This window comes from Sandaracinobacter sp. T42 (assembly GCF_059115405.1).
In genome coordinates, this window is sequence record NZ_CM181101.1 from 57,672 (window position 1) to 168,102 (window position 110,431).

110 protein-coding genes, 1 other RNA gene and 2 pseudogenes (2 of these 113 only partly in view) are annotated in these 110,431 nt (G+C 67.7%); 54 read left to right on the plus strand and 59 right to left on the minus strand.

Going from position 1 to position 110,431, the window contains the following annotated elements:
- Positions 1-599: the beginning of an exodeoxyribonuclease VII large subunit gene (gene xseA / locus ACW9TV_RS00265; protein WP_494303889.1), read on the minus strand. It extends 808 nt beyond the left edge of the window; only the first 599 of its 1,407 coding nucleotides appear in the window; its start codon is at positions 597-599; its stop codon lies beyond the left edge, outside the window.
- Positions 600-683: 84 nt separating this feature from the next.
- On the opposite strand from xseA, the gene purD reads away from it, so the two are divergent.
- Entirely contained in the window at positions 684-1,973 is a 1,290-nt protein-coding gene (gene purD, locus ACW9TV_RS00270) for a phosphoribosylamine--glycine ligase (protein ID WP_494303890.1), read from the plus strand.
- A gap of 35 nt (positions 1,974-2,008) precedes the next feature.
- On the plus strand, positions 2,009-3,091 hold the full coding sequence (locus tag ACW9TV_RS00275; RefSeq protein ID WP_494303891.1) for a phosphotransferase family protein: 1,083 nt from the start codon (positions 2,009-2,011) through the stop codon (positions 3,089-3,091).
- Positions 3,092-3,095: 4 nt separating this feature from the next.
- Here the strand turns inward: ACW9TV_RS00275 and ACW9TV_RS00280 are convergent, their stop codons facing one another.
- Both ACW9TV_RS00280 and ACW9TV_RS00285 read right to left on the minus strand, forming a co-directional pair.
- The gene (locus ACW9TV_RS00280) at positions 3,096-3,488 is read right to left on the minus strand and encodes a hypothetical protein (RefSeq protein ID WP_494303892.1); all 393 of its coding nucleotides are present in this window, start codon (positions 3,486-3,488) and stop codon (positions 3,096-3,098) included.
- Complete coding sequence (locus ACW9TV_RS00285) at positions 3,485-4,783, minus strand: hemolysin family protein (protein WP_494303893.1); 1,299 nt, start codon at positions 4,781-4,783, stop codon at positions 3,485-3,487. Before ACW9TV_RS00285 ends, ACW9TV_RS00280 begins: the two co-directional genes overlap by 4 nt.
- Before the next feature lie 193 nt (positions 4,784-4,976).
- On the opposite strand from ACW9TV_RS00285, the gene ACW9TV_RS00290 reads away from it, so the two are divergent.
- Positions 4,977-5,669 carry a YiaD family glycine zipper/OmpA-like lipoprotein gene (locus tag ACW9TV_RS00290; RefSeq protein WP_494303894.1) on the plus strand — a complete coding sequence of 231 codons (693 nt, stop codon included), beginning with the start codon at positions 4,977-4,979 and terminating at the stop codon, positions 5,667-5,669.
- A gap of 84 nt (positions 5,670-5,753) precedes the next feature.
- On the opposite strand, the gene pheT is transcribed toward ACW9TV_RS00290, so the two are convergent.
- The 5 genes from pheT to clpS all read right to left on the minus strand — a co-directional run bounded on the left by pheT (position 5,754) and on the right by clpS (position 10,766).
- On the minus strand, positions 5,754-8,114 hold the full coding sequence (pheT, locus tag ACW9TV_RS00295) for a phenylalanine--tRNA ligase subunit beta (protein ID WP_494303895.1): 2,361 nt from the start codon (positions 8,112-8,114) through the stop codon (positions 5,754-5,756).
- Positions 8,111-9,184, minus strand: coding sequence for a phenylalanine--tRNA ligase subunit alpha (pheS, locus tag ACW9TV_RS00300; RefSeq protein ID WP_494303896.1), 1,074 nt, complete (start codon positions 9,182-9,184; stop codon positions 8,111-8,113). Before pheS ends, pheT begins: the two co-directional genes overlap by 4 nt.
- A 143-nt stretch (positions 9,185-9,327) precedes the next feature.
- Entirely contained in the window at positions 9,328-9,687 is a 360-nt protein-coding gene (gene rplT / locus ACW9TV_RS00305; RefSeq protein WP_374388742.1) for a 50S ribosomal protein L20, read from the minus strand.
- A 12-nt stretch (positions 9,688-9,699) separates the two neighbouring features.
- Complete coding sequence (gene rpmI / locus ACW9TV_RS00310; RefSeq protein WP_374388744.1) at positions 9,700-9,903, minus strand: 50S ribosomal protein L35; 204 nt, start codon at positions 9,901-9,903, stop codon at positions 9,700-9,702.
- Positions 9,904-10,412: 509 nt separating this feature from the next.
- Entirely contained in the window at positions 10,413-10,766 is a 354-nt protein-coding gene (gene clpS, locus ACW9TV_RS00315; protein WP_494305097.1) for an ATP-dependent Clp protease adapter ClpS, read from the minus strand.
- A gap of 329 nt (positions 10,767-11,095) precedes the next feature.
- Here clpS and ACW9TV_RS00320 point away from each other — a divergent pair, with 329 nt between their 5' ends.
- The 9 genes from ACW9TV_RS00320 to mtgA all read left to right on the plus strand — a co-directional run bounded on the left by ACW9TV_RS00320 (position 11,096) and on the right by mtgA (position 19,971).
- Complete coding sequence (locus ACW9TV_RS00320; RefSeq protein WP_494305098.1) at positions 11,096-12,250, plus strand: efflux RND transporter periplasmic adaptor subunit; 1,155 nt, start codon at positions 11,096-11,098, stop codon at positions 12,248-12,250.
- Entirely contained in the window at positions 12,247-15,369 is a 3,123-nt protein-coding gene (locus ACW9TV_RS00325) for an efflux RND transporter permease subunit (RefSeq protein ID WP_494303897.1), read from the plus strand. Before ACW9TV_RS00320 ends, ACW9TV_RS00325 begins: the two co-directional genes overlap by 4 nt.
- Complete coding sequence (locus tag ACW9TV_RS00330) at positions 15,366-15,851, plus strand: TspO/MBR family protein (protein ID WP_494303898.1); 486 nt, start codon at positions 15,366-15,368, stop codon at positions 15,849-15,851. The genes ACW9TV_RS00325 and ACW9TV_RS00330 overlap by 4 nt, the downstream gene beginning before the upstream one ends.
- A gap of 30 nt (positions 15,852-15,881) precedes the next feature.
- On the plus strand, positions 15,882-16,196 hold the full coding sequence (locus tag ACW9TV_RS00335) for an accessory factor UbiK family protein (RefSeq protein WP_494303899.1): 315 nt from the start codon (positions 15,882-15,884) through the stop codon (positions 16,194-16,196).
- Between the two features lie 150 nt (positions 16,197-16,346).
- On the plus strand, positions 16,347-16,871 hold the full coding sequence (locus ACW9TV_RS00340; RefSeq protein WP_494303900.1) for a type III secretion system chaperone family protein: 525 nt from the start codon (positions 16,347-16,349) through the stop codon (positions 16,869-16,871).
- 429 nt (positions 16,872-17,300) lie between these two features.
- Positions 17,301-17,606 carry a hypothetical protein gene (locus tag ACW9TV_RS00345; protein ID WP_494303901.1) on the plus strand — a complete coding sequence of 102 codons (306 nt, stop codon included), beginning with the start codon at positions 17,301-17,303 and terminating at the stop codon, positions 17,604-17,606.
- 183 nt (positions 17,607-17,789) lie between these two features.
- A complete protein-coding gene (locus tag ACW9TV_RS00350) occupies positions 17,790-18,575 on the plus strand; it encodes an enoyl-CoA hydratase/isomerase family protein (protein ID WP_494303902.1) in 786 nt (261 codons plus the stop codon).
- Positions 18,572-19,309: an N-formylglutamate amidohydrolase gene (locus ACW9TV_RS00355; RefSeq protein ID WP_494303903.1), complete on the plus strand. Its 738-nt coding sequence runs from the start codon at positions 18,572-18,574 to the stop codon at positions 19,307-19,309. The genes ACW9TV_RS00350 and ACW9TV_RS00355 overlap by 4 nt, the downstream gene beginning before the upstream one ends.
- Positions 19,294-19,971 (plus strand): monofunctional biosynthetic peptidoglycan transglycosylase, encoded by a 678-nt coding sequence (gene mtgA, locus ACW9TV_RS00360; protein ID WP_494303904.1) that lies wholly within the window; start codon positions 19,294-19,296, stop codon positions 19,969-19,971. Before ACW9TV_RS00355 ends, mtgA begins: the two co-directional genes overlap by 16 nt.
- Before the next feature lie 209 nt (positions 19,972-20,180).
- On the opposite strand, the gene ACW9TV_RS00365 is transcribed toward mtgA, so the two are convergent.
- The 7 genes from ACW9TV_RS00365 to ACW9TV_RS00395 all read right to left on the minus strand — a co-directional run bounded on the left by ACW9TV_RS00365 (position 20,181) and on the right by ACW9TV_RS00395 (position 26,681).
- Positions 20,181-20,981: an SDR family NAD(P)-dependent oxidoreductase gene (locus ACW9TV_RS00365; RefSeq protein WP_494303905.1), complete on the minus strand. Its 801-nt coding sequence runs from the start codon at positions 20,979-20,981 to the stop codon at positions 20,181-20,183.
- Between the two features lie 54 nt (positions 20,982-21,035).
- Complete coding sequence (locus ACW9TV_RS00370; RefSeq protein WP_494303906.1) at positions 21,036-21,479, minus strand: hypothetical protein; 444 nt, start codon at positions 21,477-21,479, stop codon at positions 21,036-21,038.
- Positions 21,480-21,529: 50 nt separating this feature from the next.
- Positions 21,530-22,300 carry a proteasome-type protease gene (locus tag ACW9TV_RS00375; protein WP_494303907.1) on the minus strand — a complete coding sequence of 257 codons (771 nt, stop codon included), beginning with the start codon at positions 22,298-22,300 and terminating at the stop codon, positions 21,530-21,532.
- A gap of 30 nt (positions 22,301-22,330) precedes the next feature.
- The gene (locus ACW9TV_RS00380; RefSeq protein ID WP_494303908.1) at positions 22,331-23,176 is read right to left on the minus strand and encodes a transglutaminase family protein; all 846 of its coding nucleotides are present in this window, start codon (positions 23,174-23,176) and stop codon (positions 22,331-22,333) included.
- Positions 23,176-24,117, minus strand: coding sequence for an alpha-E domain-containing protein (locus ACW9TV_RS00385; RefSeq protein WP_494303909.1), 942 nt, complete (start codon positions 24,115-24,117; stop codon positions 23,176-23,178). The genes ACW9TV_RS00380 and ACW9TV_RS00385 overlap by 1 nt, the downstream gene beginning before the upstream one ends.
- Complete coding sequence (locus ACW9TV_RS00390; protein ID WP_494305099.1) at positions 24,117-25,526, minus strand: circularly permuted type 2 ATP-grasp protein; 1,410 nt, start codon at positions 25,524-25,526, stop codon at positions 24,117-24,119. The genes ACW9TV_RS00385 and ACW9TV_RS00390 overlap by 1 nt, the downstream gene beginning before the upstream one ends.
- 165 nt (positions 25,527-25,691) lie before the next feature.
- Positions 25,692-26,681, minus strand: a complete 990-nt coding sequence (locus ACW9TV_RS00395) for a DUF6600 domain-containing protein (protein ID WP_494303910.1) — start codon at positions 26,679-26,681, stop codon at positions 25,692-25,694.
- 100 nt (positions 26,682-26,781) lie between these two features.
- Between ACW9TV_RS00395 and ACW9TV_RS00400 the strand changes: the two genes are divergently transcribed.
- The 3 genes and pseudogenes from ACW9TV_RS00400 (at position 26,782) to ACW9TV_RS00410 (ending at position 29,389) form a co-directional block, all read left to right on the plus strand.
- Positions 26,782-28,530 (plus strand): DUF885 domain-containing protein, encoded by a 1,749-nt coding sequence (locus ACW9TV_RS00400; protein ID WP_494305100.1) that lies wholly within the window; start codon positions 26,782-26,784, stop codon positions 28,528-28,530.
- Between the two features lie 91 nt (positions 28,531-28,621).
- Positions 28,622-28,942, plus strand: a pseudogene (locus ACW9TV_RS00405) (DUF4440 domain-containing protein); the annotation flags it as partial.
- Positions 28,943-28,954: 12 nt separating this feature from the next.
- Entirely contained in the window at positions 28,955-29,389 is a 435-nt protein-coding gene (locus tag ACW9TV_RS00410) for a YybH family protein (protein WP_494305101.1), read from the plus strand.
- 47 nt (positions 29,390-29,436) lie between these two features.
- Here ACW9TV_RS00410 and ACW9TV_RS00415 read toward each other — a convergent pair whose 3' ends face one another.
- Positions 29,437-30,576 (minus strand): acyl-CoA dehydrogenase family protein, encoded by a 1,140-nt coding sequence (locus tag ACW9TV_RS00415; protein ID WP_494303911.1) that lies wholly within the window; start codon positions 30,574-30,576, stop codon positions 29,437-29,439.
- 38 nt (positions 30,577-30,614) lie between these two features.
- A complete protein-coding gene (locus ACW9TV_RS00420; protein WP_494303912.1) occupies positions 30,615-31,823 on the minus strand; it encodes an acyl-CoA dehydrogenase family protein in 1,209 nt (402 codons plus the stop codon).
- A 136-nt stretch (positions 31,824-31,959) separates the two neighbouring features.
- On the opposite strand from ACW9TV_RS00420, the gene ACW9TV_RS00425 reads away from it, so the two are divergent.
- Entirely contained in the window at positions 31,960-32,625 is a 666-nt protein-coding gene (locus tag ACW9TV_RS00425) for a glutathione S-transferase family protein (protein WP_494303913.1), read from the plus strand.
- Positions 32,606-33,682: a tRNA epoxyqueuosine(34) reductase QueG gene (gene queG, locus ACW9TV_RS00430; protein ID WP_494303914.1), complete on the plus strand. Its 1,077-nt coding sequence runs from the start codon at positions 32,606-32,608 to the stop codon at positions 33,680-33,682. The genes ACW9TV_RS00425 and queG overlap by 20 nt, the downstream gene beginning before the upstream one ends.
- Positions 33,683-33,726: 44 nt before the next feature.
- Here queG and ACW9TV_RS00435 read toward each other — a convergent pair whose 3' ends face one another.
- Positions 33,727-36,123, minus strand: a complete 2,397-nt coding sequence (locus tag ACW9TV_RS00435; RefSeq protein ID WP_494303915.1) for a patatin-like protein — start codon at positions 36,121-36,123, stop codon at positions 33,727-33,729.
- Between the two features lie 18 nt (positions 36,124-36,141).
- A complete protein-coding gene (locus ACW9TV_RS00440) occupies positions 36,142-37,143 on the minus strand; it encodes a 2-hydroxyacid dehydrogenase (RefSeq protein ID WP_494303916.1) in 1,002 nt (333 codons plus the stop codon).
- 65 nt (positions 37,144-37,208) lie between these two features.
- Between ACW9TV_RS00440 and ACW9TV_RS00445 the strand changes: the two genes are divergently transcribed.
- Together ACW9TV_RS00445 and ACW9TV_RS00450 are read left to right on the plus strand one after the other, a co-directional pair.
- The gene (locus tag ACW9TV_RS00445; RefSeq protein ID WP_494303917.1) at positions 37,209-37,742 is read left to right on the plus strand and encodes an SH3 domain-containing protein; all 534 of its coding nucleotides are present in this window, start codon (positions 37,209-37,211) and stop codon (positions 37,740-37,742) included.
- Between the two features lie 12 nt (positions 37,743-37,754).
- Positions 37,755-38,309, plus strand: a complete 555-nt coding sequence (locus tag ACW9TV_RS00450) for a GGDEF domain-containing protein (RefSeq protein ID WP_494303918.1) — start codon at positions 37,755-37,757, stop codon at positions 38,307-38,309.
- Here ACW9TV_RS00450 and ACW9TV_RS00455 read toward each other — a convergent pair.
- The 3 genes from ACW9TV_RS00455 to rpmE all read right to left on the minus strand — a co-directional run bounded on the left by ACW9TV_RS00455 (position 38,306) and on the right by rpmE (position 40,590).
- Positions 38,306-39,742 (minus strand): NAD(P)H-hydrate dehydratase, encoded by a 1,437-nt coding sequence (locus ACW9TV_RS00455; RefSeq protein WP_494303919.1) that lies wholly within the window; start codon positions 39,740-39,742, stop codon positions 38,306-38,308. The two genes, ACW9TV_RS00450 and ACW9TV_RS00455, sit on opposite strands and share 4 nt — an antisense overlap.
- Before the next feature lie 5 nt (positions 39,743-39,747).
- On the minus strand, positions 39,748-40,239 hold the full coding sequence (locus ACW9TV_RS00460; protein WP_494303920.1) for a DUF3598 domain-containing protein: 492 nt from the start codon (positions 40,237-40,239) through the stop codon (positions 39,748-39,750).
- A 120-nt stretch (positions 40,240-40,359) separates the two neighbouring features.
- Positions 40,360-40,590: a 50S ribosomal protein L31 gene (gene rpmE / locus ACW9TV_RS00465; protein ID WP_374387323.1), complete on the minus strand. Its 231-nt coding sequence runs from the start codon at positions 40,588-40,590 to the stop codon at positions 40,360-40,362.
- Positions 40,591-40,737: 147 nt separating this feature from the next.
- On the opposite strand from rpmE, the gene ACW9TV_RS00470 reads away from it, so the two are divergent.
- The 6 genes from ACW9TV_RS00470 (at position 40,738) to ACW9TV_RS00495 (ending at position 47,180) form a co-directional block, all read left to right on the plus strand.
- Positions 40,738-42,318 carry a carboxyl transferase domain-containing protein gene (locus tag ACW9TV_RS00470; RefSeq protein ID WP_494303921.1) on the plus strand — a complete coding sequence of 527 codons (1,581 nt, stop codon included), beginning with the start codon at positions 40,738-40,740 and terminating at the stop codon, positions 42,316-42,318.
- A 2-nt stretch (positions 42,319-42,320) separates the two neighbouring features.
- A complete protein-coding gene (locus tag ACW9TV_RS00475; RefSeq protein ID WP_494303922.1) occupies positions 42,321-43,094 on the plus strand; it encodes an enoyl-CoA hydratase-related protein in 774 nt (257 codons plus the stop codon).
- Entirely contained in the window at positions 43,091-44,998 is a 1,908-nt protein-coding gene (locus tag ACW9TV_RS00480) for an acetyl/propionyl/methylcrotonyl-CoA carboxylase subunit alpha (protein ID WP_494303923.1), read from the plus strand. Before ACW9TV_RS00475 ends, ACW9TV_RS00480 begins: the two co-directional genes overlap by 4 nt.
- A gap of 291 nt (positions 44,999-45,289) precedes the next feature.
- Positions 45,290-46,441: an isovaleryl-CoA dehydrogenase gene (locus ACW9TV_RS00485; RefSeq protein WP_494305102.1), complete on the plus strand. Its 1,152-nt coding sequence runs from the start codon at positions 45,290-45,292 to the stop codon at positions 46,439-46,441.
- Between the two features lie 23 nt (positions 46,442-46,464).
- Positions 46,465-46,953 carry a molybdenum cofactor guanylyltransferase gene (gene mobA, locus ACW9TV_RS00490; RefSeq protein WP_494305103.1) on the plus strand — a complete coding sequence of 163 codons (489 nt, stop codon included), beginning with the start codon at positions 46,465-46,467 and terminating at the stop codon, positions 46,951-46,953.
- Positions 46,954-47,051: 98 nt separating this feature from the next.
- Entirely contained in the window at positions 47,052-47,180 is a 129-nt protein-coding gene (locus ACW9TV_RS00495) for a hypothetical protein (RefSeq protein WP_494303924.1), read from the plus strand.
- A gap of 51 nt (positions 47,181-47,231) precedes the next feature.
- On the opposite strand, the gene fabZ is transcribed toward ACW9TV_RS00495, so the two are convergent.
- The 17 genes from fabZ to proS form a co-directional block, all read right to left on the minus strand.
- The gene (fabZ, locus tag ACW9TV_RS00500) at positions 47,232-47,624 is read right to left on the minus strand and encodes a 3-hydroxyacyl-ACP dehydratase FabZ (RefSeq protein WP_494303925.1); all 393 of its coding nucleotides are present in this window, start codon (positions 47,622-47,624) and stop codon (positions 47,232-47,234) included.
- Between the two features lie 61 nt (positions 47,625-47,685).
- Positions 47,686-48,267, minus strand: coding sequence for an OmpH/Skp family outer membrane protein (locus tag ACW9TV_RS00505; protein ID WP_494303926.1), 582 nt, complete (start codon positions 48,265-48,267; stop codon positions 47,686-47,688).
- Entirely contained in the window at positions 48,267-50,798 is a 2,532-nt protein-coding gene (gene bamA / locus ACW9TV_RS00510) for an outer membrane protein assembly factor BamA (protein WP_494305104.1), read from the minus strand. The genes ACW9TV_RS00505 and bamA overlap by 1 nt, the downstream gene beginning before the upstream one ends.
- Positions 50,799-50,890: 92 nt before the next feature.
- On the minus strand, positions 50,891-52,033 hold the full coding sequence (gene rseP / locus ACW9TV_RS00515; protein WP_494303927.1) for an RIP metalloprotease RseP: 1,143 nt from the start codon (positions 52,031-52,033) through the stop codon (positions 50,891-50,893).
- A 9-nt stretch (positions 52,034-52,042) separates the two neighbouring features.
- Positions 52,043-53,224 (minus strand): 1-deoxy-D-xylulose-5-phosphate reductoisomerase, encoded by a 1,182-nt coding sequence (locus tag ACW9TV_RS00520; protein ID WP_494303928.1) that lies wholly within the window; start codon positions 53,222-53,224, stop codon positions 52,043-52,045.
- Positions 53,221-54,072: a phosphatidate cytidylyltransferase gene (locus ACW9TV_RS00525; protein ID WP_494303929.1), complete on the minus strand. Its 852-nt coding sequence runs from the start codon at positions 54,070-54,072 to the stop codon at positions 53,221-53,223. The genes ACW9TV_RS00520 and ACW9TV_RS00525 overlap by 4 nt, the downstream gene beginning before the upstream one ends.
- Positions 54,059-54,727, minus strand: coding sequence for a polyprenyl diphosphate synthase (gene uppS, locus ACW9TV_RS00530; protein WP_494305105.1), 669 nt, complete (start codon positions 54,725-54,727; stop codon positions 54,059-54,061). The genes ACW9TV_RS00525 and uppS overlap by 14 nt, the downstream gene beginning before the upstream one ends.
- Positions 54,728-54,834: 107 nt before the next feature.
- Positions 54,835-55,404 (minus strand): ribosome recycling factor, encoded by a 570-nt coding sequence (frr, locus tag ACW9TV_RS00535; protein WP_494303930.1) that lies wholly within the window; start codon positions 55,402-55,404, stop codon positions 54,835-54,837.
- 15 nt (positions 55,405-55,419) lie between these two features.
- Positions 55,420-56,142: a UMP kinase gene (pyrH, locus tag ACW9TV_RS00540; protein WP_494303931.1), complete on the minus strand. Its 723-nt coding sequence runs from the start codon at positions 56,140-56,142 to the stop codon at positions 55,420-55,422.
- Positions 56,143-56,245: 103 nt separating this feature from the next.
- A complete protein-coding gene (gene tsf / locus ACW9TV_RS00545) occupies positions 56,246-57,175 on the minus strand; it encodes a translation elongation factor Ts (RefSeq protein ID WP_494303932.1) in 930 nt (309 codons plus the stop codon).
- Between the two features lie 115 nt (positions 57,176-57,290).
- A complete protein-coding gene (rpsB, locus tag ACW9TV_RS00550; protein WP_494303933.1) occupies positions 57,291-58,046 on the minus strand; it encodes a 30S ribosomal protein S2 in 756 nt (251 codons plus the stop codon).
- Positions 58,047-58,143: 97 nt separating this feature from the next.
- Positions 58,144-58,818, minus strand: a complete 675-nt coding sequence (locus ACW9TV_RS00555) for a lysoplasmalogenase family protein (RefSeq protein ID WP_494303934.1) — start codon at positions 58,816-58,818, stop codon at positions 58,144-58,146.
- Positions 58,815-59,336 (minus strand): DUF1993 domain-containing protein, encoded by a 522-nt coding sequence (locus tag ACW9TV_RS00560; protein WP_494303935.1) that lies wholly within the window; start codon positions 59,334-59,336, stop codon positions 58,815-58,817. The genes ACW9TV_RS00555 and ACW9TV_RS00560 overlap by 4 nt, the downstream gene beginning before the upstream one ends.
- Before the next feature lie 36 nt (positions 59,337-59,372).
- The gene (dnaE, locus tag ACW9TV_RS00565) at positions 59,373-62,822 is read right to left on the minus strand and encodes a DNA polymerase III subunit alpha (protein WP_494303936.1); all 3,450 of its coding nucleotides are present in this window, start codon (positions 62,820-62,822) and stop codon (positions 59,373-59,375) included.
- 81 nt (positions 62,823-62,903) lie between these two features.
- Positions 62,904-63,584, minus strand: a complete 681-nt coding sequence (locus ACW9TV_RS00570) for an ABC transporter ATP-binding protein (protein ID WP_494303937.1) — start codon at positions 63,582-63,584, stop codon at positions 62,904-62,906.
- Entirely contained in the window at positions 63,577-64,803 is a 1,227-nt protein-coding gene (locus tag ACW9TV_RS00575; RefSeq protein WP_494305106.1) for a lipoprotein-releasing ABC transporter permease subunit, read from the minus strand. Before ACW9TV_RS00575 ends, ACW9TV_RS00570 begins: the two co-directional genes overlap by 8 nt.
- Before the next feature lie 17 nt (positions 64,804-64,820).
- Positions 64,821-66,110: a proline--tRNA ligase gene (gene proS, locus ACW9TV_RS00580; RefSeq protein ID WP_494303938.1), complete on the minus strand. Its 1,290-nt coding sequence runs from the start codon at positions 66,108-66,110 to the stop codon at positions 64,821-64,823.
- Between the two features lie 449 nt (positions 66,111-66,559).
- Between proS and ACW9TV_RS00585 the strand changes: the two genes are divergently transcribed.
- Positions 66,560-67,264 carry a hypothetical protein gene (locus ACW9TV_RS00585; protein ID WP_494303939.1) on the plus strand — a complete coding sequence of 235 codons (705 nt, stop codon included), beginning with the start codon at positions 66,560-66,562 and terminating at the stop codon, positions 67,262-67,264.
- On the opposite strand, the gene pyrG is transcribed toward ACW9TV_RS00585, so the two are convergent.
- From pyrG to ACW9TV_RS00605, 4 genes are all read right to left on the minus strand, one after another.
- Positions 67,227-68,861 (minus strand): CTP synthase, encoded by a 1,635-nt coding sequence (gene pyrG / locus ACW9TV_RS00590; RefSeq protein WP_494303940.1) that lies wholly within the window; start codon positions 68,859-68,861, stop codon positions 67,227-67,229. The genes ACW9TV_RS00585 and pyrG overlap by 38 nt on opposite strands.
- A gap of 74 nt (positions 68,862-68,935) precedes the next feature.
- Positions 68,936-69,373, minus strand: coding sequence for a preprotein translocase subunit SecG (gene secG, locus ACW9TV_RS00595; protein ID WP_494303941.1), 438 nt, complete (start codon positions 69,371-69,373; stop codon positions 68,936-68,938).
- Positions 69,374-69,524: 151 nt separating this feature from the next.
- Positions 69,525-70,757 (minus strand): acyl-CoA dehydrogenase family protein, encoded by a 1,233-nt coding sequence (locus ACW9TV_RS00600; RefSeq protein ID WP_494303942.1) that lies wholly within the window; start codon positions 70,755-70,757, stop codon positions 69,525-69,527.
- A gap of 143 nt (positions 70,758-70,900) precedes the next feature.
- Positions 70,901-72,085: a DUF3426 domain-containing protein gene (locus ACW9TV_RS00605; RefSeq protein ID WP_494303943.1), complete on the minus strand. Its 1,185-nt coding sequence runs from the start codon at positions 72,083-72,085 to the stop codon at positions 70,901-70,903.
- Positions 72,086-72,117: 32 nt separating this feature from the next.
- Here ACW9TV_RS00605 and ACW9TV_RS00610 point away from each other — a divergent pair, with 32 nt between their 5' ends.
- The 3 genes from ACW9TV_RS00610 to ACW9TV_RS00620 are packed head-to-tail and all read left to right on the plus strand — an operon-like array spanning position 72,118 to position 74,413.
- Complete coding sequence (locus tag ACW9TV_RS00610; protein ID WP_494303944.1) at positions 72,118-72,729, plus strand: YdcF family protein; 612 nt, start codon at positions 72,118-72,120, stop codon at positions 72,727-72,729.
- Entirely contained in the window at positions 72,729-73,433 is a 705-nt protein-coding gene (locus ACW9TV_RS00615) for a lysophospholipid acyltransferase family protein (RefSeq protein ID WP_494303945.1), read from the plus strand. The genes ACW9TV_RS00610 and ACW9TV_RS00615 overlap by 1 nt, the downstream gene beginning before the upstream one ends.
- Positions 73,430-74,413 carry a hypothetical protein gene (locus ACW9TV_RS00620; RefSeq protein WP_494303946.1) on the plus strand — a complete coding sequence of 328 codons (984 nt, stop codon included), beginning with the start codon at positions 73,430-73,432 and terminating at the stop codon, positions 74,411-74,413. The genes ACW9TV_RS00615 and ACW9TV_RS00620 overlap by 4 nt, the downstream gene beginning before the upstream one ends.
- A gap of 364 nt (positions 74,414-74,777) precedes the next feature.
- On the opposite strand, the gene ffs is transcribed toward ACW9TV_RS00620, so the two are convergent.
- Positions 74,778-74,873, minus strand: an RNA gene (gene ffs, locus ACW9TV_RS00625) — signal recognition particle sRNA small type.
- A gap of 87 nt (positions 74,874-74,960) precedes the next feature.
- Between ffs and ACW9TV_RS00630 the strand changes: the two genes are divergently transcribed.
- Entirely contained in the window at positions 74,961-76,613 is a 1,653-nt protein-coding gene (locus ACW9TV_RS00630; protein WP_494303947.1) for a DNA polymerase III subunit gamma/tau, read from the plus strand.
- Positions 76,610-76,927: a YbaB/EbfC family nucleoid-associated protein gene (locus tag ACW9TV_RS00635; RefSeq protein ID WP_494303948.1), complete on the plus strand. Its 318-nt coding sequence runs from the start codon at positions 76,610-76,612 to the stop codon at positions 76,925-76,927. The genes ACW9TV_RS00630 and ACW9TV_RS00635 overlap by 4 nt, the downstream gene beginning before the upstream one ends.
- Here ACW9TV_RS00635 and recN read toward each other — a convergent pair.
- Genes recN through ACW9TV_RS00650 form a run of 3 tightly spaced genes read right to left on the minus strand, consistent with a single transcriptional unit; the run spans position 76,917 to position 79,988 of the window.
- Positions 76,917-78,566: a DNA repair protein RecN gene (recN, locus tag ACW9TV_RS00640; protein ID WP_494303949.1), complete on the minus strand. Its 1,650-nt coding sequence runs from the start codon at positions 78,564-78,566 to the stop codon at positions 76,917-76,919. The two genes, ACW9TV_RS00635 and recN, sit on opposite strands and share 11 nt — an antisense overlap.
- A gap of 7 nt (positions 78,567-78,573) precedes the next feature.
- Positions 78,574-79,437, minus strand: a complete 864-nt coding sequence (locus ACW9TV_RS00645; RefSeq protein ID WP_494303950.1) for an outer membrane protein assembly factor BamD — start codon at positions 79,435-79,437, stop codon at positions 78,574-78,576.
- A gap of 11 nt (positions 79,438-79,448) precedes the next feature.
- Entirely contained in the window at positions 79,449-79,988 is a 540-nt protein-coding gene (locus ACW9TV_RS00650) for a 2'-5' RNA ligase family protein (RefSeq protein ID WP_494303951.1), read from the minus strand.
- A gap of 65 nt (positions 79,989-80,053) precedes the next feature.
- On the opposite strand from ACW9TV_RS00650, the gene ACW9TV_RS00655 reads away from it, so the two are divergent.
- The 6 genes from ACW9TV_RS00655 (at position 80,054) to ACW9TV_RS00680 (ending at position 86,812) form a co-directional block, all read left to right on the plus strand.
- A complete protein-coding gene (locus ACW9TV_RS00655; RefSeq protein ID WP_494303952.1) occupies positions 80,054-81,991 on the plus strand; it encodes a peptidylprolyl isomerase in 1,938 nt (645 codons plus the stop codon).
- Between the two features lie 5 nt (positions 81,992-81,996).
- Positions 81,997-83,511 carry an anthranilate synthase component I gene (gene trpE / locus ACW9TV_RS00660; RefSeq protein WP_494303953.1) on the plus strand — a complete coding sequence of 505 codons (1,515 nt, stop codon included), beginning with the start codon at positions 81,997-81,999 and terminating at the stop codon, positions 83,509-83,511.
- A 66-nt stretch (positions 83,512-83,577) separates the two neighbouring features.
- A complete protein-coding gene (moaA, locus tag ACW9TV_RS00665; protein ID WP_494303954.1) occupies positions 83,578-84,582 on the plus strand; it encodes a GTP 3',8-cyclase MoaA in 1,005 nt (334 codons plus the stop codon).
- Between the two features lie 32 nt (positions 84,583-84,614).
- Entirely contained in the window at positions 84,615-85,388 is a 774-nt protein-coding gene (locus ACW9TV_RS00670) for an NAD kinase (RefSeq protein WP_494304998.1), read from the plus strand.
- Between the two features lie 18 nt (positions 85,389-85,406).
- The gene (locus ACW9TV_RS00675; RefSeq protein ID WP_494303955.1) at positions 85,407-86,330 is read left to right on the plus strand and encodes an alpha/beta hydrolase; all 924 of its coding nucleotides are present in this window, start codon (positions 85,407-85,409) and stop codon (positions 86,328-86,330) included.
- On the plus strand, positions 86,327-86,812 hold the full coding sequence (locus tag ACW9TV_RS00680; RefSeq protein ID WP_494303956.1) for an RNA pyrophosphohydrolase: 486 nt from the start codon (positions 86,327-86,329) through the stop codon (positions 86,810-86,812). The genes ACW9TV_RS00675 and ACW9TV_RS00680 overlap by 4 nt, the downstream gene beginning before the upstream one ends.
- A gap of 4 nt (positions 86,813-86,816) precedes the next feature.
- Here ACW9TV_RS00680 and thiS read toward each other — a convergent pair whose 3' ends face one another.
- Positions 86,817-87,878 carry a sulfur carrier protein ThiS gene (gene thiS / locus ACW9TV_RS00685; RefSeq protein WP_494303957.1) on the minus strand — a complete coding sequence of 354 codons (1,062 nt, stop codon included), beginning with the start codon at positions 87,876-87,878 and terminating at the stop codon, positions 86,817-86,819.
- Between the two features lie 48 nt (positions 87,879-87,926).
- Between thiS and aroQ the strand changes: the two genes are divergently transcribed.
- The 4 genes from aroQ (at position 87,927) to ACW9TV_RS00705 (ending at position 92,139) form a co-directional block, all read left to right on the plus strand.
- On the plus strand, positions 87,927-88,376 hold the full coding sequence (aroQ, locus tag ACW9TV_RS00690) for a type II 3-dehydroquinate dehydratase (protein ID WP_494304999.1): 450 nt from the start codon (positions 87,927-87,929) through the stop codon (positions 88,374-88,376).
- A 28-nt stretch (positions 88,377-88,404) separates the two neighbouring features.
- Positions 88,405-88,881 (plus strand): acetyl-CoA carboxylase biotin carboxyl carrier protein, encoded by a 477-nt coding sequence (gene accB, locus ACW9TV_RS00695; RefSeq protein ID WP_494303958.1) that lies wholly within the window; start codon positions 88,405-88,407, stop codon positions 88,879-88,881.
- Between the two features lie 14 nt (positions 88,882-88,895).
- On the plus strand, positions 88,896-90,239 hold the full coding sequence (accC, locus tag ACW9TV_RS00700; RefSeq protein WP_494303959.1) for an acetyl-CoA carboxylase biotin carboxylase subunit: 1,344 nt from the start codon (positions 88,896-88,898) through the stop codon (positions 90,237-90,239).
- A gap of 151 nt (positions 90,240-90,390) precedes the next feature.
- A complete protein-coding gene (locus ACW9TV_RS00705; protein WP_494303960.1) occupies positions 90,391-92,139 on the plus strand; it encodes a DEAD/DEAH box helicase in 1,749 nt (582 codons plus the stop codon).
- A 27-nt stretch (positions 92,140-92,166) separates the two neighbouring features.
- On the opposite strand, the gene ACW9TV_RS00710 is transcribed toward ACW9TV_RS00705, so the two are convergent.
- A complete protein-coding gene (locus tag ACW9TV_RS00710; RefSeq protein ID WP_494303961.1) occupies positions 92,167-92,616 on the minus strand; it encodes a winged helix-turn-helix transcriptional regulator in 450 nt (149 codons plus the stop codon).
- Between the two features lie 83 nt (positions 92,617-92,699).
- Here ACW9TV_RS00710 and ACW9TV_RS00715 point away from each other — a divergent pair, with 83 nt between their 5' ends.
- Entirely contained in the window at positions 92,700-93,434 is a 735-nt protein-coding gene (locus ACW9TV_RS00715) for an SDR family NAD(P)-dependent oxidoreductase (protein ID WP_494303962.1), read from the plus strand.
- A 12-nt stretch (positions 93,435-93,446) separates the two neighbouring features.
- Positions 93,447-94,052: a 2-hydroxychromene-2-carboxylate isomerase gene (locus ACW9TV_RS00720; RefSeq protein WP_494303963.1), complete on the plus strand. Its 606-nt coding sequence runs from the start codon at positions 93,447-93,449 to the stop codon at positions 94,050-94,052.
- Positions 94,053-94,069: 17 nt separating this feature from the next.
- Here the strand turns inward: ACW9TV_RS00720 and ACW9TV_RS00725 are convergent, their stop codons facing one another.
- Genes ACW9TV_RS00725 through rpsU form a run of 3 tightly spaced genes read right to left on the minus strand, consistent with a single transcriptional unit; the run spans position 94,070 to position 95,773 of the window.
- On the minus strand, positions 94,070-95,008 hold the full coding sequence (locus ACW9TV_RS00725) for a hypothetical protein (RefSeq protein WP_494303964.1): 939 nt from the start codon (positions 95,006-95,008) through the stop codon (positions 94,070-94,072).
- A gap of 40 nt (positions 95,009-95,048) precedes the next feature.
- Positions 95,049-95,555 carry an FKBP-type peptidyl-prolyl cis-trans isomerase gene (locus tag ACW9TV_RS00730; RefSeq protein WP_494303965.1) on the minus strand — a complete coding sequence of 169 codons (507 nt, stop codon included), beginning with the start codon at positions 95,553-95,555 and terminating at the stop codon, positions 95,049-95,051.
- Positions 95,556-95,566: 11 nt separating this feature from the next.
- Positions 95,567-95,773, minus strand: coding sequence for a 30S ribosomal protein S21 (gene rpsU / locus ACW9TV_RS00735; protein WP_140926436.1), 207 nt, complete (start codon positions 95,771-95,773; stop codon positions 95,567-95,569).
- 188 nt (positions 95,774-95,961) lie between these two features.
- Between rpsU and ACW9TV_RS00740 the strand changes: the two genes are divergently transcribed.
- From ACW9TV_RS00740 to feoB, 3 genes are read left to right on the plus strand one after another with little or no spacing between them, the layout of a single operon-like run.
- On the plus strand, positions 95,962-96,630 hold the full coding sequence (locus ACW9TV_RS00740) for a COQ9 family protein (protein WP_494303966.1): 669 nt from the start codon (positions 95,962-95,964) through the stop codon (positions 96,628-96,630).
- 43 nt (positions 96,631-96,673) lie between these two features.
- A complete protein-coding gene (locus ACW9TV_RS00745; RefSeq protein WP_494303967.1) occupies positions 96,674-96,913 on the plus strand; it encodes a FeoA family protein in 240 nt (79 codons plus the stop codon).
- Positions 96,910-98,790, plus strand: a complete 1,881-nt coding sequence (gene feoB, locus ACW9TV_RS00750) for a ferrous iron transporter B (protein WP_494303968.1) — start codon at positions 96,910-96,912, stop codon at positions 98,788-98,790. Before ACW9TV_RS00745 ends, feoB begins: the two co-directional genes overlap by 4 nt.
- 4 nt (positions 98,791-98,794) lie before the next feature.
- On the opposite strand, the gene ACW9TV_RS00755 is transcribed toward feoB, so the two are convergent.
- On the minus strand, positions 98,795-99,910 hold the full coding sequence (locus ACW9TV_RS00755) for a DUF3667 domain-containing protein (RefSeq protein ID WP_494303969.1): 1,116 nt from the start codon (positions 99,908-99,910) through the stop codon (positions 98,795-98,797).
- A 74-nt stretch (positions 99,911-99,984) separates the two neighbouring features.
- Between ACW9TV_RS00755 and ssb the strand changes: the two genes are divergently transcribed.
- Both ssb and mce read left to right on the plus strand, forming a co-directional pair.
- Complete coding sequence (gene ssb / locus ACW9TV_RS00760) at positions 99,985-100,488, plus strand: single-stranded DNA-binding protein (RefSeq protein WP_494305000.1); 504 nt, start codon at positions 99,985-99,987, stop codon at positions 100,486-100,488.
- A gap of 11 nt (positions 100,489-100,499) precedes the next feature.
- Positions 100,500-100,922 (plus strand): methylmalonyl-CoA epimerase, encoded by a 423-nt coding sequence (mce, locus tag ACW9TV_RS00765; protein ID WP_494303970.1) that lies wholly within the window; start codon positions 100,500-100,502, stop codon positions 100,920-100,922.
- Between the two features lie 41 nt (positions 100,923-100,963).
- On the opposite strand, the gene ACW9TV_RS00770 is transcribed toward mce, so the two are convergent.
- The 4 genes from ACW9TV_RS00770 to ACW9TV_RS00785 are packed head-to-tail and all read right to left on the minus strand — an operon-like array spanning position 100,964 to position 104,062.
- Positions 100,964-101,548: a nucleotidyltransferase family protein gene (locus ACW9TV_RS00770; protein ID WP_494303971.1), complete on the minus strand. Its 585-nt coding sequence runs from the start codon at positions 101,546-101,548 to the stop codon at positions 100,964-100,966.
- Positions 101,545-102,534 (minus strand): molybdopterin-binding protein, encoded by a 990-nt coding sequence (locus ACW9TV_RS00775; protein ID WP_494303972.1) that lies wholly within the window; start codon positions 102,532-102,534, stop codon positions 101,545-101,547. The genes ACW9TV_RS00770 and ACW9TV_RS00775 overlap by 4 nt, the downstream gene beginning before the upstream one ends.
- On the minus strand, positions 102,531-103,451 hold the full coding sequence (locus tag ACW9TV_RS00780) for an XdhC family protein (protein ID WP_494303973.1): 921 nt from the start codon (positions 103,449-103,451) through the stop codon (positions 102,531-102,533). The genes ACW9TV_RS00775 and ACW9TV_RS00780 overlap by 4 nt, the downstream gene beginning before the upstream one ends.
- Complete coding sequence (locus ACW9TV_RS00785; RefSeq protein WP_494303974.1) at positions 103,451-104,062, minus strand: SRPBCC family protein; 612 nt, start codon at positions 104,060-104,062, stop codon at positions 103,451-103,453. The genes ACW9TV_RS00780 and ACW9TV_RS00785 overlap by 1 nt, the downstream gene beginning before the upstream one ends.
- Before the next feature lie 152 nt (positions 104,063-104,214).
- On the opposite strand from ACW9TV_RS00785, the gene ACW9TV_RS00790 reads away from it, so the two are divergent.
- The 5 genes and pseudogenes from ACW9TV_RS00790 to ACW9TV_RS00810 all read left to right on the plus strand — a co-directional run.
- Positions 104,215-104,799, plus strand: coding sequence for a cold-shock protein (locus ACW9TV_RS00790; protein WP_494303975.1), 585 nt, complete (start codon positions 104,215-104,217; stop codon positions 104,797-104,799).
- Positions 104,783-105,268, plus strand: a complete 486-nt coding sequence (locus ACW9TV_RS00795; RefSeq protein WP_494303976.1) for a DUF192 domain-containing protein — start codon at positions 104,783-104,785, stop codon at positions 105,266-105,268. Before ACW9TV_RS00790 ends, ACW9TV_RS00795 begins: the two co-directional genes overlap by 17 nt.
- Before the next feature lie 51 nt (positions 105,269-105,319).
- Positions 105,320-105,703, plus strand: a complete 384-nt coding sequence (locus tag ACW9TV_RS00800) for an NADH-ubiquinone oxidoreductase subunit NDUFA12 family protein (RefSeq protein ID WP_494303977.1) — start codon at positions 105,320-105,322, stop codon at positions 105,701-105,703.
- Positions 105,704-105,713: 10 nt separating this feature from the next.
- Positions 105,714-106,208, plus strand: a complete 495-nt coding sequence (gene mlaD / locus ACW9TV_RS00805; RefSeq protein ID WP_494303978.1) for an outer membrane lipid asymmetry maintenance protein MlaD — start codon at positions 105,714-105,716, stop codon at positions 106,206-106,208.
- A pseudogene (locus tag ACW9TV_RS00810) lies at positions 106,205-106,624 on the plus strand (DUF2155 domain-containing protein); the annotation flags it as partial. The gene mlaD and the pseudogene ACW9TV_RS00810, both read left to right, overlap by 4 nt.
- A 35-nt stretch (positions 106,625-106,659) precedes the next feature.
- On the opposite strand, the gene aat reads toward ACW9TV_RS00810, so the two are convergent.
- On the minus strand, positions 106,660-107,493 hold the full coding sequence (aat, locus tag ACW9TV_RS00815; protein ID WP_494305001.1) for a leucyl/phenylalanyl-tRNA--protein transferase: 834 nt from the start codon (positions 107,491-107,493) through the stop codon (positions 106,660-106,662).
- Positions 107,490-108,956: an amidase gene (locus ACW9TV_RS00820; RefSeq protein WP_494303979.1), complete on the minus strand. Its 1,467-nt coding sequence runs from the start codon at positions 108,954-108,956 to the stop codon at positions 107,490-107,492. The genes aat and ACW9TV_RS00820 overlap by 4 nt, the downstream gene beginning before the upstream one ends.
- Positions 108,957-109,148: 192 nt before the next feature.
- On the opposite strand from ACW9TV_RS00820, the gene ACW9TV_RS00825 reads away from it, so the two are divergent.
- Positions 109,149-110,431, plus strand: partial view of a Do family serine endopeptidase gene (locus ACW9TV_RS00825; protein ID WP_494303980.1) — the 5' portion only. The gene runs 199 nt beyond the window's last position; only the first 1,283 of its 1,482 coding nucleotides appear in the window; its start codon is at positions 109,149-109,151; its stop codon lies off the right edge, out of view.

A 110,431-nucleotide genomic window follows, 5' to 3' on the forward strand; every position in this document is an offset into this window, starting at 1 on the left:
CGGGCGCCGTCCGGCATTGCGTTGAAGCCGTGGATGGCCGCCGCGATCTTCGCGGCCGCGCCGTCGCCCTGCACCGGCACCGGCCATAGGCTCACCCGGCGCGGGAACCGGTCCCGCAGGCGGTGCAGGATGTCGCGGATCACCGCCCCCTGGGGCGAAGTGACAATGCCGATATGCGAAGGCAGGAACGGCCGCTGCGGCTTGGCGGCCCGATCAAACAGCCCCTCCGCCTCCAGCCGCCGCCGCCGCTCCTCGATCTGCTTCAGCAGCGCGCCGACGCCCGCCACCTCCATCCGCTCCACCACCAGCTGATAGCGGGAGGATTTGGGATAGCCCGAAAGCTTCCCCGTCGCGATCACCTCCAGGCCGTCTTCCGGCCGGAAGCCCAGTCGCTGGAAATTGCCCTTCCACATCACCCCCGCCAGCACGGCGTCGGCGTCCTTCAGGTCGAAATAGGCATGGCCCGATCCATAGACCTTGAAGCCAGACAGCTCACCCCGCACCCTGACCAGCGAGAAACGGTCCTCCAGCGTCCGCCGCACGCTCTGGGCCAGTTCGGAAACCGAAAACTCGGGAATGTTGGGCGCCTGTGATGCCATGCCGGACGCCATACCGTCGCTTCGCGGTCACTTCAAACCCGCGCGCCCTTCCCTCTGTCGTCAACTGCGCCTAATCGGCGGCCCATGCCCAGCACAGCCTTCCCGATCCTCCTCCTCGGCAGCGGCGGCCGCGAACATGCGCTTGCCCTGAAACTCGCTGCCTCGCCGCGATGCAGCCGCCTGATCGCGGCCCCCGGCAACCCCGGCATCGCAAGGGTCGCTGCGCCCGCGCCCGGGCTCGACATCCTGGACCCGGCCGCCGTCACCGCATTCGCAAGGTCCGAAGGCGTCGGCCTCGTCGTCGTGGGGCCGGAAGCGCCGCTGGCGGCAGGCGTGTCCGATGCGCTCCGCGCGGCCGGCATCCCCGTCTTCGGCCCCAGCGCCGCCGCCGCCCGCCTCGAAGCCTCCAAGGCCTTCACGAAGGAACTGTGCGACGAAGCCGCTATCCCGACGGCCCGCTACCGCCGCTTCGATGCGCCGGAACCGGCGCTGGCCTACGCGGCCGCCCATGCGCTACCCGTCGTCGTGAAGGCCGACGGGCTGGCCGCTGGCAAGGGCGTCACCGTTGCCGCCACCCATGGCGAAGCCGAAGCGGCGCTGCGAGAGCTTTTCGCCAGCCCCGGCGCCGAAGTGGTGATCGAGGAGTGCATGACCGGCGAGGAAGTCAGCTTCTTCGTGCTGGCGGACGGCACGACCGCCCTGCCCCTGCTCGCCGCGCAGGATCACAAGCGTGTGGGGGACGGCGATACCGGCCCCAACACCGGCGGCATGGGCGCCTATGCCCCGGCCCGGGTGTTCACGCCCGATCTCCAGGCCCGCACCATGGCCGAGATCATCCAGCCAACGCTGAACGCCATGGCCGCGCGCGGAACGCCCTTCAGCGGCGTCCTGTTCGCCGGGCTGATGCTCACGGAAACCGGGCCGAAGCTGATCGAATATAATGTGCGCTTCGGGGATCCCGAATGCCAGGTGCTGATGGCCCTCCTCGAAAGCGACCTTGCAGAGCTTCTTCTGGCGGCCGCGCAGGGCAATCTCGCGGGCCGCTCCGCCCGGTGGAAATCCGGCGCGGCCGCCGTCGTCGTGATCGCGGCGCGCGGCTATCCCGGAACCCCGTCAAAGGGCGGGCGGATCGAAAACCTCGATGCGGCCGAAGCAACAGGCGCCCGGGTGCTGCACGCCGGCACCGCGCTCGATGCCCAGGGCCATCTGGTCAGCAGCGGCGGCCGGGTGCTCGGCGTCACCGCCGCCGGCCCCACCGTGGCCGATGCGGTCGCCACGGCCTATGCGGCCGTCGAAAAGATCAGCTTTGCCGATGGCTTCTGTCGCCGCGATATCGGCTGGCGTGAAATCGCCCGCGAACGGGCAGACGGCTGACCGCGAAGGCCAGCCGCCAAGGGAAGGATCGAAGCATGGCGAGCCGCCAGGAACAATTCTCGGGCACGACGGAGGTGCGCGAAGCCCACCGCTTCGACGAGGCCGCGCTCGAAGCCTGGATGCGCGACAATGTGCGTGATTATCAGGGCCCGCTCGAAGTCCGGCAGTTCAAGGGCGGCCAGTCCAACCCCACCTATAAGCTGATCACGCCGAAGCGCTCCTATGTGCTGCGCCGCAAGCCGCCGGGACTGCTCGTCGCCTCGGCCCATGCCGTCGATCGCGAATATCGGGTGATCTCCGCCCTGTTCGCCCAGGGGTTCCCTGTCGCGGAAACCTTCGGCCTGTGCACCGACGAATCCGTGATCGGCACCTGGTTCTACGTGATGGACTGCGTGGAGGGGCGGATCATCTGGGACGGCACCTTCCCCGATGTCCCCACCTCCGAACGGCGTCGCTATTTCGATGCCATGAACGACACGATCGCCCGGTTGCACAGCATCGATCCGGTCGCCGCCGGCCTTGGCGACTTCGGCAAGCCGGGCAACTATTTCGCCCGCCAGATCGGCCGCTGGTCGAAACAATATCTCGAGGATGAAGCCGCCGGCCGGGTGCCGGAAATGGACAAGCTGGTCGAATGGCTGCCGGCGAACATCCCCCCCGGCGACGAAAACGCGATCGTCCACGGCGATTACCGCTGCGACAACATGATCTTCCACCCCACGGAGCCGAAGGTGCTCGCCGTCCTCGATTGGGAGCTCAGCACACTCGGGCATCCGCTGGCGGATTTCTCCTACCATCTGATGATGTATCGCATGCCGCCCACCGGCACCGTCGGCCTGACCGACGTGAACCTGTCGGAAATGAACATCCCGACCGAACTGGAATATGTGGAACGCTATTGCGCAACGGTTGGCCGCAACGTGTCAGACGTGACGGCGAACATGGATTTCTACATTTCCTACAACATGTTCCGGCTGGCCGCGATCGTGCATGGCATCCGGGGCCGCGTGGTGCGGGGCACTGCCTCCAACGCGCATGCCAAGGCGATGTCGGCAACCGTGGAACCGCTTGCCAAGCTGGCCTGGGAACAGGCGCTGAAGGCGGGCGCGAAGGGCTGACCCCTCAGCCCGCCGCGCGGTCATCCGGGGATGCGGGCTGGCGGTCCCGCACGATCTCGCCGTCCAGCACCACGCCCGTGCCGCGCACGGCGGCGTCGCGCTCCAGCTCGGTGCCCATGTCGCGCAGTCCGTCCACGGCCCGGCTTCCCATCCAGCCGAAGGCCAGGATCAGGCCCATGCCCATCAGCCAGAAGATGATGACAAGGCCCTGCGCCAACCCGCCCGCCATGGCGAGGCCGTCCGCCAGCCACTGGGTCTTCGCCAGATCGATCTCCAGCCAGCGGCTCACCGTGGTGACGGCCGCGCCGCCCGCGCCGGCGATACCGTGAAGCAGCCAGGCAAACAGCGACCAAAGCGCCGCCAGCAGGCCGAACAAGCCCCAGACCAGACCCTTCATGACACCTCCACCCTCGAGACAATCAGCTTGTCGATCTTGCGCCCGTCCATGTCGACGACTTCGAAGCGCCAGCCACGCGTTTCGACGGATTCGCCCGTCGTCGGAATATGCCGCAATTCCGCAAGCACCAGACCGGCGACCGTCTGATAGTCCCGTTCCTCATCCAGCCGAAAATCCAGCCGCTCGGCCAGTTCGTCGGCAGCAAGGCTGCCGGAAACCAGCCAGCTTCCGTCCTCGCGCTGCACCAGCGCCGGATCGGTCTGGTCGTCCATGTCCGATCGGAACTCGCCGGCGATCGCCGCCAGCAGATCGGCCGGTGTCACAACACCTTCGAAGTGGCCATATTCGTCGATCACCACAGCCATCGGCACATCGGCGTCGCGCAACGCGGCCAGAGCGGCGGTGGCCTCCGCCACGTCCGGCACCACCGGCGCCTTGCGCACCAGCCCGGCCAGTCCAAGCGGCTTGCCGTCAAGCAACGCCGCAAGCGCATCCCGCGCCTGCACCACGCCGACGATCCGGTCGATGGAACCTTCCCCCACCAGCAGCCGGCTGTGCGGCGTCGCGATCAACCGTGCCCGCACCTCGGCCTCGGGCGCGTTCAGATCCAGCCAGTCAACCTCGGGCCGCGGGGTCATCACGCCGCGCACCTGCCGGTCGGCCAGCCGCATGATGCCCGAAATCAGCTCCCGCTCCTTGCCCTCGATCACGCCAGCCACTTCGGCTTCCTGCACCACATGGCGCAATTCCTCTTCCGTCACGCTGTTGTCCGCGTCCCGGCGGATCCCCAGCAGCCGGAAGATGAAGCCGGTTGAGGCGTCGAGCAGCGTCACGAAGGGGCCCGTCAGCCGGGTCACGAACCGCATCACGGGCGCCACGATCACCGCGATCCGTTCCGGCGCGCGCAGCGCCAGCTGCTTCGGGACAAGCTCTCCGATGATCAAGGAAAGGTAGGTCACCACCACGATCACCAGGATGAACCCGGCATTCTCGGCCCAGGCCCCGGGCACGCCAAGGCTTTGCAGCCATTGCGCGGCCGGTCCCGCCAGGCTCGCGCCCGAATAGGCCCCGTTGGCGACACCCACCAGCGTGATGCCGATCTGCACGGCGGAAAGGAATCGGCCCGGATTCTCCTGCAGGTCCAGCGCGGTGCGCGCACCTCGCACATCCGCGCGCTCCATCACGGAAAGCCGGGGCTTGCGGGCAGACACAATTGCCAGCTCGGCGCCGGCAAAGAAGCCATTCAGCGCAATCAACGCGAGGATGATCGCGACATCGGTCCAGGGAAAGGCCATGATTGTCGTCGTTATGCCGCCTGCCGCCGGATTTCTCAAGCAGGCCCGGCAATTGTCCTGTACGGGATGGTCAGCGGAACGTCAGGGGTTTATTCAGTTTCAGCCGGGGGGAGGTCGCAGGCCGCGCATCAGCCAGCCGCACCGAAGGCCGGCAGAGCAAAGGTCTTTGGAAATGAGACTGAGGAGAGAGCATATGGCCATCCCGGCACGCAGGCAGAAGTCGCAACTGATGATCGGCGGGGCGCTCGCGGCGCTCCTTCTCGTCACCGGCTGCACCACCGATCCCGTCACCGGCCAGCAGACGATCAGCCGCGGCGGCAAGGGCGCGCTCGCGGGCGGCCTCGGCGGCGCGCTGCTCGGCGGGCTGATCGGCGGCAACACCGGCGCGCTGATCGGCGCGGGTGTCGGCTCCATCGCGGGCGGCGGCATCGGTTCCTACATGGACAAGCAGGAACGGGAACTCCGCCAGGCCACCGCCGGCACCGAAATCCAGGTGGAACGCCAGGGTGACGAGATCAAGCTGACCTTCCCCGACACGATCACCTTCGATTTCAATTCCTATGTCGTCCGCCCGGAAATGCGCGGCCAGCTTCAGGAAGTCGCCAAGGTGCTGAACGCCTATCCGTCCACCGTGATCGGCGTGTTCGGCCACACGGACAATGTCGGCTCGGCCGAAGTGAACCAGCGCCTGTCCGAACAGCGGGCGGAATCGGTCGCAGGCACACTCGAAAGCTTCGGTGTGGCGCGCGCGCGCATGCAGCCACGCGGCTTCGGCTTTACCCAGCCGGTCGCCTCGAACGACACGCCGGAAGGCCGGGCGCAGAACCGCCGCGTGGAAATCCGCATCATCCCGGTCAGCCAGGAACAGATGCAGCAGCACCAGTAGGCTGAAGGCGGCTGCATTCCTGGGCCGGATTGCGGGGCAATCCGGCCCAGGGATACAGGCCCGCCGCAGCGCCCCCGGCCCGCTTCACCCCCGAAGCACGGCCCCCAGCTTCGTCGCGGCCGCGACCACGGCCTTGCTCACGCCTTCGATCTCCGCGTCGGTCAGCGTCTTTTCCACCGGCTGCAGCGTCACCGTCACGGCCAGGCTCACCTGCCCCGCCGGAACGCCCGCGCCCGCGAAGCGATCGAACAGCCGCACATCCACGATCAGCGACTTGTCCGCGCCCTTCACCGCGCGCACCAGCGCCTCCGCCTGCGTCGCGTCCGGCACAAGGAAGGCGAAGTCCCGCTTCACCGGCTGCAGCACCGGCGGCGTGAAGGCCGGCCGCGCCCGCTTCGCCCGCCGCTCCGGCACGGCATCCAGATGGATTTCGGCTGCCGCCGCGCCCGGCAGATCGCCCAGCACATCCGGGTGCAGTTCGCCGAACTCGGCCAGCACCGCCTTGCCCAGCACCAGCTTCGCCGAACGGCCGGGATGATAATGGGCGCTCGCCGGCTGCACTGTCTGCAACCGCTCCACCGGCGCACCGGCCGCCGCCAGAACCGCCATCACTTCGGCCTTCACGTCGAAGGCGTCGAAGGCTCGCGCCTTGCCCGTCTGCCAGTCCCTGGGGCGGGCTTCGCCCGCCAGCAGAAGCGCCAGCGTCGGCCGCTCGCCCTCCGCCAGATAGCGCCGGCCATACTGGAAGAAGCGCACCCCTTCGGCGCCGCGCGCCAGGTTGCGGTCCGCCGCCGCCACAAGGCCGGGCAGCAGGGATGTGCGCATCACCGCCAGTTCCGCAGACAGCGGATTGTCCAGCTTCCAGTGCCAGCCGCCGAACTTCGCAGCCTCGTCCTCGGCGATGAAGCTCCAGGTGATCGCCTCGTCCAGCCCACGCGCGGCCATCAGTCGTTTGCACCGCCGCTCCAGCTTCTGCCCGGCTGTTGCCGTCGGCCGGGCGACGCCCTCCGCCCGCGGCAGCGGCACGGACTGCACCTTGTCCAGCCCGTGCAGCCGCACGACTTCCTCGACCAGGTCGGCCGCACCATCCACGTCGCGCCGCCAGCTCGGCACCGCCACATTCCAGGGAACATCGCCCGATACGCCGAAACCCAGCCGTTCCAGGATCGCCTTCTGCTCGGCAGCCGGCACGTCCAGCCCGCCCAGCCCCAGTGTGTACGCGGGATCGAAGCGCACTGTCTTCGCCACCACGGGCGCCTCGCCGGCCCTGGCAATCGCGGAAACCGCACCGCCGCACAGCTCCACCACCATCGCAGCCGCAAGATCCAGCCCCGGCTCCACGAACGCCGGGTCCACGCCGCGCTCGAACCGCGCGCGCGCGTCGGATGTCAGCCCCAGCGCACGCCCGGTTTCCCCGATCCGCGCCGGATTGAACCAGGCCGCCTCGATCAGAACATCCTTGGTGGCTTCGGAAACGCCCGATTCCATGCCCCCCATGATCCCGGCGATGTCATGCACATGCGCGTCGTCGGCGATCAACGTCATGCTCTCGGCCAGCGCATAGGTCTTGCCGTTCAGCGCCACCAGCTCCTCGCCCGCCCGCGCCCGACGGGCGATCAGACCACCCTTCAGCTTCGCCACATCATAGACATGCAGCGGCCGGCCATGGCCGATGGCGAAATAGTTGGTCACGTCCACCAACGCCGAAATCGGCCGCATCCCCGCCTTCGTCAGCAGATCCTGCAACCATTTGGGCGAAGGCCCGTTCACCACGCCAGAAACGGAGCGCGCATAGAAAGCCGGGCAACCCTCCGGATCGTCGGTGCGCACGGGCACCAGCACCGGGCCTGTTTCCGCCAGTTGCGGCACAGCCGGCGCCTTCAGCACGCCAAGGCCCGCCGCCGCCAGATCGCGCGCGATGCCGTAGACGCCCATGCAATCCTGCCGGTTCGGCGTGATCGCCACATCGAACACGGGATCGTCCAGCCCGGCCCAGGCGGCAAAGGCCGCGCCCACCGGCGCATCGGCCGGCAGTTCGATGATGCCGTCATGGTCATCGCCCAGCAGCAGTTCCCGGTTGGAACACATCATGCCGTTGGATTCGACACCGCGGATCGCGGCCACCTTCAGCACCACATCCAGCCCCGGCACAAGCGCGCCCGGCGGGCCGAACACCCCCACCAGCCCCGCGCGCGCATTGGGCGCGCCACACACGACCTGAAGGCCCTGCCCGTTGCCTGTGTCCACGCTCAGCACCTGCAGCTTGTCGGCCTGCGGGTGGCGCCCGGCGCTCAGAACCTTCGCGATCACGAAGGGCTTCAGCGCGTCGGCCGGGTTCTCCACCCCTTCCACCTCCAGCCCCAGCCGCGTCATCGCGGCCGCCAGTTCGTCGGCGGTGGCCGTGGTCTCCAGATAGCGCTTCAGCCAGCTCAGGGGGAATTTCATGCGCCCACTCCCGCAGACAGGGTCGGCACATCCAGCGCCGCAAAGCCGAAATGCTTCAGCCAGCGAAGGTCGGCATCGAAGAAGGCGCGCAAATCCGTCATCCCGTATTTCAGCATGGCAAGGCGATCGATGCCGCAGCCGAAGGCAAAGCCCTGCCACTCATCCGGATCCAGCCCGCAGTTTTCCAGCACCCGGCGATGCACCATCCCCGCGCCCAGGATTTCCATCCATGAAGATGTCCCGCCGATCTTCAGCGTGCCGCCCTCCCACGAACAGCCGACATCCACCTCCACCCCCGGCTCGGTGAAGGGAAAGAAGCTCGGCCGCAGCCTCAGCGTCACATCGTCCACCTCGAAGAAGGCCTTCACGAAGGTCTCCAGCGTCCATTTCAGATGCCCCAGGTGAATGCCCCGGTCGATCACCAGCCCCTCCACCTGATGGAACATCGGCGTATGGGTGGCATCCGAATCAGACCGATAGACCCGCCCCGGCGCGATGATGCGGATGGGCGGCTTCCCGGCCATCATGGTGCGGATCTGCACCGGCGAGGTATGCGTGCGCAATACCATCCTGTCGCCGCCGCCCGCGGGCGTCGCGTAGAAGGTGTCGTGCATCGCCCGCGCCGGATGCTCGGGCGGAATGTTGAGCGCGGTGAAATTATGCCAGTCGGTCTCGATCTCCGGCCCTTCCGCCACCGCGAACCCCAGGTCCGCGAAGATCTCGGAAAGTTCGTCCATCACCTGGGAAATGGGGTGCACCGTTCCCGTCACCAGCGGCGCGGTCGGCAGCGACATGTCGATCCGCTCCGCCGCCAGCCGGGCCGTCAGCGCGGCCCTGCCCAGGTCGGCCTTCTTCGCCTCCAGCGCAGCGGAAACAGCTTCCCGCAGGGCTTGATAGACGGGCGCCACCGTCAACCGTTCCTCCGGCGGAAGCCCGCCCAGGCTCTTCATCAGCTGGGTGATGGTTCCGGCCTTGCCAAGCGCGGCCACGCGCACGGCCTCCAACGCCTCCAGCGTGTCGGCGGCGGCAATCTGGGCGAGGGTTTCGCCGCGAAGGGCGTCGGTGCTCAAGGGAGAATTCCTATGCTCTGTCAGTCAGACGGCGGGTTCGCGGCGCGGCCATAAACCGAAAGCGGGCCGCAACGCAAAAGGGGCGCGGGAAGGCCAAAGCCTCCCCGCGCCCCTTGATTGCAGTTCAAGCAGGTCGCGAGAGATCAGGCCTTGGCGCCAGCCATCACCTGGTCAAACACGGCCTTGAACGCCGCCGGCTCGTTCATGGCGAGATCGGCCAGAACCTTGCGGTCCAGCTCCAGGCCCGAATTCGAAAGCGCGTGCATGAACGCCGAATAGGTCACGCCCTGTTCGCGCGTCGCCGCGTTGATCCGCTGGATCCACAGCGCCCGGAAGCTCCGCTTTTTGACCTTGCGATCGCGATACGCGTACTGGCCGGCCTTCTCGACCGCCTGCCGCGCAATGCGGATGGTATTCTTGCGACGGCCATAATAGCCCTTCGCCTGTTCAAGAACGCGCTTGTGCCGCGCACGGGCGGTAACGCCCCTCTTCACACGTGCCATGTGGTGCGCTCCTTACTTCAGGCCGTAGGGGGCCCAGGCGACCACCCGGGCCGTATCGGCCTCGGACAGAACGCTGGTGCCGCGGTTCTGGCGGATGTATTTTCCGTTGTGGCTGATCAGGCGGTGGCGCTTGCCGGCCACACCATGCTTGATCTTGCCGGTCGCGGTGATCTTGAAGCGCTTCTTCACACCGCTCTTGGTCTTCAGCTTGGGCATTTCGGCTCCTTTCGTTCCTCTTGCGAGGATTGGGGCGAGTTCAAGACCAGCCACGGCAGCCCATGTTCGCCGGGCAGGTCGGCATGTGATCTCGCGATTGAAGCGCGGGGCGTTATAGATATTCGCGCGATTTGGCAAGCATGGGGATTTTGCCTTTGCCCCTCAAGCGCCGGGCGGGCCGCATCCGCGTCCCTTGGCTTCGGCGCACTTGCGCCGGCGCGCGGTCGCGCTCGCGGCCTTCGGCCGGGGCCGATCCCTCCCGGGGACCCGGCCTGATCAACCTCGGTGGCGCAGCCACCGCAAGCGCGACCGCGCGACCGGAGCGAAGCGGAGGAAGCCAAGCGGCCAGGATGGGCCGCGCCCGGCGTCTGAGGGACTAAAACAAATACCGGTGGCGCAGCCACCGCAAGCGCGATCGCGCGCCCGAGCCAATGCGCGGAAGCAAGCCGCCCGGACGGGCGGCGCCCGCAGAGGCCAAACAAAGACTCAGCATCCCCCGAAGCCCAACCTCAGGCTTTTTCCAACGTGCATTGCAGGGGATGCTGATGCTGCTTGGCGAAATCCATCACCTGCGTCACCTTCGTCTCCGCCACCTCATAGGTGAAGATGCCGCACACGCCCACGCCCCGCTGATGCACATGCAGCATCACCCGCGTGGCATCCTCGATCCCCATGCGGAAAAACCGCTGCAGCACATGCACGACGAACTCCATCGGCGTATAGTCGTCGTTCAGCATCAGCACCTTGTACAGAGACGGCTTCCGCGTCTCGGTCCGCGTCCGCGTGACCACGCCGGTTCCGGTGCCCAGACCATCACCACCAGCGCCGTCCTCCTCGCCGGAAGGGCCGCTCCGTATATCCATTGCCTGCAATTCACGCATGTCCAGATCGAACATCCTGTCCACGACCACTGAACCGGGAACAGACCCGTGCCAGCCCTCACGGCATCGGCACAGGCCCTGTTTAGCCGCAGAGTAGTGGATGGCGGCCACCCGGTCAAAGGTCCGAGCCGGAACCGCCTCGTTTGGCGGAATTTATCCGGTCAACACTACCAGTTTCGCGGATTTGTCCGCACTTGACGATAGGATGTTGCAATGCGTTCATCCTGCATCCATCTGCCCGACTTCTAAACATTCGACTCGATACAGCCGGAACCCGCCACAAGCTTCAGGAGCCGCGCACCTTGATCCGCATGCCACCCAGATTTGTTCCCGTGCTGCTGCTGTCTGTTGCCACCTTGTCCCTGGCCGGCTGCTCCCTGGTGGATTCGATTACCGGCAAATCCGGATCGGCAGCGGAAAAAGGGGGCGGCAACCCCAAGGGAGGGCCGGGCGGCCCGCCGGCCGTCATCGTCGAGACGGTCGCCTACACGCCCATGGTCGATTCGATCGAAGCCGTCGGCACCGCCCGCGCGAACGAACAGGCCGATCTCAACTCGACAGTCACGGAACGCATCGAGCGCATCAACTTCACCGATGGCCAGTTCGTGCCGCGCGGCGCGGTCATCGCGGAACTGGTCCGGTCCGAACAGGGCGCGAACCTCAGTGAAAGCAAGGCCCGCCTGCGCGAGGCCGAACTGCAGCTTGCCCGGCTGCGGCAGCTGCAGGGCCAGGGTTTCGCCACAAAGGCCCGAATCGATGAGCAGCAGGCCAGTGTCGATGTCGCCCGCGCGCAAACCCAGCAGGCCAGTTCGCAGATCGCGGACAGGGTCATCCGGGCCCCCTTTTCCGGCTACCTCTCTCTGCGCCGCATCTCACCCGGCACCGTCGTGAACGCGGGCACCACGGTCGCGACGATCGTCGATCATTCCCGGATCAAGCTGGATTTCACCGTCCCCGAAACCTTCCTTCCCGTGCTGAAGCCGGGGCTTGAAATCTCGGCGCGCGCGGCCGCCTTCCCGGGCGAGGAATTCCGGGGCCGGATCGCCTCCATCGATCCGGTCGTCGATCCCGTCACGCGGGCCGCCACGGCCCGGGCCGTGCTGCCGAACCCGGATCTGCGGCTGCGGCCGGGCATGCTGATGACCGTCGACATCAAGTCCCCCCCGCGCGACGCGCTGACCGTCCCCGAACTGGCCGTCGTCGGTGAAGGCAGCGGCGCATTCGTCTGGCGCGTCAACGAGGAAAACCAGGCCGGCCGCACCAACATCAAGGCCGGAACCCGGCGCGACGGCCGGGTCGAAGTGATCGAGGGGCTGAAGGCCGGCGAACGGGTTGTCGCGGAAGGCACGGTGAAGATCCGGGGCCCGGGCCCGATCAAGCCCGTCGAACGTCAGGCTGCGGCCGGCCCCGACGCCGCACCCGGCGCGGGGCCCCAGGCCGCGCCGCAGGTGGCGCCCGCGCCATGATCCTGTCCGACATCTCGGTCCGGCGGCCCGTCTTCGCCGCCGTCCTGTCGCTTCTCCTGGTGCTGATCGGGATCGTCTCCTTCACCCGCCTGCCGGTGCGCGACCTGCCCGCCATCGAGCCGCCCATCGTCTCCATCGACACCACCTACCGCGGCGCCAACGCCCAGGTCGTCGAAAACCAGATCACCCAGATCATCGAGGACCGGATTTCCGGCATCGAGGGGATCGAGACGATCGCCAGCCGCTCGCGCGACGGCCGCTCGGACATCACGATCGAATTCGCCGCCTCACGTGACATCGACGCCGCCGCCAACGACGTGCGCGACCGCGTCGCGGGCGTCCTCAACCAGTTGCCCGAAGCCGCGGATCCGCCGCAGATCAGCAAGGTCGACGTGGATGCCCAGCCCGTGCTCTGGATCAACGTGATCCAGCCGGACTGGACGCCGATGCAACTCACGGATTACGCCCAGCGCGTCCTCGTCGATCGCTTCGCATCGGTGAACGGCGTCAGCCGCGTACAGATCGGCGGCGAAGCGCGGCAGGCCATGCGCATCTGGCTGTCGCGCTCACAACTCATCGCCTTCGGCCTCACCACCTCCGACGTAGAGGCCGCGCTCCGCCGCCAGAATGTGGAACTGCCCGCCGGCCGGATCGAAGGCAACAGCGCCAACCTCACGGTCCGTATCACCCGTCAGTTCGCCAGCGAACAGGATTTCGCCAACCTGATCGTCGGGCGCGGCCCCGATGGCTATCTCGTCCGCCTCGGCGATGTCGCCCGCGTCAGCCTGGAACCGGAAAACCGCTACAACTTCTTCCGTTCCAATGGCGAACAGGCCATCGGCCTTGGAATCGTGCGCCAGTCGGGCGCCAACACCCTTCAGGTCGCGGATGACGTGAAGGCGGAAATGGAAAAGGTGAAGACGATCCTGCCCCAGGGCATGGAACTCGCCGTCAGCTTCGACAGCTCCCTGTTCATCGAACGCGCGATCGGCAATGTCTGGATGACCCTCGCCGAAGCCGCGATCCTCGTTGTGGCCGTGATCTTCGTGTTCCTGGGCTCCCTGCGCGCCACGCTGATCCCTGCGCTCACGGTTCCGATCTGCCTGATCGCCACCTTCGCCGTGCTCTATGTGCTCGGCTACTCGCTCAATCTGCTGACACTTCTGGCCTTCGTGCTGGCGATCGGGCTCGTTGTCGATGATGCGATCGTGGTCCTGGAAAACATCTATTTCCGTATCGAACGGGGCGAGCCGCCGCTGGTCGCGGCCTATCAGGGGGCGCGCCAGGTCGGGTTCGCCGTCGTCGCCACCACCATCGTCGTGTGTGCGGTGTTCGTTCCGCTCTATTTCATCGCCGGCAACACCGGCCTCCTGTTCCGGGAACTCGCGGGCGCCATGATCGGCGCCATGGCCTTCTCCGGCTTCGTCGCCCTGTCGCTCACGCCGATGCTCTGTTCCAAGATGCTCCGCCGCGAAACCGGGCACAACCGCTTCACCCAGTGGTTCGATCGCCAGTTCGACCGGCTGCAGCGCCGCTACATGTCGGCGCTCCGCAAGCTGCTGGATCGCCCCTTGCTCGTTGGCGGCATGGCCTTCGGCTTCGTCGCCTTGTGCCTCGGCCTCGGGGCGACGCTCCAGTCCGAACTCGCCCCGGCCGAGGATGTCGGCTACTTCTTCGTCAACGTGCAGGCTGCGGAAGGCACCGGCTACGACCGGATGAAGTCCTACATGCAGGATCTGCAGGACAAGATGATGCCCAAGGTTGGCGACGGCCAGCCGATCCGGCGCATGATCGTCCGGGCCCCCGGCAACTTCGGCGCGACCGAGGATTTCTCCAGCGGCGGCATGACGATCTTCCTCGTCCCCTGGGAAGAACGCACCATCACCACGCAGGAGGTGATGAACGACGTCCAGAAGACCATCGGCCAGGATCCGCGCGTCCGCGGAAACGCCTCGTCGGGCAACACCCTCAGCCGGGGCCGGGGCCGTCCGATCCAGCTGGTCATCGCAGGCAACAGCTTCGAGGAACTGGCGAAGGCGCGCGATGCCGTCTTCAAGGCAGCCGAAGGCAACCCCGGCATTGTCGATCTCGACAGCGACTACAAGGAAACCCGCCCGCAGCTCATCGTGGACATCGACACCACGCGCGCAGGCGACCTCGGCGTCCAGATCGCCGACATCGGCGCCACGCTGGAAACGATGATGGGCAGCCGCCGCGTCACCACCTTCATCGACCGGGGCGAGGAATATTATGTGGTGCTCCAGGCCGAAGACGCCGACCGCGCCACGCCCGACAATCTCTCGAACATCTATGTCCGCAGCCAGACGACGGGGCAGTTGATCCCACTGTCGAATGTCGTGAAGCTTCGCGAAGCCGCGCAGGCCGGCGAACTCGGCCGCTTCAACAAGCAGCGCGCCATCACCATCCAGGGCAACCTCGGGCCGGGCACGACACTGGGCGCGGCGCTGACCTTCCTGGAAGATGCCGCACTCCAGCAGCCGGCCGTGACCGCCGTCGGCTTCCGCGGGGAAAGCCAGCAGCTCCGGCAGACCGGCTCGTCGCTGTGGGTGGTTCTGGGGCTCACCATCGTGCTCGTATTCCTGGTGCTGGCGGCCCAGTTCGAAAGCTGGATCCACCCGGCCGTCATCATCCTCACCGTTCCGCTTGCTGTCGGCGGCGGCCTCTTCGGCCTGTGGATCATGGGCGGCACGCTGAACCTCTATTCGCAGGTCGGCATCGTCATGCTGGTGGGGCTGGCGGCCAAGAACGGCATCCTCATCGTGGAATTCGCCAACCAGCTGCGCGACGATGGCGTGGCGTTCCGGGATGCCATCCTCGAAGCGTCCGAACGCCGCCTCCGCCCCGTTCTGATGACATCGATCGCAACTGTCGCCGGCGCCATCCCGTTGATGATCGCGCGCGGCGCGGGCGCCGGATCGCGGCAGGCGATCGGGGTCGTCATCGTCTGGGGCGTCAGCCTTGCCACCCTGCTGACGCTGTTCGTCATCCCGGTCTTCTACGCCGCATTCGCCCGCCGCACGCGCTCGCCCGAAGCCATCAGCCGGGAGCTTGAAAAGGGCCTCCGGGAATCGGGCGAACTGCCCAGCCCCGCCGAATGAAGAGTCGCGCCCTGATCGCGGCCGTCATCGGCACCGTGATCGCGAATGCACTCGGCGGCCTGTCCGCCGCCCTGTCCGGCCCGATGGCGGGTGGCGAATGGTATGAATCGCTCGCCAGGCCGGCCCTCCAGCCGCCGGGGCCGGTGTTCGGCATCGCCTGGACCATTCTCTATACCCTGCTGGGAATCGCGGCCTCCCGCCTCTGGCTCGCTCCCGCCTCACCGGCGCGCAGCCGGGCCCTCACCCTCTTCCTTGTGCAGCTCGCGCTGAATCTCGCCTGGTCGCCGCTGTTCTTCGCCGGGCAGCAACTGCTGGGGGCACTCGTCCTGCTTGGCGCGATCCTGCTGCTGTCGGTCGCTGCAACCGTCGCGGCCGCGCGTGTCGACAGGCCTTCGCCCTGGCTGATGTTGCCCTATCTTGTCTGGCTGAGCTTCGCTTTTGGCCTGAACTGGCGTATCTGGGCCCTGAATCCGGGCGCCTGACAGGCCCGCAGAGTTGGAGTCGACGACCAAATGCAGAATCAGAACCCCTTCCTGGAGGATCTCTCGCGCCTGATGTCGTCGGTCGCCGGCACCATGGCCGGCGCCGGCCGAGAGGCGGAAACCCGGATGCGGGAGCGTCTGCGCGAGATGGTCGGCGGGATCGACATGGTCAGCCGCGAGGAGTTCGAAGCGGTGAAGACCATGGCCGCCGAAGCTAGGGCGGAACTCGAAGTGATCCGGGCCGAACTGGCCGCGCTTCGCGCCCAGTCCGCGGCAGGAACGTCCACGACAGCCCAGCCCGCCCGCGCGTCGCGCACAAAGGCGCAGAAGATCGACATCAGCTGAACAGCAGGCCCCACCGGCTCAGACCATCCACAGATTTCGCGCGGCGCGGGCGGCCAGGCTTCTTGCCAAGCCCCCGGCCGGGCGCAATATCTGGTGGAGCAGGAGCGGGGGCGACCCCAGCCCTAGGGGCAGCGATTTGAGGACCACAGCATGACCAGCCTGCAATTCGACATCGGCGCCGAGCCGCTGGCTCCGATCGATACGCTGGAGCAGTATTTCGCCAGCCACAACTGGTCCTTCGAGCGGGAGGGCGACGAGGAGATCGTCACCACCGTCAAGGGCAGCTGGTCCGATTACGAACTGCGCGCCCTCTGGCGTGAGGAAGACAGGGTGCTGCAATTCATCGCGCTCACCGGCATCAACGCCGGCGCCCAGCGCGTGGCACCCGAAACCCGGGCAAACCTGTTCGAAACGCTGGCCCTCGTGAACGAACAGCTCTGGATCGGCCATTTCGAACAATGGTCAGCCGATGGCGCGATCCTGTTCCGCCACGCGGTTCTGCTGGACGGCCCCGACGATGCCGCGCTCAGCATGCCCCAGGCCCATGCCCTGGTCGATGCCGCCATCGACGAATGCGAACGCTATTATCCGGTGTTCCAGTTCGTCCTGTGGGGCGGCAAGGGCCCGCGCGAAGCGCTCACGGCGGCCATGGTGGAAACCGAAGGCGAAGCCTGAGGCTCGGCCCGGCGCCCCGGATCCGGTCCGGGGTCGCCAGCCGAATCAACCGGCCGCACCGCGCCCATATTTCGAGTCGCGCTCATATTTCAGGCGAGAAATCACGGGATTCCACTGCACGAGCCATGCGATAATCGCAGGGCTGCGCTCCATGTTGCTGCATAGCAGAATTGATAGCCCGAATTAATCAACTGATTGAAAATCATTTTTCCCGAAGGCGCGGATCAGGATGTTGCGTTGCAGCACATCTTGCTGCAAAAATCTGCGTGCCACTCAATTTTCCCGTTGACGCGAACTGAGTGGAACTTTAATTCAGCTTCATCGAATTGAGTGCCGCTCGGTTCAACCCGGTATGGTCCGGACAATTGGGGGGCACCGGCAATCAGGCAGTGGAACAGGCCCGATGCCGAAGGTTGAAAGGATCAAGTCATGCGCGCCATCAAGATGACCGTCGCTGCCGCCCTCTCGGCCGCCAGCCTCACCCTCGTCGCCGCTCCGGCCCTCGCCAGCGATGCCGAAACCTGCGCCGTTGCTCCGGTGAAGCTGCGCACGCTGGCCGCCTCCGCCCAACCGGAAGCCGCCCGCAAGGCCGAACGCAACATCGCTCTGGGTGAAGCCCTGTGCGATGCCCGCAACCGGTCGGAAGCAGCCAAGAAGTTTAACCTCGCCGCGAAGTCCCTGGGCACCGAACTGGCTGCCGTGATGACGACGCAGGCGAGCGCCTCGGTCCAGTAAGACTCGGTCCAGTAAGACCGGTAACCCTCTCCCACAGACGGGCCGCTACCCTCCCCCCTCCCTGCGGCCCGCCTTACAGAAGGCGGCGACCCTCCCACGGGGTCGCCGCCTTTCCTGTTTCCGCCCCTCTCTCCGTTCAGGCCACTTGAGGCCGGCCCGCCCTGCTGCCAGAACAGGCCCCGCATGACAGCGCCGCTTTCCCCCCATGTCCGGCTCACGGTCGATGGATCCGTCGCCCGCATCCGGCTCGACAGGCCCGACCGGCGCAATGCCCTCGATCAGGCCATGTGGGAAAGTATCCCGCCGCTCGTCCATCAGGCCTGCGCAACGCCGGGCGTCCGCCTGATCCTGTTCGGCTCCGTCACCCCCGGCCAGTTCTGCGCCGGGGCCGACATCGCCGAATTCGCCGAACGGTCCTCGGATGCCGCCTGGCGCGCCCGGAACCAGGCGGCGATCCGCGCTGCCCAGCTCGCGCTCACCCGCGCGTCCGTGCCGGTCATCGCGCTGGTGGATGGCGATTGCGTCGGCGGCGGCTGCGGGCTCGCGCTGGCGGCCGATATCCGCATCGCCTCCCCCCGCGCCCGCTTCGGCATCACCCCGGCCCGGCTCGGTCTCGTCTATCCGCTCCACGATACCCGCCTGCTCGTCGATCTCGTCGGCCCCGGCCAGGCCCGCCGCCTGCTCTACACCGGCCGCCTGATCCATGCGGAAGAAGCCTGCCGCATCGGCCTCGTGGAAGACCTCGCAGACGATGTCGAACAGGCCGCACAGGCGTTGGCAGACGAAATGCTCGGCGCCTCCGCCTTCACCCAGCGCGCCACCCGCGCTGTCATCCGCCGAATCCTCGAAGGCCAGGCAGACGACGACGACGCCAGCGCCGCCCTGTTCGACGAAGCCTTCACCGGCCCCGATTTCGCCGAAGGCGTCTCCGCCTTCCTCGCCAAGCGCAAGCCCCGGTTCAGCGCATGACACACCCCAACGCCCCCCGCCTCCTTGACGGAGACGACCCCCGTATCCTCCTCGTGTGCGACCACGCCTCGAATGCCCTTCCGCCCGGGCTCGATCTCGGCGTCCCGCCCGAAGCGCTCCTCGATCATGTCGCCTGGGATATCGGCGCCGAAGCCCTCACCCGCAGCGTCGCCGCAAGGCTCGGCTGCCGCGCCTGGCTCGCCTCCGCCTCCCGGCTCGTGGTGGATTGCAACCGCGAACCCGCCCACGCCATCCCCGAAAAAAGCGACGGCCTCGTCATCCCGGCCAATGTCGGCCTCTCGCCCCCGGAACGTCAGGCGCGTCTCGCCCTCCACAACGCCTTCCACGATGGCCTCGCCCGCCAGATCGCGGCCCGCCCACCTCTCCTCCTGGTCGCCATCCACAGCTTCACACCGGCGCTGGCTACCGCCCCCGCGCCGCGTCCCTGGCCCATCGCCATCCTGTGGAACCGGGATTACCGCGCCGCCGAACTCGGCCTCGCCGCACTTGAGGGAGAGGACGACCTGGGCGGCCCCATCGGCGCGAACGAGCCCTATTCGGGCCAGGTCCTGAACTACACGATGGATCGCCACGCCGAAGCCGCCGGCCTCCCCTATCTCGGCTTCGAACTCCGGCAGGACGGGATCACCAGCCCCGATGGCGTCGCCCGCTGGGCCGCCGTCGTCGCCCGCACCATCACCACCACGCTGGAGGGCCTGTGTTCGGCATCCTGAAGTTCGTCCTGAAGCTGCTCGGCTGGCTGGTGGCCCTCAGCCTCGTCTGGGTTGTCGCCTATCGCTGGGTCAACCCGCCCACCACCAGCCTGATGATCCGCGACCATTTCAATGATGTGAAGATCTATCGCGAATGGGTCGGCCTTCCCGAAATGTCGCGCCACATCCCCCGCGCCGTCATCGCGGCAGAGGATTCCCGCTTCTGCGAACATCGCGGCTTCGATGTCGAAGCCATCGAAAAGGCCATGGAGCGCAACAAGCAGGGCAAGAAACTGCGCGGCGGCTCCACCATCAGCCAGCAGACGGCGAAGAACGCCTTCCTGTGGTCAGGCCGCACCTGGATCCGCAAGGGGCTGGAAGCCTGGTTCACGGTGCTGATCGAATTCATCTGGGGCAAACCCCGGATCATGGAAGTCTATCTCAACATCGCCGAATTCGGCCGCGGCGTGTATGGCGTGCAGGCCGCCTCAATCCACTATTTCAACAAGCCCGCCAGCAAGCTGACACGCACCGAAGCCGCCCGCCTCGCCGCCATCCTCCCCCAACCCATCAAGCGGGACGCCGCCTCACCGGGCCGCTACACCAAGCGCTACGCCAACCGCATCGCCGGCCGCACCCGCGTCGTCGCCAACGAGGGGCTGGACAGCTGCATCTGGAAATGAACCGGGATAAGGCATGAACCTGCCGCCACGTCTGATGGGAATGCGAACACCACGCTCCCGTGGAACAGTCCCAACAAATCCTACACGTCCTGCACCCAACCCATTGATTTCAAAGTGTAGGGCAATGTTCCACGTGGAACAACCAATCTGGTAAATCAGGGGGAAGGGGCCAGGCCCCTTCGCAACCCCTCACACCCCCACAAGGCAACTCAGGCCGTCCACCCCCCGTCGATCACCAGTTCCGATCCGGTAATGAACGCGGATTCGTCCGATGCCAGAAACAGGATGCCAGCCGCGATCTCCTCCGGTTGCCCGGCCCGCTGCAGCGGCGTGTTCAGCATGGCGATGGCATCGACGGGCGGCCGGTTCGCGCCCTGGGGCGCGCCCAGCGCATCCATCGTTTGCGAAAGCCCGCCTTCGTCGATCTTGGTCCAGATCGGCGTGTCGATGATGCCGGGATGCACGCTGTTGCTGCGGATACGGTCGGCGGCGAACTCCTTCGCCACCGCCTTGGAAAACAACCGCACGCCGCCCTTGGTCGCACAGTAACCGGCCAGCCCGGCAGAGCCTTCCAGCCCGGCGACCGACGAGATGTGGATGATCGATCCACCCTTCCCGTGCGCCCGCATCGCCGGCACCGAATGCTTCACCCCCAGGAACACACCGGTCAGGTTGATGGCGATCTGCCGGTTCCACGCTTCCAGGCTCATCTCCAGGATCATCTGGCCGCTGCCGATCCCGGCATTGTTCACCAGCGTGTCCAGATGCCCGTGCAGGCGCACCGTTTCGGCCACCACCTCGCGCCAGCCATCCTCCTCCACCACGTCCTGGTGGCGATAGGCCGCCTTGCCGCCGGCCTTGCCGATCAGCGCCAGCGTCTCGTGTCCGCCTTCGTCGTCGATGTCGGTCACCATCACGGCCGCGCCCTCCCGCGCCAGCGCGATCGCCGTCGCGCGGCCGATGCCGCTGCCCCCGCCCGTCACGATGGCGGATTTGCCCTTCAGTCGCATGAAAACCTCCCCAATGGGCCTTTGGGCCCTTGGCGGATCATGCGGCGAAGGCGGCTATTTCAACACTCCCTTTCTTGCCATGGCCCGCGAATACCAGGCGAAGAACAGGCAGCCCACCAGCACCACCACATGCATGGCGGAACTGTCACCCATCACCTCGCGGCCGTTGGAAAGGTAGAAGGCGTAGAACAGGCTCAGCAGATAGGCCAGCAGAGAGAGCATGAAGACCGGCGCGGCCGCCCGGCGGCGCAACAGCAGCAGCAAGGTGCCCAGCAGGGCGCCCCACACACCGATGGCCCATACGGCGTTCATCCACATGGGATAGCCTTGCGCGAACGCGATCTGCGCGTCCGTCATCCCCATCTCCCGGAAGTAATCGGCCCCCCGCAGCTTCGACATCAGATAATCGTAAACGCCGAACCCGTTCCAGATGAGCCCCAGAACGCCGACGATCCAGAGATGCGCAGGCGCGCGGGATTCAGTGTCATTGACGGTCATCGTGAAGTCCTCCCCGCCTGCACGATAACCTGTTTCGGGTGTCTGGGAAATCAGGGCCTTTCGCGCGGCGCCGCTTCGCCCGGCAGGGGGTATTCCGGGTCGGGGATGCTGTCCAGTGCGTCCTTCAGGGCATTGGCCCAGCGGGTGCCAAGGTCATGGTAATAGGGGTCGCTGTCCTCGATCCGGGTCAGCGCCGCCGTCGATTGCCCCGGCCGCACGACCAGCATGTCGATCGGCAGGCCCACGCCCAGGTTCGATCGCATCGTGCTGTTCATGCTGACCAGCCCGATCTTGATCGCCTTGGAAAGCGGCGTGCGGTAACTCAGCATCCGGTCCAGCACCGGCTTGCCGTATTTCAGCTCCCCGATCTGGAAATAGGGCGTGTCCATCCCGCATTCGATGAAATTGCCCTCGCCATAGATCAGGAACAGCCGCGGCGCCCGCCCGTCGATGGAGCCGCCCACCAGCAGGGTCACGCCGATGTCGACCCCCTCCTGCTGCTGCACCATGGCCTCGATGTCCTTCTTGGCGCCCACCATCGCCTCGCCCACGATCTGGGCCACGCGAAACATCGTGGGGGCTGTCTCCAGGAACTCGGGCTCCTCGCTGCCCGGCATCCGCACGCCTTCATTCAGCCGGTTCACCAGCGCCTGCGTCGTGCTCAGCGATCCGGCCGATGCGATGGCGATGATGCGCTTCCCGTCTTCCCCGAACACCCGGAGCTTGCGGTAGGTGGAGATGTTGTCGATGCCCGCGTTGGTGCGCGTATCGGCCATCATCACCAGGCCTTCCTTCACCAGCAGGCCCACGCAATAGGTCATCCGGCAACGTCCCCTTAACGGCTGCGACGGCTACTGGTTCTGTGTCCGGCCGAAGGTGGACTGGCCCTGCCGCTGCGGCAGCGCTTGCCGACCCAGAACGCCCACCGCAAGTGATTCGACACCGCCGCCACGGCGGGTGCCGCGAACGGGCGCGGCCTCCAGGCTGTCCAGCCCGACCGCCACGCGCACATGGCCCGGGGTGCCGGATAGGCCATGCGTCGGATCGAAGCTCACCCAGCCCAGCCCGTCCACATGCGCCTCCACCCAGGCGTGGGCGGCTTCCTGCTCGGGATGGTCGGGCGCGGCGAAATGGCCCGAAACATAGCGGGCCGGGATGCCCAGATGCCGGGCACATGCGATGAACAGCTGCGAAAGATCCTGGCACACGCCCCGCCCCAGGCTCAGCACGGTATCCGCATCCGTCTGTGACTGCGTCGCGCCGGTCTGGAACCCGATGCGCGCCTGAACGCCCAGCATCAGCGCATGCAGTGTCGGCAGCGTCCCGTCGCGCCGGAAGCCGTCGGCAAAGGCCATGATCGGCGGTGTGATCGCCGTCAGTGGCGTCGATCGCAGGAACAGCAGGGGCGGCAGGGGCTCGTCCGGCACCTGCACCACGCCGGCCTGATCCGCCGTGATCACTAGTCCCGTCACATGCAGGGTCAGGCTCTCCACGGCGCGGTCGGCATAGAAACAATGCACCAGATTGCCGTAACAGTCCGTCCCGGGAACAAGGCAGCCGTCGGCATCCACGTCGATCCGCCAGTTCACCACCTGCTGGCATTCGCTGTTGCGCGGGGTCAGCTTCAGCAACTGCACGATACCGGCCGCAGGCTCGGAATAGGTGTAGCGGGTGATATGATCGATCAGCAGCTGCATCAGAACAGATACTGATCCGCGATGGCATCGCCCAGGCGATTGTTCCCGCTGATGAACGCCTCCAGGAATTCGTGCAGGCCGGACTGGAACAGCCGGTCGATGTCGGTGCCGCCCATGGCCCGAAGCGAAGCCGCGGCGATGCGGTTGGCCGGACCGCGCCTGCCGCGGCTTGCCGCCAGCTGGTCCAGCAGCCACACGGCATCTTCCAGGCAGGCGATCAGCGATCGCGGCATCGCACGGTTGAAGATCAGCAGATCCGCGACAAGCCAGGGCTTCACCGATTCCCGATACACCCAGCGATAGGCCGTCAGCGCCGAAACCGTTCGCAGCAGCGTCGTCCACTGGAAATAATCCAGGCTGCCGCCCACCGGTTCGGATCGGGGCAGCAGCAGGTGATATTTCACATCCAGCAGCCGCGCCGTATTGTCCGCGCGTTCCACCGTCGTCCCCAGCCGCAGGAACCAGTAGGTCGCCTCGCGCAGCTGGGTGCGGTGGGCCGCACCGTCGAACATCAGCAGCGAATTCTTGATGCTGTCCACCAGCCGCACCAGCGTCGAACTGTCGGGCATGGCGCTGCCGAAGCGCTGGACCTCGTGCCAGGCATCGTTCACCGCTTCCCAGGTTTCCAGCGTCAGCGAAGTGCGCACCGCCCGGCCGTTGTTCCGGGCCGCCTCCAGGCAGCGGCGGATCGAACTGGGGTTTTCCGGATCCAGGGTCAGGAAATGGCCGACATTGGCTTCGTCGACCGGCAGATTGCGCTCGTGGAAGGCCTGCGCCACCGCCGCTGACCGGATGGCGCTTTCCCAGGCGGGCGCCGCCCCCCCGTGGGAAGCCGGCAGAGACGCCAGCCGAACGGTCGCGTCGATCAGCCGGCACAGGAAATCGGCCCGCTCCAGATAGCGGCCCATCCAGTAGAGGTTCGAAGCCGAACGGGAAAGCATCAGGCCCCGCCTTCCGGGCTGTCGATCACCCAGGTATCCTTGGTTCCACCGCCCTGGCTGGAGTTCACGACCAGCGATCCTTCCTTCAGCGCCACGCGCGTCAGACCGCCCGGCACGATCTGGCTGCCGTTGGCCCCGGTCAGCACGAAGGGCCGCAGATCGACATGGCGCGGGGCCACGCCCGATGCCGTCAGCGTGGGGCAGGTGGAAAGCGCCAGCGTCGGCTGGGCGATGTAATGCTGGGGGTTGGCCTTCAACCGCGCGGCGAACTCGTCCAGCTGCGCCCTGGTGGCGTGCGGCCCAACCAGCATCCCATAGCCGCCAGAGCCATCGGTTTCCTTCACGACCAGATCGGCCAGATTGGCCAGCACATGGGACAGCGCGTCCGGCTCCCGGCAGCGCCAGGTCGGCACATTGTGCAGGATCGGGTCGCGCCCGGTGAAGAAGCGCACGATGTCCGGCATATAGCTGTAGATGGCCTTGTCGTCGGCAATTCCCGTTCCCAGGGCGTTGCTGATCGTCAGGTTGCCGGCATGAACCGCATTCACCAGCCCCGGCACGCCCAGCACGCTGTCCGCGCGGAAGATCAGCGGATCCAGGAACTCGTCGTCCACCCGGCGGTACAGCACGTCCACCCGCTTCGGCCCCTCGGTGGTGCGCATATAGAGAATGTCGGAATGCACGAACAGGTCGGAGCCCTCCACCAGCTCCACCCCAAGCTTGTCGGCCAGGAAACTATGTTCGTAATAGGCGCTGTTGTGGATGCCCGGCGTCAGCAGCGCCAGGCAGGGCTCTCCGTCGCAATTGGCGGGCGCAACCGATGTCAGCGTCTCCAGCAGGGTTTCCGGATAGGTTTCCACCGGCCTGAGCCCGCCCGCCATCGAAACGGCATGGATCAGCTCTGGCACCAGCCGCAGCATCACCTCGCGGTTTTCCAGCATGTAGGATACGCCGGATGGCGTCCGCGCATTGTCCTCCAGCACGAAGAACTCGTCCGGCCCGGTGCGGACCATGTCGATCCCGGCGATCTGCACCCACACATCCTTCGCCGGGCGGCGGCCCACCTGCGGCAGGCAATATTGCGGGTTCAGCAGCACCAGCTCTTCCGGCACGATCCCCGCCCGGATGCATTCGCGCGGGCCATACACGTCCGCCAGGAACATGTTCAGCGCCTGCACCCGCTGCTTCAGCCCTTCCTCCATCCGGGCCCATTCGCTGCCGGAAAGAACGCGCGGGATGATGTCGAAGGGGATCAGCCGCTCGCTCGCGTCCGGATCGCCATAGACGGCGAAGGTGATTCCGATCCGGCGGAAGAACAGTTCGGCCTGGCGGCGTCTTGTTTCGAGAAGATCCGGCGGGGCAGCCTTCAGCCAGCGTTCCACTTCGGCATAGGGCGGGCGGATCTGCACCCCCTGCCCATCCGCCCCGAACAGCGGTTCGGCACCTGCCCCGCCGGGGTAGGGGCCGAAGCCATAGGTTTCATCGAAAGCGCGTGACGTCACATATTCCCCTTGCAACGCGCACATATTGTGCGCCGCACAAGAGCCATGCAACCCTTAAAATGCGCGCCCCGTTCAGTCGTCGGCAGCCCGCGACGGCACATCGCGGCCGCGGGCCGGCTCTCTGGAAGGCGCCCGCTGCGTCTCACGCATCTGCGGCGCTTCCCGCAGCTGCGGGGCCGGCGCAGGGCGCACCTGCGGCGAAGGCGCGGGCCGTGCCTGCGCCCGCGCCGGATCGGCGGCCTCGGGCCGCTGCGGGGCGCTGCGGGGATGGCGACCGGCCTCCACTGGCCGTCCGTCGCGTTGCCCGCCCTGCCAGCCCGCGCGGGGCTGCCGCTCTCCACCCATGTAGGTCTGATCGCTGCGGGGATTCCGCCGCCCCCCGGTATAGGGCGGGCTGGCGCGCGGATGGACGTTGGGCGGAACCGGCGTGACCGTCTGGCCGTCCCCCGGGCGATCGGGGCGATCTGGCCGGTCTGGCCGGTCTGGCCGGCCGGGGTAACCCGGGCGCCCCGGTCGGACATGCTGCTGCATCCCCGGCCGCCATGCCCAATAGGCGGGCGCATGGCTCCACCAGTCATTGCCCCAGCCCGTGCCCCAGTTGGCCCAGCCATAGGGCGGCAGGGGCGACCAGCTCACATAATCCCCGCTGGTCCGCCAATCGACCCAGCCAGGCCCGAATCGAGTGTCCGGCACCCAGAACCAGCCCATCCTGTCGTCCCGGCCCCAGCGCCCGTAGTGATAGGTCGCCCAGCCCCAGGGTTCGCCGGACATCCACATGCGGCCATATCGCGGATCCTGCCGCCAGTAGCCGTCGCGATAGGGCTGCCACCCCGCCCCGACGGAGGGATAGAAGACACGGCCATAGTGGGGATGCAGCCCCCAGCTGCCATAACCGGCAAGAAGGTCAAAGAAGACATTGACGGACACGGCATCCCGGCCCCACCAAGTAACCGGCGGCCGCGTTGCATAGCCGCGCTCATCCAGGGGCGCTTCCGACCAACCCGTCGTGCTGCACGCGGCAAGCGAAAGCCCCAGACCAGTCGCAAGAAGCAGAGATTTCATGGAGGCAATATTGGCGCATCCGCTTGAACAAGGGCTGACTCAGGCCACGGCACCCGTAAAATGGCGTTCCCTCAACCTCGCCGCTGTTGCCGCGCTGGCGCTGCTGGGGGCGCCCGTCGCCGCAGTCGCGCAGACCACCCCGGCGGCCGCCCCGGCCACGAAAGCCGCCCCGGGCAGCGCGGATGCCCGGCTGAAGGCCCTTTACGATGCCGAATATCAGTGGCGCCTGAAGGAACAGGAACGCGGCCCCGGGCGCGGCGCGCCCGGCCCGCGCCTGCCCCGCGTCGATGCGAAGTCGCAGGCCGCCCGCCTCGTCTACTGGGACAATGTGCTGAAGGAACTGGATTCCATTCCCTTCGATCAGCTCTCCCATGCGGAACAGATCAACGCCCAGGTGTTCCGCACCATGATCGAGAACCAGTCGAACGAGGTTCGCTGGAAGCTCTACGAGATCCCCTTCAACACCGACACCTTCTTCTGGACGCTGGCGCCCTATGCCGGCACGCGCTTCGCCTCTGAAGAACAGTATCGCAACTATATCGGCCGCATCCGCGACATCCCGCGCTACTTCGACGAGCAGACGGTGAACATGAAGGCCGGCCTCGCGCGCGGCTTCTCCAACCCGAAAGTCACGCTCGTCGGCCGCGACGAAACCATCGTGCCCTACACCGCCACCGGCGAGTCGAACGCGCTCTATGCGCCCTTCCGGACCATGCCCGACAGTATCCCGGCGGAAACGCAGGCGCAGCTGAAGGCGGATGCCCTGGCGGCCATCAACCAGTCCGCCGTCCCGGCCTACACAAAGCTGCTGAAGTTCATCCGGGACGATTACATGGTCCGCGCCAGACCCACGATCGGCGCCTCGGAAATGCCGAACGGTCGCGCCTTCTATGCTTCGCAGATCAAGGAATACACGACCACGGACCTGACGGCGAAGCAGATCCACGAGATCGGGCTGAAGGAAGTGGCGCGAATCAAGGCCGACATGGAAGCCACGATGAAGGCCTCCGGCTTCAAGGGTACGCTGGGCGAATTCTTCACCTTCATGCGCACCGATCCGCAATTCTACGCCAAGACGCCGAAGGAACTGCTGGCGGCGGCTTCCTACACGGTGATGCAGGCCAACGGGCGGATGAACGAAACCATCGGCAAGCTGCCGCGCTATCGCCACGGGATCGTGCCCGTTCCGGACGATATCGCGCCCATCTACACCAGCGGCCGGGGCGGGCTGGATAACTGCCTGTTCAACACCTACCGGCTCGATCAGCGTCCGCTCTACACCCTGCCCGCGCTCGCGGTGCATGAGTGCACGCCGGGCCACAGCTTCCAGGCGGCCCTCGCACGAGAGGGCGAGGCCCGGCCCGACTTCCGCCGGGATCTCTATTTCTCGGGCTATGGCGAAGGCTGGGGCCTCTATACCGAATGGCTGGGCCAGCAGATGGGCATCTATGAAACGCCCTACGAGGAGTTCGGCCGCCAGACCTACGAGATGTGGCGCGCCGTCAGGCTGGTGATCGACACCGGCATGCATGAATATGGCTGGAGCCGCGACAAGGCGCTGGCCTATTTCAAGGAACATGTGGCCCTGTCCGACCTGGAGATCACCAACGAGGTGGACCGCTACATCAGCTGGCCGGGGCAGGCGCTGGCCTACAAGCTGGGTGAAATCACCATCCGCAACCTCAGGAAGGAAGCGGAAGCCGAGCTGGGCGCGAAGTTCGACCAGCGGCCGTTCCACGACGTGATCCTGGGCCTGGGGGCGGTGCCGCTGCCGCTGCTGGAATCGGAAGTGCGCGCCTGGATCGCGGCGGAAAAGGCGAAGCCCGCAAGGCCCGCCGATGCCGGCTGACCGCCGAACGCTGCTGGCGGCCCTGCCGCTGGCAGCCCTGCCGCTTGCGTCCGCCAGGGGCGCGGGCGACGGGAAGGCCGCGATCTCCGCCATGCTCACCGGCATGGCGGAGGCGTGGAACCGGGGTGATTTCCGGGGCTATATGGCGGGCTTCGCCAACCCGGACATCGCCTATATCTCGCGCGGGAAACGCCAGCCGGGGTGGGACGCGACGCTTCAGCATTATCTGAAACATTATGGCGGCGCGCCGGAAAAGCGCGGCCACCTCACCTTCTCGCAGTTCGACATCCAGATGCTGTCAGCGGATGCGGCGCAGCTGATCGCCCGCTTCGACCTGAAGTGGGCGGATGGCCGAACGGACGGCGGCCTGTTTTCCGGCGTGGTGCGCAGGCGCGACGGCCGCTGGGTGATCACGCTGAACCATGTGCAGGCCGAAACCCCGGACCCGCGCGACATCAACGAGGACGCCGAAAAGACCGCCATCGTGAACGTGATCCGCGCCATGGAAGCGGCGTGGAACCGGGGCGATTTCCACGGCTACATGGCGGGCTTCGCCAATCCGGACGTCGTCTTCGTCTCCCGTGGGCAGTTCCAGAAGGACTGGCAGGGCACGCTGGATCACTACATCCGCGATTATGGCGCGTCTGCCGAAACCCGCGGCACTCTGGCCTTCAGCAACATCCGGGTCGAAATGCTGGCCCCGGATGCGGCGCAACTGATCAGCAACTACCGGCTTGACCGCCCCGGCAACCCGCAGACGGGCATCAACACCCGGCTGATGCGCAAGCGCGACGGCAAGTGGGTGATCGCGCTCAACCATGTCTCGTCGATCGAGCAGGTCTGCCCGCCGACAAAATGAAAGGGCGGGGCATTCGCCCCGCCCTTCGCATCTGTTCGCGGATGGCCTCAGGCCGCTTCGGCCAGCAGCTCCGCTTCCAGCCGGCCGAGATGATGATCGAGGTCGCCGAACTGACTCTCGATGATGGAGAGGCGCTTGAAATAGTGGCCCGCCGCAAGTTCGGTGGTGATGCCGATGCCGCCATGGGTCTGCACGGCCCACTGCCCAAGGGCGCGCGCGCCCTTGTTGATCTTGGCTTTGGCCTGGCTCACCCACTTGGCGCGGTTCGGATCGTCCAGCCGCAGCGTGCCCATCAGCGTCATGGATTGCGCCTGCTCGGCCTCCATGAACATGTCCACCAGCCGGTGCTGGATCACCTGGAACTCGCCGATCGCCTTGCCGAACTGCTTGCGCTGCTTGGCATAATCCAGCGTCAGCTCGTGCAGCTTCTTCATCGCGCCGGTCGCCTCGGCGCATTGCGCCATCGCGGCATGGTCCACCAGCTTCTCGACAAGCGGAAGCGCGCCGCCTTCGGCGCCCAGCAGCGCATCCGAACCGACGCTCGCATTCTCGAAATAGACTTCGCTGGCCATGTAGCCGTCGACACAGGGGTAATCCCGCCGCACCACGCCCTTCGCGTTCGCTTCCACCAGGAACAGCGAGATGCCGCCCGCTTCGCGCTGGCTGCCGCCGGTGCGCGCCGTCACCAGCAGGTGCGTCGCATAGGGGGCCGCCACCACCACGGCCTTGTGGCCGTTCAGCGTCCAGCCCGATCCGTCGGCCTTCGCCGTCGTCTTCAGATCGGCCAGATTGTAGCGCCCCTGCGGTTCATAGAAGCCGGCGCCCACGATCACGTCGCCGCCGATGATGCCCGGCACCAGCGCATCGGCCCTGGCGCCGCCGGTTTCCACCAGCGCGCCGGCGCCCAGCACCACGGTGGAAACATAGGGCTCGACCGCGATCGCGCGGCCGAACTCTTCCATCAGCACCATGGTATCGACCGGTCCGCCGCCGAAGCCGCCATGGGCTTCGGGCAGCGCCGCGCCCAGAATGCCAAGCTCGGTGGCGAGTGCGCGCCAAACGCCCGGATCCCGCCCGCCTTCGCGCTTGAGCATGGCGGCGCGCTTGTCGAAGTCATAATTGTCAGCGAGGTAGCGGCGCAGCGTGTCGCGCAGCATTCCCTGCGTTTCGGTGAAGTTGAAGTCCAAGAAACCCTCCCGGAAACTGTGTAGCCGGATGCCGGGCCTTAAAGGCCCAGCACCATTTTCGCGATGATGTTGCGCTGGATCTCGTTGGATCCACCGTAAATGCTGGTCTTGCGCATGTTGAAATAGGTCGGTGCAGACCGGTGCGCGAACTCGGGCCCGATCGGATATTCGTTCGAGCCTTCGGGGAATTCGCGGAAATAGGGCGCGGCATAGTTACCGGCCGCTTCCAGCACCAGCTCGGTGATGCGTTGCTGGATTTCCGTGCCTTTCACCTTCAGCAGCGAGGATTCCGGCCCGGGGCCCTTGCCCGACGCCTCGCCCGCCAGCGTCCGCAGTTCGGTGAACTCCAGCGCGGTCAGGTCGGTTTCCAGCTCCACCACCTTGCGGCGGAAGAAGGGGTTCGCCAGCAGCGGCTGGCCGTTGCCGTCCTGTTCGGCCCGGGCGATTGCCTTCAGCTTCTCGATCCCGCGCTTGGAACGGGCCACGCCCGCGATCCCCGTCCGCTCATGCGCGAGCAGGAACTTGGCGCAGGTCCAGCCCTTGTTCTCTTCGTACACGCGGTTCTCGACAGGCACCTTCACATTGTCGAGCCACACCTCGTTCACTTCATGCTCGCCGCCGAGTGTGATGATCGGCTTCACGGTGATCCCCGGCGACTTCATGTCGATCAGAAGGAAGGAAATGCCCTCCTGCTGCTTGGCCGACGGATCGGTGCGAACCAGGAAGAAGCCCCAGTCGGCATGTTGCGCCAGCGTCGTCCAGGTCTTCTGACCATTGACGATGTAATAGTCCTTGCCGTCCTCCGTCACGCGCTCAGCGCGCGTGCGCAGCGAGGCGAGATCGGAGCCGGAACCCGGCTCGGAATAGCCCTGGCACCACCACACGTCGCCGGACAGGATGCCGGGAAGATGCTGCGCCTTCTGCTCGGGCGTGCCGAAGGTGTAGATGACCGGGCCCACCATGTTGATGCCGAACGGCAGCGGCGGAATCGTTTCGGCCCGGGCGCTTTCCTCCGAGAAGATGTAGCGCTGCGTCGCCGTCCAGCCGGGGCCGCCATATTGTGTCGGCCAGGCAGGCGCCGCCCAGCCCTTCTTCGCCAGGATCTTGTGCCAGGCAAGCATGTCCTCCTTGCCCAGTTCCTCGCCCTCGTCCTGCTTGCCGCGCAGGTGGGCCGGATAGTTTTCGGCGATGAATGCCCGAACCTCGTCGCGGAACGCGACTTCTTCGGGGCTGAACGCAAGATCCATGGTCTGAGGCTCCCTTCTTGGCGGTGAGCTAGCATCGGCCGTGCCCCATTCCAAGCTGCCAGATTGGCGCAATCCCGAACGGAAATCCGCCAAGGCGCTGGCGCGCACGAATCCATGCGCTAATAGGGGCTGCAACATGTGGCGTCTCCACCAGTTTCCCCTCTGTCCGTTCAGCCGTGCCGTGCGCTTCGCCATGGCCGAAAAGGGCGTGTCCGCCGAACTGGTCGTCGCCTATCCATGGGAACGGGGGGAAACACTGTCGCGCCTGAACCCGGCAATCCAGACGCCCGTGCTGGAAAACGGCCAGCTGGTGCTGTGCGACAGCAGCGCGATCATCGAATATTTCGACGAGACGGTGGAACGCCCGCCGCTGGTGGGCGGCAGCGCCACCGAACGGGCAGAGGCGCGGCGCCTTGCCCACTGGTTCGCCCAGCGCTTCTATTCCGAAGTGACCGCCCCGCTGCTGGCGGAGCGGATGTACAAGCGCATCGTCAGCCGCGAAATGCCCGACGGCATCGCCATCCGCAACGCAAACCGCGCCGCCGAACTGCACCTGCAATATGTCGACGACCTGCTGGACGACAACCGCTGGATCGCAGGCCCCACCTTCGGCATCGCGGACATCAACGCCGCCGCCCAGATTTCCGTGGCGGATTATCTGGGCGGGATCGACTGGCGCGGCCATGGGCAGGCGAAGGTCTGGTATTCGGCGCTGAAATCCCGCCCGTCGTTCCGCGCCATCCTGGCAGACAGGATGGAAGGCATCCGCCCGCCGCCGGATTATGACAAGCTCGATTTCTGACGCACCGCGGGCGGAGGCCCGCATTAGCAAAGACTTGCGGGCCGAGGCGCTCGCGCTCGGTTTCGTCGCCTTCGGCATCGCCCGGGCAGACGCTGCCCCCAGGGCCGGCGAACGGCTGCGGGAATGGCTGGCCGAGGGCCGCCACGGCGACATGCTGTGGATGGAAGCCCGCGCGGATCAGCGCGCAAGCCCCCGCGGCCTCTGGCCCGAAGTCCGGTCGGTCGTCGCACTCGGCCTGCCCTACACGCCGGCATTCGATCCGGCGCGCAATCTCGCGCGGCCGGATCTCGGCACCATTTCCGTCTATGCGCTGGGCCGGGACTATCATGATGTGGTCAAATCCCGGCTGAAGGCTCTCGCCCGATGGCTCGTGGCGGCGAGCGCGGAGCCGGTGAAGGTGTTTGTCGATACCGCCCCGGTGATGGAAAAGCCGCTGGCCGAAGCCGCCGGCCTCGGCTGGCAGGGCAAGCATTCGAACCTGCTCAGCCGCAAGGCGGGCAACTGGCTGTTCCTGGGCGCGATCTACAGCAGCGCCGATCTCGAACCGCTGGCGGAAGAGGGCACGAAGGCGAACTGCGGCAGCTGCACCGCCTGCATCGCCGCCTGCCCCACCGGCGCCATTGTCGCCCCCTACAAGGTGGATGCACGGCGCTGCATTTCCTACCTCACGATCGAACATAAGGGGCCGGTTCCGGTCGAATTCCGCCCCGCACTCGGCAACCGTATCTATGGCTGCGACGATTGCCTGAACGCCTGCCCCTGGAACGCCCGCGCCCGCTTTCCGGCCGATCCGGCCTTCCACCCGCGCGCGGAACTCGTGGCGCCGCTGCTTTCGGATCTGCTCGCCCTGGATGAGGCCGGGTTCCGCAGCGTCTTTTCCGGTTCCCCCATCAAGCGCATCGGCCGGAACCGCTTCATCCGCAACTGCCTTTACGCCGCCGGAAACAGCGGCGATCCCGCCCTGATCCCCGCCATATGCGCACGGCTGGATGACGCGGATGATGTGGTGGCGGAAGCCGCCCGCTGGGCCCTGGCCCGCCTCTCGCCCCCGGCCTGACCCGGCCGCGCGGGCCGCGCGGCCTCTCCCCTTGCGGCCCGGCCTCAGGCCCGTGCCGTTTCGCTGTCCAATTCCGCCAGCTTTGCTTTCAGCTCCGCGATCAGCGGCTGCACGGACCCCAGCCGTTCCTTTTCCGCCGACAGGATCGAAGCGAACAGCAGGCGTTTCCAGTGCAACCCGTCAAGCGCCGCTTCCGGAACCGAACTGGTCACGATGTCCACCAGTCGTTCGGCCGAATGCAGCCGCCCCCACAGATAGTCATTTTCCCGATAGGCGCGGCTGAAAAAGGCCGCGAAGGCGTTCAGCTGCCAGCCCTTCAGGCAGGCCTTCGCCCCGCCGGCCCTCAGCAAGGTGGCGTCGTCGGGCGAAATCCGATCCACCTTCAGTTCCTCGAAACTATCGGCATCCTCCTCCTGCATCATGGGCAGAATCGCGATGTCATAGAAGGGAAAGCCCAGCCAGGCCCTGATCAGCTTGCGCCGGCTTTCCTTGCCGAAGCCCGGATCATTCACCGCCGCCACCAGCACCCGGTCGGCGTCGGCGTCCAGCGCCCGCAGCCCAAGCGTATCGGCCAGCGTATCGATCGCGCGTCCCGCTGCAATCGCCCGCTCCGCGCCCATCGCCGCCAGCACATCGTGCGCGGCGGCCGCCAGCGTTGGGACATCCGGCGGATCCGCCGGCGCCCGCCGGGCGACGAACGGCGCCGTCACGACATACAGGGCCGCCTTCAACGCTTCGGCGCTCGCCCGCTCCTCGGAACTGCTGCTCGCCGCGATCTCGGCGGAAAGCCGCCGCACGAAAAAACGCAGCCGCCGCACCCGGAAGCCGATATCCAGCTGCCTCAGCATCTGGACATAGCCGCTGGCGTCCGCGTCGGGGCCCACCGCCCTGTCATGATCGAAAGCGCCCCGGGCCTCCGCCGCCTCGTCCAGCGCCGCGCGCAGCCGCGCGGCATCCGCCGGGCCAAGATCCGCCGCCCGGGCCAGCAGGGCGCCGGCTTCGTCCAGCACGGTCCGCATCTTCAGCTGTGCATAGGCCGCAAAGGCGAAGCCCGCCTCCTTCGCCGCGACGGACTGGATCCTGAACCGCGCCCGCGATAGCCGTTCGGACGAAACCGGCAGCAGGAAGAAGCGCGCGCCCACCGCCCGCAGGATCGCGTCGTCGACGGCGGGCGTCATCGCGTCCGTCACCGCCTTCAGCCGCCGGATGCGGGCGGACATGCCGTTGATCCGATCCAGGCTGTCGCGGATCGGCTGTTCGCGCGGGATGTCCGCCATCGCCCGGAACATGGTGGTGAAGAAGCCGGGATCGCGCCGGGCGAAGGCGTCGGCCGCATCCCCCACGCCGGGCTTCGGATCGATGTAGACGAAGCGCCGGTCCACCTCCCGGTGCGCGGGCCGCATCCTCAGCGCGGCGATCGCCGGCCCGAACGGCGCGTTGTTCAGCACGCTGCCGTCGATCAGCGCCACGTCCTCGGGCGGCCGGTCGCTCCACAGTTGCGACTCGATGAAGGCGGCGCGCCCCGGCCAGGCCTCGCCACGTTCCGCCATGCGGCGGTCGACTTCCGTCACGGTTGCCGGGGGAAAGGCCCCGGGGAAGCTGGACGTCGCCCGGGCGGCCAGCAGCAGTTCGGGCCGGGCGGCGACCGGCGCGCGTGGTGCAAGCTGCACCTCCCGCGTGGCGCCGTGCCGGCGGGTGACAGCCGGAGACGTGAAGCTGAACAGCCGCCGATGTTCCCGCTCGGTCACGGTGTGGGGCGAATGGATCGCCAGTTCCGCCTGCACGCCCCAGTAATCCGTCACGGTCACATACAGGTCCAGTGGCAGCGTCGGCGGAATCAGCGGGCGCGTGAACGGGCCCGCCGCCATCGCATCCATCGCCTTGTCCAGCATCGCCGTCAGCACATCGCCGGAAAAGGGCGGCTTGAACCAGCGGCTCCGCACAAAGCGCGCCAGCTTCAGCGCCACTTCCGCCCGCACCTCCGGCACGTCGACGGATGCAAGGCTGGTGGATTGCCGCGCCGCGAACCAGGCGACGGGTTCCTTGTAGAAGGCGCCCATCCGCTGGATCAGCGTCCCGCCCGGTCTGGCTTCCGGGTCCAGCAGCCGGTCAACGTCCGCCTCGTCCAGCCACATGTCGGTCAGCGGCTCCAGCGTCTGCCCCAGTGCGATCGCGTTCGACAGCAGCACCGCATTGATCCCGCCGGCCGAAGCCCCCGCCAGAATGTCCACGATAACGGCCAGATCGGCATGGGGGCGCAGCGCCTCCAGCAGCGCAGCCCATACCGGCTCGCTGTCGCCCGCCGAGGGTTGGCCCTGCTTGCGCGCCTCGCTCGCCCGCAACAGCTTCCAAAGCTCCTTGGTCACACCGTGCATGTAGATGGCGAGGCTGACCCCGCCGTAGCAGACCAGCGCGAGGCGCAGCTCCTTCTCGCGGATCATGCGGCGCCCTGTCTGCCGTCAGAAATCGGCGAGGACCTGATCGGGCGGGCGATGCCCGTCCGCGAAGACGCGGATGTTCGTGATCACCTTTTCCCCCATCGCCTGCCGCCCCTCGAACGTGGCGGAGCCGAGATGCGGCAGCAGCACCACGTTCGGCAGCTTCAGAAGCTTCGGCGAAATGGCTGGCTCATGCTCGAACACGTCCAACCCCGCGCCGGCGATCCCGCCTGTCGACAGGGCCGCCACCAGCGCCTCCTCGTCCACCAGCGCGCCGCGCGCGGCATTGATCAGATAGGCATGGGGCTGCATCAAGCGCAGCCGCTCGGCATTGATCAGATGGCGCGTCTCGGCGGTTTCCGGGCAGTTCAGGCTGATGATGTCCACCCGTTCCAGCATGGCGTCCACCGTCGGCCACCAGGTCGCCTCCAGCGTCTCCTCCACCACCCTGGGAAGCCGGTGGCGGTTGTGGTAATGGATGGAAAGGCCGAAGGCCCGCGCCCGCGCGGCCACCGCCTGCCCGATGCGGCCCATTCCCACGATCCCCAGCCGCTTGCCGGAAATGCGGTGTCCCAGCATCGCGGTGGGCGACCATCCGGTCCATTTCCCCGCCCGCACCAGTTTCTCGCCCTCGGACAGCCGGCGCGGCACCGAAAGGATCAGCGCCATCACAAGGTCGGCGGTATCGTCCGTCAGCACGCCCGGCGTGTTCGTCACGGTCACGCCCTTCGCCCGCGCCGCCGCAAGGTCGATATGATCAACCCCCGTTCCGAAATTGGCGATCAGCCTCAGCCGTTCGCCCGCGCCGGCGATCAGTCCGGCGTCGATTTCGTCCGTCACGGTGGGCACGAACACGTCGGTGTCGGTCATCAGCGCTGCCAGCTGTTCGCGGGAAAGAGCCGTGTCGGCAAAGTTCAGTTCCACGTCGAACAGTTCGGCCATCCGTGTTTCCACCGCCTGCGGCAGCCGCCGCGACACGGTGACACGAAGCTTGCGATCATATTTGTGGAAGCGCGAAGTCATGCCGACATGCATGGCCCGGCCCGCGGACTCTTGCAAGGCTGCCCGGGCCTTGGCAGGGGTGTGGGATGCGTGTCCTCCTGCCGATCCTCCTCTTTCTCGCCACCCCGTCGCTCGCGCAGGAAGCCCCTGCCGCAGCCCCGGCGGAAGCGGCCACGCCCACCAACAAGGATGCGCTGAAATACCGTTCCGGCCTGCCGGTGCCGCGCTTCGCATCGCTGCGCGCCGGTCGCGCCTACATGCGCGCCGGCCCGGGGAAGGAATATCCCGTCACCTGGGTGTTCGTGCGCCCCGGCACGCCGCTGGAAGTGGTCAGCGAATGGAATGTCTGGCGCAAGGTGAAGGATGCCGACGGGACCGAAGGCTGGATGGACCGCGCCATGCTCCACACCGATCGCACCATCCAGATCACGAAGCAGACGCGCGAACTCCGCGCCCGGCCGGATCTGTCGTCCCCCATCGTGCTGCGGGCCGAACCGGGCGTCGTCATGCGTGTCACCATGTGCGCGGATCGCTGGTGCCGGGTCGAGGGCCAGGGGCGGTCGGGCTATCTGCTCCGGGAACATGGCTTCGGCGTCTACCCCGGCGAACAGATCGGCTGAGGCAGGCGGGGCGTGACCGGGCTGATGCTTCTCGCCTGGCTGCTGCCGCCGCTCACCCTGCTGTTGCTGCTCCTGCTGGGCGGGGTGATCCTGACCCAGCGACGCCTGATCCGCCGCCTGACGGACGAAGCGCGGCACGATCCGCTGACCGGCCTTCCCAACCGGCGCGGGCTGGCGCTGGCCTGGGATGCGCTGGAACAGCCGCGCGCGCTCATCCTCGTCGATCTTGTCGGCTTCAAGGCTGTCAATGACAGCCACGGCCACATCGTGGGGGATCGGCTGCTCAAACAGGTGGCGGAACGGCTTGCAGCAACAGTCCCGGAACCGGGCCTCCTTGCACGCTGGGGGGGCGATGAATTCGCAGCCGCCGTCCCTGCCGGCTGCGCGGAAAAGGTGCGCGCTGCCATCGCGGCAGCCAGCGCACGCCCCTATGTACTGCTGACGGGCGTTCACCCCGTGCTCACCACGATCGGCGCGCGAACCGGCCTGAGCGCCGGCCGTGACCATCTCGAAGCGGCTGTCGAGTCTGCGGCAGACAGCCTGCACACCGCCCGCGCCGCCGCCTAGAACAGCGCCGAAAGCACCTCGCGCAGCACCGGCCCGCACAGATCCTCCGCGATCAGGCCCGCTCCCAGCCGCCCACCGGCTTCGCCGTGGATCCAGCAGGCGGCGGCCGCCGCTTCGAACCCGCCCATGCCCTGCGCCAGCAGGCCCGCCGTCAGCCCGGCCAGCACGTCGCCCGAACCCGCCGTCGCCAGCCAGGCCGGCGCGTTGCCGTTGATGGCGGCCCGCCCGTCCGGCGCGGCTATCACGCCGTCGGATCCTTTCAGGATCACCACCGCCCCGCTGTGTGCCGCCGCCGCGCGCGCCCGTTCCAGCCTGCTGCCGGAAAGGCCGGGGAACAGCCGCGCAAACTCGCCCTCGTGCGGGGTCAGCACAACCGGCCGTTCGTGCCGCCGCACCAGCCGGGCCAGATGGTCCGCCTCTCCGGCAAAGGCGGTCAGCGCGTCGGCATCCAGCACCAGAGGCTTGCCCGATTGCAGCGCGGCGCCGGCCACGCAGCGCGCGGCGGCGCCCGCGCCGGGCCCTGCCAACAGGGCCTTCACCTTCGGCCCGGCGGCCAGTCGCCCGAAGGTCTGCGCGTCGCCCTCGGCCAGCATCACTGCCGTCACCTGCGCCGCCTGAACCGCGAGCGCCGCCGCATCGCCCACCAGCGTCACCGCGCCCGCGCCCGCCCGCAGTGCCGCGCGCGCCGCCAGCCGCGAAGCGCCCGTCTGGAACCGGGGCCCCGACCAGACGAGAACAGCGCCGCGCGCATATTTGTGCGTATCCGGCGCCGGCACGGGCAGCTGCCACAGGCCCGGCCTGTTCAGGAACAGCGTTGCGCCCTCGGGCTTCGGCAAGCCGATATCCGCCACCTGCAGCCGCCCGCAGTGCGTCCGCCCCGGCAACAGCAGGTGCCCGGGCTTGGGCGTATGGAATGTCAGCGTTTCCGTGGCCCGGATCGCGGGGCCCGGCGCCGCCCCGCTGTCGGCGTTCACACCGGACGGGATGTCGATGGCCAGGATCGGCACGGCCGACGCATTGGCCGCCCGCACCAGCCGGGCGGGCTCCCCCTCCAGCGGGCGGGCCAGACCGATTCCGAACAGCGCGTCGAGGATCAGATCGAACCCGGCCGGGTCCGCCGGTCCCGTGGGGCCTTTCCAGCCGGCCCTTGCCCGTGCGGCATCGCCACCGGCCGCCGGCGTTCCCGCTGCCGTCACCTGCACGTCGAACCCGGCGTCCGCCAGCAACTGTGCCGCCACATGGCCGTCGCCGCCGTTGTTGCCCGGCCCCGCCAGCACCAGCACCCGCCCGCCGGGCCTCAGCCGCGCGGCGGCGGCGCGCGCCACTTCGGCGGCGGCGCGCTGCATCAGGGCAAAGCTGTCCCCGCCGCCGGCGAACCAGGCGGCCTCTGCGGCCCGCATCTCGCCTGCGGTCAGGATCGCGCGCGGCGGCACGGGGCTCAGGCCGCCTTGCGCGCCTGGGCCCGCTGCCAGTCGCGCGAAACCAGCCTCTCCTCGATGGCGGTGCGCGCCACCAGTTCGCCGTTGCGGATCCATTGCCAGGTCCGCGCGCGCTTCTTTCCGCAATCGGAAATCTGGATCATTTCGTACACATAGAGATCCGGATCGTCGGCGCGCTGCCAGTAAAGCACCATGGTCCGCCCCTTGTCGTCCATCGGCAGCTCGGTCGCCCAGCCCGTGATCAGGGGATTTTCCCACCACAGGCGGCCGTCGCGGAAGCTCGCCGGCAGGTCCATCCGCTGCGAACGCCCATCGGCCCAGTCATAGATGTTGGTCTGTACATAGGGGTGGTCGCCGTCTTCGGGAAAGCAGCACAGCACCCGGCTGCGATGTTCGTCCACCAGCTTTCCCGCATCATCGTAATGGCGATAGCTGCCATCCCAGACACCTTCGTGCCGGGCCAGTCCGGCCAGTTTTTCCTTCAGCCCCATCCGCCCCATTCCTCCTGAAGGGCGGATTTTCGGCCCTGCGGCCGACCAACGCAAGCGCAGACATGCGAAAACGGCCGCGCGGGGGTTCCCGCGCGGCCGTTTTCGGCAATGCCCGAAGGCTTACTTCTTCAGGCTGGTCAGCCCGCCGAAGCGCTTGTTGAACTTGGCGACACGGCCGCCGTCCTGCAGCTTCGCGGCGCCGCCGGTCCAGGCCGGGTGGCTCTTCGGGTCGATGTCCAGCGCCAGCGTGTCGCCTTCCTTGCCCCAGGTGGAGCGGGTTTCGAACACGGTGCCGTCCGTCATCTGCACCTTGATGGTGTGATAATCGGGGTGAATGCCAGCCTTGGCCATCTGCGAAAATCCTTCGTGACGTGGCTGGTTCCGACCAGCCGGGAAAGGCGGCGCGCATAGCGGCCCTGCGGTGAAAAGGCAAGTTCGGCCGCCCGGCCGCCCGCGCCTCGCTTTGCGAATGTCGTCAATCCGCTCTAACAGGTTGCCATGCCAGTGATTGGAACCCAGGTGCCATCGGGCGCCGAAAGCGATGCGAACAGGGCCCAGATGGCGGCGCTTGTCGCGGAACTGCGCGCGAAAGCCGCCGGAATCGCGCTTGGCGGCCCGGAATCCGCCCGGCAGCGCCATGTGGCGCGCGGCAAGCTGCTGCCCCGCGAACGGGTGGAACGGCTGCTCGATCCCGGCACCGCCTTTCTGGAAATCGGCCAGTTCGCCGCACAGGATGTCTATGGCGAAGACGTGCCGGCCGCCGGCCTGATCGCAGGCGTGGGCCAGGTTTCCGGCCGGCTTGCGATGATCGTGGCGAACGACGCCACCGTGAAGGGCGGCACCTATTATCCGCTGAGCGTGAAGAAGCATCTGCGCGCGCAGGAAATCGCGGCCGAGAACCGGCTGCCCTGCATCTATCTCGTCGATTCGGGCGGCGCCAACCTGCCCCGCCAGGACGAAGTGTTCCCAGATCGCGAGCATTTCGGCCGCATCTTCTTCAACCAGGCCAACATGTCCGCGCGCGGCATCGCCCAGATCGCGGCGGTGATGGGCAGCTGCACGGCCGGGGGCGCCTATGTGCCGGCGATGGCGGATCAGTCCATCATCGTGAAGAACCAGGGCACCATCTTCCTGGGCGGCCCGCCGCTGGTGAAGGCCGCCACGGGCGAGGAAGTGACGGCAGAGGATCTGGGCGGCGGCGATGTCCATGCCCGTCTGTCGGGTGTCGTCGATCATCTGGCGGAAGATGACGCCCACGCCCTGCAACTGGTGCGCGACGCGCTCGCCACGGTGCCGCCCGGCGAAACCCCCGCGCGCAGCCCGTCGGAGCCGCCGAAATTCCCGGCGGATGATTTGCATGCGCTTGTGCCGGCCGATACCCGCCACCCGGTCGACGTCCACGAGATCATCGCCCGTCTGGTGGACGGCAGCCGCTTCGACGAATTCAAGCCGCTCTATGGCGCCACGCTGGTGACGGGCTTCGCCCATGTCGAAGGGCTTCTGGTCGGCATCATCGCCAACAACGGCATCCTGTTCTCGGAAAGCGCCCAGAAGGGCGCGCACTTCATCGAGCTGTGCTGCCAGCGGAAGATCCCGCTGATCTTCCTGCAGAACATCTCCGGCTTCATGGTCGGCAAGAGTTACGAGAATGAAGGCATCGCCAAGCATGGCGCCAAGCTGGTGACGGCGGTGGCGACGGCCGCCGTGCCCAAGATCACCATCGTGATCGGCGGCAGTTTCGGGGCTGGCAATTACGGCATGTGCGGCCGGGCCTATTCCCCCCGCTTCCTGTGGATGTGGCCCAACGCCCGCATCAGCGTGATGGGCGGCGAACAGGCGGCCAGCGTGCTGGCCACGGTGAAATCCGGCGGCTTCGCCAGCAAGAAGGAGGAGGAAGCCTTCAAGGCCCCCATCCGCGAGCAATATGAACGCCAAGGCAATCCCTATTACGCCAGCGCCCGCCTGTGGGACGACGGCATCATCGCGCCGGAGGACACGCGCACGGTGATCGCGCTGAGCCTCGCGGCGGCGCTGAACGCCCCCGTCCCCGAAACCCGCTTCGGCCTGTTCCGGATGTGACCATGCTGGAGATCACAACAGACCCGCGCGGCCTCGCCCGCGTCACGCTGAACCGGCCCGAGAAGCACAATGCCTTCGACGCCGCGACCATCCTCGAACTCACCCGCACCTTCGCGGCGCTGGGCGCGGATGCCGCTGTGCGCGCCATCCTGCTGTCCGGCCATGGTCCCAGCTTCTGCGCGGGCGCCGACGCCCGATGGATGCGCGAGCAGGCGACACTGGGTGAGGAGGAGAACCGGGCTGACGCCATGCGTCTCTCCGACATGCTGGCGACGATCAACGATTGCCCCAAGCCGGTGATCGCCAGCGTGCACGGCAATGTGTTCGGCGGCGGGGTCGGGCTCGCGGCCTGCGCCGATATCGTCGTGGCGAAGCCCGACGCGCAGTTCCGCCTCTCCGAAGTGCGTCTCGGCCTCACGCCGGCCACCATCTCGCCCTTCGTGGTCGCGAAGATCGGGGCATCGCAGGCGCGGCGCTGGTTCCTGACTGCCGAGAGCTTCGGCGCGGAACAGGCGCAGGCCATGGGCCTCGTCCACGCCGTGGGCGAGGATGTGGAAGCGCTGGCCGAAGGCTGGTTCCAAAACCTGCTGCTTGGCGCGCCCGGCGCCATCGCCGACGCCAAGGCGCTGATCCGCGACGTGGCGGACGCCACCATCAGCTATTCCCTGCGCGCCGACACCGCCGAACGGATCGCCGCGCGCCGCGCCTCCGCCGAAGGCCATGAAGGCCTCGCCGCCTTCCTTGAGAAGCGCAAACCCGAATGGGCCCCCAAATGAAGAAGTTGCTGATCGCCAACCGGGGCGAGATCGCCTGCCGCATCATCCGCACCGCAAGGCGCATGGGCATCACCACCGTTGCCGTCTATTCGGAGGCTGACGCGAACGCCCCCCATGTGCGCATGGCCGACGAAGCCGTGGCCATCGGCCCGGCCCCGGCGCGTGACTCCTATCTGCTGCCGGAAAAGATCCTGGCCGCCGCGAAGGAAACCGGCGCGGATGCCGTCCACCCCGGCTATGGCTTCCTCAGTGAGAATGCCGACTTTGCCGAGGCTGTGCGCAAGGCGGGCCTGATCTTCGTCGGCCCCTCGGATCAGGCGATCCGGGTGATGGGCCTGAAGGACAGCGCGAAAACCAAGATGAAGGCCGCCGGCGTGCCGGTGACGCCCGGCTACATGGGCGATGACCAGTCCCTGCCCCGGCTGGAGCGCATGGCCGAGATGATCGGCTATCCGCTGCTCATCAAGGCGGTCGCGGGCGGCGGCGGCAAGGGCATGCGGCCCGTGAACACGAAAGCCGAGTTCACCGAGGCGCTGCTGGCCGCCAAGCGCGAGGCGGCCGCCGCCTTCGGCAACGATGGTGTGATGCTGGAAAAGCTGATCGCCCGGCCCCGGCATGTGGAAGTGCAGATCTTCGGGGATCGGCACGGCAATGTCGTCCACCTGTTCGAGCGGGACTGTTCGCTGCAGCGCCGCCACCAGAAGGTGATCGAGGAAGCGCCCGCGCCGGGCCTGTCGGATGAACTGCGCCATGTGCTGGGCGTCGCCGCCGTCACCGCCGGCCATGCCATCGGCTATGAGAACGCCGGCACGGTCGAGTTCATCCTCGACATGGACGATCGCGACGAGAACGGCGACCCGAAATTCTACTTCATGGAAATGAACACCCGCCTGCAGGTGGAACATCCCGTGACAGAGGCGATCACGGGCCAGGATCTGGTGGAATGGCAGATCCGCGTCGCGCGCGGGGAAATGCTGCCGCTGATGCAGGATGCCATCGAATGCCACGGCCATGCGGTGGAAGCGCGGCTCTATGCCGAAAACCCGGACAAGGGCTTTCTGCCCTCCACCGGCACCCTCACCCGGCTGGTCTTCGGGGAAGGCGCCCGCATCGACACCGGGGTGGAACAGGGCGGCGAGGTGACCGTTCATTATGATCCGATGATCGCCAAGCTGATCACGCACGCCTCCAGCAGAGAGGAGGCGCTGGCGCAACTGGTCAGCGCGCTGGACCGGACCGTGGTTGAAGGCGTCACCACCAACCGCGGCTTCCTCGCCCGGCTTGCGGCGCATCCCGCATTCGTGGCGGCAGAGGTGGACACTGGATTCATCGCCACCCATGAATCCGGCCTGTTCGCGCATCAGACGCCACCGCCGGCTGTCATCGCGGCGGCGGCGGCCGCCCGCGCGCCATCCGCCGCAGACGGTCACTTCGCGCGCCCGTTCCGGCTGAACCTGCCGCCCGTCAGCCCGGCCGCCCTGTGGGGCGAGGACGGCACCGAATATCGCCATGCCGTCGGCCCGGACGGCATCCGGCTGGAAGGCGCGCTCCTGGCGCCCAGCCGCCAGGCCGCAATCATTTCCATCGAAGGCGGGGTCGAGGCCCGGCTGAAGGGCCTGACCTGGCGCTTCTTCTTCGAAAACCCCGCCTGGGCCGGCCACTCCGCCGCCGGCCCGTCCGACGGTCAGATCGTCGCCCCCATGCCGGGCAAGCTCATCGGTCTGTTCGTCAAGGCCGGAGACAGCGTGCAGGCCGGCGACAGGCTCGCCGTGCTGGAAGCGATGAAGATGGAGCACCGGCTGACGGCACCGTTCGATGCGCGGGTCGAAGCCGTCTCCGCAACCGTCGGCGGGCAGGTTCAGGAAGGGGCGCTGCTGGTCACGCTGGTGCGCGCCGATTCGTGAAGGGCCCTCCCCTAAGCAGGCCTCAGTAAAGGATCGGCGGGGGCTGCTTCCCCTGGCAGGGCCGGGCTCTGGCGCAAGGGTCTTTCCGGGCATCATCCGGGGCGCAGGCTGAAACCGGTGCCAGCAGAGCGAGGGCCAGCGCCACGCGCCGCCCTGTTCCGCCGCAAAGCCTGCCAAGCCCCGACATGCCGTCTCCCCTTTGCCCTTCCGCCGGCTAACGGCCCGTTGCCGAACGCGCGATGAATGGCATTGCGGCCCGCAAATCGCTAGACACATGCCATGACCATTCCCATGCTCCGCTTCAACCACGGCCCCGAACTCCAGATGCTGCGCGACAGCGTGCGGGCCTTCGCCGATGCCGAAATCGCCCCCCGCGCGGACGAGATCGACCGGACGAACATATTCCCGCGCGATCTCTGGCCGAAACTCGGCGCGCTCGGGCTTCACGGAATCACCGTTCCCGAAGCGGATGGCGGCGCCGGGCTCGGCTATCTCGCCCATGTGATCGCGGTGGAGGAAATCAGCCGCGCCTCCGCCTCCATCGGCCTGTCCTACGGCGCGCACTCCAACCTGTGCATCAACCAGATCGCGCGCTGGGGCACGGCAGAACAGAAGGCCAGATATCTGCCGAAACTGATCTCGGGCGAACATGTCGGCAGCCTCGCCATGTCGGAGCCGGGCGCTGGCTCCGATGTCGTCTCGATGCGGCTGCGCGCGGAAAAGCGGAACGACCGCTATGTGCTGAACGGCAACAAGTTCTGGATCACCAACGGCCCCCACGCGGACACGCTGGTCGTCTATGGCAAGACTGACCCCGAAGCCGGGCCGCGCGGAATCACCGCCTTCCTGATCGAACGCGGCATGAAGGGCTTCTCCACCGCGCAGAAGCTCGACAAGCTGGGGATGCGCGGCTCCGACACCTGCGAGCTGATCTTCGAGGATTGCGAAGTCCCCTTCGGGAATGTGCTGGGCGCGGAAGGACGGGGCGCGCAGGTGCTGATGTCCGGCCTCGATTACGAGCGCGTCGTGCTGTGCGGCGGGCCGCTGGGCATCATGCAGGCCTGCCTCGATCTCGTGCTGCCCTATGTCCATGATCGCAGGCAGTTCGGCCAGCCGATCGGTCAGTTCCAGCTGATGCAGGGCAAGATCGCCGACATGTATGTCGCCTTCAGCACGGCGCGCGCCTATGTCTATGCGGTGGCTGAAGCCTGCGACCGGGGAGAGACCGCCCGCAAGGATGCCGCGGGTGCCATCCTCTATTCGGCGGAAAAGGCCACCTGGATGGCGCTGGAAGCAATCCAGGCACTGGGCGGAAACGGTTATATCAACGATTATCCGGCCGGCCGCCTTCTGCGCGACGCGAAGCTGTATGAAATCGGCGCCGGCACCTCCGAAATCCGCCGCTACCTGATCGGCCGCGAACTGTTCGAGGAAACCGCCTGACCCCCGGGCGAATCCTTGCTGCGATCCTCGCGGGTGGCAAATCGAGCCGCTTCGGCAGCGACAAGGCCCTTGCGCGGTATCAGGGAAGGCCGCTCATCGCCCATGTCGCGCAGGCTTTGACGCCGCAGACAGACGACCTTGTCCTGTGCGGACGGAGCTGGAACGGGCTGCCGATGCTCACGGACCAGCCCGTTCCCGGCCTGGGCCCCGTCGGCGGTCTTTGCGCCGCACTGCAGCATGCCCGCCTGCACGGGTTCGAAGCCGTTCTGCTCGCGCCCTGCGACCTGCTCGGTATCCCGCCGGACACGGTCGCCCGGCTCTCCCCCGCGCCGGCCGTGGCGCAGGATCAATGGTTGCTGGGCCTTTGGCCCGTCGGGCTTCTTCCACGAATAGAGGGCGTTGCGCTGACGGAAGGCGCGGTATCGATCCGCCGGCTCGCCGCCGGGCTGGGGGCGAGGCCAGTTCCCCTTCCGGGCTTGCGCAATATCAACAGGCCAGCCGATCTGGCCTGATTCATCGCGCGCCGGGCACATTTCCGCGCATTCCTGCACGTGATTGACTTACAGATGCCGTATATGCTGCATTGCAACACAGGCAGAGGAGTCGAGTCGTGCTGGACACCATTGACGCAGTCGCCGCCTTGATCCTGACCCCGAACGGGATCGCCGCACTCGGCCTGGCAACGGCGGCCATCATGCTTGTCCGCCGCAGCAGCGGCAAGCGCAGGCGCATCGACTGAAACTGGAACCGACGCCGGACCGGGCAGCGCCCGGATCCGGCAGCCCGACGATCAGGCCGGCGGGTCCGCGATCATCGCGGTGAAGCGCGCTTCCGCCGCCAGCACACCATCCACCAGCGCCCGTCCGGCGAACTTGCACACAGTCGCGCGGCGCTGGATGAACTCTGCCTCCAGCTTCAGCAGGCAACCAGGCTCCACAGGCTTGCGGAACTTCGCGTCCTCGATCGCCATGAAATAGACGAGCTTGCCCGTGCCCTGCAGCCCCAGGCTGTCGATCGCGAGGACGCCGGCGGCCTGGGCCAGCGCCTCCACGATCAGAACGCCCGGCATGATCGGGCGGCCGGGGAAATGGCCCTGGAAGAAGGGCTCGTTGAACGTCACCGCCTTTACGGCGGTGATGCGCTCATTGGGCACCAGCGCCTCCACCCGGTCCACAAGAAGCATGGGGAACCGGTGCGGAAGCCGCGCGAGAATGCCGCCGATCTCCAAGGTCGTCAGCCCCGCCTCAGTTGCGCGGCGCGGCCGGCGCGGTCGGGGCCGGCGGCGTCACCGAAACCTTGGGCAGGCTGGTGTTCAGCCGGCCGATCACGTCGTTGGTGACTTCCAGCGAAGCGGTGTGCTGAAGGGTCGCGCCCTTCTGCAGCGCGATCGAGGCGCCGCGCTCCCGCATGATCTGCGTGATGATCGGATCCGAAGCGGTGGAAATCTGCTGGATCACATACTGCCGCGAACGGGCCAGTTCCTCCTGGCCGCGCGCCAGTTCCTGGTTGGCCGCGTTTTCCTTGTCCTGGAAGGCCTTCACGCGCTGCTCCAGCGCCGGGCCCGCCAGCGTCTTGTTCTGCTGGCCCTGCCCGATGGCCTGGGCTTCGGATTGCAGCTGGCCAGCCAGCGTGGTGCGGCGGGTGGCCAGTTGCTGGGCCTTCGCCTGCAGGTCGGTCGCGGCCTGCTTGCCGGCGGCGCTCTCGTTCACCACCCGGTCCATGTCCACAATCATGATCACCGGCGGCGACAGCTGCTGGGCAGCAGCCGGAACAGCAGCGGCTCCGATCAGAAGTGCGGCCGTCACGGTCTTCAGAAACGTCGTCATCAGAATTGGGTTCCTACATTGAACTGGAAGATCTGCGTCTCGTCGCCTTCCACCTTCTTCAGCGCTTTCGCAAGGTCAAAGCGGAAGGGACCGAAGGGTGAATTCCACGAAACGCCCACGCCGATTGAAACGCGCGGACTGGCGCTGTTGCCATAGGCTTCCTCGATGAAGCCGGGCGTCGTGTAGTCCACGCAGTTCTGGCCGTTGGCGTCGCAGGCCTGCTCCACGATGTTGTCGGCCTTGGTGTAGAGGTCGGGGAAGGTCACGTCCCACAGGGCGCCGACATCCACGAACACGGAAGGCCGCAGGCCCAGTTCGCGCCCGCCGGATCCAAGCGGAACTTCCACTTCCACCCGGCCCAGATAATAGCTCTGTCCACCGACTGCGTCGCTGAACCAGTTGTCCTTGTTGGTATCGACCGTATCGGTCACCTTGTTGTAGCTCTTGCGGATGATCCGCGGGCCCACGCCGCGGATGCCGAAGCCGCGGAACCGCGGCTCACCCAGATAGAAGCGGTCCACAAGACGGACGTCCTCGCCGCCCCAGCCGAAGATGTTTCCGGCCTCGCCGCCGATGTTCAGGATGAAGTTCGCCGGCAGTCGCCAGTAGCGGTCATAGTTCACCCGCGTGCGCAGATACTTCACCGAACCGCCAAGCCCGGCGAAATCCTGGCTCAGGATGAACCGCTGCCCGCGCGACGGCCGCATCCGGTTGTCCAGTGTGTCGTTCACCAGGCTGTAGCCGATCGACGAAACCGTGTTCCGGCCCACCGCCTCGCACAGGTAACGGCCGGCCTTCAGCGGATCGCAGACGCCGTTGGTGTAATAGGTCGCCTGGTCCAGCCCCACGTCATCGACCGAGAAGCCATAGCGCATCTGCGCCGACCAGTATTCGGTGATCGCCGTGCCGGCACGGATCTGGAAGCCGGTCGTGGTCTGTTCGTAGGTGGTCGAGCGATCACCGTTCGTGTTGAAGGTGAAGCTGTTGTAATCCCGCCGAAACACATCAAAGCCCAGCGCGAGGTTGCGATCGAACAGATAGGGCTCGGTGAAGCCCAGCTCGATCGACCTCGAATAGGAGCTGATATTCGCGCTCAGCCGCAGTTGCTGCGCCCGGCCGCGGAAGTTCCGCTCCTCGATGGAGAAGCTGAAGATGAAGCGTTCGATCGACGAGAAGCCGGCCGAGAGCTGCAATGACCCCGTCGGTCGTTCTTCCACATCCACCTGCAGCGCCACCTTGTCGGGCGCGGTGCCGGGGTTCTGCTTCACTTCCAGCTTTTCCTGGAAGAAGCCCAGGCTCTGGATCCGGTCGCGGGAGCGCTTCACCTTCACAGAGTTGAAGGCGTCGCCTTCGGCAAGCCGGAATTCCCGCCGGATCACCTCGTCCCGGGTGCGGGTGTTGCCGTTGATCGTCACGCTCTCGACATAGACACGGGGCGCTTCGTTGATCACGAAGGTGATCCCCATCTCCTTCTTGTCCTTGTCCCGGTCGAAATTGGGGCGGACATCAGCGAAGGCATAGCCCAGCAGGCCGACGGATTCCGTCAGGCCGTCGATGGTGTCTTCCACCATCTTGGCATTATACCAGTCCCCCTCCTTCATGGGGATGAGCGCCTTGAAGGCGTCGGCCTTCACGTCGCGGATCTGACTTTCCAGATCCACCTTCCCGAACTTGTAGCGCTCGCCTTCCTCGATCACATAGGTCACGATGAAGTCGCGCCGGTCCGGGGTCAGCTCCGCCACAGACGAGACCACGCGGAAATCCGCAAAACCCTGCGTCAGGTAGAATTGCCGGAGCTTCTGCTGGTCATAGGCCAGACGGTCGGGATCATAGGTATCGTTGGACGTGAACATGCGCAGCGGCCGCGCCTGCCGCGTCACCATTTCCTCGCGCAGTTCCTTGTCGGAAAACTGTTCGTTGCCGATGATGTTGATCTGCCGGACCTTCGATTTCGCACCTTCGGAAATCTCGAAGATCAGATCGACGCGGTTCTGCTCCAGCTGGACGATCTTGGGCTCGACCCTGGCGGCGAAGCGCCCGCCCCGGCGATACAGTTCCAGGATGCGCGCCACATCGGCCCGCGCCCGGCTGCGCGTGAAGATCTGGCGGGGCGCCACCTTGATCTCCTCGCGGATCTTGTCTTCCTTCACGCGCTTGGCGCCTTCGATGATCACGCGGTTGATCACCGGATTTTCACGCACGTCGATCGTGATATTGCCGTCGCCATCGTCGCGGATCTGCACGTCGGCGAACAATTCGGTCGCGAACAGGTCCTTCAGCGCGCGATCCAGCAGCACCCGATCATAAACCTCGCCCGGGCGCAATTCCACATAGGACCTGACGGTATCAGGCTCCAGACGCTCGTTGCCCACGACGTTCACCGAACGGATCCGCCGCACCTCCGCCGCCGGGGCGGCAGCCGCGGGTTCCGCGGCCGGCGCGGCCTGCACGGGCGCCTGCCCGGGCGGAACAGCCTGTCCGAACGCGGCGGACGGCGCCACCAGCGCCGTTCCGATAAGAAGGAACGGCAGACAGCTGGAACGGCTGGATTTGGTTAACTTGGCAAGGCCGTGGCCCGCCGCCGCCACATTGATCGTCACGTGATCCCTGGTTTCCTGCCTGGTCAGCCGATGACGCTGGCGATGCGGTCCCACACCCCGACCGACCGAAGGTCGTTCCATGTAAGCACCAGCATCAGCGACATCAGCAGCGCGAATCCCGACATGAACGCCCATTCCTGTACCTTGGGATGAAGCGGCCGACGCCGGACACCCTCAAGCGCGTAGAGGAACAGATGCCCGCCGTCCAGCATCGGGATTGGCAGCAGGTTGATGAACCCGAGGTTTATCGAGATGAGCGCGATGAAGCCGATGAGGGCCGGCAGCCCCAGCGTCGCGCTCTGCCCGGAAAACTGCGCGATCTTCACCGGTCCGCCCAGATCGTCCAGCGGGCGGCGACCCGTGACCACCTGGGCCATCGTGTCCCACATCATGCGCACGGTCGCCCAGGTTTCCACCATCGCCCAGCGCAGCGCCTGCACCGGCCCGTGCCGCACGACGACCAGTTCACCCGACATCAGGCCGAGCTGGCCACGCTGATAGGTATTTCCGAAGCGGTCCACCTCGGTCACGATGCGGGGCTTCGCATCCAGCGAGAGGGGCTGGCCATCACGCTCGACCTGGATCTCGATCGGCGTGCCGGGATTGATGGCGACGATCCGGCTCACATCCTCGAACCGGTCCACGCCCTGCCCGTCGATGCTCAGGATGCGGTCGCCTTGCTTCAGGCCGGCGGCGGCGGCCGGCGTGCCGTCCACCACCTTGCCCACCACGGCCGGCGTGATCTGGTGGCCATAGGTCATGAAGAAGGCGGCGAAGATCAGGATCGCGAACAGGAAGTTGATGGCCGGGCCCGCCGCCACCACCAGCGAACGCTGCCACAGCGGCCGGTTGTGGAACAGGTTTGCCCGCTCCTCGGGCGGCAGTTCCGCATCCAGAGAGAAGTCCGGCTGGCTCGCCGCGTTGGCGTCACCTGCGAATTTGGCATAGCCTCCCATCGGGATCCAGCCAAGCTTCCATCGGGTGCCGTGCCTGTCCGTCCAGCCGACAATCTCCTTGCCGAACCCCACGGCGAAGGCTTCCACCTTGATGCCGAACAGGCGCGCCACGCCATAATGGCCGAACTCGTGCACGAACACGAGAACGCCGATGACAAGCGCAAAGATGGCAAGCGTGAACAAAATACCGGGGCTGGCGAGCGTTTCCATGTCGCCTGTCTATCCGGCCGCCCGGTGGCCCGCAAATGAAGCCTGTTTCACGCGCGTAACATATTGTTGTGCATGCGCCCGCGCCCGCCGGTCGGTCTCGAATACGTCGTCCAGATTCGCCGGGCAGCGGGTCTCCAGCGACTCCAGCGTGTCGGCCACCACGGCGGCAATGTCCAGGAACCCGATCCGGCCTTCCAGGAAGGCGGCCACCGCCACCTCGTTGGCGGCGTTCAGCACACAGGGCCTGCACTGTCCTTCGGCCAGCGCGGCTTCGGCGAGCGCAAGGGCCGGGAATCGCACACGATCCGCTTCCTCGAAGTCCAGCCGGCCGATCTTCGCCAGATCCAGGCGCTCCACCGGGGTCGCGATGCGTTCCGGCCAGGCCAGCGCATGGGCGATCGGCACCCGCATGTCCGCCGGCCCCAGCTGGGCCAGAACGGATCCGTCCACATATTCGACCAGCCCGTGAACCAGGCTCTGCGGATGCACCAGCACGCCCAGCTGTTCCGCCCGCACGCCGAACAGATGATAGGCTTCGATCAGCTCAAGCCCCTTGTTCATCAGGGTCGCCGAATCGATGGAGATCTTGGCCCCCATGGACCAGGTGGGATGCTTCACCGCCTGCGCGGGCGTCACGCTTGCCATCGCCTCGCGCGGCATCTGGCGGAATGGCCCGCCCGACGCCGTCAGCACGATCCGGCTCACGCGTGATCTGTCCTCCAGCACCTGGAAGATCGCGTTGTGTTCGCTGTCGATGGGCAGCAGCGCTGCGCCCGTCCGCTCGGCGGCCGCCGTCATCAGCCCGCCGGCGCACACCAGCGCCTCCTTGTTGGCCAGCGCCACCGGAATGCCTGCCTCCACCGCAGCCAGCGTCGGCGGCAGCCCGGCCGCGCCCACGATCGCGGCAACTGCAAGGTCGGCTGGCTCCCGCGCCACGGCGGCCAGTGCGTCGGCGCCGGCGGAAACGGTCACAGGTTCCCCGGCCAGCGCGGCCGACAGATCGGCGTATGCAGACTCGTCGGCAATCACCACATGAGCGGGCCGGAAGGTGCGCGCCAGTTCGGCCAGACGCCGCCAGTCCTGCCCGGCTGTCAGCGCCGCCACGGCAAAGCGATCCGGATTGCGCGCCACGAGATCCAGCGTGGACGCCCCGACAGAGCCGGTCGCGCCAAGTATCGTCAGCCGCTTCAAGCCAGCATCTCCGTCACCCTCATCACATAGTCGGCCGGCTGCTGCAGGCCGGCCCACAGCGCCACCACGCAGGCCACCGGCACCAGCCCGTCCACCCGGTCCATGATCCCGCCGTGCGCCCGCAGCAGTGTTCCCGAATCCTTCACCCCGGCGCGCCGTTTCAGCCAGCTTTCGAAAAAGTCCCCCGCCTGGGCCACAACGGCCAGCCCGGCGCCCAGCAACGCCATCAGCGGCAACGCCTGCGGCCAGCCGGCGAAATGGGCGAACAGCACCGAAAAGGCGCCGGCCCCGGCCATGCCGCCCAGCAGGCCGGCCCAGGTCTTGTTGGGGCTGATCGCGGGCCAGATCTTCGGCCCGCCGATCGCCCGCCCGGCGAAATAGGCCAGGATGTCCGTTGCCCAGACAAGGCCCATCGTCCACATCACCAGCGCGAAACCGTCCGGCTGGTTCCTCAGCCAGATCAGCGAAACCGCCGGCAGGCCGGCATAGGCAAGCCCGGTCGAAATCCAGCGCTTGCCGCCAGCCCGCAGCAGGGTGGACAGCAGCAGCAGCGCCAGAACCGCCCCAAGCAACAGCAGGAGCGCCGGCACAGGCCGGCCCATGTGCGCCAGCGCACAGGCTGCCGCCAGCGCCGCCAGCCCCGCGATCCGCCAGGGCTGCGGCGTGCCGTGCATTCCGCCCCATTCCCACAGCACCAGCCCCACGCCGGCTGCGATCATCAGCGTGAAGGCCGGCCCGCCAACCCAGATGTCGGCCACGGCGACCACGGCCAGAAAGGCTCCCACGATCACGCGGGATTTCAGGTTGGAAGCGCCCGCCGCGCGCGCGCCGTTCTCAGCGTCCGCCATAACGGCGCTCGCGCTGGGCAAAGGCCTGAATGGCCTCTTTCAGGACAGACTCGTCGAAATCGGGCCACAACACGGGGGTGAACCACATTTCGGCATAGGCGGCCTGCCACAGCAGGAAGTTGGACAGCCGTTGCTCCCCGGACGAACGGATGATGAGGTCGACGGGCGGCAGGTCGGCCGTGTCCAGCTCCGCATCGATCATCTCTGCGGTGATGTCGTCCGCGGCGATCTCACCCCGTGTGGTGCGGGCCGCCAGAGCCCGTGCGGCGCGGACGATCTCATCCTGACCGCCATAGTTCAGCGCGACCACCAACCGGAACCGGCTGTTGCCGCGCGTCGATTCGATCGCATTTTCCAGCCGCTCGACGACATCGGGCTTCATCGCCCGCCAGTCGCCGATCAGGCTCAACCGCGCACCCGCCGAATCCAGCTCTTCCAGTTCGGCCAGCAGATGATGCCGCAGCAGGCTCATCAGGTCGGAAACCTCGTCCGCCGGCCGCCGCCAGTTCTCCGAACTGAAGGCGTAGAGGGTCAGCGTCTCGATTCCCATGCGCGGGGCGGCGCGCACGATGCGCCGCACGGCATCCACCCCGGCCCGGTGCCCCGCCACGCGCGGCAGACGTCGCGCCTTCGCCCAGCGGCCGTTGCCGTCCATGATGATGGCCACATGGCGCGGCCCGCCGGGCACGGGCCCGGCTTCGTCGGCGGGGCCGCTCGCGGCCTCACCCGCCGGCTGGGCCGGACGCACGGGATTGAACCATTTCACTTGCCAAGGATTTCCTTCTCCTTGGCGGTTGCTGCGGCGTCCACTTCGGCGATGGCCTTGTCGGTCAGCTTCTGCACCTCGCCCTCCAGGCGCTTCTGCTCGTCCTGGCTGATCTGGCCCTTCTTCTCGGCCGTCTTCAGCACGTCGTTGCCGTCCCGGCGCACGTTGCGGATCGCGACCCGCGCCTTTTCGGCATATTGCGTCGCCAGCTTCGCCAGTTCCTTGCGGCGTTCTTCCGTCAGGTCGGGGATGGGCAGGCGCAGCGTCTGGCCTTCCGTCACCGGGTTCAGGCCCAGCCCGGCGGAACGGATCGCCTTTTCCACCATCTGCACGTTCGAACGATCCCACACCTGAACCGCCAGCATCCGCGGCTCGGGCGCCGTCACCGTCGCCACCTGGTTCAGCGGCATGTTCGCGCCATAGACTTCCACCTGCACCGGATCGAGCAGCGTGGTCGAGGCGCGGCCGGTCCTCAGGCCGCCCAGGTCACTCTTCAGCGTCTCGACAGCGCCCTTCATGCGGCGGTCGAGATCGGCCTTGGTTGCGTTGGCGTCGAATTCAGCCATGATACTCCCCTTGGATCAGTCCTGCCCGCCAACGACGGTCGAAACGCCGTCGCCGGCAAGCACCCGGGCCAGATTTCCCTCTTCCCGGATATTGAACACCACGATCGGGATGCGGTTGTCGCGGCACAGCGCGATCGCCGCCGCATCCATCACCTTCAGATTGTCCGCCAGCACCTTGTCGAAGCCGATCCGTTCATAGCGCGTCGCGCCGGGGTTCGTCTTGGGGTCGCTGTCGTACACGCCGTCCACCGATGTTCCCTTGAACAGGGCATCGCACTTCATTTCCGCCGCGCGCAGCGCCGCGCCGCTGTCGGTGGTGAAATAGGGGCTGCCGGTGCCGGCGGCAAAGATCACCACCCGGCCCTTTTCCAGATGCCGTTCGGCCCGGCGGCGGATATAGGGTTCGCATACGGCCGCCATCGGAATGGCCGACATCACCCGCGTTTCCACGCCCAGCTGCTCCAGCGCGTCCTGCATCGCCAGCGCGTTCATCACGGTCGCCAGCATGCCCATGTAATCGGCCGTTGCCCGGTCCATGCCCTTGGCGGCGCCCGCCATGCCGCGGAAGATGTTGCCGCCGCCAATCACCAGGCAGAGCTCCAGGCCCTGGTCCTTGGCCGCCTTCACCTCGCCCGCGACGCGCTGCACGGTCACGGGATCGATGCCGAACGCCTGGTCGCCCATGGCAGCCTCGCCCGAAAGCTTCAGGAGGATTCGCTTGTGAGGCGTGGAGGACATGAACAGCCTGTCTGTTGGAACTGTCCCCGCTTAGCGACGTGCGGCGGACATGAAAAGGGCGCACCCGGCAACCCGGATGCGCCCCGATCAATTCAGCGCGGAATCAGGCGACGCCGGCGGCGGCAGCCACTTCGGCCGCGAAATCGCTCTCGGCCTTCTCGATGCCTTCGCCCAGCTGGAAGCGGATGAACTTGGCCACCAGCAGGTTGCCCGACAGACGCTTGGCTTCGGTGGCGATGAAATCGCCCACCTTCGACTTGCCGTCGATCACGAACACCTGGCTCAGCAGCGCCTGTTCGCCGGCGAACTTCTTCACCGCGCCATCCACCATGCGCTCGATGATGTCGGCTGGCTTGCCCGAACCGGCGGCCTTCTCGGCCGCGATCGCGCGCTCGCGCTCCAGCAGGGCCGGATCGATATGCTCGATCGAAAGCGCCAGCGGGTTGGCGGCCGCCACATGCATGGCGATCTGCTTGCCGATCGTCATCAGCGCGTCCTTGTCGGCAATGTCGCTGTCGATGGCGACAAGCACGCCGATCTTGCCCAGGCCCGGGGCCGCAGCGTTGTGGATGTAGGAGGCCACCACGCCGGTCGCTTCAACCACCTCGGCACGGCGCAGAACCTGCTGTTCGCCGATGGTTGCGATGTTGTGCGTCAGCACGTCCTGCACGGTGCCGCCGCCGGCGGGATAGGGCGCCGCCAGCAGATCTTCCACCTTCTCGCCCCTGGCGAGCGCGACCTGGGCGACTTCCTTCACGAAGTCCTGGAACTGCGCGTTCTTGGCGACGAAGTCGGTTTCGGCGTTCACTTCCACGACTGCGCCGCGGTTGCCGGAAACGGCCACGCCCACCAGCCCTTCGGCGGCCGTGCGGCTCGCCTTCTTGGCGGCGGCGGCCAGACCCTTGGCGCGCAGCCAGTCGATCGCCTTCTCGATTTCGCCTTCCACTTCGACGAGCGCCTTCTTGGCGTCCATCATGCCCGCGCCGGTCAGGTCGCGGAGTTCCTTGACGAGGGCGGCGGTAATGTTGGCCATCTTCGGCTCCTCTTCTCTTTCGAAATCTGCTCTTAAGGGTTCAGGGGGCTGCACGGCTTCGTGCAACCCCCGAACGTCAGTTTGATGACACGGCGGGTAAAAACCCGCCGGACCGTCAGGCCGTCAGCGCCGGATCCAGCTCGGGCTCGGCCATCGCGCCCAGATCGACGCCCTGGTCGGCCATGCGGCCCTGCTTGCCGCTCAGGATCGCATCGGCCACGGCATTGCAATACAGCTGGATGGCGCGGCTCGCATCGTCATTGCCCGGAACCGGGAAGGCGATGTTGGCGGGATCGCAGTTGGAATCCAGGATCGCGATCACCGGAATGCCAAGCACATTGGCTTCCTTGATCGCCAGATCTTCCTTGTTCACGTCCACCACGAACATCAGATCGGGCAGGCCGTTCATGTCGCGGATGCCGCCCAGCGAGGCTTCGAACTTGTCGCGCTCCCGGGTCATCTTCAGCACTTCCTTCTTGGTGAAGCCGTGCGTGTCGCCCGAAAGCTGCTCCTCAAGCGTCTTGAAACGCTTGATCGAGGCCGAGATCGTCTTCCAGTTCGTCAGCATGCCGCCCAGCCAGCGGTGGTTGACATAATGCTGGCCCGAACGACGGGCGGCTTCCGCGATCGGCTCCTGCGCCTGGCGCTTCGTGCCGACGAACAGCACCTTGCCGCCAGCGGCCGAGGTGGCGCGCACGAAATCCAGCGCGCGCGCGAACAGCGGCACCGTCTGCGACAGATCGAGAATGTGAACGCCGTTGCGCTCGCCGAAGATGTAGGGCTTCATCTTCGGATTCCAGCGGTGGGTCTGGTGGCCGAAATGGGCGCCAGCTTCCAGCAGCGCCTGCATCGACACGTCTTGTGCCGTCATGGTCTTTTCTCCTAACCGGTTGGTCCGCCGCGAAGGTAAGCCCGACTGTGGCCGGGCACCGGAAGGTTTCCCCTCGCGTGTGGGATGGGCGGCGGAACTAGTGTCGGGTGGCGCCGGAGTCAAGCCGGGGCACGGCCAACGCCGAGGCCACGCCCCAGGCGATCAGGGCCTGGCCGCCGAAATAGGTGGCCCAGATGGCCAGGTCCGCCCAGCCGACATTGGCGATCAGATCCATCCGCGCGAAGATCAGCAGGTCGCTCAGCACGAACAGCAGCGCACCTGCCGCCGCAAGCGCAAAGCGGGACATCAGCGCACAGGCCGCCATCGCGGCCAGGAACAGCGTGTAGACGGCAACCGCCGGCGCCCAGTCCGGGCTCGCCAGATGGAAGGCCAGCGCCACGGTTCCGGCCAGGAACGCTGCCGCCAGCGCCACGTCCCTTGCGCCCACGCCGGGCCGCCGGTTGCGCAGGTAAAGCGGGATCGCCACCACATGCCCCAGCGCGAAGATCGCGGCCCCGGCCATGAAATGCAGTTCCAGCACCATGTCCGCCGTCGCGCCCAGGACCAGCACGGTCGCCAGCAGCCTGTGGTCCGTGCCGGTGCCCTGGCGGCTCGCCCAGGTCGCCAGCAGGCCGACGCCCGCTCCCTTCCAGGCGATCGCCGCCCAGTCCGGCAGGGGAATGGCCCAACTGAAGACGTAGCTGATCCCGGCCACCAGCGCCGCCACGAAGATCAGTGGCGCCTTCAGCCCGGCATTCGGGGGCGCCCTCACATCTTCAGCCTGAGCTGGCCAAGGAAATCGCGCTTGCCGACCCCCACGCCTTTCGCCCGCATGATCGCATAGGCCGTGGTCGCATGAAAATAGAAGTTCGGCTGCGCGAAGGACAGAAGGAAATTCTCCGCCGTGAAGGGCAGCGTCATGCCCGGCAGCGTGAAGGCCATGTCCCGGCCGATCAAGCCTTCCATTTCCTCGGGCGTCACGGCGGCCAGCCCTTCGGCCGCCTTCGCCAGCAGCGCCTTCATGCCGGCGAAGTCCCCCGGCATCGCGCCGCTCATGGCATCCAGCGTGCCGGCCCGCACGCCTTCGATTGCGCCGAAGCTGTGCTTCGCCACCGACTTGATCTGGAAGCTGAAGGGCAACATCGATTCATGCAGGCTTGCGTTCACGATCCCCGCCTCGCCGCAGCCCTGTTCGGCGCACCAGGCTTCGGCTTTTTCCAGCAGTGCCTGCACCGAACCCAGGATCTGCCGCGTGCCGGGCACGAAGGCGTCGTAAAGTGAAATCGGCATGTCCATTCTCCCCTTCCGGCCCTGTTGCAGGGCCGCTCAAACCACCGCCAGGGCCCCCATCGCGGAAACGGTCGCGGATTCGACCCCCGGCAACTGCGATATCTCGATATCCGCACCGGCGGAAATCAGGAAGTTGCGGCCCAGCAGCAACTGCGCTTCCCCGCCGCTCGTCCTCGGCACCATAACCTCCGCCACCACCTTGCCGCCGCGCTGCAGATAAGCGGCCAGCATCGGCACGATATCGATTCCGGCATCCGGCTTCAGCCGGATTTCCAGCCGAGCCCGTGCCGTTTTCACCAGCACGTTCAGCGGCGTCGCATTCTGGATCGTCAGCCGCGGGCTTTCATCGCCCTCGCGCCACTGCAGTTCCACGTCCAGCAGCAGCGGCTCTCCCGCAGCCAGCGCGGCGGCCAGCGCCTCCTGCGCCTCCGCGTTGAAGCAGGTCGCCCCCCATTTGCCGGACTGGTCCGTCAGATCCGCCATCATGTAGCGCCGGTCGGGGCCCTTGCCCTGCGGCACCCGCCAGCGGGTCTCCTCCACCAGCCCCGCCATCTTCACAGACTGCCGCGTCCCGGCAGGCGCGCGCTTCGCCAGCGCATCCACCGCCGTCACCACATGCATGGCCGCCAGCACGGGCGAATGCGCCTCCACCGGATGTCCCGAAAACCAGAAGCCGAACGCCTCCCGCTCCCTGGAAAGCCGCTCGCCCAGCGGCCAGGGCTTCACATCGGGCAACAGCACGGCCTCGGCTGCCGAATCCGCGCCGAACAGCCCGCCCTGCCCGGTCATCCGCTGGTCGGCCGCGCGCGTCGCTGCGGCCATCAGCAGTTCCGCGCCTGCGTAAACCCGCGCCCGGTCCAGGCCGAAACAGTCGAACGCGCCGGCCGATGCCAGCGCCTCCATCTGCCGCCGGTTCAGCGCGCGCGGATCGATCCGGTTGACGAAATCGTCCAGGCTGCGGAACGGCCCGTTCGCCGTCCGCTCCCGCACGATGTCCTCCATCGCGCCTTCACCCACACCCTTCAGCGCCCCCAGCGCATAGCGCACGGCGATCCGGCCTTCGTGATCCTCCAGGGTGAAATCCGAAGACGAGGCGTTGATGCACGGCCCCAGCAGCGGCACCTCCAGCCGGCGCATGTCGTCCACGAACACCGCCAGCTTGTCGGTCAGGTGGATGTCGTAGGCCATCGATCCGGCATAGAAAGCGGCCGGATGATGATGCTTCAGCCAGGCCGTCTGCCAGGCCACCAGCGCATAGGCGGCCGCGTGGCTCTTGTTGAAGCCGTATCCCGCGAATTTGTCGACAAGGTTGAAGATGAATTCGGCGCGGTCGCCATCCACGCCATTGGCCTTGGCCCCTTCCACGAAGCGCGCCCGCTGCGCGTCCATCTCCGCCTGGATCTTCTTGCCCATCGCCCGGCGCAGCAGGTCGGCTTCACCCAGCGAGTAGCCCGCCAGCACCTGGGCGATCTGCATCACCTGTTCCTGGTAGATGATCACGCCGTAGGTCGGCTTCAGGATCGGCTCCAGCATGGGGTGCAGGTAATCCGGCTCTTCCCGGCCCCATTTCCGGGCGGCGAAGCTGGGGATGTTGTCCATCGGGCCGGGGCGATACAGCGCGCCAAGCGCGATGATGTCCTCGAACAGCGTCGGCTTCACCAGCGCCAGCGCGCGGCGCATGCCCTCGGATTCGAACTGGAACACCCCAACCGTGTCGCCGCGGGTCATCATCTGGTAGACATCCGGATCGTCCCAGGGCAGCGCATCCAGGTCGATCTCAACCCCCCGTGCCGCCATCAGCGCCCGCGCCCGCGCCAGCACCGACAGCGTCTTCAACCCCAGGAAGTCGAACTTCACCAGCCCCGCTTCCTCGGCCCATTTCAGGTCGAACTGGGTCACGGGGAAGTCCGAGCGGGGATCGCGATACAGCGGCACCAGCTCGGAAAGATTCCGGTCCCCGATCACCACGCCGGCGGCATGGGTGGAGGAATGACGCGGCCGGTTTTCCAGCTGCAGGCCCACCTGGATCAGCCGTTCCACCTTCGGGTCGGCCGCCATTTCCTGCTTCAGTTCCGGCACGCCGTTCAGCGTGCGGTTCAGATCCCAGGGGTCTGCCGGGTTGGCCGGGATCAGGTTGGAAAGCCGGTTCACCTGCCCATAGGGCAGCTGCATCACCCGGCCCACGTCCTTCACCACCGCGCGCGCCTTCAGCGTTCCGAAGGTGATGATCTGCGCCACCTGCTCGCGGCCATATTTCCGCTGCACATAGCGGATCACTTCTTCCCGGCGGGTTTCGCAGAAATCGATGTCGAAGTCGGGCATCGACTTGCGCTCGGGGTTCAGGAACCGCTCGAACAGCAGCCCCAGCGCCAGCGGATCGAGATCCGTGATCTGCAGCGCCCAGGCGACCGCCGATCCCGCGCCCGAACCCCGCCCCGGTCCCACCGGAATCCCCTGCGCCTTCGACCATTGGATGAAATCGGCCACGATCAGGAAGTAACCGGAAAAGCCCATGTCCCCGATGATCTTCAGTTCGAAGGCCAGCCGGTCCCAATAAGGCTGCTCGTCCACCTCGATCGCCGCCAGCCGCCGCCTGAGCCCTTCCTCCGCCAGCCGCACCAGTTCCGCCTTCTCGGCCTCGGCGTCAGGCACCAGCTTGGGCAGCACGGGGTCGCGCTTCTTCAGCGCGAAGGCGCTGCGCTTCGCCACATGCACTGTCATCGCCAGCGCCTCGGGCAGGTCGGCGAACCGCTCCGCCATCTCGGCGGCGGTGGGCAGATAATGGCGCGGGTTGGATCGCTTGCGATCCGCCGATTCCAGATAGGCGCCCTCGGCGATGCACAGCATCACGTCGTGCGCGGCATGGCCCGAAGGCTCAAGGAAACGCGCCGGATTGGTCGCCACGATGGGCAGCCCTTGCGCATGCGCCAACGCCAGCAGCCCATGCTCGCTCGCCTTCTCGACCGGATCGCCGGTGCGGGAAATCTCCACGAACAGCCGATCCCCGAACAGCTGTTTCAGCCGCCGCGCCAGCGCATCGGCCTCGTCCGCCTGCCCCTCGCTGAGCAGCTTCGCCAGCGCGCCGTCCGGCCCGCCCGTCAACGCCAGCAGACCGGCCGTGCGCCCGTCCAGCCGCTCCAGCCCGGCCTCGCCCTCCAGGTGCGTGGCCGAAACCAGCTGAAGCAGATTCTGCCACCCCGTCTCGTTCTGCGCATAGAGCACCAGATGATCGACCGGCGGTTTCGCCCCCGGCCTCAGCGTGCCGGGCGGCATGTCCCGCACGAGGGGCAGCAGGGTGCCGATGATCGGCTGCACGCCTTCATCCATGCAGGCCTTGGAAAAGGCCATGGCAGCGAACAGATTGCCGCGATCCGCCAGCCCGATGGCGGGAAACCCGCGCTTCGCCGCTTCCTTCGCCAGCGCCTTCACCTCGATGGTGGATTCCAGCATCGAAAAGCAGGTCTGGATTCTCAGCGGGATGAACATCCGTCTATCCTGAAACCCCGGCCGGCTTCACTCAACCGCCGGAACGCACATAGCTGGGGACAAAATCGCCCTTCACGGGGCCTAACCCGCCACAAGCTTCCCATGATCCAGCCGCACCACCCGATCCATCCGCGCGGCGAGCGCCCGGTTGTGCGTGGCGATCAGCGCGGCCGAGCCTTGCGAGCGGACGAGCGACAGGAACTCATCCAGAACCCGCGCCGCCGTGTCCTCGTCCAGGTTGCCGGTGGGTTCGTCGGCCAGCACCAGCACCGGGCGGTTCGCCAGCGCCCGCGCCACCGCCACCCGCTGCTGCTCTCCGCCGGACAGCTGCGACGGGCGATGATCCAGCCGGGCCCCAAGCCCCAGCGCCGTCAGCAGTTCCTGCGCACGCGCGCCGGCGGCCGCCCTGTCAGCGCCGTGGATCAGCTGCGGCAGCACCACATTCTCTGCCGCGGAAAAGTCAGGGAGCAGATGATGGAACTGATAGACAAAGCCCAGCTTGTCGCGCCTGAGCGCCGTGCGCGCGGCATCGGATAGATCGGCGGCTTGCGTGCCGTCGATCGCGATGCGCCCGCCGAAACCACCCTCCAGCAGCCCCGCCGCCTGCAACAGGGTGGACTTGCCGGATCCCGAAGGCCCCAGCAGCGCCACGATCTCGCCCTTCGCCAGCCGGAAGTCCACGCCGCGCAGCACTTCGATGGTGGCGTCGCCCTGCCGGAAGCTTCTGGTCAGGCCGGCCAGTTCCAGTGCCGCGTCACTCATAGCGAAGCACCGTGACCGGATCCGTGCTGGCCGCCTTCCAGGCCGGGTAGAGCGTGGCAAGGAAGCTGAGTACGAGGGTGAGGACGATGATCCCGACCACCTCGGCCGGGTCGGTCTTCGCGGGCAGTTCCGTCAGATAACGCACGGAAGGATCCCACAGGTTCGATCCGGTGATGCGCGAAACGCCCATGATGATGCCGTGCCGGAAATGCAGCACCACGAACCCCAGCACACAGCCCAGCAGCACGCCCAGCCCGCCGATGGCCGTCCCCACCGTCATGAACACCCGCATCAGCGCTGCGCGGCTTGCGCCCATGGTGCGCAGGATGGCGATGTCCCGCGTCTTGGCGCGCACCAGCATGATCAGCGAGGAAAGGATGTTGAACACCGCAACCAGGATGATGATGGAAAGCACCCAGAACATCACCACCTGCTCCACCACCAGCGCCTCGAACAGGGCGGAATTCAGCTGCCGCCAGTCGGAAACCAGCGCCGAAAGCCCGATCTTCTCGGCCAGCGGGCGCACATATTGATCCACCTTGTCGGGATCCAGCGTGGTCATCATCACCATGCCCACTTCGTCGCCCATGTCGAACAGGGTCTGCGCCTCGCCCAGCGGCAGCACCACGAAGGCCTTGTCGAAATCATAGATGCCGATCTCGAAGATGGCGCCCACCTCGTAGGAAACGATGCGCGGCACGGTTCCGAACGGCGTGGTCGTCCCCTCGGGCGAGATCAGGGCGATCTGGTCCCCCACCTTCAGCCCCAGATTCTGCGCCAGCCCCGATCCGATGGCGACAACCCGCTCGCCTTCCTTCAGCCGGGCGATGTCGCCCTGCTTCACCGTCTTCGCGATCACATCGGTCTTGCGGATGTCGTCGATGGTCATGCCGCGTACCAACACGCCTTCCACCCGGCTGTTGGCGGATCCCATCAGCGGCTGCTCGATCAGCGGAATGGCGGTCACGATCCCCGGCGTCTTCTTCGCCTCCTCGATCACCCGCCGCCAGTCCGGCAGGCGGCCGCCATAGCCCTGCGCCACGGCATGGCCGTTCAGCCCCTGGAAGCGGTCGAACAGCTCCGCGCGGAAGCCGTTCATCACGCTCATCACGGCAATCAGCGCGGCGACGCCCAGCGCGACAGCGACCAGCGAGATGCCCGCCACCAGCACGATGAAGCGCTCGCCCTGCCCCGGCAGCAGATAGCGCCGGGCGATCATGCGCTCGTAGGCGGTGATCACCGGGCGAGCTTCGCCAGCACGCTTTCGATGGAAACCTCCTGCTTCTCGCCGGTCGCGCGCCGCTTCAGTTCCACGGTGCCGGCGGCCACGCCCTTGGGCCCGACGGTCACCTGCCAGGGCAGGCCGATCAGGTCCATCGTTGCGAACTTCTCGCCGCCGCGCGCGTCGCGGTCGTCGTGCAGCACGGAAAGGCCGGCGGCCTCCAGCTTCGCCTGCAAGCCATGCGCCGCTTCGGCGCAGGCGGCGTCGTCGGCCCGCAGATTGATGAGGCCCACGTCGAACGGCGCCACGGAATCCGGCCAGACGATGCCGGCCGAATCATGGCTCGCTTCGATGATGGCGCCCATCAGGCGGGAAACACCCACGCCATAGCTGCCCATCAGCGGGTTCACCAGGCTGCCGTCCTTCGCCTGCACCTGCATTCCCATGGCGGCCGAATATTTGGTGCCGAAGAAGAAGATATGGCCCACCTCGATCCCGCGCCGCTTCGCCAGCCGCTCGGGCGGGACGGGGCAGTTTTCCACCTTCTCATGCTCCTCGGCCTCCATCGCATAGAGGCCGCGCAGCGTCGCGGGCGCATCCGGGTCGGTCAGGTCCACCTCGTCCAGCGCCGAATCATAGAAGACTTCGCTCTCGCCGGTGTCGGCCAGGATGTGGAATTCGTGGGAAAGGTCGCCGCCGATGGGGCCGGTGGGCGCGCGCACGGGCACCGCGCGCAGGCCCAGCGCCGCGAAGGTCCGCAGATAGGCGGTGAACTGCGCGTCATAGCTGGCGCGGCCGCCCTCTTCGTCCATGTCGAAGCTGTAGGCGTCCTTCATCAGGAATTCGCGCCCGCGCATCACGCCGAAGCGGGGCCGCACCTCGTCCCGGAACTTCCACTGGATATGATACAGCGTGCGCGGAAGGTCGCGGTAGCTCCTCACGCAGTCGCGGAAGATCGCGGTGATCATCTCCTCGTTGGTGGGGCCATACAGCATCTCGCGCCCGCCCCGATCCTGGAAGCGCAGCATTTCAGGGCCATAGGCGTCGTACCGGCCCGATTGCCGCCACAGGTCGGCGGACTGGATGGTGGGCATCAGCAGCTCGATGGCGCCGGCCCGGTCCTGCTCCCGGCGGACGATGTCCGCGATCCGGTCCAGCACGCGCAGCCCCAGCGGCAGCCAGGCATAGATGCCGGCAGCCGTCTGCCGGATCAGCCCGGCGCGCAGCATGAGCTGGTGCGAAACGATCTGCGCATCGGCAGGCGTTTCCTTCATCACGGGCAGAAGATAGCGGGACAGCAGCATGGAACCTCGTCAGATCGCTGGGGCCGATCACCCCGGAACAGGCGTGCGCTGCCTAGCCCATGCTGTGGCGCGCCCGCAACAGCGCTTCCTCGAAATCGGCATGCCATGTTCCAGTTTGATGACACTGCCGGCGACTGGCTCTAGGTTTGCAACGCCAAGGACGGCAGCGCCGGCCAGGGTTCGGGAACTGGCCCGGCATCCCGCATCCCGCTCAAGAGGATGGCGATGCCTGCAAACTGGGCCATCAGGGGTTAGAGTGAATACGGACCGCCCGGCGAACGCCGGGCGGTCCTTTTCATCTTGCCCCTCACCCATGTCTCCAGCCAGTTCCCCTCTCCACTCCGACAGCGGCGCGGCCCTTCACAGGCCCGCAACTCTTCGGCATTACTTGCTGCGGATCTTCAGCCGTTCACAGGGGCACGGCAACGATCCCATGGGGCATTCAATTCATGCGCATGTTCGCAAATCTGATGGCGTCGCTTGCTCTGGCCGGCGCGGTTTCCACCCCCGTGGGCGCTGCCTGCTGGGAAGCGGAGGAATATGAAGCCGCGCGCATGCGCGACCTGCAGACGGTGCTGATGGTCAGCGCGCTGAAATGCGGGCGCGCCGACGGCTCCATGCCCGGCGCCTACAACCGCTGGGTCGGCCGCGCGAAGGACAAGCTCGTCGCCGGCGAACAGAAGCTGCTCGCACACTTTGTCCGCGAGGGGGACAAGGCCCGCTACGACAAGTTCACCACCGCGCTCGCCAACCGCTATTCCGAATATGCCGAGGACTCGAAATTCTGCGAACGCGCAAAGGCCCTCCTCGATGCCGACGAGAAGCACAACGGCGTGCTGGAACAGGTCGCGCTGCTGATCAATTCAAAGCCGAACGGCGTGGAGGAAATCTGCCCCGTGAAGAAGCCGCCGGCTTCGCAGATCATCGTCTCGCCCTTCGATCCGATTCCGGATCCCCGCAACACGGCGCAGGCCGCAGATGCCGTCCCTCCGGCGGAAACGGCAACTGCAACGCCGCCGCCGCAGACCGCAGGCGTGGAACCGGCCCCGCAGGCAGCCGCCATTTCCCCGGCCGCAGACGCCCAGCCCGCAAGCCCGGCGCCCGCGCCCACCGGCACTACACCAGCCGCGACTGCTTCAGAGCCGCCGCAATGAAGCTCGCGAACAGCGGGTGCGGTTCGAACGGCTTCGATTTCAGTTCCGGATGGAACTGCACGCCCACGAACCAGGGGTGGTCCGGCCGCTCCACGATTTCCGGCAGGCGCCCGTCGGGTGACATGCCGGTGAACGAAAGGCCGGTCGCCTCCAGCCGCTCGCGATAAGCGGTGTTCACCTCGAAGCGATGGCGGTGCCGTTCCGAAATCTCGGTCGCGCCGTAGATGGCGGCGGCATGGCTGTTGCCTGACAGTTCGGCCGGATAGGCGCCCAGGCGCATCGTCCCGCCCAGGTCTCCGCCTGCCTGTCGCTGCTGGATCCCCTCTTCCGACATCCACTCGGTGATCATGCCCACGATAGGCTCGTCCGTCGGCCCGAACTCGGTGGACGACGCAGCCTCGATCCCGGCCAGGTTTCGCGCAGCTTCCACGCAGGCCATTTGCATGCCGAAGCAGATGCCCAGATAGGGCACCTTGCGTTCCCGCGCGAAGCGGATCGCCGCGATCTTGCCCTCGGCTCCGCGTTCCCCGAAGGCGCCCGGCACCAGGATGGCGTGCATCGGCTCCAGCTTCGAGGCGATCTCGGCGTCGTCCTGCTCGAACAGTTCCGCGTCGATCCACTGGATTGTCACCCGGGCCCGGTTGGCGATTCCGCCATGCACCAGCGCCTCGTTCAGCGACTTGTAGGCATCCGGCAGGCCCACATATTTTCCCACGACGCCGATGGTCACATCGCCTTCGGGATTCTGCAGCCGGTCCACGATGTCGGTCCAGCGCGAAAGATCAGGCTCGCGCCCGGGCGGCAGGCCGAAAGCATGGATCACCTGCGCATCCAGCCCCTCGGCATGATACTGCAACGGCACGGCATAGATGGATTTCGCATCCAGGGCCGGAATCACCGCTTCCTTCGGCACATTGCAGAACAGCGCGATCTTCGCCCGATCGCTCTCGGGCAGCGGCTTTTCGCAACGGCAAACCAGCACGTCGGGCTGCACGCCCAGCGCCGCCAGTTCCCGCACGCTGTGCTGGGTGGGCTTGGTCTTCAGCTCGCCGGCGGCGGCGATGTAGGGCACCAGCGTCACATGGACGGAAATGCTGTTGCCGCGCCCCAGGTCGTTCTTCAGCTGGCGGATCGCCTCGATGAAGGGGAGCGATTCGATGTCGCCAACCGTGCCGCCGATCTCGCACAGCACGAAATCCACATCGTCGGTGTCGGCGGTGGCGAACGCCTTGATGGCGTCCGTCACGTGCGGGATCACCTGCACGGTCGCCCCCAGATAATCCCCGCGCCGTTCGCGCGTGATGATCTGCTGATAGATCCGGCCAGACGTGATGTTGTCGGACTTGCGGGAGGACACGCCCGTGAACCGTTCGTAATGGCCCAGGTCCAGGTCGGTTTCCGCCCCGTCGTCGGTCACATAGACCTCGCCGTGCTGGTAAGGGCTCATCGTGCCCGGATCGACGTTCAGATAGGGATCGAACTTGCGGATCCGCACCCGGTAGCCGCGCGCCTGCAGCAGTGCGCCAAGAGAGGCCGCCATCAGCCCCTTGCCAAGGGAAGAGACCACGCCGCCGGTGATGAAGATGAACCGCGCCATGGGAGAAAATACCTAGCCTCTGCCGCCCCGGCTGTCACGCCGGAGCGACGGTTTTCAACAGAATAAGTGAGCCGTCAGTTCTGGACGGGCGGTGCGTCGGCCGGCGCGGGGGCCGGCTGGCCTGCGGGCGCGGCAGGCAGCGCGCCAGGTGCCGGCAGGGCCGGCGCGATGGGCGCGCCTTGTTGTGCGGGCGCGATGGGCGCGCCTTGCTGAGCGGGCGCGATGGGCGCGCCAAGCGGCCCCACAGGGGCGGCTTCGCGGGCGAAGGTCGTGTCGATCGTCTTCGGACGGTTCGAGTGCCCGGCCAGCCAGGCCAGGCCCAGCGACGAAACGATGAACAGCGTCGCCAGGATCGCCGTCGTGCGGGTCAAAAGATCCGCGGCGCCGCGCGCGGAAACCAGACCACCGGCATTGCCGCCACCCGTCAGGCCGCCACCTTCGGACTTCTGCACAAGGATCACGGCCACCAGCGCCAGCGCCAGCAGGCCATGCACGACAAGAAGGAAGGTCATCAGCACGTCGGATGCACTCGCAAATCTGAAAAGGGGAACGGCCGCGCACATAAGACGCGGCCGCCCGAAAGGCAAGGAAGGGGAAGTCCCGTCGTCGGACGGATCCACCCGCCGGGTCGGCAGAGCCGCCCGGTCGGGCGGCCCGCCGGCCTCAGTTGTAGCGCTTCAGCTCTTCCTTCGCGATCGTCACGCGGTGCACTTCGTCCGGGCCGTCCGCCAGCCGAAGCGTGCGCTGGCCGGCATAGGCCGCCGCCAGTCCGTAGTCCTGGCAGACGCCGCCGCCGCCATGCGCCTGGATCGCCATGTCGATCACCTTGGTTGAAACGTTCGGCGCCACCACCTTGATCATCGCGATCAGGGCCTTGGCGTCCTTGTTGCCCACCGTATCCATCGTATAGGCCGCCTTCAGGCACAGCAGCCGCGCCTGCTCGATCTCGATCCGGGCATTGGCGATGCGCTCGTGCCAGACGCCCTGGTCGGCGACCGGCCGGCCGAAGGCGACCCGGCTCTTCAGCCGCTTCACCATCTTCTCCAGCGCCCGCTCGGCCGCCCCGATGGAGCGCATGCAGTGGTGGATCCGCCCCGGCCCCAGCCGCCCCTGCGCGATCTCGAAGCCCCGGCCCTCGCCCAGGATGATGTTCTCGGCGGGCACCCGCACATTTTCCATCAGCACTTCATAGTGGCCGTGCGGGGCGTCATCATAGCCGAACACGTGCAGCGGACGCAGCTTGGTGATGCCCGGCGCATCCAGCGGCACCAGGATCTGCGACTGCTGCAGATGCTTCGGCGCCGACGTGTCCGTCTTGCCCATCACGATCGCGATGGTGCAGCGCGGATCGCCCACGCCAGACGACCACCATTTGCGGCCGTTGATCACATATTCGTCGCCTTCGCGGCGGATCGACGTTTCGATGTTGGTCGCGTCGGACGAAGCGACCGCCGGCTCCGTCATCAGGAAGGCCGAGCGGATCTCCCCGCGCGACAGCGGCACCAGCCACTTGTCCTGCTGCGCCTTGGAACCATAGCGCGCCAGAACCTCCATGTTGCCGGTGTCCGGGGCGGAACAGTTGAACACTTCGCTGGACCAGGCCACGCGCCCGAATTCCTCGGCAATCGGCGCATATTCCAGGTTCGTCAGCGGCGTTCCCTCGAAGGTGAAGTGGTTCAGCGGCTCGCCCCCGTGCGTGGGCGGCACGAACATGTTCCACAGCCCGGCCGCGCGCGCCTTGGGCTTCAGTTCCTCGATGACGGGGATGACCTTCCAGCGCTCGCCCTGATGCGCCTCTTCCTCGTAACGGGCCTCGTTCGGATAGATATGCTCGTCCATGAAGGCGCGAACGCGCTCCAGCATCTCCTGGGTGCGCTTGGAATATTCAAAATGCATCGGGTGTCTCCCCTTGGGTCCATCATAATTGGGCCGGACCTCCTTGCCGGGGGAATCGCCGACCCGCAACCTGTGCCAAGGTGAGAGGGTTCCACACCCTGTTTTGTTGCGCGGGATCAATGCGCGCCGCGCAGGCGCCGCTCTCAGAGCCGCCCGAGCTCCGCCGGCTTCAGCTGCATCTTCAGCTTCACCGCGCTTGTCGGCGGATCAATGGCGCTGGTTTCGAAGCGGATGGCCTGCCCCGCCCCGACCGTCTCGGCCTCCGGCCGGACGGTCCAGCGGGCAACCGTCTGCCCGCCCGCGTCCAGCAGGCGGATTTCCACCGGCGGCACCGGCAGCGCCCGGGCTGTGGGGTTGCGCACCGTTCCCTCGATCTCCCACAGGCTGCGATTGCCCGGCAGCGCGCGGCGCACGGCCGACGCATCCACCGACAGCGGCGGCGGCGGCGTTCGCGGCAGCTTCACGCTGGGCACATTCACACTGGGCACATTCACGGCGGGAATCGCCACCGAAGGCAGGCCCACGGCAGCCGGATCGAACGGCGGCAGCCCATAGGCCTCGGGCCGCAGCCGCCCGGTCCACACCAGCGCCAGCAGGATGGCCGCCACCAGCAGCAGGCCACCCAGCAGCCATGGCCACAGCCGGCGTGGCGCCTCGTCGTCGTCCGCCTCCTCATCCCAGCCGTCCGGTTCCGGCTCGGGTGGCAGAGGCGGCTGTTCCGGCACCACATCCACGATCGGCGCCGTCAGGCCGGCCCCGGGCCCGGGCAGGCGGCTGCGCACCGGCGGCCTGTCCGGATGCACCGGCACCGGCGGCGATTCGAAATGGATCGCGGGCTTCTGCGGCGGGGCATAGAGCGGCCCGGACGGATCCTTGGGCGGCGTGAAACCGGTGGGCGTGAACACGGGTGGCGGGCGGTCCAGCGGCGGGCGGAAATCCGGTTGCGGCGGGGGCGGCGGGATCACCGGCCTCGGGTCCGGCCATCCGCCGACAGCGGGCCAGGCCGCGTCCGCCAGCCGCGGATGCTCCTCGTCGGGCGGAAGCGGATCGTCCAGCTCCAGCACCTCTTCCTCGGGCGTGGCCGCCCAGACGGACCGGCATACCTTGCAGCGCGCGCGCCTCGGGCGGAACACCGGTTCCCCCTCGGGCCCCGGATCCGTCGGCCAGTCACTGGCATCGATGCGATAGCGCGCCCCGCAATTCGGGCAGGTCAACTGCATGGCTGCCTTTTCCACGAACGGCCGCAGAAGCACAAGTGGATGGGCGACCCGGGTGGATGAAGGGGCGCAGCCGGCCGATACGGCGTCCTTCGCAAGCGCCGTTTGCATGCAGGCGGCCGCCCCGTCTATGTCAGGGGCCAATGGTCGCCAGCAACAACCTCCAGGCGCGCAAGCGCCGTTCCAACGGTCGCGCCGGCGGCCCGTCCGCGCTCGGGTGGATCGCCCGCGGGTTCGCGCTCGTGATGCTGATCTGGATCGGCGGGTTCGTCCTTTTCCTTTTCACCCTGCCAGGCCCCGCAGCAGAGGGAACCGTCACCGATGGCGTCGCCGTGCTGACCGGCGGCCCCGGCCGGCTCGTTCGCGGGGCAGAGGTGCTGAAAGCGGGCCTCGCCCAGCGGTTGCTCGTCTCGGGCGTCCACCCCAGCGTGAAGCCCGGGGAACTGGCCGAAGCCGCCCGCATCCCGGCCAAACTCGCGGCGTGCAAGGTCGATCTCGGCTTCAAGGCCGACAGCACGCGGACCAACGCCGAAGAAATCTCCGCCTGGGTCGCGCACAACAAGTTCCACTCCGTCCGGCTCGTCACCGCCGCCTATCACATGCCGCGCGCCAAGGCCGAAGTCGAAGCCAGGCTGCCGCCCGACGTGCTCGTGGTGGCCGATGGCGTGCGCGCCGGGCTGCCGCTGTGGTCGATGCTGGTCGAATATGCCAAGCTGCAGGCCTCCTGGCTGCTGCTCAGGGTCAGGCCCGTCTGATGGTCGCCTTTCTCCGCTCGGTGCTGTTCCACCTGATCTTCTACCCCGGATCGGCCATCGTCGCGTCGGGAATCGCGATCGCAGGCGCCTTCTCCACACCCGCCATCCGCAGCGGATCCAACATCTGGGCGCGCTGGTTCATCTGGTGCGCGGATGTGTTCCTGGGAATCCGCGTGGTGGTGCGCGGCCGCATTCCGAACGAAAGCGTGATCGTCGCATCCAAGCACACATCCGCCTACGAAACGATCCTAACCCTGTATCTGTTCCACCATCCCGCCGTGGTGATGAAGGCGGAACTGCGCAGCATCCCGATCTGGGGCCGGATCTCGGCAAAACATGGCAGCATCTTCGTCGCGCGGGACAAGGCCGGCGCAGCGCTCAAGTCCATGATCCGCCAGGCCCGTGCCCGCTCGGCAGAGGGCCGGCCGGTGTTCATCTTCCCCGAAGGCACGCGCGTGCCCTACGGATCATCCCCGCCGCTGAAAGCCGGGCTCTACGGCATCTATGCGGGCCTCAACGTCCCCGTCGTTCCGGTCGCGCATGATGCGGGGCGGTTGTGGACCAGGGGATTCGTGAAGCGCCCCGGCATCGTCACCCTGTGCTTCCAGCCCGAAATCCCGCCCCGCCTCCCGCGGGAGGAGATGGAGGCCCGGGTGCATGAAGCCATCAACCGCGACCCGCTTACGGCGGAGCCGCTGGCATGAGCCGCCGGATTCCGCTCTGGGCCACGCTCATCCCGCTCGTGCTCGGCGTCCTGCTCTGGGCCTGGCTGTGGCGCGGCTATGAAGCCCGGCTGGAATCCGATCTGGCGAAGATCCTGCCGCCCGGCACCGCCATCGAAGCCACCGGCTTCCCCTACCGGCTGGAAGCGAGGATCGCGCCGGCCCGCGCGGGGATTGAGGATGTCGCGCTCTCCGCCAGCGTCAGCGCCGCCGAAGCCGCCGTCAACCGCGTGCCCTGGCAACGGGATCGTCAGGTGATCGCCGCCCGCAACAGCGACGCCGCCGTTGCGCTGAAATCCCTGCCGGGCGCCCATGTTCGCGTCACGGCGCCCATGGCCCAGGCCTCGCTCCGGCTGGACGACGGACGGATCGCGCGCCTGTCCATCGTGTGGGATCAGCCCGATCTCTCCACCGGCCTCGTCGCCGTGCCTGTCAGGGCCGGGCGACTCGAAGCCCATCTGCGCGAAACACCCGCGCCGGCGGGCGACCAGCCGGCCGGGCCGGCGGGCGGCCCCACCGGCCCCACGCAGGGGCAACTGGTGCTGGGTTCGCCCGACATCCGCTTCGGCGAAGGCGCGCCCCTTGTCTTCAGCCTCGATTCGGAACTCACGGCGGCGGCGCCCCTCACCAGCTTCGCGGGCTGGGCCGGGGGCGGCACATATGAAATCCGCAGCGCCACCCTCGCCGACAAGACGGGCGAGGTGGCGCGCCTTTCGGCCACGCTTGTCAGGGATGCGAAGGGCCGCCTCGCCATCGCCGGCACGATCGACACGGTCTGCCCGGCCAGCGTCCGCGCCGCCATCGCCGGCGAAGCCGCGCCCGTCGAACAGCGCACCCGCAAGCCCGAGCGAATCGCGATCAGCGGCAGCCTCCCCGGCGAAGTCACCGCCACCGCGCGGGACGCCGGCAAACCGCCGCCACCGGTGCGAGGGCAGGAACCCCCCTGCCCCCGCCTGCGCTGAAACGAGCCCAGCCACAACACCCCAGACGAATCACCATCCCGGCGGCAAGGCCGCCGCAAGAGGGCCCCAACAAAAACCGGCGGCAAGGCCGCCGCAAGCGCGACCGCGCGCCCGAGCAAGTGCGAGGAAGTCCGCCAAAGGCGGATCAACAAAAACCGGCGGCAAGGCCGCCGCAAGCGCGACCGCGCGCCCGAAGCGAAGCGGAGGAAAGCCAAGCGGGCGGATGCCCACGCCCGGCGCCTGAGGGGCCCAACCAAAAACCGGCGGCAAGGCCGCCGAAAGGCCGACCGGCCGCCGCGCCAGGTGGCGCGCAAGCCAAGGGCCGCGGATGCGGCCCGCCCGGCGCCTGAGGGACAAATGAATGAAGTGGGAACCGAAGCGACCCGCGCCGGAGATCGTTACGGCTGCTTCCTTCCGGACCTGACCGGGTTGGCGAACGACACGTCCACCTCGGCTCCCGCTGGCGCATATGGCGATGTCTTGCAGAAAGCGCAACTGATCGCCCGTTGCCCTTGATCTCCGCCCCGGCAAGCGCCACTCACGCTGCATGAGCCTGTTCCCCGAAGACGCCCCCTATCGCGTGCTGGCCCGCAAATACCGGCCGTCCGATTTCGGCGCGCTGATCGGGCAGGATGCGGTCGTCACCACGCTGGCGAACGCGATTGCGCGCAACCGCCTCGCCCAGGCCTGGCTGCTCACCGGCGTCCGCGGCGTGGGGAAAACCTCAACCGCCCGAATCATCGCCAAGGCGCTGAACTGCATCGGGCCGGATGGAACCGGCGGCCCCACGATCGAGCCCTGTGGCGTCTGCGCAAACTGCACGGCGATCTCGGCTGGCCAGCACATCGACGTGGTGGAGATGGACGCCGCCTCCAACACCGGCGTCGACAATATCCGGGAAATCATCGAAGCCGTCCGCTACGCCTCCGTCTCGGCGCGCTACAAGGTCTACATCGTCGATGAAGTCCACATGCTGTCGAAGGGCGCCTTCAACGCGCTGCTGAAGACGCTGGAGGAACCGCCCCCGCATGTGAAGTTCATCTTCGCGACGACCGAAGTGCAGAAGGTGCCGGCCACCATCCTCAGCCGCTGCCAGCGCTTCGATCTGAAGCGCGTGCCGACCAGCCTTCTGGCAGAGCATTTCCGCAAGGTGGCCGAGGCCGAGGGCGCAACCGCAGAGCCGGAGGCGCTCGCGCTCATCGCCCGCGCCGCGGAAGGCAGCGTGCGTGACGGCCTTTCCATCCTCGATCAGGCCATTGCCCAGGCCGGCGCGGGGGCGGTTTCGGCAGAAGCCGTCCGCGATATGCTGGGCCTTGCGGACCGGGGCCGGATCGCCGCCCTGCTCGGCGCCATCCTCGCGGCAGACGCGAAGGACGCGCTTGCCGCCGTCGATTCGGCGCACGGCGCGGGCGTCGATCCGCAGGCGCTGATCGCCGGCCTGCTTGACATGATCCACCTGACCGTCCGCGCGAAGCTGGCCGGCAGCATCGACCCGGCCCTTCCGGAAGCCGACCGCCAGGCCATCCGGCAATGGGCGACGGACCTGTCCTTCCCCGCTCTCCACCGGCTGTGGCAGTTGCTGCTGAAAGGCCATGCCGAAACCGGCCAGGCCCCCGCGCCCCAGCAGGCCGCCGAAATGGCGATCCTGCGCTGCGTGCATGCGGCCGGCCTTCCCGATCCGGACCGCGTCGCAAAGCTCGTCGCCGACGGCGCACTGCCCGCAGCCCGGGCCGCGCCGCCCGCAGCGGCCTCAACCGCGCCCGCCACCGCGCCCGTGGCCGGCGCGGTCCCGCAGGCGGCGTCCGCAGCGCCCTCCGATCCGGCCGCCGTCGTCGCCCTGTTCGAATCCCGTGTCGAACCGATGCTGGCGAAACAGCTGCGCGACGAAGTCGCCATCGATGTCCGGCCGGGCCTGCTCGTGCTGGGCCAGCTCGGCGCGTTGCCGGCCGGCTTCGCAGCCGATGTCCGCCGCCTCCTTACGGAATGGACAGGCCAGCCCTGGGATGTCCGGATCGAGCCGGCCGCACCCGATGCGGAAAGCCTGCGCATGATCGCGGACAGGGCCCGCGCCGACGCCCATTCGGCGGCCCTTGCCGATCCGATGGTGCAGGCCCTGCTCAGGGAATTTCCCGGCGCCGAACTGCTGAGCCCGGCCCCGCCGCGCCCGTCGGTCGCCCCCCTCAGGAGAGCAAGTGCATGAAAAGCATAGATGAAATCATGAAAATGGCCAACAATGTCCAGGCCCAGCTGGCCCAGGCGCAGGAAGGCCTCGACAAGATCGAGGTCGAAGGCGTCTCGGGCGGTGGCCTGGTGAAGGTGAAGGCCTCGGCCAAGGGCCGCATCATCCGCATCGACATCGATCCCAGCCTGCTGACGCCGGATTCGAAGGAGATGACGGAAGATCTGATCACCGCCGCCCTGAACGACGCCCGCGCCCGCGCCGATCAGGCCGCCCACGCCGAAATGCAGAAGATGACGGCAGGCCTGCCCCTGCCGCCCGGGTTCAGGCTGTAACCGCCAGCAGCTTCACGGCGGCGGCCCGCGCCTCCGCCGTCACTTCCGCGCCCGAAAGCATGCGCGCCACCTCGTCCAGCCGTGCGGCCTCGTCCAGTGGCTCCACCGTCGTCGCGCCGCTCGCCTTGCTGATCCGCAGATGGTGCGCGCCGGCTGCGGCCACCTGCGGGCTGTGTGTCACCACCAGCACCTGCGCGCCATCGGCCACCCGCGCCAGCCGGCTGCCGATGGCGCTCGCGGTTGCCCCGCCCACGCCCCGGTCGATCTCGTCGAAGATCAGCGTTCCCGCCGTGCCGGTGCTGGCCAGCGCCACCTTCAGCGCCAGGATGAAGCGCGAAAGCTCCCCGCCGGATGCGATCTTCGTCAGTGGCCCGAAATCGGTGCCGGCGTTGGTGGCGATCTCGAACGTCACCTGATCGGTGCCGGTCACCCCTGGCGCAGCCGGGGCCAGCACGGTCCGGAAGCGCGCCGCCTCCAGCTTCAGCGCCGGCAATTCGGCATTCACCGCCGCATCCAGCCGCTCGCCTGCCGCCGCCCGCGCCGCGCTCAGCGCCCCGGCCAGTCCCTGAAACGCCGCCAGCGCTTCGGCTTCCGCCTTCGCCAGCACCGCGATCTGGTCGCCCGCCACGTCCAGCGCGGCCAGCCGCGCCGCCAGCTCGGCCGCCAGCGCAGGCAACGCCTCCACCTCCACCCGGTGCTTGCGCGCCATGGCCCGCAGCTCGAACAGCCGCGTCTCCGCCGCCTCCAGCGCCTGCGGCGACACCAGGAATCGCGCCCGCACGCCCTGAAGCGCGGCTTCCACGACATCGCCTTCCACCAGTGCGCGGTCGATCGCCTCCAGCGCAGCCTGCAATGCCGGATCCGCGTCCGCGATGCGCTCCAACCGGCGCGCGGCCTGCCGCAACTGCCCCAGCGCGCCATCGGCGGCCGAAACCAGCGCATCCACCGAATCCAGCGCGTCGGCCAGTTTCGCGCCCTTCTGCATGTTGCCCCGCGCCTCGGCCAGTTCGGCCTCCTCGCCGGGCAGCGGCTTCAGCGCCTTCAGCTCGCCCGCAGCATGCGCCAGCCACTCCCGATCACGCGCGTCCTTCTCGGCGGCGGCCTCGGCCGCCGCCCGCGCTGCCACCGCCTCGCGCCAGCGGCCATGGGCGGCGCCAACCTCAGCCAGTTGCGGGCCCAGCCCGGCGAATCCATCCAGCAGCGCCATGTGCCCCCGCGGGTTCAGCAACCCGCGCTCGTCGTGCTGGCCATGCACCTCCACCAGCAGTTGCCCCAACTGTCGCAGCAGCGTGGCGGAAACGGCAACGTCGTTCACATGCGCCCGGCTGCCGCCATCGGCCTTCAGCGTCCGGCGCAGCACGATCTCCCCCGGGCTGTCGCTCTCGATGCCGTTTTCGGCCAGCAGCAGGGCTGCGGCATGCCCGGGCGGCACCTCGAAGGTGGCGGTGGCAATGGCCTGCGTCGCGCCCCGGCGCACCATGGCGGCGTCGGCCCGTTCGCCCAGCGCCAGGCCAAGCCCGTCCAGCAGGATGGATTTGCCGGCCCCCGTCTCGCCCGTCAGCACCGTCAGCCCGGGCTCCAGATCAAGCGACACCCGCTCGATCAGCACAAGATCCCGGATCGAAAGCCCCCGCAGCAAGTGCGTGTCAGGCCCCGCCGGGGGCGGCCGCTCCGCTCTTGGGCCCGCCGTCAACGGTCGCGTTCGGTGCATGCTGCCGCATCAGCGCATAGGCCCGCTCATACCATTTCGAGCCGGGGTAGTTGGCCGACAGCACCGCCGCGTTGCGCAGCGCCTCATCCTGCAGGCCCAGCGCCAGGTTCGCTTCCACCAGGCGGAACAGCGCCTCGGGCACATGGCTCGTCGTCTGATACTGGTCGATCACGTTGCGATAGCGGATGGCGGCGGCGATCCACTGCCGGTTCCGGGCATAGAAGCGGCCGATGTCCAGCTCCTTGCCGGCCAGATGGTCGTTCACAAGGTCGATCTTCAGCCGCGCGTCAGCGGCATAGCGGCTGTCCGGATAGCGCCGGGTCAGTTCCTGCAGGGCCGTCAGCGCCTGCTGCGTGATCTTCTGGTCGCGCGCCACATCGGCGATCTGTTCATAATAGCTCAGCGCGATGATATAATAGGCATAGGGCGCATCGCGGTTGCCGGGGTGCAGGCTCAGGAAGCGCTGCGCCGTGATGATGGCCTCCGGATACTGACGGGAGGCATAGTTGGCGAAGGCCGACATCAGCTGCGCCCGCCGCGCCCACACCGAATAGGGGTGCTGCCGCTCCACTTCGTCGAACATCAGGGCGGCCAGCTTGTAGTCGCCCTTTTCCAGCGTGTCGCGCGCGATGGAATACAGGGTTTCCACGTCGCGGGCGACATAGGCCTGGTCTGCCTTCGGCTTGTTGCGATTGCGGGCGCAGCCGGCCGTCAGCGCCAGCGAAACAGCAAGCACGGATGCGGCAATCACGCGGCCGATGGGAATAGCCCGGATGGCCGGAACAGAGCGGAACGTCATGGGCCTGCGTCTTACCGGCGGAAACGACAGGCCACAAGCGGCGTCCAGCACGCCCCGTCGCATTGGTGTCCCGGGTGCCGCCACAGCAGCAGGGCCTGTACTGTCCACGGCCCTCCGGGCAGCGGGGGCGGCGCCTCCGCCCCGCGCGACAGGCTCAGATGCAGACGCGGGCGCCCCATGTCGGGCGAGGCCAGAAGCCCGTGCCAGCGATCCGCCAGCTGGTCGCGCAGCTGCATCGGCCCCTCGCCCGAAACCGGCGCCACCCACAGCCCGTCCCAGCGCTCAGGCCCGCCGATCCCGAACTGCGGTGCAGGCTGCGCCGCAACCATCCGCAGATCCCGCACGATCGCCGCCAGTTCGGCCCCGGGCAAGTGGCGGAACAGCCCCAGATGGGCAGGCGCGCGGGCGGCCGCCTCCGGCGCAAGGCGGCCCCGGATCGCGTCCGCCGCGCGCTGCAACGCACCCGGCATCGCCAGCGTCAGCATCAGCACATCGCCCCGCCCGGTGGCTGCGGCGGGCCGATCCCACCCCGCTGGCCAAAGCCCGGCCATGCCGCTAACAGGTGGCCCGATTGCCGCCGCGCCGCCGGCAGGCCGATGCTTCAAGAAGGTTGTTCATGCTCCAGTTCCTGCGCAAGTCGGTCACCTCCTGGGTCGGGATCCTCATCCTCGTCCTCGTGCTCGGGGCCGTCGTCATCACCCTGTTCCAGGGCCAGGCGCCGGGCGGGGGCGGCGGCGGCACCAGCGGCAAGGTTCTGGCGACGGTTGGCGATTCCCCCATCACCGAAGCCGATTACCTGCGCCTTGTCGACCGCGCCGTCGCCCGGGAACGGCAGCGCACGCCCACCCTCACCAACCCCGATTTCCTGCGCGGCGGCGGGGGCGAAATGGTGCTCCAGCAACTCATCTCCGGCAAGGCCATGCAGCAGTTCGCGGGGGAAAACGGTCTCGCCATCTCGCGCCGCATGATCGATGGCGAAATCGCGAGCGTCCCGGCCTTCCAGGTGAACGGCAAGTTCGACGAGGCCACGTTCCGCCGCCTTCTCCAGGATCAGCGCCTCACCGAAGAGGAACTGCGGGAATCGGTCGAACAGGACCTGCTGCGTCGCCAGTTGCTGCAACCTGTCGTCACCGGCACCACCGTTCCGCGCGGCATGGCCGAACCCTATGCCGCCCTTCTTCTCGAGGTGCGGCGCGGCTCGATCCTGCCCATCCCTTCTGCCGCAATGCCCGATCCGGGCAAACCGACCGATCAGCAGCTGAAGGCCTTCCATGCGGAAAACAAGGCCGCCTACACGCTGCCGGAACGGCGTGCCTTCCGCTTTGCCGAAATCGATCCCACCAGCCTGTTCGAAAAGGCGCGGCCCACGCCGGATCAGGTCCGCAAATATTATGACGAGAACCTGCAGGAATTCGGCGGCGTCGAACAGCGCGAGGTGCGTCAGGTCGTCCTGCGCGAAGAGGCCGCCGCAAAGGCGTTCGTCGCCGCCGTGCGCGGCGGCAAGCCCTTCCTTGAAGCCGCGGCCGCCGAAGGTTTCGCCGATGTCGACACCGTCCTCGGCGTCCAGAGCGCGGCCGATCTCGCCAAGTCGGTGAACCCGGCTGTCTCGAAGGCCGCCTTCGCGCTGAAGCCTGGCGCCGTTTCCGATCCGGTGCAGTCGCCGCTGGGCTGGCATGTGCTGGTGGTGGACAGGCTGATCCCGGCCGCCGCCAGGCCCTTCCCGGCCGTCAGTGCACAGATCGAAAAGAAGCTGGCCGACGAAAAGGCCGCGGATCTTCTGGCCGACACCATCGCCAAGGCCGAAGACCGGCTGCAGGGCGGCGAATCGCTGGGCGATGTGGCGAAGTCGCTGGGCGCCGCGGTGCAGACCGCGCCCGCGCTCGCGGCGGATGGCCGGCTGTTCGATGCCGATTACCGCGTGACCCGCGTGGAACAGCCGCTTCTCGCCAAGGCCTTCGATGCCGATCCGTCCGAAGGGCCGCAGGTGGTGGAACTGGAAGGCGGCCGATACGCCCTCATCGAGGTGACGGATGTGCTCGCGCCCGAAACCGTTCCGCTCGACAAGATCCGGGCCGATGTGGAGATGGCCTGGTCCATCAAGGCCCGCTCCGATGCCGCAAAGACCGAGGCAGAGCGCATCGCCGCCGCCGTCGGCAAGGGCGAAACGCTGGCCCAGGCGACGGCCGGCAAGACGCTTCCGGCATCGCAGCCCCTGTCCGTCCGCCGTCTGGAACTCACCCAGATGGCCCAGCAGGGCCAGCAGGTGCCGCCGCCCGTCGTGATGCTGCTCAGCACGCCGAAGGGGCAGGCCCGTGTGCTTGCGGCGCCCGGTGGCCAGGGCTGGTTCGTGGTGAAGGTGGACGACATCGTCCCCGGCAATCTCGCGGAAGCGCCCCAGCTCGTCGACGCCGTCCGCCAGAGCCTGATCCGCGAAGCCGGCGGCGAAATGGCCGAAAGCTTCGTGCGCACCATCGAGCGCGATGCAGGGGTTCGCCGCAACCCCGATGCCATCAAGCAGGTGAACCAGCGCCTGACGGGCGCGACCGCCGAATAACCGCGATGGCAGGCGCGCAGGATCGAACAGAGGCGCTCGCGCGCCTGGTCGCGGGGCAGCATGTCTGCCGCCATCTCGTGCTGGAAGCCGATACCGAAACCCCCGTTTCGGCCTGGCTGAAGCTGGCGCAGGAAGGCCGGGGCGACTTCCTGCTGGAATCGGTCGAAGGCGGGCGCACGCGCGGTCGCTATTCGCTGATCGGCCTCGATCCCGATCTGGCCTTCCGCGCGCAGGGCCACCGGGCCGAAACCAACCGCAGCTGGCGCACGGATCGCGCCGCCTTCCAGCCCGAAGCCGCACCGACGCTTGACGCCCTGCGCGCCCTTGTCGCCTCCATCCGAATGGCGGTGCCCGCCGGCCTGCCGCCCGCGCTTCCCTTCCTTGTCGGCTATTTCGGATATGAAACAGCCGGCCTTGTCGAAAAACTGCCGGTTCCGGCAACGGACCCGCTCGGCGTTCCCGACATGGTCTTCGTGCGCCCCGGCCTGCTGCTGGTTTTCGATCGCCTCGCCGACACGCTCACCCTCGTCGCGCCGGTCTATGCCGGCGGCGGAATCGACGCCGAACAGGCGATCCGTGAAGCGGACGACAGGCTGAACGCCGCCGCAGCGCGCCTCGCCCGTCCACTGCCGCCACGCAGCGCGGCCCCCGCCCTGCCGGAAGCGTCCCCGCCCGTCCCGGCCGTGGCGCCCGGGCGCTACCGCGACATGGTCGCAGCCGCGAAGGACTACATCGCCGCCGGAGACATCTTCCAGGTCGTGCTGGCCCAGCGCTTCTCGCTGCCCTTCCCGCTGCCCCCGTTCCAGCTCTATCGCGCGCTGCGTCGGGTGAACCCGTCGCCCTTCCTCTACCATCTGGATCTGCCGGGCTTCGCCGTCATCGGCTCGTCTCCCGAAATCCTCGTCCGCGCGCGCGATGGCGAAGTCACCATCCGCCCGATCGCCGGCACAAGGCCCCGCGGCGCCACCGACGCAGAGGACGAAGCCAACCGCCAGTCGCTGCTGGCCGATCCCAAGGAACTGGCCGAACATCTGATGCTGCTCGATCTGGGCCGAAACGATGTCGGCCGCGTGGCGCAGGCCGGCAGCGTGAAGGTCACCGAACGCTTCACCATCGAACGCTACAGCCATGTGATGCACATCGTTTCCAACGTTGTCGGGCGGCAGCGGCCGGGCACCGACGCGATCGACGCGCTGCTGGCGGGCTTCCCGGCGGGCACCGTTTCCGGCGCGCCCAAGGTGCGGGCAATGCAGATCATCGCCGAACTCGAATCGGAAAAGCGCGGCCCCTATGCGGGCGGCGTCGGCTATTTCGCGCCCGACGGCGGCATGGACAGCTGCATCATCCTGCGCACGGCCGTGGTGAAGGATGGCGTCATGCACGTCACGGCAGGCGCGGGCATCGTCGCGGATTCCGTGCCAGAGGCCGAACAGCGGGAATGCGAGGCGAAGGCCGGCGCACTGATGGCGGCCGCCCGCGCCGCGCTGGCGGCCGCCGCCGAACCGGGCTTCGGGCAGTAGGGCGGCTTTCGCCACCTCCCCAAAATCGATCTTTGTGCGGCGGCTTCGCCGCGCCTAGAAAGGCGCATGGCAGCACGGCCCCTCATCGACGGCTTCGGGCGGCGCATCACCTATGTGCGCCTCTCGGTGACGGACAGGTGCGATTTCCGCTGCGCCTACTGCATGCCGCTGGCCATGGAATTCCTGCCGCGCGCCGAAATCCTCTCGCTGGAGGAACTGGACCGGGTCGCCTCAGCCTTCATCGCGCGCGGCGTCACCCGCATCCGCCTCACCGGCGGGGAGCCGCTGGTTCGCAAGGGCCTGATGACCCTTGTCGAGGGCCTGTCGCGCCACCTCGGCCCCGGTGGCGGCCTTGAGGAGCTCACCCTCACCACCAACGGCAGCCAGCTCGCCCGCTTTGCCGAACCGCTGGCCGCCGCCGGCGTGCGTCGGATCAACGTCAGCCTCGACACGCGCGATCCCGCGCGCTTCCGGCAGATCACCCGCACAGGCGATCTCGCGCCCGTGCTGGATGGCATCGCCGCCGCCCGCGAAGCGGGGCTGAAGGTGAAGATTAACATGGTCGCGCTGAAAGGCCTGAACCAGGACGAGATCCTGCCCATGGCCCGCTGGTGCGCCGAGGGGGGCCATGACCTCACCTTCATCGAAACCATGCCGCTGGGCCTGGTGGAGGAGGACCGCACCGATCGCTACCTCCCCCTCACCGAAGTCCGTCGCGTGCTGGAAGGCGCGCTCACCCTTGTCGACAGCCCGGAGCGCACCGGCGGCCCCGCCCGCTATGTCCGCGTGGCCGAAACCGGGCAGAAGCTGGGATTCATCACCCCGCTTACCCATAATTTCTGCGAATCCTGCAACCGCGTCCGCGTCACCGCCACCGGCACCCTCTTCCTCTGCCTTGGCCAGGAAGACCGGCTCGAACTCCGCGACATCCTGCGCCGGGACGGCGCGTCCGCCCTCGACGCCGCGCTGGACCGCGCGATGCGGCTGAAGCCGAAGGGCCATGATTTCGTAATCGATCGCCGCAACGCGCCGCCCGCCCTTTCCCGCCACATGTCGACGACGGGCGGCTGAAGGCGATGCGCGGCGAAAACAGGCTGGGGGGCATGTTCACGCCCAAGCTGGGGCTGCTCGTGTCCAGCACCCCCCAGGCGGAGGAAGCCGCCCAGGCCCTGCGCGCCATGCAGGAATTCGTGCCCATCCTGGAATCCGATGCGGTCGTCGTGCTCGGTGGCGATGGCTTCATGCTGTCCGTCCTCCACCGCGTGCTCAATTCCCGCACGCCCAAGCCCGTGTTCGGCATGAACCGCGGCACCGTCGGCTTCCTGATGAACGATTACCGCCCCGACGCCCTGCAGGACCGGGTGCGCGACGCCACCAGCTTCTTCCTCTCCCCCCTCACCATGGAAGCGACGACGAACAGCGGCAAAACCATCGTCTCGCCCGCCATCAACGAAGTGTCGCTGCTGCGGGAAACCCGCCAGGCCGCCAAGATCGAGATCGCGATCGACGGCAAGGTCCGGCTGGAGGAACTCTCCTGCGATGGCGCGCTCGTCTCCACGCCCGCCGGCTCCACCGCCTACAATCTGTCGGCCGGCGGCCCGATCCTGCCGCTCGATGCCGATCTGCTCGCGCTCACCGCGCTCAGCCCCTTCCGCCCCCGCCGCTGGAAGGGGGCGCTGGTGAAGAACAGCTCCACCATCGAATTCCGCATCCTCGAATCCGAACGCCGACCCGTCTCGGCCGTCGCCGATCAGGTCGAGGTGCGGGATGTCGCGCATGTCCGCATCAAGTCCGATCTCACGCGCCGTCTCGAACTGCTGTTCGATCCCGATTACGCGCTGGATGACCGGATCCTGATGGAACAGTTCATAAGCTGAATTTTTGGGGAGAAGATGATGGTCTATGTAAGGGAAGATGTGCAGCAGCTGCTCGGCATGATGGCCGCCGTCGGCGGGCCGCAGATGCACGAGGTGGATCCCGAAACCGCCCGCGCCATGTATGTGCAGATGGGCTCGATCGGCGAACGGCCGGTGCCCGAAGGCGTCGCCCTTGCCGACATCGAAATTCCCGGCCCCGCGGGCCCGCTGAAGGGCCGCACCTATCGCCCCGCCAATGCCGCGGCGGATGGCACCACCATCGTCTTCTATCATGGCGGCGGATGGGTGATCGGCGATCTGGAAACCCACAACAGCCTGGTTGCGGAAATCGCGAAACTCACGGGCTTCAACGCCGTTGCGGTCGATTACCGCCTCGCCCCCGAAGCGCCCTGGCCCGCCGCCGTCGACGATGCGCTGGCCGCCGCCCGCTGGGTCGCCACCTCGCCTGCCGCACTCGGCTTCAAGGTGTCGCGCCTGATCTTCTGCGGCGATTCGGCCGGCGGAAACCTCTCGGCCATCGCGGCCCGCGCCATCCGCAAGGAATTTCCCGTCGCCGCCCAGTGGCTGATCTACCCCGGCGTCGACATGACCAACGCCGAAGGATCGATGCAGGATTTCGCCGAAGGCTATCTGCTCACGGCCGCCGGCATGGCCTGGTTCGGCGCCCATTACGCGGCGGACGTCAGCCACCCCCATGCCTCGCCGATCCTGTCCGACGATTGGGAAAACCTGCCGCCCGCGCTCGTCTTCACCTGCGGCCTCGATCCGCTGCGTGACCAGGGCCGGGCCTATGCGGGCAAGCTGATCGCAACCGGCAACCGGGTCATCTTCCGCGAAGCCGCCGGCCAGGTCCATGGCTCGGCTCAGCTGCGGCAGGCCATCCCCTCGGCGCAGACCGATCTGGAAGGCCAGGCGGCCGATCTGAAGGCCCTGCTGGCGTGAACCGGGAAGCGCTGCCCTACCGCCCCGGCGTCGGCATCATGCTGGTGAACCCCGCGAACCGCGTGTTCGTGGGGCAGCGCTTCGATTCCACCGTGGAAGCCTGGCAGATGCCGCAGGGCGGCATCGATCCGGGCGAGGATCCCTACACGGCGGCGCTTCGCGAACTGGAAGAGGAAACCGGCGTCCTCGCCGCCCTCACCAGCCCCATCGCGGAAACGGCGGACTGGCTCGATTACGACCTGCCGGACGAACTGCTGGGCCGCATCTGGAAGGGCCGCTACAGGGGTCAGCGCCAGAAATGGTATGCCCTGCGCTTCCACGGCACGGACGCCGACGTGAACCTGCTCGCGCATGAGGCCGGCGGCCATGCCGAGTTCAAGGCCTGGCAATGGGCCGGCCTCGACCAGCTCGCGGACCTCATCGTCCCCTTCAAGCGCGACCTCTACACCCGCATCGTCGCGGAACTGGGGCCGAGGATTTAGAAGGTCAGATCAACCCCGCCAGCGGACTTGAAGGGTCGGCATAGCGGCGCATGGGCATCCGCCCGGCCAGATAGGCGTCCCGGCCGGCTTCCACCGCCGCCTTCATCGCGCGGGCCATCCGCACCGGGTCCTTCGCCTCGGCGATGGCGGTGTTCATCAGCACGCCGTCGCAGCCCAGCTCCATGGCGATGGCCGCGTCGCTGGCCGTGCCCACGCCCGCGTCAACCAGCACCGGCACGCGGGCCTGCTCCACGATCAGGCGGATGTTCACCCGGTTCTGGATGCCCAGCCCCGAACCGATCGGCGCGCCCAGCGGCATTATGGCGGCGGCCCCCGCATCCTCCAGCCGCCGCGCCACGACGGGATCGTCAGAGGTATAGACCATCACGTCGAACCCCTCCTTCACCAGCACCTGCGTCGCCCGGATGGTTTCGATCACGTCGGGGAACAGCGTTTTCTGGTCGGCCAGCACTTCCAGCTTCACCAGCGTCCAGCCGCCAGCCTCCCGCGCCAGCCGCAGGGTGCGCAGCGCGTCGTCGGCGGTGAAGCAGCCCGCCGTGTTGGGCAGGTAGGTGAAGCGGTCCGGCTTCACGAAGTCAGTCAGCAGCGGCTGGGTGCTGTCCGTCAGGTTCACCCGGCGCACGGCCACCGTCACGATCTCCGCGCCGGCCGCTTCGGCGGCGGCGGCATTCTGGGCATAATCCCGATATTTGCCCGTGCCCACGATCAGCCGCGAACGGAACGTCCGCCCGGCGACCGTCCAGCTGTCGTCCTGCCCGCCGCCGGAGGGCGGCAAACTCGTTCCCCCGCCGCCGAAGGGCGGCAAACCCATGCTCCCCCCGCCGGAGGGCGGCAGATCCATGCCGCCTCCCACGAAATGCACGATTTCCACCTCATCCCCCTCGGCCAGCAGCACGTCCGCCCATGCGCTCATCGGCACGATCTCGCGGTTGCGTTCCACCGCGACCCTGCCTTTCGTCAGCTCAAGTGAGCCGACAAGCGCCTCGACACTGCTGCCCGCCGCCAGTTCGCGCGGCTCGCCATTCAATCGGATGGAGATTTTCATGGCCGCCTCTATAAAGCCCCCACCCGCAGGCTCAACCGAAAGGCAAGCATCTTGTCGAACCTCGTCCTGGTGCTCAACGGCCCCAACCTCAACCTGCTCGGCACGCGGGAACCCGAAATCTATGGCGCCACCACACTGGACGACATCGCCGCCCTGCTCACCGAACAGGGAGACAGGCTGGGCCTGATGATCGATCTGCGCCAGTCCAACCATGAAGGCCATCTGATTGATTGGCTGCACGAAGCCGGCGCCCGCAACGCCGTTGCGGTGATCCTGAATGCGGGGGCCTATACCCACACCTCCGTTGCGCTGCGCGATGCCATAAAGTCCATTGCCGTGCCGGTGATCGAAGTGCATCTGTCCAACCCGGCCGCACGCGAATCCTTCCGCCATGTCAGCCACATATCTCCCGTGGCGGCCGGCGTGATCCAGGGCTTCGGGGCGCAGGGCTATGCGCTGGCGCTGGACGCGGCCGCCGCAATGCGGCAAGGGCGCTAACCATATTTCAAAAACCAAGGGATACAGAATGGCTGCTTCCAAGGGCGCCGAATCCGCCGACAAGATGCGCGTCGAAATCGATCTGGTGAAACAGCTCGCCAGCCTGCTCGACGAAACCAACCTCACCGAAATCGAAGTTCATGATGGCGATCGCGCCATCCGCGTGGCGCGTGGCGCCGCCGCAGCCCCCGTGGCCGTCGCGGCCGCGCCGGCCCCCGCGCCCGCACCGACGGCATCCGCCGCGCCCGCCGCGCCGGCAGCCGAACAGCACCCGGGAACGGTTCGCTCGCCCATGGTGGGCACCGCCTATCTCGCCCCGGAACCGGGCGCGCCCGATTATGTCAGCGTCGGCAAGGCCGTGAAGGAAGGCGAAACGCTGCTCATCGTCGAAGCGATGAAGGTCATGAACCCCATCACCGCCCACAAGGCTGGCGTGGTGAAGGCGATCCTGATCGCCAACGAGCAGCCGGTCGAATATGACCAGCCGCTCGTCATCATCGAATAGGCACAGGGCCCGCCATGTTCCGCAAGATCCTGATCGCCAACCGGGGTGAGATCGCGCTGCGCGTGCTGCGCGCGGCCCGCGAAATGGGCATCGGCACTGTCGCCGTCCATTCCACGGCCGATGCCAGCGCCATGCACGTCCGCCTGGCGGATGAAGCCATCTGTATCGGCCCGCCCTCCGCGTCCGACAGTTACCTGAACATCCCCAACATCATCGCGGCCGCCGAAATCGCCCAGGCCGATGCGATCCACCCCGGCTACGGCTTCCTGTCCGAAAATGCCCGGTTCGCGGAAATCGTGGAAGAGCACCGCATCACCTGGATCGGCCCCACGCCCGAACATATCCGCACCATGGGCGACAAGGTCGAAGCCAAGCGCACCGCTGGCGCGCTCGGCCTCCCGCTCGTCCCCGGCTCGGACGGCGCGGTGGAAACCGTGGATGAAGCCCGCAAGGTGGCCGAGGAATTCGGCTATCCGGTGCTGGTGAAGGCCGCTGCCGGCGGCGGCGGACGCGGCATGAAGGTGGTGGAAAACGACGCGATGCTGGAAGGCGCCTTCCGGCAGGCCCGTGCGGAAGCGAAGGCCGCCTTCGGCCATGACGCCGTCTATATCGAAAAATATCTGAAGAACCCCCGCCACATCGAATTCCAGGTCTTCGGAGACGGCAAGGGCAACGCCATCCACCTCGGCGAACGCGACTGCTCCCTGCAGCGCCGCCACCAGAAGGTTCTAGAGGAAGCCCCGTCGCCGGTGCTGTCCGCGGCCGAGCGCGAGCGTATGGGCGCCATCTGCGCCAAAGCCATGGCCGACATGAAGTACCGGGGCGCCGGAACCATCGAATTCCTCTGGGAAAACAACGAATTCTACTTCATCGAGATGAACACCCGCCTGCAGGTGGAACATCCTGTGACGGAATTGCTGACCGGCATCGACCTGGTGAAGGAACAGATTCGCGTCGCCGCCGGCCTGCCGCTGTCGCGCACGCAGGATCAGGTGGCGCTGAAGGGCCATGCGATCGAGGTGCGGATCAACGCGGAAGACCCGCAGACCTTCGCGCCCTCGCCCGGCCTCGTCAGCGAATTTCACGCAGCCGGCGGGCCCGGGGTTCGCATCGATTCCGCGCTCTACAGCGGCTATCGTGTGCCCCCCACCTACGACAGCCTCGTCGCCAAGCTGATCGTCCACGATGACAGCCGCGAACAGGCCATCGCCCGGCTGAAGCGCGCGCTGGAGGAAATGGTGGTCGGCGGAATTAAATCCACCATCCCGCTGCACCAGCGCCTGGTGGACGAGCCGGATTTCCGCTCGGGCGACTACAGCATCAAATGGCTGGAAGCGCTGCTCGCGAAGAAGAACTGAACACCTGCCCCGGCCGCCGGCCGGGGCTACCCGCCGGCCGGTCAGTTTTTTTCCCGGCCGCCACAGCAACGCCACACTGTGCCTGCATAGGGCCGTGCTTCCGCGCACCCGCCATCCATGGCCGCGCCCCTTTTTCCGACGGATCAGATCCTTGAGCTTCCCCACACTCCCCCTCCTTGCCGAGGCGCTTGCAGCCCGTGGCTACACCCAACCCACCGCGGTTCAGGCCGCCGTTCTCGAACCCGGCACGGAAGGCCGCGACCTCATCGTCTCCGCGCAGACCGGCTCGGGGAAAACCGTTGCCTTCGGCCTCGCCATCGCCCCGCAGCTCATCGATGAAAACAGCAAGGCCCGCCACGCCTTCGCGCCGCTGGCGCTCGCCATCGCCCCAACGCGCGAACTGGCGCTGCAGGTCAGCCGCGAACTGGAATGGCTGTTCGCGGGCGCTCAGCTTCGCGTCGTCACCTGCGTCGGCGGCATGGATGCCGCCCGCGAACGCCGCGCACTGGCCGGCGGCGCGCATGTCGTGGTCGGCACGCCGGGCCGCCTGCGCGATCACCTCGAACGCGGCGCGCTCGATCTCGGCAGCCTCTCCGTCGCCATCCTCGACGAAGCCGATGAAATGCTCGACATGGGCTTCCGCGAGGATCTCGAGGAAATCCTCGACGCCACGCCCGAAGGCCGCCGCACCCTCCTCTTCTCCGCCACCATGCCGCGCCCCATCGTCGCGCTCGCAAAGCGCTACCAGCGCGATGCCCTCACCATCTCCACCGTGGGCGAGGAACGCGGGCACGGCGACATCAGCTACCAGGCCGTCACAGTCGCCCCGTCCGACATCGAACATGCGGTCGTGAACCTGCTGCGCTTCCACGAAGCGGAAACCGCCATCCTGTTCGCCGCCACGCGGGAAAATGTCCGCCGCCTGCACGCCAGCCTCAGCGAACGCGGCTTCGATGCCGTGATGCTGTCTGGCGAAAGCAGCCAGTCGGAACGCAACCAGGCGCTCCAGGCCCTTCGTGACCGGCGCGCCCGCGTCTGCGTCGCCACAGATGTCGCCGCGCGCGGAATCGATCTGCCGGGTCTTTCCCTCGTTATCCATGTGGAAATCCCGCGGGATGCCGAAACGCTCCAGCACCGCTCGGGCCGCACCGGCCGCGCCGGATCGAAGGGCACGGCGATCCTGCTGGTGCCCTACACCCGCCGTCGCCGGGTGGAAGGCCTGCTGCGCGACGCTCGCATTACCGCCGAATGGCGCCGCCCGCCCACGGCGGAGGAAATCCACGCAAAGGATCGCGCCCGCCTGCTGGAGGATCTTCTGCAGCCGGTCGAGATGGAAGAAGGCGACGCCGACCTCGTCACCCAGCTGCTGGCCCAGCGCACGCCGGAACAGCTGGCGGCCCTGCTGCTGAAAGCCAGCCGCGCCAGGTTGCCCGCCCCGGAAGACATGCTGGATGGCGGCAAGCCCGAAACCGACCGCACGAAGGAACATCGCCCCGGCTTCGACGATGTCGTCTGGTTCCGCATGAACATCGGCCGCCGCCAGAACGCCGATCCCCGCTGGATCCTGCCCCTGCTCTGCCGGCGCGGCCACCTCACCCGATCGGAAGTGGGCGCGATCCGTATCCAGGCGGCCGAAACCCATTTCGCCATCCCGCGCGCCAGCGCCGCCCGTTTCGCAGCCGCCGTCCGCCGCACCGCCCAGGATGGCGCGGATGACGAAGCCGGCGTGCTGTTCGAACCGATCGACAGGGCGGCCGCACCGGCCGGCGAAGGCGCCCAACCGCCGCGCAGGCCCCATGCCCCCAAACCGCACGCCGCCAAGCCCTGGAAGGCCGGGCCCCAAAGGGGCAAGGGCGCGGGCCACGGCGCGGGCAAGGGCAAGGGCCAGAAGCCGGGTTGAGGCGCCGCGCGGCGGTCCCGGCGCTGCTCAGCTGGCCGGCCGCCGTTCGGCAACGACATCCAGCGCCGATACGGGCTCGCCACATTCGGAACAGCACAGGCTGCTTCGAAACACATGCCCGCAACGCCGGTGCCGATGCCGCACGGGGGGGCCCTGTTCGCCAGCATACCACTGGTCGCCCCAGTGGATCAGCGCCAGCAGGGCCGGCAGCAGGCCAAGCCCCTTTTCCGTCAGCCGGTATTCGTGGCGCACGGGGCGCTCCTGATAGGGCCGCCGTTCCAGGATTCCGGCCGCAACCAGCCCATCCAGCCGCTCGGAAAGGGAACGGCGGCTGATCTTCAGGCTGCGCTCGAAATCCTCGAACCGCCGCACCTTCAGGAAGGCATCGCGCAGGATCAGCAGCGTCCAGCGATCCCCCACGGCCGAGAGCGCGCGGGCCAGCGAACAATCCTCCGATCCCAGCTCATTCCACTTCATCAAATCCATCCCGATTGACAGCCGCCCGAATCTGCCAATACCAGTTCCAAAAGTAAACGGACTCGGGGAAGGGGGACTCGCACATGGCACCGCACCGCAACAGCAGTGTCGCCGTCGTCGGCGCCGGGGATTTCATCGGTGTCGCCATCTGCCGCCGCTTCGCCGCCGAAGGCTTCCACGTCCACGGCGGCCGCCGGCAGGGAGACAAACTGGAACCGCTCGCGCGGGAAATCGCGAAAGCAGGCGGCCGCTTCACCGGCCACACGCTGGATGCCCGCAACGAGCAGGCCGTAACCGCCTTCCTCGATACCGCCAACGCCGCCGCCCCGCTCGAGGCGGTGATCTTCAACATCGGCGCGAACGTGAATTTCCCGCTTCTCGAAACCACCGAACGGGTGTTCCGCAAGGTGTGGGAAATGGCCTGCTACGCCGGCTTCCTCACCGGCCGCGAAGCCGCCCGCCACCTGCTGGCGAATGGCGGCGGCTCCATCTTCTTCACCGGCGCCACGGCCTCCATGCGCGGCGGCAAGGGCTATGCGGCCTTCGCCTCCGCCAAGGCGGGTCTGCGCCTCCTCGCCCAGTCCATGGCGCGGGAACTGGGGCCGCAGAACATCCATGTCGCGCATCTGGTGATCGACGCCGGGGTGGATACGGATTTCGTCCGCCAGCGCTATGCTGAACGCGGCATCACCGAAATCCCGGCAGGCGTGCTGATGAACCCGGCCTCGATCGCCGAAACCTACTGGCAGCTGCACCGCCAGCCGCGCGACGCCTGGACCCACGAACTCGATCTGCGCCCCCATGGCGAAACCTGGTGAGGAGATCCGCTCATGAACGTCACCTTCTGGTATGATTTCGGCAGCCCCAACGCCTGGTTCGCCCATCATGTGATCCCTGGAATCGAGGCGCGCACCGGCGCGACCTTCACCTATGTGCCGGTGCTGCTGGGCGGCATCTTCAAGGCGACCGGCAACCAGGCCCCGTTCGCCGCCTTTTCCAGCGTGCCGGCGAAGCTCGCCTACATGAACCATGAAATGGCCCGTTTCATGCGCCGCCACGGATTGCAGCGCTTCACCATGAATCCGCATTTCCCGCTGAACACGCTTGCCCTGATGCGCGGCGCCGTCGCGGCGGAAGGGCTCGGCCTTCTGGCCCCCTACAATGAAACGATGTTCCGCTTCATGTGGGAAACCCCGCGCAAGCTCGATGATCCGGCGATTCTCGCGGAAACGCTGGCCGAAGCCGGGCTTCCGGCCGAACAGCTCCTCGCCCTCTCGCAGGATCCCGCCGTCAAGGATCGCCTCGTCGCCAACACCCAGGCGGCCGTCGAGGCGGGGGTGTTCGGCATCCCCAGCTTCCGGGTCGGCGACGAGCTCTTCTTCGGAAAGGACAGCCTGACCGACCTGGAGGCGGAGCTGAACGAAAGGGGGTCCTGACCCCCAGCGTCAGGACCCTAGGCCGGAAACTGGCAGGTCAGCACCCAGGCCACCCCCGGCCTGTCCAGCTCGACCGTTCCGCAAAAGCGCAGCACGTCGCGCCCGATCAGCAGCCAGGGCTCGCGCCCGCGCCCCTTTTCCTTCTCTGCCGTCACCACGATGGCGTCCGGATCGTCCGCGCTGTCGCCCGTGATCCCCGCCGCCGCCCGCGCATCCAGTTCCTGCGCCCGCGCCTTCGTGATCCGAACCACAGGATCATAAAGTGGCAATCCCGCCAGGTTCGCACCGGGCGCAGGGCGCAGCGCCTCGACCGGCACGGTGAAGGCCGGCACGGGGCTCCACAGCCCCACCCGGCCCGTCCGCCGCGCCAGGCCCTCCCGCTCCAGCAGCCCGGCCGCCCGGGCGTTCATCACCGATCGTTCGCTGGTGAAATCGAAGATCAGGCGCAGCGTCTCGCCGCCCAGCGCCAGTTTCACCTCCGCATCGCCCTTCCCAGCACGCGCCAGCCGAAACGCCTGCCCGCCCGAAGGCGCCCGCGCATTGCGGATCCGCACCCGGTGCGCGTCGAACGCCAGCGCGGAAACGATCCCCTGCTGCGGGGCGGTCACCACATCCTTGTCGATCCAGATTGTGGGCAGCTTCTGCATCCCCGTGCCGCCCACGTCACCGGAAATGAAATTGCCGCGGATCACCGCCTCCCCGCCGGGAATCTGCGGGTTCTTCACCTTGAACTTGCCGATCAGGGGAAAGGGCTTCAGCTTCAGGGCCTGCGCGGGCTGAAGGTTCAGCAGCAGCGCCTTGTCGAAGCCCAGGCTCACCCGCACATCCACCGGGCCTCGCTTCAGCTGCACCGTCGTCAGCGGAATCGGATCCGCCATCAGCTCCACCAGCGGAACGGGTTTCGCCGCCGCAGGCGCGGCGGCAAGGGCAAGACAAAACAAAAGGGGCCGTGTCACCACGGCCCCTCTTATGGGATGAACCCGGCTGTTGACCAGATCAGCGCTTGGGCGCGATGGCCAGCAGTTCCACGTCGAACACCAGCACGGCGTTCGGCGGGATCACGCCGCCGGCGCCCTGCGCGCCATAGCCAAGCTCGGGCGGGATGGTGAAGCGGGCCTTGCCGCCCGGCCGCATCAGCTGCAGCCCCTCGGTCCAGCCGGGGATCACGTCGCCCACGCCGAACACCGCAGGCTGGCCGCGCTGATAGCTGGAATCGAACACGGTGCCGTCGGCCAGCCGGCCTTCATAATGCACCAGAACGGTATCGGTGGCGGTGGGGGTCGGGCCTTCGCCCGCCGCCAGCATCTCCACCTGCAGGCCGCTTGCCGTGGTCGTCACGCCGGGCTTCTCCGCATTGGTCTTCAGGAAGGCGCTTGCCTCGCGGGCGGGGGCGCGCTGGGCAGAGGTGCCCGCCAGCGCCAGGCTCACCGCGCCGGTCGCAAGCACCAGCCCCGCGACGATCCACTTGCCCAGGCCCTGGCCCCGGGTGCCGGTCTCAGCCATCGGTGGATGGCTCAGCGCTGGCCGTCGCGCTCGGCGCGCTTGCGGTCCAGCTTGCGGGCGCGGCGGATGGCTGCGGCCTTTTCACGGGCGCGCTTTTCCGACGGCTTCTCGTAATGGCGGCGAAGCTTCATCTCGCGATACACGCCTTCACGCTGCAGCTTCTTCTTGAGCGCGCGCAGCGCTTGGTCGACATTGTTGTCGCGAACGATGATCTGCATAAAAGGATCAGCACCTTCCCGAAAAGAAATCAGTCATTTGAAGCCGGCTCGATCCATCAGCGGCAACCCGAAAAGAATCGGGGTCGCCGCCAGCAGTTCCGGCGTCGCTGGCGCGCCCATAGCAAAGCGCCCCCCCAGCGGCAAGTCACCGCCTTTCACCTCCGCGCGAATCCGCCTAGAAGCAGGCCATGTCTTCCGCACCAGCCCCCACCGACATGACCCTGGACGAGCTTCGGCCCGTCCTTGTCGAAGCCATGCTCCCGCATGTTCCGTTCGATGGCTGGGGCCGTGCCGCCCTCGAAGCCGCAGCCCGCGATATCGGAATCCTGCCCGCCACCGCCCGCCTCGCCTTTCCCGGCGGCGCGGCGCAGATGGTGGAAGCCTATGTCGCCCGCGCGGATGCGCGGATGCGCGAAGCGCTGGACACACCCGCCTTCCACGGCCTGAAGGTGCGGGAAAGGATCACCACCGCCATCCGCACCCGGCTGGAACAGGCTGCCCCGCACAGGGAAGCCGCGCGGCGCGCTGTCAACATCCTCGCCCAGCCCCGGAACGCCCCGCTCGCCGCCCGTCTCTCCTGGCAGACAGCCGACAGCATCTGGCGCCTCGCCGGCGACACAGCCACCGATTTCAACCATTACAGCAAGCGAACGCTGGCCGCAGCCGTTTATTCCGCCACCCTCCTCTACTGGCTGGCAGACGAAAGCGAAGGCAGCGCAGACAGCTGGGCTTTCCTCGATCGCCGAATCGCCAACGTCATGCAGATCGAAAAGGCCAAGGCCCGATTCCGCGGGCATGGCGAACGCCCCAGCCTCGTCCGCTTCCTCGGGCGGCTGCGTTATCCGGTCGAAGGTTGATTTTCACTTCCCTTCGCCCGCCCCAGTTGATAATCGCTCGCAAGTGAACCAGTCCACACTTGAAGCGCTCGGCGCCGGGCGCGTCGCCCGGGTCACCGGCCTCGCCCCGGCCGATTCCGGTCTCGTCACCCGTCTGCTCGAACTCGGCTTCGATGAAGGCGCGCATGTGGAACTGCTCCACCAGGCCCCGCTGGGCGATCCCATCGCCGTCCGCGTGGATGGTTCCGTCGTCGCACTGCGCCGCGCGCTCGCCCGGCTGATTCTGGTGGCTGTCCCGCAATGAACATCGAAGCTCCGGTCACCGCCCGAACCCGCCATGCGCCGCTCGTGGCCGTCATCGGCCATCCCAACGCCGGCAAGACCAGCCTGTTCAACGCACTGTCGGGCGCCCGCCAGAAGGTCGGCAACTACCCCGGCGTTACGGTGGAACGGAAATCGGCGGATCTGCCCCTGCCGTCGGGCGGCCGTGTCGAACTGCTCGACCTGCCCGGCTGTTACAGTCTCCTCCCCAACTCGCTCGACGAACAGGTCACGCGGGACACACTGCTTGGCCTCCAGCCCGGCGAATCCCGCCCGGATGCCCTGCTGATCGTCGCCGACGCCACCAATCTCGCCGCCCACCTGCGCTTCGCCCTCGATGCGCTGCGCCTCGGCATCCCCGCCGTCATGGCGCTCAACCGGATGGACATGGCCGCGCGCGACGGCCTCTCGCTCGACAGCGCCGCGCTGGCGGACCGGCTCGGCATTCCGGTCGTCGAAACCGTCGCCGTCCGCAAGCGCGGCCTTGCAGATCTGCTCGCGGCGCTCGAAACCCGACTTAAGCTGCCCCCGGCCGAACCCGTCCCCTTCACCCCGGCCGATACGCGCGCGCTGGGCCGCGAAGCCCGCTCGATCGCGGGAGCCGTCACGAAGGCCGAAGGCACGGTCCGCCTCGCCAGCCGCAGGCTCGACACTGTGCTGCTGCACCCGCTCGTCGGGCCCGTCATCCTCGCCGCCATCCTGTTCCTGATGTTCCAGGCGGTCTTCAGCTGGGCCGAAGCCCCCATGGGCTGGATCGAATCCGCCATCGCCTGGGCGCAGGGCCTCGTCTCCGCCGCCCTGCCCGACAGCGTCTTCCGCTCCTTCCTGAACGACGGCATCCTGGCAGGCGTCGGCGCGGTCGTGGTGTTCCTGCCGCAGATCCTCATCCTGTTCGCCTTCATCCTCATCCTCGAAGGCTCCGGCTACATGGTGCGCGCCGCCTTCCTGATGGACCGGCTGATGGCCGCCGTCGGCCTGAACGGCGCGGCCTTCATCCCGCTCCTCTCTTCCTTCGCCTGCGCGATCCCCGGCATCATGGCCGCCCGCACCATCCCGGACGAGCGGGACCGGCTCACCACGATCCTCATCGCCCCGCTGATGACCTGCTCGGCCCGCCTGCCCGTCTATGCCGTCATCATCGCGGCCTTCATCCCGGCACGGCAGGTCTGGGGGCCGGTCGGCCTTCAGGGCCTTGTGCTCTTCGTCCTCTATCTGGCCGGCATCCTCGGCGCGATGCTCGCCGCCCTCGTGCTGAAGCGCACCGTCACCAAGGGCCCTGCGCCCACCTTCCTCATGGAAATGCCCAGCTACCAACTGCCGGCCTGGCGGGATGTTCTCTACGGTCTGTGGAACCGCGCCGGGGCCTTCCTGAAGCGCGCGGGCACCATCATCATGGGCGTCACCATCGCGCTCTGGGCGCTGGCCAGCTTCCCCGCCCCCCCGGAAAACGCCGAGCGCCCGGCCATCGAATACACGGTCGCAGGGCGCATCGGCCATGCGATCGAGCCGCTCGTCCGCCCCATCGGCTTCAACCATGAAATCGCGATGACGCTGCTGCCCGCCATGGCCGCGCGTGAAGTCGCCGTCGCCTCGCTCGCCACCATCTATGCGCTCGATGCCGACGAGGAAGACAGCTCCAGCCTCGTCGAGCGACTGCGGGGCGGCTGGCCGCTGGCGACCGCGCTCGCGTTCCTCGCCTGGTTCGTGTTCGCGCCGCAGTGCCTGTCCACCCTCGCCGTGGTCCGCCGCGAAACGGGCGGCTGGAAATGGCCGATCTTCATGTTCGGCTACCTCACGGCGCTGGCCTATATTGCGGCAGGGCTCACCTTCCACATCGCCAGCGCGCTGGGGCTGGGCTGATTCGTCAGTCCAGCATCCCCAGAAGCAGGATGCCCACGAAATAGACGGTCAGCGTCACCAGCGCCAGGCTGGAGACGACAACCGTGCGCCAGGCGGCCGAGAACCAGCTCAGCGCATAGCCCTCCTTCAGCTGCGCGAACATGTGCAGCACCGGCACCACCAGCAGCAGGAACGCATAAACCTGCCGCGGCAGCTCGAACGCTGCCGCCAGCAATGCCGTCAGGATCACCAGCATCGACATGAAGCTGATCGAGTAAAGCAGGAAGACGACATGATCATAGGCCTTCACGTCGCGCTTCCAGGCGAACAGCAGCATCAGCCACGGCAGAGACATGGGCACCAGCAGGAATGAAAGCTTGTAGCCCTTCTGCTTCATCTTGTAGAACATGAACTCCGGGTCGCTCAGCGCCCGTCGCACCTTTGCGTTCACATCCTCGCTGCCCAAATCCAGCGTCAGCCCGCCCGTCCGGGTCGCGCCGGTGATCGCCGTCACCACGTCGGCCGGGCTTGCCACCGTGCCGCCGCCTTCCAGCCGCTGCTTCGCCGCCTTCGCCAGGCTCTGCGCCGTTTCCAGCCGCACCACCTCCTGCCGCAGCGCCTCGCTGGCGGGATCGGCCGCCTGCCTTGCCCGCGCCTGCGCCAGATTGGCGTCCAGCGTGGCCATCTCTTCCCGGATCGCAGTTGCCGCCGCTTGCCGTTCCTTGCCCGACATCTGAAGGTCTGTTCCCTCCAGCCCGGGGGTCGGCAGGAAGCCGAACACCAGGAACATGGTGAAGACAGTCAGCAGGAACAGCGCGACCGGCGCAATGTAGCGCGCGCGCCGCCCCATCACATAGTCGCGCGTCAGCCTGCCCGGCCGAAACAGCAGCAGCGGCAGCGTGTGCCACAGCTTGCTGTCGAAATGCAGGATGCCATGCAGGAATTCCTCCACCGCATGGAACACCGAACGATGCAGATGCGCCTTCTGCCCGCAGGCGCTGCAATAGGCGCCGGAAAGGGCCGTGCCGCAGTTGGCGCACACGCCGCCATGCACGGTGTCGCGCGCTGCGCCGGGGTCGATCTCGTGCGCGGCGGCCGCCGCCGTCGCCAATGCCCCCGCTTCTTCCAGCCCGCTGTCCATGGCCCCGGAATCCCTTGCTTGCGCCCCGATTGCTGGCCTATCGCATGGGTCAATTCAAATTGGGAGACAGGCCCATGGCGGGCAGCGTGAACAAGGTGATCATCGTCGGCAACCTCGGGGCCGACCCGGAAGTGAAGAGCTTCCCCAGCGGCGGCCGAATCGCGAACCTGCGCATCGCCACCTCCGAATCCTGGACGGACCGTGCCACGAACGAGCGCAAGGAACGCACCGAATGGCATTCGGTCGTCCTCGACAATGACAATCTGGTCCGCGTCGCCGAACAATATCTGCGCAAGGGCTCAAAGGTGTATGTCGAAGGCCAGCTGCGCACCCGCAAGTGGCAGGATCGCGACGGCAACGACCGCTATACCACCGAAGTCTATGTCGGCCGCTTCCGGGGTGAACTCACCCTGCTCGATGGCCGCCGCGAAGGCGGATCGGGCGGCGGCTATGGCGGCGGCGACGATTATGGCAGCCCCGCCCCCTCGCGCGGGCCTGCGCCGGGTGCTGCCGCTGGCGGTTATGGCAGCAAGCCAGCCGCAACCTACGATGACATGGACGATGACGTTCCCTTCTAGGATTGGATGACATGCAGATCGGCAGGCTGAACCACGTCGGGGTCGCGACCCCCTCCATCGAAGAAAGCGTGAAGCTCTACCGCGACTTCCTCGGCGCCACGAAGATCCACGAACCGTTCGACCTGCCCGAACAGGGCGTGCGCGTCTGCTTCGTGGACGTGCCCAACAGCCAGATCGAACTGATCGAGCCGCTGGGCGCGGACAGCCCCGTGCACGGGTTCCTCGCGAAAAGCCCCAAGGGCGGACAGCACCATGTCTGCTTCGAAGTGCCCGACATCCTCGCCGCCCGCGACGAACTGGTGGCAAAGGGCGCAACGGTTCTGCGGAACGGTGAACCCCGCATCGGCGCGCACGGCGTGCCGGTGATCTTCGTCCACCCGAAGGACATGGGCGGCGTCCTCATCGAACTGATGGCCGAACCCGGCCACCACTAGGCCGCGCCGGAAAGCCCCCCTCCGGCAGAGGGGGGCACAGGCTATCGGCGGCCACCCCCGGCCAGATCCCCCGGCACATCCAGGTCGCGCAGCACCCCCGGATCGTCCACGGCCACGTCCACCGCCCCCAGCGCATCCAGCACCCCGCGCGCGCCGCGATCCCCCTCCAGCGCCAGCAGCGCCGGCCAGGCCGACCGCGCGAACCCCGCCGGATTGCCCCGCAGCCCGGCATGAACCGGCACAACGGCCCGCGCCCCCCCGGCCAGTGCCCCGGCCAGCGCCCGCAGGCTTCCGGCCTGCACGAAGGGCATGTCGCCAAGCAACACCAGAACGGAATCCCAGCCCGCCGGCGCGGCGCGCAGCCCGGTCTTCAGGCTTTCCGCCAGCCCCCGCTCAAATCCGTCGGCCCGAACCTGCGGCACATCGCCGGCCACGGCCCGCACAGCGTCCGCATGCCCGCCCGTCACCAGCAGCAGCGGCAGCCCCGCCGCCTGCACCGTCGCCAGCGTGCGCGCCAGCATCGGCACGCCATCCACCGCCATGGCCAGTTTGGCTGTGCCCATCCGGCGGCTCTGCCCGGCCGCCAGAACGATCGCCCCCACCGTCGGGCCCGGCGTCGGCGTCACCCGCTCCAGCCCCAGGGCACCGGCCGGCCGCCGCCATCCAGCAGGCCGCCCACCCCCATCGCCGCGATCCGCGCGGAATCCACACCAAACCCCGCCGCCCACAGTTCCAGCACCAGATCCAGCCCGTTGCGCTTCGGGCTGCGCGCGCAGCCCGGCAGGCCCAGCACCAGCGCGTCGCCCAGTCGCGCCAGCACCAGCAGGTTGCCGGGGTCCACCGGCATGCCAACGCGCAGCACCTCGCCGCCCGCCGCCCGGATGGCCGCCGGAATCACGTCGCGCGGGTCGGATGTGGCCGTCGCACCCGCCACCAGCAGCAGGTCCGCGCGCGCCGCAGCGAGTGCCGCCGCCAGCGGCGCAACGGCATGCGCGGGCTCGGGCCCGGCTTCCATCACCACGCCCAGTCGCGCCAGCCGCGCAGCGGTCACCTCCGCCGTCTTTGCCAGCAGCTTCGCGCCCGTGTCGGGCAGGCGCGTCTGCACCAGAATGGCGTTCAGGCCCGTCCGCCAGCCCGCCACGCGAATCGGCCCGGCGGCTGCGCGAACCGCCGCCATCGCGTCGGCCGCCACGGCATAGGGCATCACCTTCACCGTGCCGACGATGTCGCCGGCCGTCACGGGGCTCAGCGGCGGCAGTGTCGAAATCCCCACCGCCTCGCTTGCGGCATTGGCCGCCGAAATGTCCTCCGGCGCATAGTCCAGCAAGCCGCCGGTCGCCGCATGCAGGTTCACCCGCCCATGCACCGGCGGGTGTGCCACCACGCCGGGCCCGGCCAGCAGCCCCCCGATCTCCGCCGCCGCCGCCGCCTCCGGCACGTCGCCCGGCTCCAGCCGTGCCACCCACAGCTGGGTCATCCCGTCCGCTCGCGCCGCCGCCAGCAGCGCCGCATCAACGGACGCCCCCTTGGCGAACCGTCGCCCACCCAGTGTCAGCCCGTGCGCCAGCATCGCGCCTTCCGCCTCCGCCAGCGGCAGCGCGCCGAAGATCAACCCCGCCGCCTCCAGGCCGCCACCATCTGGGCCGCCACGCTCAGCGCGATCTCGGCCGGGTTCGCGGCCCCGATGTCCAGCCCGGCCGGCCCGTGGATGCGCGCCAGGTCCGCCGCGCCGAATCCCGCCGATCCCAGCCGGTCCAGCCGCGCCGCATGGGTCTTCCGGCTGCCCAGCGCGGCGATGTAATAGGCGTCCGATCGCAGCGCCGCCGCCAGCGCCACATCGTCCAGCTTGGGGTCGTGCGTCAGCGTCACAACGGCGCTCGCGCCGTCGGGCTTCCAGTCCGCCAGCGCCTCGTCGGGCCAGCGCCCGTCCACCTCGAATCCGGCGAAGCGTGGCCCGGCGGCAAAGGCTCCGCGCGGATCCACGATCAGCACCCGGTGCCCCAGCGAAGCCGCCATCGGCGCCAGCGCCTGTGAAATATGCACCGCACCAACCAGCATCAGGCGCAGCGGCGGATCGATACGCAGGGTCCAGTCACCGCCTACGCCTTCGGCCGCTCGCCCGGCCGCAAAGTCGAAACCGATCGAAATCGCCGCGCCCGCCGCGCGCGCGGCCGCGATCCGCGGCAGCAACGCGGGGGGAAAGCCGCTGTCATCCACCGCCTGCACGAAGATGGAAATCTCGCCGCCGCAGGCCAGCCCCACCTCCCAGGCGGTCTCGCTCGCCACGCCGAACGTCAGCAGTTCGCCGCCACCGGCGGCGATCCGCGCCTGCGCCGCCTCGATCACCGCGCCTTCCACGCAGCCGCCCGAAACGCTGCCCTCGAACAGCCCGTCGTCACGCACCAGCAGCATCGCGCCCGGCCGGCGCGGGGCTGATCCCCAGGCCTTCACCACGGTTGCCAGCGCAAGGCCGTGTCCGGCCGCGCGCCAGGCCGCCGCCTTCGCCAGCAGGGTTGCGATCTCGTCCATCACATCAGCAACAGCGCCGTCACCAGCAGCACCAGCAGCACCAGCCCGCCGATCCACATCCAGGCCGGCAGGCCCCGCGCCGGGCTCGTCGCCTCGGCAACCGCCGCCTCCACCGCCGCCGCGCGCACATCCCCCGCCGATGGCGCAGAATCTGGCTCGGTCGCCGGCGGCTGCTCCACCTCGGCCTTCAGCGCGGCGAAGAAATTCTCGGCATAGCTCTTCGCCGTGCCCTCGATCAGCCGCGTGCCCAGCTGGGCCAGCTTGCCGCCCACCTGGGATTTCGCATCATATGACAGGCGCGTCACACCCGCTCCGGCGTCACTCAGCACCACCTCGGCAGACCCCTTAGCAAAGCCGGCCACGCCGCCCTTTCCCTCACCCGAAATCACATAACGGTTCGGCGGATCCAGCTCGCTCAGTTCGACGGCGCCGCTGAACTTCGCCTTCACGGGCCCCACCTTCGCGTTCAGCACCCCGGCAAACCGGTTCGGCCCGTCCGCCTCCAGCGATTCCACACCCTCGATGCAGCGGGCGAGAACGGCTGGATCATTCAATGCGGCCCACACGATTTCGCGCCCGGCATTGATAAGCGTTTCACCTTTCAGGTGCATCAGCGATGAACTTTCGTTACAAGACGGAAAGAAAGCCAAGCTTGCGCAGAGCTGTTCCTGTGTTAGCCTTAGAGTGGGCGTAGGGAAAGTTGGCTGAAACCGGAACAGGCGGTTGGGTTGGACGGGTTCGAAAGGCCGGCATGGAAAGGGATATGGTTTTGGCGAATGGGCTTGCGGACAGCGCAGGGGCTGCCGAGCCCCAGGACCGCGCTGCCGGCGAGGAACCGGGCGAGACTGTCTCCGGCCGGGTCAAGTGGTTCGACATGGTCAAGGGCTATGGCTTCATCGTGACCGACGATGGGGGCGGCGACATCCTCATTCACTACAACCTGCTGGGCCCGCTCGGTCGCAAATCCCTGCCCGAAGGCGCCGCCCTCACTGTCGTTGCGCGCAAGGGGCCGCGCGGACGGCAGGCCTCCGCCATCCTCGATCTGGATCTCAGCACGGCCACCGGCCCCGATCTGGACAGGCAGACGGAACGCAGCACCAACCGCACCGACCCGCTCGACTTTCTTGAGCTTGCAGGGCCATATGAACCGGTGGAGGTCCGCTGGTTCAACCGCGCCAAGGGCTATGGCTTTCTGCTGAGGGAAGATGGTGTCACCCAGGTTTTCGTCCATATGGAAACGGTCCGTCGCGGCGGTTTCGAAGGCCTCGCACCCGGCCAGCAATTGCGCGCCCGCATCTACGACGGCCCGCGCGGCGCGCTCGCCGTCCAGCTTGCGCCGCTGGGTTAGCGCGCTCGCGCTCGCCGGCCTGCTCGGCGCGGTGCCCGCCGCGCCGGCCTTTTCGCGCGAAGCGGTGCCGGCCGCCGGAAAACCGCAGACAGGTCTGCGGATCATCCCCCTCACCATCGAGACAGCGGGCGGAAAGCGCCACGCCTACAAGGTGGAAGTCGCGGCAACCCCGGATCAGCAGGCCCATGGCATGATGTTCCGCACCACCATGCCGCCAGGCACGGGCATGCTCTTCCCCATGGATCCGCCACGGCCCGCCAGCTTCTGGATGGAAAACACGCTGATCCCGCTGGATCTGGTCTTCATCGGGGCGGATGGCCGCATCCGAAACATCGTCGCAGGGGCGGTGCCGAAATCGCGGGCGCCGCTGGCCTCGGTCGGCCCCGTTGCCGCCGTCCTGGAGCTCCGCGGCGGAGAGGCGGAGCGCATCGGCGCCCGGCCCGGCGACAAGGTCGCATGGCCCCGCTGATCCCGGCAGAAACCTTGCGCGCGCCACCACACAACGGCTAGGGGCGGTTCCATGGGCTTCAATCTCTTCACCTGGTGGACGGGCCAGACATTCGGCACCTGGCTGCAGACCCTGCGCGCACAGGAAGTCGGCCGCGATGCCGACGGGAACCGCTATTATCAGCGCGACGGGCATCGCTGGGTCCTCTACGCGACCGACAATGATTCCAGCCGCGTGCCGCCGGAATGGCACCTCTGGCTGCACCACACCCGCGCGGATGCGCCAAGCCAGCAGCCCCTGCCGGTGAAGGCCTGGGAAAAGCCCTGGCGCCCCAACCCCACCGGCTCGGCGCAGGCGGAAATGCCGATCGGCGCCCTCACCGCAGGCAAGGTGCGCGCAGCCTCCGCGGCAGACTATCGCGCCTGGTCACCGGGCGCCCGGACTTCGGGCGAATAGGGCGCAGGGCATGCCGCAGATCCTGAAAGAGCATTTCGTCGAAGCTTTCGCCGGCCTCATCGTGATCGCCGTCGCGGCCTGGTTCCTCGCCTTCGCACTGGATCGCACCGGCAGCACCGGCACCAGCAGCTACCACCTCTCCGCCCGATTCCCCAACGCCACCGGCATTTCGGTGGGCTCCGATGTCCGCGTCTCGGGCATGAAGGTGGGCAGCGTCACCGCCCAGAAACTCGATCCGGCGACCTATCAGGCCGTCGTCACCCTCGCGGTGGACAGCGCCGTGAAACTCCCGCTCGACAGTTCCGCCGCCATCACCTCCGAAGGCCTGCTCGGCGGCAGCTTCATCGCCCTCGTCCCGGGCGGCGATCCGGAAATGCTCGCCGCCGGAGACGAGATCACCGACACGCAGGGCGCCACGGATCTGATGGGCCTCATCGGCTCCGTCATCAACCGCAGCGGCTCCGGCGAATCCGAAAAGGCCGTGCCCGCCGGCGCCACCGAATGAGGGCCCGGCGAATCGCCCCGCTCGCGGCCCTGCTGCTGGCTGCCCCGCTTTCCGCCCAGCCCGCGAAAGAGGCGCCGGCCCCGAAGCAGGCGGTTCCCGCCCCGAAGGCAGCGCCCGCGCCCACTGCCGCAACAACCGCCGCGCCCGCCCCCCGGCGGGCCACAGCGCCGGGCGAACGCACCGCCGTCATCGGCGTGCTCGACAAGCGCCTTGGTACCACCGGCGAATTCACCCTGAAGCCGGGCGAGCGATTCAGCTTCGGCCGCATCTCCGGCATCCTGCGCACGTGCGAGCGCACCCAGCCCCATGAACGCCCCCAGTCCGGCGCCTTCGTGCAGGTGGTCGAACGTCCGCTCACGCTCCAGGGTCAGCCCCAGGCCCCGCTCAAGACGGTGTTTTCCGGCTGGCTGTTCGCGGAATCCCCCTCGCTCAACCCCTTCGTGCACCCGGTCTATGATGTCTGGCTCAAAAGCTGCACGATGCGCTTCCCCGACGGCCCCGGACCGGCCGGCAATGCGGGCGGCACCTCGGCAAGAGCGCGATCAGCAGCCCGGCCCGCCTCCGAAGAACCCGCACCGGCACCCGAACCAGCCGCCCCGCCAGCCGAAGCGCCGAAACCGGCCGCACCCGCCCGGCCCGAAGGCTGATCGGTCCGGTCGATCCGGTTCCAGTCCGCCGTCTGCCGGATCGCCTTGTCCAGCATTGCCATATAGGCGCCGCGCCGCACCTCATGCCCGCCGAACCGCGCCAGGTGCGCGGTCAGGAACTGCGTGTCCAGCAAGCGGAACCCACCTGTGCGCAACCGCGCCACAAGATGCGCCAGCGCCGCCTTGCTGGCGTCCGTCGCCCGGCTGAACATGCTTTCCCCGAAGAAGGCCGCGCCGATCCGCACGCCATACAGCCCGCCTACCAGTCGTCCGTCCCGGTCCCATGTCTCGATGCTGTGGGCATGGCCCTCGGCATGCAGCCGCGAATAGGCGTCGAGGATGGTCGGGTTGATCCAGCTCTGCTCACGCCCCGGCGCTTCCGCCGCGCAGGCGCGGATCACCGCCCCGAAGGCCAGGTCGCGGCTATGCAGGAACCGCTCCTGCTTCAGCACCTTCGCCAGCGATCGCGGCAGGTGGAACCCGTCAATCGGCAGCACGCCGCGCCTGCGCGGCTCCACCCAGAACACGTCCTCCGCCTCGCGCGTGTCGGCCATGGGAAACAGCCCCGCCGAATAGGCCCGGATCAGCAACGCCGTTTCCAGCCGCTGCGTGCCGCCTGCGCCGGGCCTTTCCGTCAGGCTGCCCACACGTCCGGCCTCAACCCGTGCCAGGGCCGCGCCCGCTCGATCGCATAGGCCAGTTCCAGCAGCCGCCGCTCCTCGCCGGGCGGCGCGGTGAACTGGATCCCGATCGGCAGCCCTTTCGCAGACATGCCCAGCGGCAGCGCAATTGCGGGCGCTCCGGCCGCATTCTCGATCGGCGTATAGGCCACATAGGCCAGCACCCGCTCCAGCAGCGTGTCGAAATCCAGCGTCGGCGCCAGCCAGCCGATCTCGGGCGGCGGCGCGCCCAGCACCGGCGTCATCAGCACGTCAAACGAATCGAACTGCGCCAGATAGGCCGAAACGGCCCCTTCCAGCGTGGCGACGGCCTTGCCCAGCTGCGCCTCGCCCAGTTTGGCGCCGCGTTCGGCGAAGGCGAAGGTCGAAGGCTCAAGGTCGTCGCTGCCCGGCGCCCGCTTCAGCCAGGCCTGAACCCCCTGAACCGATCGCGCCGCGCCCACGCCCCAGATGTTCAGGAAGGCGTCGATCGCGGCCGGCGCGTCATAGGGCATCGGCGCTTCAACCGGCCTGTGCCCCAGCCGCTTCAGCAGGTCGGTCGCGGATTCGAACACCGCGCGAACATCGGAATGCGGCTCGCCCGCATGGCCTGCGCCCCGCAGCCCCACGCGAAGGGGCCGGCGCGACGGGCCCGTCACCAGCCCGACCGGCGGATACGGCCCCTTGCGCGATTCCAGCGCCGCCAGCCAGGCGGCCGTGTCGCGCACGCTGCGGCTCACGCAGCCATTCACGCCCACGGCGGTCACGCCCTTGTCGCCCTCTTCCCCGGCCATCCGCCCCCGCGAAGGTTTCAACCCCACCAGCCCGTTGCAGCTGGCGGGAATGCGGATCGATCCACCCCCGTCCGATGCGTGGGCGAAGGGCACAACCCCGGCCGCAACCAGCGCGCCTGCCCCGCCGGATGATCCGCCGCTGCTGTGCGCCGGGTTCCAGGGATTCCGGGTCGGCCCGCCCAGCAACGGCTCCGTCGTTGGCAGCAGCCCGAACTCGGGCGTGGTGCTCCGTCCCAGCGAAATCAGGCCGGAAGCCGCAATGGCCGCCGCAGCCCCGTCGTCGGTCGCGCCGGTTCGTGTCGCGAAGGCCCGGGCGCCTTCGGTAAAGGCGCGTCCCTTCTCTTCCGCCAGATCCTTGGTGAAGGTCGGCAACCCGGCGACAGGCCCGGTCCGCTTCGCCGCCGCCTGCGCCCGCGCCGCATCGGCATAGAGGAACCGGCAGGCGTTCAGACGGTCGTTCACCCGCTCCAGCCGCGCCAGCGCCGTCTCGACCAGCGCCGCGGATGTCACGCGCCCCTGCTTCAGCGCCAGCGCCTGCCGCGCGGCATCCGACCCCGGCGCATCGAATTCGTCCGCCGCCGAAAGCGGCCCGGCCTGCGCCAGCGCGGCCAGCGCCGCCATTTCCAGAAACTGCCTGCGCTCCAGCATGCTCCGCTCCCCGACGGCCATGCCGCATGCTGGATTCAGCAGCGCCCTTTGTCAAAGCCCCTCGCACAGGCACGGCGCCCCCCTGCCGTTCAGCCAGGCTTCAACGGCGCAGGGCCACTGCCCTCCTTGCAAGGCCACTCGCCAGTTCCCACTGTGGTGGCTCGGAATTCGGGGAAGGAACTGCTTTTGCGCATGAAGATCCGATCGATCGCCCTGATCACGGCCGGCCTTGCCGGCGGCGTGGCGCTCGCGCTGTCGGTCAACAACTGGACAGGCTCGGGCAACCTCTCCGCGCAGGAGGCCGCCAGTCTTGCGCGGACGGCGGGCGGGGAAGCGGATCGCGTCGTGCCCCAGTCGGCCGGGCAGGTGAACCTGTCCTTCGCCCCCGTCGCGCGGGCTGTCCAGCCCGCCGTCGTCAACATCTTCACCGCCCGCGTGGTGCGCCAGCGCCAGCAGATGGGCGGCTTCTTCTCGATGTTCGAAAGCCAGCCGCGCGTGGAAAATTCGCTCGGCTCGGGCGTGATCGTCGATGCCGCCGGCCTGGTCATCACCAACAACCATGTGGTGCAGGGGGCGGATCAGATCCTCGTCGCCCTGGCGGACCGGCGCGAATATCCGGCAAAGCTGCTGTTCGCGGAACCGCGTCTCGATCTTGCCCTTCTCAAGATCGAGCCGCAGGGCGCCCCCCTCCCCGTCGCCCGCCTGGGCGACAGCGATCGCGCGCAGGTCGGCGATCTCGTTCTCGCCATCGGCAACCCCTTCGGCGTGGGGCAGACAGTCACGCAGGGCATCGTCTCGGCCACCGCCCGCACCGGCATCGGCGTGTCGGATGCGCAATTCTTCATCCAGACGGATGCCGCCATAAACCAGGGCAATTCCGGCGGCGCGCTCGCCGCCATGAACGGGGATGTGATCGGCATCAATTCGGTCATCCTGTCCGGCGGCCGGGATGGCGGCAGCATCGGCCTGGGCTTCGCGATTCCCTCGAACATGGTGAAAACCTTCCTGCGCGGCGCCAGCACCGGCCGCTTCGTCACCGCGTGGATCGGGGTGGAAGGTGAAGCCCTCACCAGCGATTCGGCGGCAAGGGCCGGGCTGGACCGGCCCACAGGCATGCTCGTCACCGGCGTCTCGCCGGGCTCCCCGGCGGCGGCGGCCGGCCTGCGGCCGGGTGACATCGTCTATGCGGTGGATGGCAAGGACGTGATCGACCCGTCCACGCTGCGCTACCAGGTCGCCACCCAGCCGGTGGGCGAGTCGGTCACGCTCACGGTGCTGCGCGACGGATCGGCCCGCAATCTCCAGCTGAAACTCATCGCGCCGCCGGAAAGCCCGCCGCGCCAGCTCACCCAGATGCCCGGCGGCAGCATCCTTGCCGGCGTGTCGATCGCGAACCTGTCGCCCGCGCTTGCGCAGGAACTCGGCGCCGGTCTGCCGGAACGCGGGGTCGTCGTCGTGCAGGTGCCACCGCAGGC

What these genes read in the sequence shown, in the direction of transcription:
- purD (WP_494303890.1), top strand. Translation starts at nt 684, where the DNA reads ATGCCCAGCACAGCCTTCCCGATCCTCCTCCTCGGCAGCGGCGGCCGC.
- ACW9TV_RS00275 (WP_494303891.1), top strand. Translation starts at nt 2,009, where the DNA reads ATGGCGAGCCGCCAGGAACAATTCTCGGGCACGACGGAGGTGCGCGAA.
- ACW9TV_RS00280 (WP_494303892.1), bottom strand. Translation starts at nt 3,488, where the DNA reads ATGAAGGGTCTGGTCTGGGGCTTGTTCGGCCTGCTGGCGGCGCTTTGG.
- ACW9TV_RS00285 (WP_494303893.1), bottom strand. Translation starts at nt 4,783, where the DNA reads ATGGCCTTTCCCTGGACCGATGTCGCGATCATCCTCGCGTTGATTGCG.
- ACW9TV_RS00290 (WP_494303894.1), top strand. Translation starts at nt 4,977, where the DNA reads ATGGCCATCCCGGCACGCAGGCAGAAGTCGCAACTGATGATCGGCGGG.
- pheT (WP_494303895.1), bottom strand. Translation starts at nt 8,114, where the DNA reads ATGAAATTCCCCCTGAGCTGGCTGAAGCGCTATCTGGAGACCACGGCC.
- rplT (WP_374388742.1), bottom strand. Translation starts at nt 9,687, where the DNA reads ATGGCACGTGTGAAGAGGGGCGTTACCGCCCGTGCGCGGCACAAGCGC.
- rpmI (WP_374388744.1), bottom strand. Translation starts at nt 9,903, where the DNA reads ATGCCCAAGCTGAAGACCAAGAGCGGTGTGAAGAAGCGCTTCAAGATC.
- clpS (WP_494305097.1), bottom strand. Translation starts at nt 10,766, where the DNA reads ATGGATATACGGAGCGGCCCTTCCGGCGAGGAGGACGGCGCTGGTGGT.
- ACW9TV_RS00320 (WP_494305098.1), top strand. Translation starts at nt 11,096, where the DNA reads ATGCCACCCAGATTTGTTCCCGTGCTGCTGCTGTCTGTTGCCACCTTG.
- ACW9TV_RS00325 (WP_494303897.1), top strand. Translation starts at nt 12,247, where the DNA reads ATGATCCTGTCCGACATCTCGGTCCGGCGGCCCGTCTTCGCCGCCGTC.
- ACW9TV_RS00330 (WP_494303898.1), top strand. Translation starts at nt 15,366, where the DNA reads ATGAAGAGTCGCGCCCTGATCGCGGCCGTCATCGGCACCGTGATCGCG.
- ACW9TV_RS00335 (WP_494303899.1), top strand. Translation starts at nt 15,882, where the DNA reads ATGCAGAATCAGAACCCCTTCCTGGAGGATCTCTCGCGCCTGATGTCG.
- ACW9TV_RS00340 (WP_494303900.1), top strand. Translation starts at nt 16,347, where the DNA reads ATGACCAGCCTGCAATTCGACATCGGCGCCGAGCCGCTGGCTCCGATC.
- ACW9TV_RS00345 (WP_494303901.1), top strand. Translation starts at nt 17,301, where the DNA reads ATGCGCGCCATCAAGATGACCGTCGCTGCCGCCCTCTCGGCCGCCAGC.
- ACW9TV_RS00350 (WP_494303902.1), top strand. Translation starts at nt 17,790, where the DNA reads ATGACAGCGCCGCTTTCCCCCCATGTCCGGCTCACGGTCGATGGATCC.
- ACW9TV_RS00355 (WP_494303903.1), top strand. Translation starts at nt 18,572, where the DNA reads ATGACACACCCCAACGCCCCCCGCCTCCTTGACGGAGACGACCCCCGT.
- ACW9TV_RS00365 (WP_494303905.1), bottom strand. Translation starts at nt 20,981, where the DNA reads ATGCGACTGAAGGGCAAATCCGCCATCGTGACGGGCGGGGGCAGCGGC.
- ACW9TV_RS00370 (WP_494303906.1), bottom strand. Translation starts at nt 21,479, where the DNA reads ATGACCGTCAATGACACTGAATCCCGCGCGCCTGCGCATCTCTGGATC.
- ACW9TV_RS00375 (WP_494303907.1), bottom strand. Translation starts at nt 22,300, where the DNA reads ATGACCTATTGCGTGGGCCTGCTGGTGAAGGAAGGCCTGGTGATGATG.
- ACW9TV_RS00380 (WP_494303908.1), bottom strand. Translation starts at nt 23,176, where the DNA reads ATGCAGCTGCTGATCGATCATATCACCCGCTACACCTATTCCGAGCCT.
- ACW9TV_RS00385 (WP_494303909.1), bottom strand. Translation starts at nt 24,117, where the DNA reads ATGCTTTCCCGTTCGGCTTCGAACCTCTACTGGATGGGCCGCTATCTG.
- ACW9TV_RS00395 (WP_494303910.1), bottom strand. Translation starts at nt 26,681, where the DNA reads ATGAAATCTCTGCTTCTTGCGACTGGTCTGGGGCTTTCGCTTGCCGCG.
- ACW9TV_RS00420 (WP_494303912.1), bottom strand. Translation starts at nt 31,823, where the DNA reads ATGGATCTTGCGTTCAGCCCCGAAGAAGTCGCGTTCCGCGACGAGGTT.
- ACW9TV_RS00425 (WP_494303913.1), top strand. Translation starts at nt 31,960, where the DNA reads ATGTGGCGTCTCCACCAGTTTCCCCTCTGTCCGTTCAGCCGTGCCGTG.
- queG (WP_494303914.1), top strand. Translation starts at nt 32,606, where the DNA reads ATGACAAGCTCGATTTCTGACGCACCGCGGGCGGAGGCCCGCATTAGC.
- ACW9TV_RS00435 (WP_494303915.1), bottom strand. Translation starts at nt 36,123, where the DNA reads ATGATCCGCGAGAAGGAGCTGCGCCTCGCGCTGGTCTGCTACGGCGGG.
- ACW9TV_RS00440 (WP_494303916.1), bottom strand. Translation starts at nt 37,143, where the DNA reads ATGACTTCGCGCTTCCACAAATATGATCGCAAGCTTCGTGTCACCGTG.
- ACW9TV_RS00445 (WP_494303917.1), top strand. Translation starts at nt 37,209, where the DNA reads ATGCGTGTCCTCCTGCCGATCCTCCTCTTTCTCGCCACCCCGTCGCTC.
- ACW9TV_RS00460 (WP_494303920.1), bottom strand. Translation starts at nt 40,239, where the DNA reads ATGGGGCTGAAGGAAAAACTGGCCGGACTGGCCCGGCACGAAGGTGTC.
- rpmE (WP_374387323.1), bottom strand. Translation starts at nt 40,590, where the DNA reads ATGGCCAAGGCTGGCATTCACCCCGATTATCACACCATCAAGGTGCAG.
- ACW9TV_RS00470 (WP_494303921.1), top strand. Translation starts at nt 40,738, where the DNA reads ATGCCAGTGATTGGAACCCAGGTGCCATCGGGCGCCGAAAGCGATGCG.
- ACW9TV_RS00475 (WP_494303922.1), top strand. Translation starts at nt 42,321, where the DNA reads ATGCTGGAGATCACAACAGACCCGCGCGGCCTCGCCCGCGTCACGCTG.
- ACW9TV_RS00480 (WP_494303923.1), top strand. Translation starts at nt 43,091, where the DNA reads ATGAAGAAGTTGCTGATCGCCAACCGGGGCGAGATCGCCTGCCGCATC.
- ACW9TV_RS00485 (WP_494305102.1), top strand. Translation starts at nt 45,290, where the DNA reads ATGCTCCGCTTCAACCACGGCCCCGAACTCCAGATGCTGCGCGACAGC.
- fabZ (WP_494303925.1), bottom strand. Translation starts at nt 47,624, where the DNA reads ATGCTTCTTGTGGACCGGGTGGAGGCGCTGGTGCCCAATGAGCGCATC.
- ACW9TV_RS00505 (WP_494303926.1), bottom strand. Translation starts at nt 48,267, where the DNA reads ATGACGACGTTTCTGAAGACCGTGACGGCCGCACTTCTGATCGGAGCC.
- rseP (WP_494303927.1), bottom strand. Translation starts at nt 52,033, where the DNA reads ATGGAAACGCTCGCCAGCCCCGGTATTTTGTTCACGCTTGCCATCTTT.
- ACW9TV_RS00525 (WP_494303929.1), bottom strand. Translation starts at nt 54,072, where the DNA reads ATGGCGGACGCTGAGAACGGCGCGCGCGCGGCGGGCGCTTCCAACCTG.
- uppS (WP_494305105.1), bottom strand. Translation starts at nt 54,727, where the DNA reads ATGGACGGCAACGGCCGCTGGGCGAAGGCGCGACGTCTGCCGCGCGTG.
- frr (WP_494303930.1), bottom strand. Translation starts at nt 55,404, where the DNA reads ATGGCTGAATTCGACGCCAACGCAACCAAGGCCGATCTCGACCGCCGC.
- pyrH (WP_494303931.1), bottom strand. Translation starts at nt 56,142, where the DNA reads ATGTCCTCCACGCCTCACAAGCGAATCCTCCTGAAGCTTTCGGGCGAG.
- tsf (WP_494303932.1), bottom strand. Translation starts at nt 57,175, where the DNA reads ATGGCCAACATTACCGCCGCCCTCGTCAAGGAACTCCGCGACCTGACC.
- rpsB (WP_494303933.1), bottom strand. Translation starts at nt 58,046, where the DNA reads ATGACGGCACAAGACGTGTCGATGCAGGCGCTGCTGGAAGCTGGCGCC.
- ACW9TV_RS00560 (WP_494303935.1), bottom strand. Translation starts at nt 59,336, where the DNA reads ATGCCGATTTCACTTTACGACGCCTTCGTGCCCGGCACGCGGCAGATC.
- dnaE (WP_494303936.1), bottom strand. Translation starts at nt 62,822, where the DNA reads ATGTTCATCCCGCTGAGAATCCAGACCTGCTTTTCGATGCTGGAATCC.
- ACW9TV_RS00570 (WP_494303937.1), bottom strand. Translation starts at nt 63,584, where the DNA reads ATGAGTGACGCGGCACTGGAACTGGCCGGCCTGACCAGAAGCTTCCGG.
- ACW9TV_RS00575 (WP_494305106.1), bottom strand. Translation starts at nt 64,803, where the DNA reads ATGATCGCCCGGCGCTATCTGCTGCCGGGGCAGGGCGAGCGCTTCATC.
- proS (WP_494303938.1), bottom strand. Translation starts at nt 66,110, where the DNA reads ATGCTGCTGTCCCGCTATCTTCTGCCCGTGATGAAGGAAACGCCTGCC.
- ACW9TV_RS00585 (WP_494303939.1), top strand. Translation starts at nt 66,560, where the DNA reads ATGCGCATGTTCGCAAATCTGATGGCGTCGCTTGCTCTGGCCGGCGCG.
- pyrG (WP_494303940.1), bottom strand. Translation starts at nt 68,861, where the DNA reads ATGGCGCGGTTCATCTTCATCACCGGCGGCGTGGTCTCTTCCCTTGGC.
- secG (WP_494303941.1), bottom strand. Translation starts at nt 69,373, where the DNA reads ATGACCTTCCTTCTTGTCGTGCATGGCCTGCTGGCGCTGGCGCTGGTG.
- ACW9TV_RS00600 (WP_494303942.1), bottom strand. Translation starts at nt 70,757, where the DNA reads ATGCATTTTGAATATTCCAAGCGCACCCAGGAGATGCTGGAGCGCGTT.
- ACW9TV_RS00605 (WP_494303943.1), bottom strand. Translation starts at nt 72,085, where the DNA reads ATGCAAACGGCGCTTGCGAAGGACGCCGTATCGGCCGGCTGCGCCCCT.
- ACW9TV_RS00610 (WP_494303944.1), top strand. Translation starts at nt 72,118, where the DNA reads ATGGTCGCCAGCAACAACCTCCAGGCGCGCAAGCGCCGTTCCAACGGT.
- ACW9TV_RS00615 (WP_494303945.1), top strand. Translation starts at nt 72,729, where the DNA reads ATGGTCGCCTTTCTCCGCTCGGTGCTGTTCCACCTGATCTTCTACCCC.
- ACW9TV_RS00620 (WP_494303946.1), top strand. Translation starts at nt 73,430, where the DNA reads ATGAGCCGCCGGATTCCGCTCTGGGCCACGCTCATCCCGCTCGTGCTC.
- ACW9TV_RS00630 (WP_494303947.1), top strand. Translation starts at nt 74,961, where the DNA reads ATGAGCCTGTTCCCCGAAGACGCCCCCTATCGCGTGCTGGCCCGCAAA.
- ACW9TV_RS00635 (WP_494303948.1), top strand. Translation starts at nt 76,610, where the DNA reads ATGAAAAGCATAGATGAAATCATGAAAATGGCCAACAATGTCCAGGCC.
- ACW9TV_RS00645 (WP_494303950.1), bottom strand. Translation starts at nt 79,437, where the DNA reads ATGACGTTCCGCTCTGTTCCGGCCATCCGGGCTATTCCCATCGGCCGC.
- ACW9TV_RS00650 (WP_494303951.1), bottom strand. Translation starts at nt 79,988, where the DNA reads ATGGCCGGGCTTTGGCCAGCGGGGTGGGATCGGCCCGCCGCAGCCACC.
- ACW9TV_RS00655 (WP_494303952.1), top strand. Translation starts at nt 80,054, where the DNA reads ATGCTCCAGTTCCTGCGCAAGTCGGTCACCTCCTGGGTCGGGATCCTC.
- trpE (WP_494303953.1), top strand. Translation starts at nt 81,997, where the DNA reads ATGGCAGGCGCGCAGGATCGAACAGAGGCGCTCGCGCGCCTGGTCGCG.
- moaA (WP_494303954.1), top strand. Translation starts at nt 83,578, where the DNA reads ATGGCAGCACGGCCCCTCATCGACGGCTTCGGGCGGCGCATCACCTAT.
- ACW9TV_RS00670 (WP_494304998.1), top strand. Translation starts at nt 84,615, where the DNA reads ATGTTCACGCCCAAGCTGGGGCTGCTCGTGTCCAGCACCCCCCAGGCG.
- ACW9TV_RS00675 (WP_494303955.1), top strand. Translation starts at nt 85,407, where the DNA reads ATGGTCTATGTAAGGGAAGATGTGCAGCAGCTGCTCGGCATGATGGCC.
- thiS (WP_494303957.1), bottom strand. Translation starts at nt 87,878, where the DNA reads ATGAAAATCTCCATCCGATTGAATGGCGAGCCGCGCGAACTGGCGGCG.
- accB (WP_494303958.1), top strand. Translation starts at nt 88,405, where the DNA reads ATGGCTGCTTCCAAGGGCGCCGAATCCGCCGACAAGATGCGCGTCGAA.
- accC (WP_494303959.1), top strand. Translation starts at nt 88,896, where the DNA reads ATGTTCCGCAAGATCCTGATCGCCAACCGGGGTGAGATCGCGCTGCGC.
- ACW9TV_RS00710 (WP_494303961.1), bottom strand. Translation starts at nt 92,616, where the DNA reads ATGAAGTGGAATGAGCTGGGATCGGAGGATTGTTCGCTGGCCCGCGCG.
- ACW9TV_RS00715 (WP_494303962.1), top strand. Translation starts at nt 92,700, where the DNA reads ATGGCACCGCACCGCAACAGCAGTGTCGCCGTCGTCGGCGCCGGGGAT.
- ACW9TV_RS00720 (WP_494303963.1), top strand. Translation starts at nt 93,447, where the DNA reads ATGAACGTCACCTTCTGGTATGATTTCGGCAGCCCCAACGCCTGGTTC.
- ACW9TV_RS00730 (WP_494303965.1), bottom strand. Translation starts at nt 95,555, where the DNA reads ATGGCTGAGACCGGCACCCGGGGCCAGGGCCTGGGCAAGTGGATCGTC.
- rpsU (WP_140926436.1), bottom strand. Translation starts at nt 95,773, where the DNA reads ATGCAGATCATCGTTCGCGACAACAATGTCGACCAAGCGCTGCGCGCG.
- ACW9TV_RS00740 (WP_494303966.1), top strand. Translation starts at nt 95,962, where the DNA reads ATGTCTTCCGCACCAGCCCCCACCGACATGACCCTGGACGAGCTTCGG.
- feoB (WP_494303968.1), top strand. Translation starts at nt 96,910, where the DNA reads ATGAACATCGAAGCTCCGGTCACCGCCCGAACCCGCCATGCGCCGCTC.
- ACW9TV_RS00755 (WP_494303969.1), bottom strand. Translation starts at nt 99,910, where the DNA reads ATGGACAGCGGGCTGGAAGAAGCGGGGGCATTGGCGACGGCGGCGGCC.
- ssb (WP_494305000.1), top strand. Translation starts at nt 99,985, where the DNA reads ATGGCGGGCAGCGTGAACAAGGTGATCATCGTCGGCAACCTCGGGGCC.
- mce (WP_494303970.1), top strand. Translation starts at nt 100,500, where the DNA reads ATGCAGATCGGCAGGCTGAACCACGTCGGGGTCGCGACCCCCTCCATC.
- ACW9TV_RS00780 (WP_494303973.1), bottom strand. Translation starts at nt 103,451, where the DNA reads ATGGACGAGATCGCAACCCTGCTGGCGAAGGCGGCGGCCTGGCGCGCG.
- ACW9TV_RS00785 (WP_494303974.1), bottom strand. Translation starts at nt 104,062, where the DNA reads ATGCACCTGAAAGGTGAAACGCTTATCAATGCCGGGCGCGAAATCGTG.
- ACW9TV_RS00790 (WP_494303975.1), top strand. Translation starts at nt 104,215, where the DNA reads ATGGTTTTGGCGAATGGGCTTGCGGACAGCGCAGGGGCTGCCGAGCCC.
- ACW9TV_RS00800 (WP_494303977.1), top strand. Translation starts at nt 105,320, where the DNA reads ATGGGCTTCAATCTCTTCACCTGGTGGACGGGCCAGACATTCGGCACC.
- mlaD (WP_494303978.1), top strand. Translation starts at nt 105,714, where the DNA reads ATGCCGCAGATCCTGAAAGAGCATTTCGTCGAAGCTTTCGCCGGCCTC.
- ACW9TV_RS00820 (WP_494303979.1), bottom strand. Translation starts at nt 108,956, where the DNA reads ATGCTGGAGCGCAGGCAGTTTCTGGAAATGGCGGCGCTGGCCGCGCTG.